87 protein-coding genes, 8 tRNA genes, 1 pseudogene and 1 riboswitch (2 of these 97 cut by a window edge) are annotated in these 115,343 nt (G+C 73.1%); of the genes and pseudogenes, 44 read left to right on the top strand and 52 right to left on the bottom strand.

Annotation, left to right across the window (positions count from 1 at the left end; genetic code table 11):
• On the bottom strand, nt 1–691 hold the 5' portion of the coding sequence (locus CD790_RS13175; RefSeq protein ID WP_399217455.1) for an NAD(P)/FAD-dependent oxidoreductase. It extends 617 nt beyond the left edge of the window; the window shows 691 of its 1,308 coding nt (coding positions 1–691); it begins with the start codon at nt 689–691; its stop codon lies beyond the left edge, outside the window.
• 371 nt (nt 692–1,062) lie between these two features.
• Between CD790_RS13175 and CD790_RS13170 the strand changes: the two genes are divergently transcribed.
• Both CD790_RS13170 and CD790_RS13165 read left to right on the top strand, forming a co-directional pair.
• Nucleotides 1,063–1,788 carry a TetR/AcrR family transcriptional regulator gene (locus CD790_RS13170; protein ID WP_144383337.1) on the top strand — a complete coding sequence of 242 codons (726 nt, stop codon included), beginning with the start codon at nt 1,063–1,065 and terminating at the stop codon, nt 1,786–1,788.
• 571 nt (nt 1,789–2,359) lie between these two features.
• Nucleotides 2,360–4,435 carry a sigma-70 family RNA polymerase sigma factor gene (locus CD790_RS13165; RefSeq protein ID WP_399217431.1) on the top strand — a complete coding sequence of 692 codons (2,076 nt, stop codon included), beginning with the start codon at nt 2,360–2,362 and terminating at the stop codon, nt 4,433–4,435.
• 350 nt (nt 4,436–4,785) lie between these two features.
• Here the strand turns inward: CD790_RS13165 and CD790_RS13160 are convergent, their stop codons facing one another.
• On the bottom strand, nt 4,786–8,316 hold the full coding sequence (locus CD790_RS13160; RefSeq protein ID WP_144383335.1) for a BTAD domain-containing putative transcriptional regulator: 3,531 nt from the start codon (nt 8,314–8,316) through the stop codon (nt 4,786–4,788).
• Between the two features lie 400 nt (nt 8,317–8,716).
• Nucleotides 8,717–10,810, bottom strand: coding sequence for an asparagine synthase-related protein (locus CD790_RS13155; RefSeq protein WP_144383334.1), 2,094 nt, complete (start codon nt 10,808–10,810; stop codon nt 8,717–8,719).
• 759 nt (nt 10,811–11,569) lie between these two features.
• On the opposite strand from CD790_RS13155, the gene CD790_RS13150 reads away from it, so the two are divergent.
• From CD790_RS13150 to CD790_RS13120, 8 genes are all read left to right on the top strand, one after another.
• A complete protein-coding gene (locus CD790_RS13150) occupies nt 11,570–13,000 on the top strand; it encodes an MFS transporter (protein ID WP_144383333.1) in 1,431 nt (476 codons plus the stop codon).
• Nucleotides 13,001–13,332: 332 nt separating this feature from the next.
• The gene (gene lhgO, locus CD790_RS13145) at nt 13,333–14,766 is read left to right on the top strand and encodes an L-2-hydroxyglutarate oxidase (protein WP_144383332.1); all 1,434 of its coding nucleotides are present in this window, start codon (nt 13,333–13,335) and stop codon (nt 14,764–14,766) included.
• 339 nt (nt 14,767–15,105) lie between these two features.
• Nucleotides 15,106–15,927 (top strand): tRNA (guanosine(46)-N7)-methyltransferase TrmB, encoded by an 822-nt coding sequence (gene trmB / locus CD790_RS13140; RefSeq protein ID WP_399217427.1) that lies wholly within the window; start codon nt 15,106–15,108, stop codon nt 15,925–15,927.
• A gap of 223 nt (nt 15,928–16,150) precedes the next feature.
• Nucleotides 16,151–17,707 (top strand): PrsW family intramembrane metalloprotease, encoded by a 1,557-nt coding sequence (locus CD790_RS13135; RefSeq protein ID WP_144383331.1) that lies wholly within the window; start codon nt 16,151–16,153, stop codon nt 17,705–17,707.
• A gap of 78 nt (nt 17,708–17,785) precedes the next feature.
• Nucleotides 17,786–18,343 (top strand): SigE family RNA polymerase sigma factor, encoded by a 558-nt coding sequence (locus CD790_RS13130; RefSeq protein ID WP_144383330.1) that lies wholly within the window; start codon nt 17,786–17,788, stop codon nt 18,341–18,343.
• Nucleotides 18,336–19,190, top strand: a complete 855-nt coding sequence (locus CD790_RS34570; protein WP_186318993.1) for a hypothetical protein — start codon at nt 18,336–18,338, stop codon at nt 19,188–19,190. The genes CD790_RS13130 and CD790_RS34570 overlap by 8 nt, the downstream gene beginning before the upstream one ends.
• A 65-nt stretch (nt 19,191–19,255) precedes the next feature.
• Nucleotides 19,256–20,473: an Ig-like domain-containing protein gene (locus CD790_RS34565; RefSeq protein WP_186318992.1), complete on the top strand. Its 1,218-nt coding sequence runs from the start codon at nt 19,256–19,258 to the stop codon at nt 20,471–20,473.
• Between the two features lie 124 nt (nt 20,474–20,597).
• Nucleotides 20,598–20,903, top strand: a complete 306-nt coding sequence (locus tag CD790_RS13120) for a hypothetical protein (RefSeq protein ID WP_144383328.1) — start codon at nt 20,598–20,600, stop codon at nt 20,901–20,903.
• A gap of 290 nt (nt 20,904–21,193) precedes the next feature.
• Here CD790_RS13120 and CD790_RS13115 read toward each other — a convergent pair whose 3' ends face one another.
• The 7 genes from CD790_RS13115 to CD790_RS13085 all read right to left on the bottom strand — a co-directional run bounded on the left by CD790_RS13115 (nt 21,194) and on the right by CD790_RS13085 (nt 30,474).
• Nucleotides 21,194–22,546 carry a M23 family metallopeptidase gene (locus CD790_RS13115; protein ID WP_260867521.1) on the bottom strand — a complete coding sequence of 451 codons (1,353 nt, stop codon included), beginning with the start codon at nt 22,544–22,546 and terminating at the stop codon, nt 21,194–21,196.
• A gap of 11 nt (nt 22,547–22,557) precedes the next feature.
• Nucleotides 22,558–22,698, bottom strand: a riboswitch (cyclic di-AMP (ydaO/yuaA leader).
• A gap of 435 nt (nt 22,699–23,133) precedes the next feature.
• Complete coding sequence (locus CD790_RS13110) at nt 23,134–24,273, bottom strand: PP2C family protein-serine/threonine phosphatase (RefSeq protein WP_260867543.1); 1,140 nt, start codon at nt 24,271–24,273, stop codon at nt 23,134–23,136.
• Between the two features lie 388 nt (nt 24,274–24,661).
• Nucleotides 24,662–25,432, bottom strand: coding sequence for a DUF6227 family protein (locus CD790_RS13105; protein ID WP_144383327.1), 771 nt, complete (start codon nt 25,430–25,432; stop codon nt 24,662–24,664).
• A 660-nt stretch (nt 25,433–26,092) separates the two neighbouring features.
• Nucleotides 26,093–26,165: transfer RNA gene (locus CD790_RS13100), tRNA-Lys, on the bottom strand.
• A gap of 196 nt (nt 26,166–26,361) precedes the next feature.
• The gene (locus tag CD790_RS13095; protein ID WP_144383326.1) at nt 26,362–28,710 is read right to left on the bottom strand and encodes a DEAD/DEAH box helicase; all 2,349 of its coding nucleotides are present in this window, start codon (nt 28,708–28,710) and stop codon (nt 26,362–26,364) included.
• A gap of 468 nt (nt 28,711–29,178) precedes the next feature.
• Nucleotides 29,179–29,763 (bottom strand): hypothetical protein, encoded by a 585-nt coding sequence (locus CD790_RS13090; RefSeq protein WP_144383325.1) that lies wholly within the window; start codon nt 29,761–29,763, stop codon nt 29,179–29,181.
• Nucleotides 29,764–30,123: 360 nt separating this feature from the next.
• Entirely contained in the window at nt 30,124–30,474 is a 351-nt protein-coding gene (locus CD790_RS13085; RefSeq protein WP_186318990.1) for a metallopeptidase family protein, read from the bottom strand.
• A gap of 348 nt (nt 30,475–30,822) precedes the next feature.
• On the opposite strand from CD790_RS13085, the gene CD790_RS13080 reads away from it, so the two are divergent.
• The 7 genes from CD790_RS13080 (at nt 30,823) to CD790_RS13050 (ending at nt 37,891) form a co-directional block, all read left to right on the top strand.
• Nucleotides 30,823–32,406: a metallophosphoesterase gene (locus tag CD790_RS13080; protein ID WP_399217453.1), complete on the top strand. Its 1,584-nt coding sequence runs from the start codon at nt 30,823–30,825 to the stop codon at nt 32,404–32,406.
• Nucleotides 32,407–32,522: 116 nt separating this feature from the next.
• Nucleotides 32,523–32,595 (top strand) — tRNA-Glu (locus CD790_RS13075).
• Between the two features lie 38 nt (nt 32,596–32,633).
• A tRNA-Asp gene (locus CD790_RS13070) sits at nt 32,634–32,708 on the top strand.
• 20 nt (nt 32,709–32,728) lie between these two features.
• Nucleotides 32,729–32,805 (top strand) — tRNA-Phe (locus tag CD790_RS13065).
• A 222-nt stretch (nt 32,806–33,027) separates the two neighbouring features.
• Entirely contained in the window at nt 33,028–36,984 is a 3,957-nt protein-coding gene (hrpA, locus tag CD790_RS13060) for an ATP-dependent RNA helicase HrpA (protein ID WP_144383323.1), read from the top strand.
• Nucleotides 36,985–37,230: 246 nt separating this feature from the next.
• A tRNA-Asp gene (locus tag CD790_RS13055) sits at nt 37,231–37,305 on the top strand.
• A 367-nt stretch (nt 37,306–37,672) separates the two neighbouring features.
• On the top strand, nt 37,673–37,891 hold the full coding sequence (locus CD790_RS13050) for a DUF6274 family protein (RefSeq protein ID WP_144383322.1): 219 nt from the start codon (nt 37,673–37,675) through the stop codon (nt 37,889–37,891).
• Nucleotides 37,892–38,765: 874 nt separating this feature from the next.
• On the opposite strand, the gene bldC is transcribed toward CD790_RS13050, so the two are convergent.
• Entirely contained in the window at nt 38,766–38,972 is a 207-nt protein-coding gene (bldC, locus tag CD790_RS13045) for a developmental transcriptional regulator BldC (RefSeq protein WP_020869672.1), read from the bottom strand.
• 557 nt (nt 38,973–39,529) lie between these two features.
• The gene (locus CD790_RS13040) at nt 39,530–40,366 is read right to left on the bottom strand and encodes a hypothetical protein (RefSeq protein ID WP_144383321.1); all 837 of its coding nucleotides are present in this window, start codon (nt 40,364–40,366) and stop codon (nt 39,530–39,532) included.
• A gap of 172 nt (nt 40,367–40,538) precedes the next feature.
• On the opposite strand from CD790_RS13040, the gene CD790_RS13035 reads away from it, so the two are divergent.
• Nucleotides 40,539–41,648 carry a Glu/Leu/Phe/Val dehydrogenase dimerization domain-containing protein gene (locus CD790_RS13035; RefSeq protein WP_144383320.1) on the top strand — a complete coding sequence of 370 codons (1,110 nt, stop codon included), beginning with the start codon at nt 40,539–40,541 and terminating at the stop codon, nt 41,646–41,648.
• 401 nt (nt 41,649–42,049) lie between these two features.
• Nucleotides 42,050–42,307, top strand: a complete 258-nt coding sequence (locus CD790_RS13030) for a DUF3073 domain-containing protein (RefSeq protein WP_144383319.1) — start codon at nt 42,050–42,052, stop codon at nt 42,305–42,307.
• A 278-nt stretch (nt 42,308–42,585) separates the two neighbouring features.
• Here CD790_RS13030 and purM read toward each other — a convergent pair whose 3' ends face one another.
• The 3 genes from purM to CD790_RS13015 all read right to left on the bottom strand — a co-directional run bounded on the left by purM (nt 42,586) and on the right by CD790_RS13015 (nt 46,380).
• A complete protein-coding gene (gene purM / locus CD790_RS13025; protein ID WP_144383318.1) occupies nt 42,586–43,668 on the bottom strand; it encodes a phosphoribosylformylglycinamidine cyclo-ligase in 1,083 nt (360 codons plus the stop codon).
• Nucleotides 43,669–43,839: 171 nt separating this feature from the next.
• Entirely contained in the window at nt 43,840–45,357 is a 1,518-nt protein-coding gene (gene purF / locus CD790_RS13020) for an amidophosphoribosyltransferase (protein WP_144383317.1), read from the bottom strand.
• A 198-nt stretch (nt 45,358–45,555) separates the two neighbouring features.
• Nucleotides 45,556–46,380, bottom strand: coding sequence for a sterol carrier family protein (locus CD790_RS13015; protein WP_144383316.1), 825 nt, complete (start codon nt 46,378–46,380; stop codon nt 45,556–45,558).
• Between the two features lie 107 nt (nt 46,381–46,487).
• On the opposite strand from CD790_RS13015, the gene CD790_RS13010 reads away from it, so the two are divergent.
• On the top strand, nt 46,488–46,886 hold the full coding sequence (locus CD790_RS13010) for a nuclear transport factor 2 family protein (protein ID WP_144383315.1): 399 nt from the start codon (nt 46,488–46,490) through the stop codon (nt 46,884–46,886).
• Nucleotides 46,887–47,040: 154 nt separating this feature from the next.
• Here the strand turns inward: CD790_RS13010 and purL are convergent, their stop codons facing one another.
• From purL to purS, 3 genes are read right to left on the bottom strand one after another with little or no spacing between them, the layout of a single operon-like run.
• A complete protein-coding gene (purL, locus tag CD790_RS13005; protein ID WP_144383314.1) occupies nt 47,041–49,290 on the bottom strand; it encodes a phosphoribosylformylglycinamidine synthase subunit PurL in 2,250 nt (749 codons plus the stop codon).
• The gene (gene purQ, locus CD790_RS13000) at nt 49,287–49,967 is read right to left on the bottom strand and encodes a phosphoribosylformylglycinamidine synthase subunit PurQ (protein ID WP_144383313.1); all 681 of its coding nucleotides are present in this window, start codon (nt 49,965–49,967) and stop codon (nt 49,287–49,289) included. The genes purL and purQ overlap by 4 nt, the downstream gene beginning before the upstream one ends.
• Nucleotides 49,964–50,209 (bottom strand): phosphoribosylformylglycinamidine synthase subunit PurS, encoded by a 246-nt coding sequence (purS, locus tag CD790_RS12995; RefSeq protein WP_144383312.1) that lies wholly within the window; start codon nt 50,207–50,209, stop codon nt 49,964–49,966. Before purS ends, purQ begins: the two co-directional genes overlap by 4 nt.
• A 304-nt stretch (nt 50,210–50,513) precedes the next feature.
• Here purS and CD790_RS12990 point away from each other — a divergent pair, with 304 nt between their 5' ends.
• The 8 genes from CD790_RS12990 (at nt 50,514) to CD790_RS12955 (ending at nt 55,828) form a co-directional block, all read left to right on the top strand.
• The gene (locus CD790_RS12990; protein ID WP_144383311.1) at nt 50,514–50,831 is read left to right on the top strand and encodes an Lsr2 family protein; all 318 of its coding nucleotides are present in this window, start codon (nt 50,514–50,516) and stop codon (nt 50,829–50,831) included.
• Nucleotides 50,832–50,965: 134 nt separating this feature from the next.
• Nucleotides 50,966–51,037 (top strand) — tRNA-Gly (locus tag CD790_RS12985).
• A 78-nt stretch (nt 51,038–51,115) separates the two neighbouring features.
• Nucleotides 51,116–51,188, top strand: a tRNA-Gly gene (locus CD790_RS12980).
• Between the two features lie 175 nt (nt 51,189–51,363).
• Nucleotides 51,364–52,395, top strand: a complete 1,032-nt coding sequence (locus CD790_RS12975) for an ABC transporter ATP-binding protein (protein ID WP_144383310.1) — start codon at nt 51,364–51,366, stop codon at nt 52,393–52,395.
• On the top strand, nt 52,392–53,135 hold the full coding sequence (locus CD790_RS12970; protein ID WP_144383309.1) for an ABC transporter permease: 744 nt from the start codon (nt 52,392–52,394) through the stop codon (nt 53,133–53,135). The genes CD790_RS12975 and CD790_RS12970 overlap by 4 nt, the downstream gene beginning before the upstream one ends.
• A 62-nt stretch (nt 53,136–53,197) precedes the next feature.
• Entirely contained in the window at nt 53,198–54,913 is a 1,716-nt protein-coding gene (locus CD790_RS12965) for a histidine kinase (protein WP_260867520.1), read from the top strand.
• Nucleotides 54,914–55,116: 203 nt separating this feature from the next.
• Nucleotides 55,117–55,719 carry a response regulator transcription factor gene (locus tag CD790_RS12960; RefSeq protein ID WP_144383404.1) on the top strand — a complete coding sequence of 201 codons (603 nt, stop codon included), beginning with the start codon at nt 55,117–55,119 and terminating at the stop codon, nt 55,717–55,719.
• A 33-nt stretch (nt 55,720–55,752) separates the two neighbouring features.
• Nucleotides 55,753–55,828 (top strand) — tRNA-Gly (locus CD790_RS12955).
• A 193-nt stretch (nt 55,829–56,021) separates the two neighbouring features.
• On the opposite strand, the gene CD790_RS12950 is transcribed toward CD790_RS12955, so the two are convergent.
• The 4 genes from CD790_RS12950 to purD form a co-directional block, all read right to left on the bottom strand.
• A complete protein-coding gene (locus CD790_RS12950) occupies nt 56,022–56,921 on the bottom strand; it encodes a phosphoribosylaminoimidazolesuccinocarboxamide synthase (RefSeq protein WP_144383308.1) in 900 nt (299 codons plus the stop codon).
• A 104-nt stretch (nt 56,922–57,025) separates the two neighbouring features.
• Nucleotides 57,026–58,609 carry a N,N-dimethylformamidase beta subunit family domain-containing protein gene (locus CD790_RS12945; protein ID WP_144383307.1) on the bottom strand — a complete coding sequence of 528 codons (1,584 nt, stop codon included), beginning with the start codon at nt 58,607–58,609 and terminating at the stop codon, nt 57,026–57,028.
• Between the two features lie 351 nt (nt 58,610–58,960).
• On the bottom strand, nt 58,961–61,282 hold the full coding sequence (locus CD790_RS12940) for a hypothetical protein (RefSeq protein WP_186318989.1): 2,322 nt from the start codon (nt 61,280–61,282) through the stop codon (nt 58,961–58,963).
• 636 nt (nt 61,283–61,918) lie between these two features.
• Nucleotides 61,919–63,175 (bottom strand): phosphoribosylamine--glycine ligase, encoded by a 1,257-nt coding sequence (gene purD, locus CD790_RS12935; protein WP_144383306.1) that lies wholly within the window; start codon nt 63,173–63,175, stop codon nt 61,919–61,921.
• Nucleotides 63,176–63,433: 258 nt separating this feature from the next.
• On the opposite strand from purD, the gene CD790_RS12930 reads away from it, so the two are divergent.
• Entirely contained in the window at nt 63,434–64,147 is a 714-nt protein-coding gene (locus tag CD790_RS12930) for an SLATT domain-containing protein (protein ID WP_144383402.1), read from the top strand.
• A 115-nt stretch (nt 64,148–64,262) separates the two neighbouring features.
• Here the strand turns inward: CD790_RS12930 and CD790_RS12925 are convergent, their stop codons facing one another.
• The 5 genes from CD790_RS12925 to CD790_RS12905 form a co-directional block, all read right to left on the bottom strand.
• On the bottom strand, nt 64,263–64,913 hold the full coding sequence (locus tag CD790_RS12925; protein ID WP_144383305.1) for a hypothetical protein: 651 nt from the start codon (nt 64,911–64,913) through the stop codon (nt 64,263–64,265).
• A gap of 260 nt (nt 64,914–65,173) precedes the next feature.
• Nucleotides 65,174–65,902, bottom strand: coding sequence for a GntR family transcriptional regulator (locus CD790_RS12920; protein ID WP_144383304.1), 729 nt, complete (start codon nt 65,900–65,902; stop codon nt 65,174–65,176).
• A gap of 116 nt (nt 65,903–66,018) precedes the next feature.
• Complete coding sequence (locus tag CD790_RS12915) at nt 66,019–67,377, bottom strand: aspartate aminotransferase family protein (protein WP_144383303.1); 1,359 nt, start codon at nt 67,375–67,377, stop codon at nt 66,019–66,021.
• 219 nt (nt 67,378–67,596) lie between these two features.
• Nucleotides 67,597–68,442, bottom strand: a complete 846-nt coding sequence (locus CD790_RS12910; protein WP_260867519.1) for a polyphosphate polymerase domain-containing protein — start codon at nt 68,440–68,442, stop codon at nt 67,597–67,599.
• Nucleotides 68,439–69,098, bottom strand: coding sequence for a DUF4956 domain-containing protein (locus CD790_RS12905; RefSeq protein ID WP_144383302.1), 660 nt, complete (start codon nt 69,096–69,098; stop codon nt 68,439–68,441). Before CD790_RS12905 ends, CD790_RS12910 begins: the two co-directional genes overlap by 4 nt.
• Before the next feature lie 155 nt (nt 69,099–69,253).
• Here CD790_RS12905 and CD790_RS12900 point away from each other — a divergent pair, with 155 nt between their 5' ends.
• The 3 genes from CD790_RS12900 (at nt 69,254) to CD790_RS12890 (ending at nt 73,447) form a co-directional block, all read left to right on the top strand.
• Complete coding sequence (locus tag CD790_RS12900; protein ID WP_144383301.1) at nt 69,254–69,883, top strand: DJ-1/PfpI family protein; 630 nt, start codon at nt 69,254–69,256, stop codon at nt 69,881–69,883.
• A gap of 224 nt (nt 69,884–70,107) precedes the next feature.
• Nucleotides 70,108–70,551, top strand: a complete 444-nt coding sequence (locus tag CD790_RS12895; RefSeq protein ID WP_144383400.1) for a MarR family winged helix-turn-helix transcriptional regulator — start codon at nt 70,108–70,110, stop codon at nt 70,549–70,551.
• A gap of 106 nt (nt 70,552–70,657) precedes the next feature.
• The gene (locus tag CD790_RS12890; RefSeq protein WP_144383300.1) at nt 70,658–73,447 is read left to right on the top strand and encodes a serine/threonine-protein kinase; all 2,790 of its coding nucleotides are present in this window, start codon (nt 70,658–70,660) and stop codon (nt 73,445–73,447) included.
• A 116-nt stretch (nt 73,448–73,563) separates the two neighbouring features.
• Here the strand turns inward: CD790_RS12890 and CD790_RS12885 are convergent, their stop codons facing one another.
• Both CD790_RS12885 and CD790_RS36810 read right to left on the bottom strand, forming a co-directional pair.
• Nucleotides 73,564–74,850, bottom strand: a complete 1,287-nt coding sequence (locus CD790_RS12885) for an adenylosuccinate synthase (RefSeq protein ID WP_144383299.1) — start codon at nt 74,848–74,850, stop codon at nt 73,564–73,566.
• A 207-nt stretch (nt 74,851–75,057) separates the two neighbouring features.
• Complete coding sequence (locus tag CD790_RS36810; RefSeq protein ID WP_399217413.1) at nt 75,058–75,249, bottom strand: hypothetical protein; 192 nt, start codon at nt 75,247–75,249, stop codon at nt 75,058–75,060.
• Between CD790_RS36810 and CD790_RS12880 the strand changes: the two genes are divergently transcribed.
• Nucleotides 75,241–76,245, top strand: coding sequence for a hypothetical protein (locus CD790_RS12880; protein WP_399217411.1), 1,005 nt, complete (start codon nt 75,241–75,243; stop codon nt 76,243–76,245). The genes CD790_RS36810 and CD790_RS12880 overlap by 9 nt on opposite strands.
• A gap of 235 nt (nt 76,246–76,480) precedes the next feature.
• On the opposite strand, the pseudogene CD790_RS12875 reads toward CD790_RS12880, so the two are convergent.
• Nucleotides 76,481–76,957, bottom strand: a pseudogene (locus CD790_RS12875) (GbsR/MarR family transcriptional regulator); the annotation flags it as partial.
• A 104-nt stretch (nt 76,958–77,061) separates the two neighbouring features.
• On the opposite strand from CD790_RS12875, the gene CD790_RS12870 reads away from it, so the two are divergent.
• Nucleotides 77,062–77,982, top strand: coding sequence for an ABC transporter ATP-binding protein (locus CD790_RS12870; RefSeq protein WP_144383296.1), 921 nt, complete (start codon nt 77,062–77,064; stop codon nt 77,980–77,982).
• The gene (locus CD790_RS12865; protein WP_144383295.1) at nt 77,979–79,634 is read left to right on the top strand and encodes an ABC transporter permease; all 1,656 of its coding nucleotides are present in this window, start codon (nt 77,979–77,981) and stop codon (nt 79,632–79,634) included. The genes CD790_RS12870 and CD790_RS12865 overlap by 4 nt, the downstream gene beginning before the upstream one ends.
• A 74-nt stretch (nt 79,635–79,708) precedes the next feature.
• Here the strand turns inward: CD790_RS12865 and CD790_RS12860 are convergent, their stop codons facing one another.
• From CD790_RS12860 to CD790_RS12800, 13 genes are all read right to left on the bottom strand, one after another.
• Entirely contained in the window at nt 79,709–80,920 is a 1,212-nt protein-coding gene (locus tag CD790_RS12860; protein WP_144383294.1) for a cytochrome P450, read from the bottom strand.
• The gene (locus tag CD790_RS12855) at nt 80,917–81,852 is read right to left on the bottom strand and encodes an alpha/beta hydrolase (RefSeq protein ID WP_144383399.1); all 936 of its coding nucleotides are present in this window, start codon (nt 81,850–81,852) and stop codon (nt 80,917–80,919) included. Before CD790_RS12855 ends, CD790_RS12860 begins: the two co-directional genes overlap by 4 nt.
• Before the next feature lie 41 nt (nt 81,853–81,893).
• Nucleotides 81,894–83,144 (bottom strand): kynureninase, encoded by a 1,251-nt coding sequence (kynU, locus tag CD790_RS12850; RefSeq protein WP_144383293.1) that lies wholly within the window; start codon nt 83,142–83,144, stop codon nt 81,894–81,896.
• Entirely contained in the window at nt 83,137–84,027 is an 891-nt protein-coding gene (locus CD790_RS12845; protein WP_144383292.1) for a tryptophan 2,3-dioxygenase family protein, read from the bottom strand. The genes kynU and CD790_RS12845 overlap by 8 nt, the downstream gene beginning before the upstream one ends.
• Nucleotides 84,028–84,294: 267 nt before the next feature.
• The gene (locus tag CD790_RS12840; RefSeq protein WP_144383291.1) at nt 84,295–84,708 is read right to left on the bottom strand and encodes a DUF3151 domain-containing protein; all 414 of its coding nucleotides are present in this window, start codon (nt 84,706–84,708) and stop codon (nt 84,295–84,297) included.
• Nucleotides 84,709–84,815: 107 nt separating this feature from the next.
• Nucleotides 84,816–86,417, bottom strand: a complete 1,602-nt coding sequence (locus CD790_RS12835) for an MFS transporter (RefSeq protein ID WP_144383290.1) — start codon at nt 86,415–86,417, stop codon at nt 84,816–84,818.
• A gap of 163 nt (nt 86,418–86,580) precedes the next feature.
• Nucleotides 86,581–87,603, bottom strand: coding sequence for a class II fructose-bisphosphate aldolase (fbaA, locus tag CD790_RS12830; RefSeq protein WP_144383289.1), 1,023 nt, complete (start codon nt 87,601–87,603; stop codon nt 86,581–86,583).
• Between the two features lie 191 nt (nt 87,604–87,794).
• Nucleotides 87,795–88,334, bottom strand: coding sequence for an orotate phosphoribosyltransferase (gene pyrE / locus CD790_RS12825; RefSeq protein WP_144383288.1), 540 nt, complete (start codon nt 88,332–88,334; stop codon nt 87,795–87,797).
• A gap of 31 nt (nt 88,335–88,365) precedes the next feature.
• A complete protein-coding gene (locus tag CD790_RS12820; RefSeq protein ID WP_144383287.1) occupies nt 88,366–89,193 on the bottom strand; it encodes an aldose 1-epimerase in 828 nt (275 codons plus the stop codon).
• 43 nt (nt 89,194–89,236) lie between these two features.
• Nucleotides 89,237–90,022, bottom strand: coding sequence for an SRPBCC family protein (locus CD790_RS12815; RefSeq protein ID WP_144383286.1), 786 nt, complete (start codon nt 90,020–90,022; stop codon nt 89,237–89,239).
• A 103-nt stretch (nt 90,023–90,125) separates the two neighbouring features.
• A complete protein-coding gene (locus CD790_RS12810; RefSeq protein WP_144383398.1) occupies nt 90,126–91,775 on the bottom strand; it encodes a polyamine aminopropyltransferase in 1,650 nt (549 codons plus the stop codon).
• A 202-nt stretch (nt 91,776–91,977) separates the two neighbouring features.
• On the bottom strand, nt 91,978–92,496 hold the full coding sequence (locus CD790_RS12805) for a DUF2617 family protein (protein ID WP_144383285.1): 519 nt from the start codon (nt 92,494–92,496) through the stop codon (nt 91,978–91,980).
• A 300-nt stretch (nt 92,497–92,796) separates the two neighbouring features.
• Nucleotides 92,797–93,063 carry a hypothetical protein gene (locus CD790_RS12800; RefSeq protein ID WP_144383284.1) on the bottom strand — a complete coding sequence of 89 codons (267 nt, stop codon included), beginning with the start codon at nt 93,061–93,063 and terminating at the stop codon, nt 92,797–92,799.
• A 134-nt stretch (nt 93,064–93,197) separates the two neighbouring features.
• Between CD790_RS12800 and CD790_RS12795 the strand changes: the two genes are divergently transcribed.
• Entirely contained in the window at nt 93,198–94,403 is a 1,206-nt protein-coding gene (locus CD790_RS12795; RefSeq protein WP_144383283.1) for a pyridoxal phosphate-dependent aminotransferase, read from the top strand.
• A 183-nt stretch (nt 94,404–94,586) separates the two neighbouring features.
• The gene (locus tag CD790_RS12790) at nt 94,587–95,756 is read left to right on the top strand and encodes a hypothetical protein (RefSeq protein ID WP_186318988.1); all 1,170 of its coding nucleotides are present in this window, start codon (nt 94,587–94,589) and stop codon (nt 95,754–95,756) included.
• A gap of 30 nt (nt 95,757–95,786) precedes the next feature.
• On the opposite strand, the gene CD790_RS12785 is transcribed toward CD790_RS12790, so the two are convergent.
• Together CD790_RS12785 and clpB are read right to left on the bottom strand one after the other, a co-directional pair.
• Nucleotides 95,787–96,329 carry a YbjN domain-containing protein gene (locus tag CD790_RS12785; protein WP_144383282.1) on the bottom strand — a complete coding sequence of 181 codons (543 nt, stop codon included), beginning with the start codon at nt 96,327–96,329 and terminating at the stop codon, nt 95,787–95,789.
• Between the two features lie 160 nt (nt 96,330–96,489).
• Nucleotides 96,490–99,075, bottom strand: coding sequence for an ATP-dependent chaperone ClpB (gene clpB, locus CD790_RS12780; RefSeq protein ID WP_144383281.1), 2,586 nt, complete (start codon nt 99,073–99,075; stop codon nt 96,490–96,492).
• A 211-nt stretch (nt 99,076–99,286) separates the two neighbouring features.
• On the opposite strand from clpB, the gene CD790_RS12775 reads away from it, so the two are divergent.
• Together CD790_RS12775 and CD790_RS12770 are read left to right on the top strand one after the other, a co-directional pair.
• Nucleotides 99,287–99,868 (top strand): Uma2 family endonuclease, encoded by a 582-nt coding sequence (locus CD790_RS12775; protein WP_144383280.1) that lies wholly within the window; start codon nt 99,287–99,289, stop codon nt 99,866–99,868.
• 60 nt (nt 99,869–99,928) lie between these two features.
• Nucleotides 99,929–100,348 (top strand): pyridoxamine 5'-phosphate oxidase family protein, encoded by a 420-nt coding sequence (locus tag CD790_RS12770; RefSeq protein ID WP_144383279.1) that lies wholly within the window; start codon nt 99,929–99,931, stop codon nt 100,346–100,348.
• Here the strand turns inward: CD790_RS12770 and CD790_RS12765 are convergent.
• The gene (locus CD790_RS12765) at nt 100,329–100,622 is read right to left on the bottom strand and encodes a hypothetical protein (RefSeq protein ID WP_144383278.1); all 294 of its coding nucleotides are present in this window, start codon (nt 100,620–100,622) and stop codon (nt 100,329–100,331) included. The genes CD790_RS12770 and CD790_RS12765 overlap by 20 nt on opposite strands.
• A gap of 17 nt (nt 100,623–100,639) precedes the next feature.
• Nucleotides 100,640–100,999, bottom strand: coding sequence for a cupin domain-containing protein (locus CD790_RS12760; protein WP_144383277.1), 360 nt, complete (start codon nt 100,997–100,999; stop codon nt 100,640–100,642).
• A 178-nt stretch (nt 101,000–101,177) separates the two neighbouring features.
• Between CD790_RS12760 and CD790_RS12755 the strand changes: the two genes are divergently transcribed.
• From CD790_RS12755 to CD790_RS12740, 4 genes are all read left to right on the top strand, one after another.
• Nucleotides 101,178–102,452, top strand: coding sequence for an APC family permease (locus CD790_RS12755; protein ID WP_144383276.1), 1,275 nt, complete (start codon nt 101,178–101,180; stop codon nt 102,450–102,452).
• Between the two features lie 168 nt (nt 102,453–102,620).
• Nucleotides 102,621–104,009 carry a S41 family peptidase gene (locus CD790_RS12750; RefSeq protein WP_144383396.1) on the top strand — a complete coding sequence of 463 codons (1,389 nt, stop codon included), beginning with the start codon at nt 102,621–102,623 and terminating at the stop codon, nt 104,007–104,009.
• A 139-nt stretch (nt 104,010–104,148) separates the two neighbouring features.
• Nucleotides 104,149–105,144: a helix-turn-helix transcriptional regulator gene (locus tag CD790_RS12745; protein WP_144383275.1), complete on the top strand. Its 996-nt coding sequence runs from the start codon at nt 104,149–104,151 to the stop codon at nt 105,142–105,144.
• 67 nt (nt 105,145–105,211) lie between these two features.
• A complete protein-coding gene (locus CD790_RS12740) occupies nt 105,212–105,925 on the top strand; it encodes a hypothetical protein (protein WP_144383274.1) in 714 nt (237 codons plus the stop codon).
• 58 nt (nt 105,926–105,983) lie between these two features.
• On the opposite strand, the gene CD790_RS12735 is transcribed toward CD790_RS12740, so the two are convergent.
• From CD790_RS12735 to dnaK, 4 genes are all read right to left on the bottom strand, one after another.
• Complete coding sequence (locus tag CD790_RS12735) at nt 105,984–106,454, bottom strand: heat shock protein transcriptional repressor HspR (RefSeq protein ID WP_144383395.1); 471 nt, start codon at nt 106,452–106,454, stop codon at nt 105,984–105,986.
• A gap of 13 nt (nt 106,455–106,467) precedes the next feature.
• Nucleotides 106,468–107,646, bottom strand: coding sequence for a molecular chaperone DnaJ (gene dnaJ / locus CD790_RS12730; protein ID WP_144383273.1), 1,179 nt, complete (start codon nt 107,644–107,646; stop codon nt 106,468–106,470).
• A gap of 63 nt (nt 107,647–107,709) precedes the next feature.
• Nucleotides 107,710–108,363 (bottom strand): nucleotide exchange factor GrpE, encoded by a 654-nt coding sequence (grpE, locus tag CD790_RS12725; protein WP_144383272.1) that lies wholly within the window; start codon nt 108,361–108,363, stop codon nt 107,710–107,712.
• Nucleotides 108,360–110,210 (bottom strand): molecular chaperone DnaK, encoded by a 1,851-nt coding sequence (dnaK, locus tag CD790_RS12720; protein WP_144383271.1) that lies wholly within the window; start codon nt 110,208–110,210, stop codon nt 108,360–108,362. Before dnaK ends, grpE begins: the two co-directional genes overlap by 4 nt.
• A 358-nt stretch (nt 110,211–110,568) precedes the next feature.
• Here dnaK and CD790_RS12715 point away from each other — a divergent pair, with 358 nt between their 5' ends.
• Nucleotides 110,569–112,863, top strand: a complete 2,295-nt coding sequence (locus tag CD790_RS12715) for a (Fe-S)-binding protein (RefSeq protein ID WP_144383270.1) — start codon at nt 110,569–110,571, stop codon at nt 112,861–112,863.
• A 146-nt stretch (nt 112,864–113,009) separates the two neighbouring features.
• Here the strand turns inward: CD790_RS12715 and CD790_RS12710 are convergent, their stop codons facing one another.
• Nucleotides 113,010–115,343, bottom strand: partial view of a SpoIIE family protein phosphatase/ATP-binding protein gene (locus tag CD790_RS12710; RefSeq protein WP_144383269.1) — the 3' portion only. 387 nt of this gene lie beyond the right edge of the window; 2,334 of the gene's 2,721 nt are visible here — the last part of the coding sequence; the start codon falls outside the window, past its right edge — the gene reads right to left on this strand; its stop codon occupies nt 113,010–113,012.

Raw genomic sequence — 115,343 nt, 5'->3', positions numbered from 1 at the left:
TGTCCAGGCGTACGTCGATGTTGCGGCCGCGCAGCTCGCGGACGGTGTACCGGCCCAGTTCCTCGCCGACCTCGGGCAGGATCCGCCCGGTCGCCTCCACGAGGACCCACCTGAGGTCCTCGGGGGCGATGTTGTGGTAGTAGCGGGTGGCGTAGCGGGCCATGTCCTCCAGCTCGCCCAGGGCCTCCACGCCGGCGTAGCCGCCGCCCACGAAGACGAAGGTCAGGGCGGCGTCCCGGACGTCCGGATCACGGGTGGAGGAGGCGATGTCCATCTGTTCCAGGACGTGGTTGCGCAGCCCGATGGCCTCCTCGACGGTCTTGAAGCCGATGGCGTAGTCGGCCAGGCCGGGGATCGGGAGGGCGCGGGAGATGGAGCCGGGGGCCAGGACGAGCTCGTCGTAGTGGATCGCGATCGCGCCGTTCCCCTCCTCCTCGGCGGCGAGAGTCCGCACGGTCGCGGTGCGCTCGGCGTGGTCGATCTCGGTGGCGGCCCCGATGACGACCTGACAGAGCGGCAGCACGCGGCGCAGCGGCACCACGACATGTCGGGGCGAGATGGAGCCGGCAGCCGCTTCGGGCAGGAAGGGCTGATAGGTCATGTAGGGCTCGGGGTCGACCACGATGACCTGTACGGCGCCTTGCCTCAGCTCCCGTTTGAGCTTCCGCTGGAGACGCAGCGCGGTGTACATCCCGACGTAGCCACCGCCGACAACGAGAATGCGCGCAGGTTCCTTCACCCTCCCATGACGCACGCGCGACCCGCGTTTGTCCACAGGCTCGACGAATTGTGTGACCGGCGGTGGCGGGTGCTCCGGTACCGCCGTTCGGCCTAGACGCCCGCAAAGTTCGCAGGTCAGCGCGGGAGTAGCGGGGCGCGGACGGGTACGGAAACGGGAGGGAACGGGCCCGTACTCCGATCGGGGGGCGGTCTGTGCGGAACTACCCCCTTCTTTCTTGACCTGGGCTCAACTATGTTCGTACTTCGTCGGGGTGTTGAGACCGCCTCGACGGTCAGGGCGGGGAGTCTCCGGGGGGAGACATCATTACCGGGGGATTACATATGCACATTCAGGGTTCTCATTGGTCGACGGCCATCGCTGCGTCGTCGGACGGGAACGGCGGCCGTAGCACTCCTCTCCGTGTCGACGCGCAGCGCAACCTGGAGCACGTCCTGCGCGCGGCCCGTGAAGTGTTCGGCGAGCTGGGGTACGGCGCGCCGATGGAGGACGTGGCCCGTCGCGCCCGCGTCGGGGTGGGCACCGTCTACCGCCGCTTTCCCAGCAAGGACGTGCTGGTCCGACGCATAGCCGAGGAGGAGACGGCCCGGCTGACCGACCAGGCGCGGGCCGCCTTGGGTCAGGAGAACGAGCCGTGGTCGGCGCTCTCCCGTTTTCTGCGCACCTCGGTGGCGTCCGGCGCTGGCAGGCTGCTGCCGCCGCAGGTGCTGCGGGTGGGCGTGGACGTGGAGGCGGAGGAGGCCCGGGTGCCGCACCAGCGGCAGCCGGGATCGGGCGGCCAGCCGGAGCTGCGCCTGGTCGAACAGCGGACCGCGGTGCAGGACGAGCGGGACGACGCGGGGGTCGCCGCGCTGCTGGACGTCGTGGGCCAGCTCGTGGAGCGGGCACGGTCGGCGGGTCAGCTCCGCGCGGATGTGACGGTCGCGGACGTTCTGCTGGTGATCGCGACGGCTGCCCCGTCGCTGCCGGACGCGGCACAGCAGGCGGCGGCCTCCGCACGGCTGCTGGACATCCTGCTGGACGGTCTGCGGTCGCGGCCCACGGCCTGACCATGAAGTGAGGACGTTCGCTCGTACGCGGAAGACGCGTTCACCGAGTCTTCCCCGTACGAGTGAACGGTAGTGCTGGCATACGCCCTTTCGCCCCGGACGGGTGGTTGCCCGGACCGCGCGGGGAGCACGGCTCGACGGCTGTGGCACGCTTGCCCGGTACTAGCCCGGTTTTTCGGGCGTGTCGGCCGGTTCGGGAGCTTCCCTTATGCGTGGTGGCGGGTGGGATGACCCACATGGCGGCGAGTGGACCGCCGACCCCGAAACGGGCGGCTCCCCAGCGGGCGACGCCGTGGCGGGTGACGCGGCGTCGGGCGGTGTGGAGCCGACGAGCGCGGGTTCTGACGGTGCCGATCCTGACGGCGCGACATCGGGCGGGACGACATCGGGCGGGACGGGTTCTGACGGCGCGGGTTCACGCCGGGAGGGCGCGGCGGGCGTGGACTCGGCCGGCGTGGACTCCGGCGGCAATGACTCCGGCGGCCGTCGTGGGCGCGGACGTCATGCGCGCCGCAAGGCCGGCGGTCCCGAGATCCGTCGTGCCCTCGCACACGGCGCTCCCGCTCCCCAGGTGCCCCAGCAGCGGGAACCGCTGAGCGGCGGCGGTGGCCTCGGCCGCGCCGGCGGTTCCGGTTCTCCGGCGGGCGTCGGTGGGCGACCGGGTCCCGGCGCCGACTCCGGCCCCTGGGACGCTACGGGACCGGAGCCGGGGACGGGCTCGTCGGGCGACGCGGGATCGACACCGCGGCCCGGTCCGTCGCCCGACCCCGTGGCGTCCGACGTCGAGCTGGTCGCGCGGCTGCGCGACGGCGACGACGACGCGTACGAGGAGCTGTACCGGCGTCACGCCGACGCGGTGCGCCGCTACGCCCGGACCTGTTGCCGCGACGCGTACACCGCCGACGATCTGACGGCCGAGGTGTTCGCCCGCACGCTCCAGGCGGTGCGCGGTGGCGCCGGACCGGAGACCGCGGTCCGCGCCTATCTGCTCACCACGGTGCGGCGGGTCGCCGCCGCATGGGGGAAGTCGGCCAAACGGGAGCAGTTGGTCGAGGACTTCGCGACCTTCGCCGCCGAGGCCGCCCGGCCCGCCGCCACGGCCGACACCCATGACCTGGGCGCGGACGTCAGGGCGATGCACCAGGCCGAACAGTCCATGGCCGTGCGGGCCTTCCGCAGCCTGCCGGAGCGCTACCAGACCGTGCTCTGGCACACCACGGTCGAGGAGGAGTCGCCGCGCGAGGTGGCCCCGCTGCTGGGGCTGTCGGACAACGCCACCGCGGTGCTGGCGCACCGGGCGCGGGAGAAGCTCAAGCAGGCCTACCTCCAGGCGCATGTGAGCAGCGCGCTGACCGAGGGCGGCGACTGCGCGCGCTTCGCCGACCGGCTGGGCGCCTACGCGCGCGGCGGCCTGCGCTCGCGCGCCGAGCTCGGCCTGCGCAAACACCTGGACCACTGCGCGCGGTGCCGCATGGCCGCGCTGGAGGTCGCGGACGTCAACGCGCGACTGCGCGCCGTGCTGCCCGTCGCCGTCGTCGGCTGGTTCGCCGCCGACTTCTCGCTCAAGGCAGCGGGGGTGGTGGCGGGAGCCGCCGGTGCGGGTGCGGGCGCTGCAGCCGGCGCGAGCTCCGGGGCGGGTGCGGGCGCCGGGGCGGGCACGGCCGGCTCTGGTGCGGGCGCGGCGGCCGGTGCGGGCGCCGGTGCCGGAAGCGGGGGTGGAGCGGGAGCCGGCGTCGTCGAGGGGCTCGGTGCCGTGGCGAAGCTCGGCATCGCGGCCGGCGTGGTCGTCGTGGCCGCCGCCACGGCTCTGGCGCTGACCTCGGGGGACGGCGACAAGAAGACCACGGCCGGGCCGGTCGCGCCCGCCGCTCCGGAGCTGCCGGGGCCGGCGACGCCCGAGCCCAGTCCGTCGAAGTCCGCGGGGCCGAAGGCGGGGCCGGCCCATGCCGCGACGCCGCCCGCCGACCGTCGGACCCCGTCGGCCGGCGCGTCCCCTCAGCCCACTCCTTCCGCTTCGGAGAAGACGCCGACGCCTCGTCCCACGCCGCCCGGGCCGACGCCGTCCGCCCCCTCCGAGCCGCGGCCCAGCCCCACGCCGACGTCCTCCCCGACCCGTACCCCCGCCCCGACGCCGACGCCGACCAGCCCGGCGCCGTCGCCGACCCCATCCCCCACCCGGACACCCACGCCCGAACCTGAGCCCGAGCCTCCCACGTCCTATCCGCTCAGCCAGTTGCGGTTCGCACGCTTCGGGGATGGCACGAAACCGGAGATCCGGGGCCGCGAGAGCACCTGGCTCTGGCAGCGGCGGGGCATGTCCATCGGCGGTGAGCGGTACGGGCACGGGGTGACCGTGCACGCCGCCTCGTCGGTGACCATCGATCTCAACCGGCCCTGCTCCGCATACGACGCCGTCGTCGGCATCGACGACACGATGCTGGGGCTCGGCGCCGCCCGGTTCTCCGTCTACGCGGACGGGGAGCGGCTGTGGCGGTCCGGGGTGGTGCGCGGCGGCGATCCGGCCGAGCCGGTCCATGTGCCCCTCTCCGGTCGCTCCACCATCCGCCTGGTGGTCGAGTCGCACGGGCCGCCCGGGCACGGCCTGGCGCTGGCCGACTGGGCGGAGTCCCGGATCAGCTGCTCTTAGCCCGCGCCTCCTGGGGCTCCGGGCGCCGGGGCTCCCAGTCCTGCGCCCCTGGCCCTTCGAAGAATCCGCGGTCGGGGCGGGGGCCTCCAGGTCTCGCGCTCCCCTCGGGCTTCCAGCCCAGAGCATCACCGCGCGCGGTGGGGAAGCCGCGGCTCCCAGCCGACGGCGCGCAGCGGGGGTGACGGGTGGGCGCGGCTCCGACGACAGGCCACGGCCCGCCGCCCGCGCGTGACGGCTGACTCGCGGGCGTGGGCCCCGGTGCGGGCCCTCGCGACCCGCGAGCCGCAACCCTCGGCCCGCCATCCACGATCGGCGGTCGGCGTGGCCATCCGTAGGTCGCCGCCGCGCCGTTACGGCCGCTCGCCGTCCTCCAGCCCACGGAGCAGGGCTATGCACTCCTCCACCGACAGTCCTCGGCTGTCGCCGCGCAGCGCCTCGAACGCCGCCTCTCCCAGCGCCGCGCGTCCGGTCCGCTCGACCATCGCGGCATCGCGCTGGAGCGCCCCGGAGCGGGGCAGCTCGCCGCGCCAGCCGTCGGCCGCCCCCAGCATCCGCGCCGCGAGCGCGTGCTTCCCCAGACTCGCCAGCACATAGCCGGCGGTCTCCGCCTGCGACGCGAGCACCACTTCCGTACTGCTCGATTCGAGGCCGCTGCGAAGCGCGGAGCGGATCTTCGAGAGCGCCCCGCGCAGATCGCCCTCGCTCGCCGTGATGCGGGCGTCCAGACTCTCGACCAGGACCCAGAACTGCGGGGGCGGGCTGGCCTGGAGCCCGACGCCCCGGGCCTGCTCGATCAGCGTCCTGGCCGCCGCCACATTGTCGTTGAGCAGCTCGATCAGGGCTCGCAGCGCACGGTTGAAGGCGCGCGCGTCCCGTACCCCGTAGCGCTCCGCCTCCTCCTCAGAGCGGTCCAGCAGCTTCACCGCCCCTTCCAGATCCCCCTCGTGACAGGCGAGATCGGCCAGTCGGGTGATCAGGAAGGGCGTCTCGGTGTGGGCGCCGAGCTCGCGCGCGAGTCGTAGGGCCTCCTCATAGGATCCGCGCGCCTCGGCGTACCGGCCGTACGCCGTCGCCATCTCGCCGTTCGCGCCCTCGACCTGGGCGAGTATCCAGCGGTCGCCGACCAGCCTGCTGAGCTCGCGGAGCTCCCCCCAGTCGTTCTTGGCCCGCGTGACGCCACCGGGCAGGTCGATGGCGATGTGGGTGCGGAACATCAGCAGCACGCCGAGGGCCCAGTCGCCACCGTGCACCCGGCAGTTGGCCACGGCCGTGTCGATCAGCGGGGCCACACCCCGGAGGCCGTGGACGAGAAAGGCCGCGAAGGGCCACATCAGGCCCGGGAACCGGGCGGCGCGCGGACCGGGGTTGCCTCCGTAGGCCTTGCGGATGCGCTCGGCTCCGGCCAGCGCCTTCTCGCTCCGCAGTTCGTGCTCGACGCGCTGTTCCGCGAGCAGGAAGTAGCGGAGGAGTTCGAGGTCGAGCCGGTCCCAGAAGTGCGCCTCGCCCTCGTCCGCTCCGCCCTCGTCCGTACCCGCGGCGGCCAGCAGCTCGGAGGTGCGGGCGACCCATGAGGCGCCCTCGTCCCGGTAGTTGCGCAGCCACCAGAACCAGCCCATGTCGAAGACGATCGCCAGCGCCGCGTCGACGTCCGGCGCGAGGAGCGCCCGGTGCAGGGCGGCGCGGATGTTGTCCATGTCGCTCTCCACACGGCGCAGCCACGGCAGCTGCTCAGCCGAGCGAAGACGGGGCTCCGCGGTGTGGAGGAAGGCGCGGACGTGGGAGATGTGGCGGCGGACGGCGGCGGTGCGGTCGCGCCGGGCGGCGGGGTGCTCGGCGGCGCGCTCGCTCACGTACTCGTGGATGGTCTCCAACATCCCGTACCGGGCCTCGCCCGGGTCACCGCCGATGCCCTGGGGATAGCCGACCACCAGCAGCGACTTGTCGACCAGGGCGCCGAGCACATCGAGGATCTCCTCGCGCCGGACCCGCACGCCGGGCGCCTCCGGGTCGGAGTCCGGGTCGGGGCCCGGGTCAGGGTCCCGGACGGGCTCCGGGGAGGGGTCCTGGGCGGGGTCCTGAGCGCGGGTGAGCCGCTCGGGGCCGGTGCGGTCGACCGTGGCGGGCTCGCCCATGGACCGGGCGGGGGCGACGGCGGGCTCGGCCGCCCCGAAGGCCCCGCCGGGGGCGTCCTCGTCGGCGCAGACCGCTTCGGCCGCGGGCAGGTCGCAGCCGCCCGCGAAGACCGACAGCCGGCGCAGCACGGTGCGCTCGCGCTCGTCCAGCAGCTCCCAGGACCAGTCCACGACCGCGCGCAGCGTCTGCTGGCGCGGCAGCACCGTACGACTGCCGCTGGTCAGCAGCCGGAACCGGTCGTCCAGTCGGTCCGCGATCTGTCGCGGGGTCAAGAGCCGTAGTCGGGCAGCCGCCAACTCGATCGCCAGCGGCAGCCCGTCCAACCGCCGACAGATCTCGGCGACGGCGGCCTCGGTCTCCGGGTCGCTCGCGGGGTCGAATCCGGGGCGCACGGCGGCGGCGCGCTCGGCGAAGAGCTGGTGGGCGGGGGCGGGACGCAGCGGCTCCACGGGGCGCACGGTCTCCCCGGGCACCCCGAGCGGCTCGCGACTGGTGGCCAGCACGGTGACGCCCGGGCAGTGCGCGAGCAGCGCCTCGGCGAGTCGGGCGGCGGCGTCGATGACGTGCTCGCAGTTGTCGAGGAGGAGCAGCAGGCGGCGCTGGGCGCAGTGTTCGATGAGCCGCGCGGTCGGGTCGGCGCCCTCCAGGCCGCTCGTGCGGCCCTCGAGTCCCGAGGCGAGGAGGGTGGTGTCGCGGCGGCCGATCGCGCTCAGGACGGCGCCGGGCACGGCACGCGGGTCGTCGAGCGGGGCGAGCTCGGCGGCCCAGACGCCGTCGGGGTAGTCGTCGCCCGCAAGAGTGGCGGCAGTCTCCTCCGAGAGCCGGGTCTTGCCGGAGCCGCCGGGGCCGGTGAGGGTGACCAGTCGGGCGCCGTCGAGCTCCGTCCGGAGGGCACGGACCTCGCGCTGGCGGCCGATGAAGCTGGTCAGCCGGGCGCGCAGGTTTCCGGGGGCCGCCGAGCGCGGCGGCGTCGCGAGCGCCGCGGGGGCGGGGGCGGCCGCGGCGGGCGGAGCGGCCGGGTCGATGCCGTTCAGCAGTTGCTGGTGCAGCGCCTGGAGCTCCGCGCCGGGGTCCGCGCCGAGGTGGTGGGCCAGGGACCGGCGCGCGTCCTCGTAGGCGGCGAGGGCGTCGGCCGACCGGCCGGCGGCGCGCAGCGCCCGGATCAGCTGCGCGTGGAACGGCTCGTCCAGCGGATGGCCGGCGACGAGCTCGCGCAGCTCGGGCACGACCTCCACGGCCCGTCCGAGCGCGAGATCCGCCGCCACCCGCTGGTGCAGCGCGGTCAGCCGCAGGGCCTCGGGGCGGGCGGCGGCCGCCTCCCGGTCGGGGAGGTCGGCGAGGGCCGGCCCGCGCCACAGGGCGAGCGCCGCGCGAAGCGTGACGGCGGCGGTGTCCGCGTCTCCGGCGTCCAGGGCGCGACCGCCCTCGTCGACGAGGCGCTCGAAGCGGAAGAGGTCGATATCGTCGGCGGTGGCGTCGAGGCGGTAGCCGCCGAGGGCGGAGCGGACGGCCTCCTTGCCGATGGCCCGGCGCAGCCGGCCGACCAGCGCCTGGAGGGCCGCGGGGGCGTCGTGCGGGGGATCGTCGCCCCACACCTCGTCGATGAGCACGTCGACCGGGGTGGCGGCGGGACGCGGGGCCCGCAGCGCGAGCGCGGCCAGCAGTGCCCGCAGCCGCGCGCCGCCGAGCGGCACGGGCTGTCCATGACTGTCGCGCGCCTCTGTGGCGCCGAGGATGAGATACCGCACGGTGGTCATTGTCTCCGGTCACGGGAGGAAGCGCCGGGGCCTGTGGACAACCCCTGTGCGTTCCACCACGGCGGTGGTCGGTGTGGCAGGGGATGAGACGGGAGGCGCGGGGCGCGGAAGGGACGTGCGGTTCGGGGACTTGGAGGTTCGGGGACGTGCGGGCGCGGGCACTTGCAGGTTCGGGGATGTGCAAGCTCGGGGACGTGTCGGGTTTGCGGCGGGGATGGCGCACGCGGGCGGCCTCGAGGCCGTGCGCCGCGGCGTGGCCACGCCGGTCCGGCTCGGACCGGCGTACCCGCGCCCGGTGCGACCCGGGCTCATCGGCTGTCGCTCTCACGCCGGGCCCGGCGGCCGGCGCACCCCGGCGACGCCCCGGGGACGACCGCAGCCACTTCGGCGCTCACAGACTGGGGCGGGGGACCACGCCGCCGGCGACCGCACGCTGTCGCGGCGCGGCCGTCCCGGTCCAGCAGGTGCCGCGTCGGGCCAACAGCCGCCGCAGCCACAGCTCGGTGGAGACCAGCTCGGCCAGGCCGTCCAACGGCAGTCGCTCGCCTTCGGCGGCCGCCCGCAGGGCCTTCCGCACGACACGCGCCTCCACCAGGCCGGCGTCGGCCAGCAGCGGGGCGCGGAAGAGGTCGACCAGTTCGCCGACGGAGGCGGTGAGTCCGGCCCGTACGGCCGCGTTGTGGGAGGCGTGGGAGGTGGCGCCCCAGCCGGTGGGGAGTTCACGGATGCCGGCACCGGCGAGGACGGCGCGCAAGACCGCGGCACGCGCCCCCGGTTGCACACGGAGGGCCTCGGGGAGCGCGCGGCAGGCGCGTACGACCTGGTTGTCGAGGAACGGCGCGTGGAGGCGCTGGCTGCGCACCTCGGCGGCCTGTTCGAGCACCCGGTGGTCGGCGGCGTGGCGGGCGAGCGCCGCGTCGGCCCGCCGCTCGCCGGGGCGGCGCAGCGTACCGGGACGGGCTGCCGCCGCCTCCAGACGAACCGATACTTCCGCCAGGGCCTCACCCGTCAGCCAGCGCGCGGCCGGACCGGGTCTGCACCAGGTGAGCGCGGCGAGCGAGGCGGCGACGGCGTCCGCGCCGCCCGCCGGACCGTGGTCGCCCGCGACGCGGCGCTCCAACAGGCGGTGTGCGGCCGCCTGGACGCCTTCCCGGTAGGGCGTGCGGGCCAACCGGCGTGCCGCGCGGTAGACGGTGAACGGCACGACGAAGGAGTAGGCGGTGGTGCCGTCGGCGCGCGCCAAGGCGGTGGCGGGGCGCAGGAGATGTCGGCGGCGCCGGTCGAGCAGCAGGTCGGCCAGGCGGGCCGGGTGCGCGTCGATGACCTGGCGCGCGCCGTGCCCGACGAGGTGGTCCGCGCTGCCCGCCGCCAACCGGCGGCGGTGGCGCTCGGCGAGGATCAGCGAGGGCCCGGGCTCGTCGGTGAGCGGTCCGCCGCCGAGGGCGGCGTACGGCAGCGCCTCGGTGCCCGCGGCCACGACCACATGGTGCAACCGCGGGTTGGCGGCGATCGCGCGGGCGCGCTCCAGCTCGGCCTCGCGGGCCCGCCCGCCGCCCGCGTCCGGCACCAGGTCGTTGAAGGTGACGGCGAGCAGCCGCTCGCCGGCCTCGGTGCCGTGGCCCAGCATCCCCGGCATCCCCGGCAGCCCGGCGGCCAGCAACGCCAGCGTGCCGGAGGCGCTGCCGCCGGAGAGGTCGGCGCCCACGCCGGGGGCGGGCACGCCCCGCGCGGCCCGCCGGTCCGCGGGGCCCATGCCGGGCACCGGGCCGGGATCCAGGCGGACGTCGACATGAGGGGCGTGGCGCGGGGCGGCCAGCCTCGCGCGGACCGCGTCGACGAGGGCGTCACGTACGCCGTCGACCGCCTTGTCCGCGTCGAGTTGGGGCGCGGCCACGGCGAGCGAGGCGATGGGCTCGTAGCCGACGATGTCGCGGATGCCCTCCCGCAGAATCAGCGCGTGCCCTGGAGGCACCCGGCGCACGCCGGCGTACGGCGTGCCGTCGCCGACGGCCTCCGGTGAGTCGGGGCACGCCAGGAGGGCGGCGAGATGGCTGACGTCGAGCTGCGCCTCGATGAGGTCGGCCAGCGGAAGGGCGGCCGTGGCGTAGGCGGTGCCGTCCGCCCAGGGGGCGTGGAAGACCGGGCGGGCCCCGGCCAGGTCGCCGACCACGGTGACGCGACGGCCGACCTGGGTGACGGCGGTGTAGCTGCCGGGCCAGGCGGTCAGATGGCGCAGCGCGCCGCCCCGCGCGGCGAACAGCCCGACGCGCAGTTCCTCGTCGCTCGCCGCGCAGCAGCCGAGGACGGCGAGCCGGGTGAACGGGTCGGCCTGGACGACGCGTACCTCGTCCGGGCGCCAGTCACCGACCGCCCACAGGGGATCCGGGTCGGCCCACAGGAGCTGGGCGCCCACCGGCTGCACCGCGCCGCCATCGGCCGCGGCGGCCCCCGAGGCGGTACTGCTCCACCCCACCAACCACCGCATCGCCGCCTCCACAGGCTGTGGACAACCAAGAAGTAGCAGCCATCATGCACAGCACGTCGACGATTTCGGCATCCATCCGGGCAACACTCGGTCAACAACGTCAACGACGCCCCAGCGGACCCGCGCTCTGACGCGCGCGCCGCGCGGGGCGGTTCATGGCGCGCTTCCCGCTCCCGCCGTTCTCTCCGCCGGCGCACGACGGCGCTCCCGCTGGGGCCCATGCTGCCACGAGTGGCCCGCGCGAGAGCCCGCGTCCGCGGCCGCGCGCAAGGATGCGAATGTCATCAGAGGTGATGACTCGGTGGTGACACAAGGGGCTTCCGCGCCGGGCCTCCCCCTCCCCGGCCCGCCGCGGAGCCCGGCCTCGATGAGCGTCATTCGGCCAATCTGCCGAGGCGCTCGCCATGGGCTTGCGGTGGCCCAACGCCACAGTCCGGGAGGCGCGTTCGCCTCCCGGACCGTTCCGCCGCCCGCGGGGAATGAGGCGGCGGCGTCCCCCAGCCCACTGGCTCCAGTGCAGCGGGCCGACCCACGCACCACCCATGGAAACGCTCCCGTGAGAGACCAGGCAGAGCGCACACACGGGCGCACAGCCACACACACCGGGAGCACACGCCCCGCGCCGCACGCCCGTTCGTACAAGAATCTCGCCATCCGGGACACCACCTCTTAACGGTCGGGATGCGGCGAACTACGCTGGGTTTACGAATGCCCCGTGCCTATGCCGGGGCGGCCGTCGGTGCTGTTCGAGGGGTGCGCATGTCCAGGGAGCCACGCGGGCCGAACGAGAAGCTCGGCACCGTTCTCGCCCTCGCGGGGATCAGCAATGCCGGGCTCGCGCGCAGGGTCAACGACCTCGGCGCCCAACGGGGCCTGACACTTCGTTATGACAAGACGTCGGTGGCCAGGTGGGTGTCGAAGGGCATGGTCCCGCAGGGCGCCGCGCCTCATCTCATCGCCGCCGCCATCGGCTCCAAGCTGGGTCGCCCGGTGCCGCTGCACGAGATCGGCCTCGCCGACGCCGACCCCGCGCCCGAGGTCGGCCTCGCCTTCCCGCGCGACATAGGCCAGGCCGTGCGCAGCGCCACCGAGCTCTACCGGCTGGATCTGGCCGGACGCCGCGGCGGGGGCGGCATCTGGCAGAGCCTGGCCGGATCGTTCGCAGTAAGCGCGTACGCCACCCCTGCCTCACGATGGCTGATATCCCCCGCCGACAGCTCCGTCGCGCGGGAGCCCAAAGAGGCCGAGGTCCACAGCGCGGACGGCTTACCCCAGCGGGTGGGCCACAGCGACGTCACCAAGTTGCGGGAGGCGGCCGAGGACGCGCGCCGCTGGGACTCCAAGTACGGCGGCGGCGACTGGCGTTCGTCCATGGTTCCCGAGTGTCTACGGGTCGACGCCGCGCCCCTGCTGCTCGGCTCCTACAGCGACGAGGTCGGCCGCGCCCTGTTCGGCGCCACCGCCGAACTGACCCGGCTGGCCGGGTGGATGGCCTTCGACACCGGGCAGCAGGAGGCCGCGCAGCGCTACTACATCCAGGCGCTGCGGCTGGCCCGCGCGGCGGCCGATGTGCCGCTGGGCGGCTATGTGCTGGCGTCGATGAGCCTGCAGGCCACCTACCGGGGCTTCGCGGACGAGGGCGTGGACCTCGCCCAGGCCGCCCTGGAGCGCAACCGCGGTCTGGCCACCGCCCGGACGATGAGTTTCTTCCGCCTCGTGGAGGCCCGCGCCCAGGCCAAGGCCGGCGACGGACCGGCCTGTGGGGCCGCGCTCAAGGCAGCGGAGGGGTGGCTTGAGCGCGCCCGCGCGGGCGATCCGGACCCGTCGTGGTTGGACTTCTACAGCCAGGAGCGGTTCGCCGCCGACGCCGCCGAGTGCTACCGCGACCTGCGCCTCCCCCGTCAGGTGCGGCGCTTCACGGAGCAGGCGCTGGCCCGGCCCACCGAGGAGTTCGTCCGCTCACACGGGCTGCGGCTGGTGGTGTCGGCCGTCGCCGAGCTGGAGTCCGGCAACCTGGACGCGGCGTGCGCGCAGGGCACCCGCGCGGTCGAGGTCGCCGGCCGCATCTCCTCGGCGCGCACCACCGAGTACGTGCGCGATCTGCTGCACCGGCTCGAGCCCTACGGGGACGAGCCGCGGGTGATGGAGCTGCGGGAGCGGGCGCGGCCGCTGCTGGTCGCTCCGGCATGATCGTCCTCCGCGTCGACCGGGCGCCCTCGGCGCGTCGACCGTGTGCGTCCGGCGCGCGGGGACGACCGTCGCCCCATGTCCGCCGGGGACCGTACGCGCTCGGCGACCGCGCCCGCCCGTCGCCTCGGGGTGGCCGACCGCCACCTCGGCCGGGCGCACCCGAGGTGATCACCCGACGTGGATCAACGGCGTAGGGGGTGATCACCGATAGGCGTGATCTCCCGCGAGGGGCGTGATCTCGTCCTGTTCGGGCCCGTTGTCAGTGGGGCGGGTCATGATAGTGATCGTCGGGGAGCGGTTGAGCGGCGAGGCGCGGGGGGAGGTGTGGTGGTGTGACGGCGTTGGACTGCGATGTGCTGGTGATCGGGGGCGGGATCGTCGGCCTGTCGACCGCGTATGCGCTGACGCGGGCCGCCCCGGGCATCGACGTGGTGGTGCTGGAGAAGGAGGCGGGCCCCGCCCGCCACCAGACCGGCCGCAACAGCGGCGTCATCCACAGCGGCATCTACTACCGGCCGGACTCGCTGAAGGCGCGGTTCGCGGTGCGGGGTGCCGCGGAGATGGTGAGGTTCTGCGCCGAGCACGCCATCCCGCACGAGGTGACCGGCAAGCTCATCGTCGCGACGGAGCGGGCCGAGCTGCCCCGACTCCACGCCCTCGTGCAGCGCGGCCGGGAGAACGGCATTCCGGTGCGCGAGCTGGGCCCCGCCCAGATCACCGAGTACGAACCCCATGTGCGCGGCCTCGCCGCCATCCATGTCGGCACCACCGGTGTCTGCGACTTCGCGGCCGTGGCCGCCCGGCTCGCCGAGCTGGCCCAGGAGGCGGGCGCCTCGGTGCGGTACGGGGCGGAGGTGCGCACCATCGGACGCCGCACGAGGAGCGGCGGCGTCCGGGCGCGGAGCGGCGCGACACCGCCGGCAGGCGGCGCCACCGTCCGAAGCGGCGCCTCCGGGGGTGACTACGCGGCGGTGGACGACGGCCCGACGGGCTCGGCCGCCCCACGGCGGGCCGCGGTCGACGAATCGGCCGTGGCCGTGCTCGACGGGCGGACGGGCGGGGGCTTCGACACCCGCGCGGGATCGACCGCTCGGGGCGCCGCGGCGGTCGCCGTGCGCACGACCGACGGGACGGTGCTGCGCGCCCGGATGCTGGTCAACTGCGCGGGGCTGCACTGCGACCACATCGCCCGGCTGGCCGGGGACGACCCGCGCATGCGGATCGTCCCCTTCCGCGGCGAGTACTACGCGCTGTCGCCGTCCCGCGCCCACCTCGTGCGCGGCCTCGTCTACCCCGTTCCGGATCCCGCCTTCCCCTTCCTGGGCGTGCATCTGACCCGCGGCGTCGACGGCGGCGTCCACATCGGGCCCAATGCCGTCCCGGCCCTGGCCAGGGAGGGGTACGCCTGGCATACGGTGCGCCCGCGCGAGCTGGCCGAGACGCTCGCCTACCCGGGCTCGTGGCGGATAGCCCGCCGCCACTGGCGCTACGGGGCGGGCGAGCTCCAGCGCTCCCTGTCCAAGGCCGCCTTCACGACCGCGGTCCGCCGGCTGCTTCCCGAGGTGACGGCGGACGATCTGACGCCGGCCCCCGCGGGGGTCCGCGCCCAGGCGGTGCTGCGGGACGGGACGCTCGTGGACGACTTCCTCATCGCCGAGTCCCCCCGCATGGTCCATGTGCTGAACGCCCCCTCTCCCGCGGCCACCGCCTCGCTCCCCATCGGCCGCGAGGTGGCCCGGCGGGTCCTGGCGGCGCTGGCGGCCTGAGCGGCGCCCGGGACGAGCCACGGGGCCGGGAACGGCCGCGCTAGGGGCGAACCGCGCCCGGGGCGAACCATGCGCGCCTGCGGCGGGCCAGTCCTGCGGCGGGCCGTACCCCGGTATCCGCCGTGCCCGGGGGCCGGCCGTGCCCGGGGGGCCATGCCTGCGGCGGGGCGTGTCCGCGGCGGGGCGTGTCCGGTCCTGCGGCGGGCCGACCGTACCGGCCTCGTCGCCCCGACACCGCCGCCGGGCAGGGCATGCGTGCCTGGGGTCCCGCTCCCGGTCTGCCGCGGCCTCGGTCGGCCGACCGAGGGCCGTGTCGGCCGACCGTAGAATCGAAACACTGTGTCCGAGAATCACACCGCCGCCGACCAGACCGCCGCCGATCCCAGCGCCGCTGTTCCCAGCGTGCCGCGCGGAGCGCGCGACCGCAGCCAGCCGATGTTCCCCGGCGGCCCCGTCGCGGACCCCGCGGGCTCGCACCATGAGCGGCGCATCCGCTCCTTCCGCCCCCGGCGCAGCCGCGTCACCCCGGGGCAGGGCGACGCCCTGCGCCGTCTGTGGCCGCAGTGGGGCCTCGACATCGACGGGCTGGAACCGCTTGACCTCGGTCAACTGTTCGGCGACCCCCAGTTGCCCGTCGTCCTCGAGATCGGCTTCGGCATGGGCGAGGCCACCGCGCAGATGGCCGCCGCGGACCCCGGGACCGGCATACTCGCGACCGACGTCCACACCCCCGGCCAGGGGAACCTGCTCGCGCTCGCGGAGCGGAACGGGCTGTCCAACATCCGGGTCGCCAACGGCGACGCGATCATCCTCCTCCGCGAGATGCTGCGGCCCGTCACGCTCTCCGGCATGCGGGTCTACTTCCCCGACCCGTGGCCCAAGAAGCGCCACCACAAGCGTCGCCTGATCCAGCCCGAGTTCGTCGCGCTCGCCGCCACCCGCCTCAAGCCCGGCGCCCTGCTGCACTGCGCGACCGACTGGGAGCCGTACGCCGAGCAGATGCTGGAGGTGCTCACCGCCAGCCCGGACTTCGAGAACACCCAGCCCGACGGCGGCTACACGCCACGCCCCGACTTCCGGCCGCTGACGAAGTTCGAGGGCCAGGGCCTGGACAAGGGCCATGTCGTCCACGACCTGATCTTCCGTCGTACGTCGGACTGACGGGCCCGGCCCCAGACCCCGACACCCCAGGCTCCGAACTCGGGTCCGGAGCTCGGGCCCCGACCTCCACCGCGTCGGCCGGCCGACACACGGCCGGCCGACGTACGGTCGATCCGTCTGGGGCCCGTCCGTCACCCGGTCGCCCGAGGCGGCATGAGGAGACCGGTGTCTGCCGGGGATAATCCACGAGTCCCCCACTCTCCCTCCTGGTTAGGGTCATCGAGTGCATCAACCCGCGTCCCCACAGCAGCCGCAGCAGCCCTGGCAGCCCGCCCCGCCGGTCCCGGCGTACGCGCGGCAGCCACACGGGGCCGTCGGACCAGGGGGCGCGGGCTGGGGCGGTCCACCGCGCCAGACGCGCTGGGCCGCGCTGTGGGGCAACAAGGCGCTCCGGGCGACCGGACTCGTCGTCCTCCTCGCCCTCTCCGGGCTGGTCATCCTGGCGCTCGTCCGGGAGCAGACCGGTACCAAGGGCTTCCTGGTGGGTCTGGGGCTGGCCACCCTGCCCGTGCCGCTGCTCCTCGCGGCCTTCCGCTGGGCGGGCCGCGTGGAGCCGAAGCCCTGGCGGAACCTGGCCTTCGCCTTCGCCTGGGGCGCCTGCGCGGCGACGCTGGTCGCGCTGATAGCCAACGGCTTCGCGACCCAGTGGCTGACCACGACCATCGTCGAGTCATCCCCCGACGACGAGGCGGACGCCGACGCGTGGGGCGCCACCTTCGTCGCCCCGGTCGTGGAGGAGAGCGCCAAGGCCGCCGCCGTACTGCTGCTCTTCCTCTTCCGGCGACGCGACTTCAACGGGATCGTGGACGGCGTCGTCGTCGCCGGCGTCACGGCGACCGGCTTCGCCTTCACCGAGAACATCCTCTACCTGGGCACCGCGTTCGTCAGCGACCAGGAGTTCGGCTACTCGGGGCTGCGCTCGACCACGGCCGCGACCTTCTTCATACGCGCGGTGATGTCGCCCTTCGCCCACCCCCTGTTCACCGCCATGACCGGAGTGGGCTTCGGGCTGGCGGCCGTGGCGACCCAGCGGCAGCGCGCCCGCCGGATCCTCATACCGATCGCCGCGCTGCTCGCCGCGATGGTCCTCCACGGCGTCTGGAACGGCTCCGCGACCTTCGGCGGCTACGGCTTCCTCGCCGTCTACGCCCTGTTCATGGTCCCCCTCTTCGGCCTGCTGACCTGGCTCACCATCTGGTCGCGCGGCAATGAGCTGGGCGCCGTCGGCGCCCAGCTCACCACCTACCAGGCCGCCGGCTGGCTCACCCCGCCCGAGCCGCCCGCCCTGTCCTCCATGCGGGCCCGTGGCATCGCCCGCGACCTCGCCCGCCGCTCCCGGGGCCCGGCGGCGGCCCGCACGGTCGGCGAGTACATCGCCTACGCGACCTCCCTGGCCCTGCTCCGCCAGCGCGCGCACCGCGGCCTCGCGGACCCCGACTTCTCCGCCCGCGAACGGGAGCTCCTCCAACAGCTCTGGCAGCGCAGGGAGGTCGCCCAGCCCGCGCTGGCGCACGCGGCGCTCTCGGTGCGCCCGCCGCGACCGCCGCGGCCGCCGATGCCACAGCCCATGCCGATGCCCTTCGCCCAGGCCATGCCCCCGGCCACGCCGGGGCCCTATGGCCAGCCCCACACCCAGCCCATGCCGACGCCCCACGCCGAGACTCAGGCGTCGGCGCCCGCGCCACACCGGCAGCCGCCGTACGGCCCCTGGAGCGCCCAGCCGTACGGCCCGTACGGCCCGTACGGCGCCCCCGGACAGCCTCCGCAAAGTCATCTGTAACCTTTCGCGGCCATCGGACGTGCTCATTAAGGGAGGGACAAGCACGACCAGCGGGGCACGGGGGCCATCGGGGGGCACATGTCAGCACAATCCGACTTCGACCAGTTCTACGCGGCCACGGCCAAACGGCTCGTCGCGGCGGTCTATGCCGCCACCGGCGACCTGTCCGAGGCCGAGGACGCGGTGCAGGAGGCGTATGCCCGTGCCTGGCAGCGCTGGGACCGGCTCACCAGGGACGGCGACCCGACACCGTGGGTGCGCACCGTCGCCCTGCGGCTGGCCGTCAGCTCCTGGCGCCGGGCCCGCAACCGGATGCGGGCTCACCTCCGGCACGGCCCTCCGGCCGACGTGCCCGGCCTCGCCCCGGACCGGGTCGCGTTGGTCGACGCACTGCGCGGGCTGAAGCCCGACCAGCGCACCGTCGTCGTCCTGCACCACCTGCTCGACCTGCCCATCGAGCAGGTGGCCCGTGAGACGGGCCTCTCCGAGGGCGCCGTGCGGACCCGCCTCAGCCGTGCCCGCAAGGCGCTGGGCCGCCGTCTGACCGACTCCGACCACCCCGCGCCCCTCCCTCCGGCCCCCACCCCCGCCCCCGCCTCAGCCCGCTCCCCGAAGGAGGTGCCCACCCATGGCTGACCTGGATGAGCGGCTTCGGGAGATAGCGCGCGCCGCCGAGCCCTCCATACGCCTCGCGGGCCCGGAGGCCGTGCGTGCCCGGGGCCGCCGGCGCACGATCCGCACGCGTGCGGTGACCGCCGTCTCCGCGGTGCTCGCGGCCGTCGCGCTCGCGATCGGCTCATGGCAGCTCCTCCCCGGCGACGACCCGACCCGCACCCTGCCGGCGGGCCCACCACCCTCCGGCCGTACCGAATCGCCGGCTCCGGACATCGCCGTCGAGGCGCTGCTCCGCCCCACGGCGCTGCCCTTCGACGCGGCGGCCCGGTGGAAGACGGTCCGCACCACCGACCGGCTCGACTCACCGCTCCTCGACCTCGAAGCCGGCTGCCGGCTGACCGGTCTGGACGGCGACGCGCACCCGCTCCCGGCGGCCCAGCGCGCCCGCGTCTTCCAGGGCCGCCAGGCCAAGGAGACCGCACGGCACACGATCAACGCCTACCGGACCGAGCGGGACGCCGTCCGGGTGTTCAACTCGCTGCAGGAGGTGCTGCGGACCCGCTGCGGGCTCGTCAGGGTGGGCCGCCCGTTCTCCGCGGACTACCCCGGCTCGGTGCGGAAGCCCACGGTCCGGGTCTATGGCTCGGAGTCCGACGGCTCGGGCGGAGACCGCCAGGTCTCGCTGATGCGCTCCGGCACGGAGGTCGCCATCGTGCAGGTCGACGGCCTGGGCGTGTTCGGCGCGTCCTACGTCGACATGGTCGCCACCCACTGCATGTCCCTGTCCCTCTGGCGGCTGCACCCCGACATGACGCCCCCGCCGCCGCAGTACAAGAGCAACCCGGAGGGGGCGGAGCAGCGTTGCTGACCGACCGTCCCTCCGACCACCCCCACCACTTCGCCAACCGTCACGACCGTCCCAAGAGGTCCTCTGTGCGATCCATACGTCCCATACGCCACCACCTCCGCCTGCTCGCGGTGTCCTCTCTGGCCCTGGCCTCGCTGGTGGCCTGCCAGTCCTCCTCCGGCTCGGACGGGAAGGGCGGCGCCTCGGTCGACCCGGCCGACGCCAAGCCCGCCCGCATCACCGTGACGCCGGGCAGCGACGGCCCGGCGGTGGCCCCCGACGGCAGCGTCAAGGTCGACGTGGCCGGCGGCACCCTGACCAAGGTCCAGGTCACGCCCGACCCGAGCAGCACCGACGCGGTCGCGGTGACGGGCTCCTGGTCCGACGCCAAGAAGAGCTGGCGCTCCACCCGCACCATGTCCCCGGGGGCCTCCTACGCCGTCCTGGCCACCGCGACCAACGCGGCCGGCGAGGTCACCACCCACCGTTCGGCCTTCCGCACCCGTGCGGCCAAGGTCTTCAACGGCGTCTCCGTCACCCCGTCCAACAACAAGGTCGTCGGCGCCGGCCAGCCGGTGTCCATCGCCTTCGACCACCCGGTGAAGAACAAGGCGGCGGTCGAGCGCCAGCTCTCCGTCAGCACCTCCCCCAAGACGGAGGGCTCCTGGGGCTGGACCCGCGACCCGCTCACCGGCATCGAGCGCGTCGACTGGCGCCCCAAGAGCTACTGGGCCAAGGGCACCAAGGTGACCCTCCGCGCCAAGCTCAGCGGCGTCGACACGGGCGAGGGGCGCTACCTCCGCCGCGACGTCTCCAGCACCTTCACCGTCGGCACCCTCCGCGTCGCCAAGGCCGACCTGAAGCAGCACACCATGACCGTCTACGAGGACGGCAAGAAGGTCGACACCATCCCGGTCTCCGCCGGCTCCACGGACTACCCCACCTGGAACGGCACCATGGTCGTCCTCGGCAAGGCCCCCATGGTCAACATGACCAGCGAGTCGGTGAACATAGCCGACCCCTACAACAAGGACGTCCCCTGGGCGGTCCACCTGACCACCTCCGGCACCTACGCCCACGCCGCCCCCTGGAACGAGGGCAAGGGCTACTTCGGCCGCGTCAACATGAGCCACGGCTGCATAGGCATGTCGGAAGCGGACGGCAAGAGCTTCTACGACCGCGCCACCCCCGGCGACATCATCGAGGTCACCGGCTCTACTCGGGAGACCGTCGCCACCGGCAACGGCTACGGCGACTGGAACCTCTCCTACGAGGAGTGGAAGAAGCTCAGCGCCCTCGACTGAGCCCACACTCCGCTCTCCCGGGACCGGGGCGGGACTGTGACCGGCCCATGGGGCGGTCGGGACGACCGATGTTGTCGAATGGGTCCCAAGAGGATCCGGATCGGCGCATGTGGAAGGTGTGGCTATGGCTGGGGTTCCGGCAGGCGTGGTGGCCGCGGGCGGTCTCGTGGGCGGCTACGGGGTCGCCCGGTGGACGAAGAGGCGACCGCTGGGCGGTGTGGTGCTGGCCGCGGCGGGGGTCGCGGCAACGCGGGGCTGGAAGGAGCGGGGCGGTGCCGGAACCGCGGCGGCCCTGAGCGGGCTGTATGTGGCCGCCTTCGCGGGCTCCCACCCGCTGGCCAAGAAGATCGGCGCCTGGCCGGCCGTCGCCGCCGTGGCGGGCGGGGTCGCCCTCGCCTCCTGGGCGGCCGCCGACCGCCGCGCCGGCTGAGCACAGTCGACACCCCGCGCCCCGTGGCTCTGTGACGGGGCCCGGTGACCCCTCGGCCCGTGGTGCCACAGGGGTCGCCCGGTCGCCGTCGCGGCGCCCGCCGTATCCGGGCTCCCGAGAGCGTCGGGAACGAACCGGCGGCCCTGGCGTCAAGGGGGGAGAGAGAACCAGAGCCGCCGGCGTATCGGAGCTGTGGGGGGAGGGGCCCCGGCCTCGGGGTCAGGCCGGCGTGCTCGTGCGTGTCGTGCTCACGGACGTCGTGCTCGCAGATGTGGTCACGACTGCCGTGGTCACGGGTTCAGCCCGTGCTGGCGCAGCCACGCCAGGGGGTCGACCGGGGACCCGCCACCCGGGCGGACCTCCAGGTGGAGGTGCGGGCCGGTCACGTTGCCGGTGGCGCCGACGCGGCCGATGACGTCTCCGGTGGACACCGTGCCCGAGGTCTTGACCATGGACGACAGGTGGCAGTACCAGATCTCGGTGCCGTCGGCGAGGGTGAGGACGATGCGGTAGCCGTAGGCGCCGGCCCAGCCGGCGGAGGTGATCGTGCCCCCGTGGACCGCCTTGACCGGGGTGCCGGTGGGGGCGGCGAAGTCCTGCCCCGTGTGGTCGGCGGACCAGAGGTCGCCGGCCTGGCCGAAGGTCGAGGTGAGGGTGTAGGAGGCGACCGGGAGGGCGTACGCGCCGGCGCTGGTACCGCTGCCGCCTCCAGAGCCGGATTCCGACCCCGCGTCCGCCTCAGCCTCGGCCTCGGCCTCCGCTTCGGCCTTCGCCTTGGCCGCGGCCTCCGCCTTCCGCTCGGCCTCGGCCTCGGCCTTGCGTGCGGCCTCCTCCGCCTTGCGCTCGGCCTCGGCCTCGGCGGCCTTCTGCGCCTTGTCTGCCTCGGCCTGGGCCGCGGCCGCCTTGGCGGCCTGCTCGGCGGCGGCTCGCGCGGCGGCCTCGCGCTGGGCGTCGTCGGCCGCGTTCTGCTGATGCTCGGCCTGCTGCATGATGCGGGCGCGCAGCGCCTCGCCGGCGTCGGTGGCGCCGTTCGCCGCGTCCTCGGCGGTCAGGCCGGCCGTGGAGAGCGGGGCGGCGGCCGCGGGCGCCCCCGGTCCGGAGGCGACGTCGGCGCCCGGGCCGACCACGTCGGAGACGAGCCGCGGGGCACCGGACAGCTCCCTCGCCTCCGGGAGCACGCCCTGCACCTCGTCGGCGACCTGGCCCAGGTCGGGCATGGAGATCGGCGGATTGGGGCGGTCCTTGGCGGTCGCCATGCCGCCCGCGCCCACCGCCGCGATGACACCGACGCCGAGCACCGCGCCGCTGCGGGCCATGCCGCCGCCGCGCTGCTTGACCACCCGGTGCCGGCCGCGGACCGGGGCTATGGAGTCCGCCGTGGGGTTCCACTCCTCCCCGTCCTCGTCCTCGGGCCCGAAGGCGTCGTGCGGAGGGGCCGCGACGGGGCCAGCGATGGTGGGGGCGCCGGCTGTGGCGGGGCCCGAGGCCATCGCGGAGACGGCCGAGGGGACAGCGCGAGCGGGGGCCATGGCCGAGGTCGGGGCACCACCCGGGCCGGGAAGGAGACCCGGGCCGTAGGGGGCGCCGGAGACGCCGGAGGGGCTGTACGGCGCCTCGTCGAAGGCAGACCTGTTGGACGCCACGGGGGCGTACTCCTTTCCTTCCGTCTCGCCTACCGGGTTAGCTGACGGGTTCGGAGCAGGAAGGTCTCCTACGGGCTCCTCCGAGGAAGCGCCCGATTCACCCCAAGGATGGTGGTTCCCCGGTTCCCTAGGTGCTGCGGTGATGCTGTTGGTGCTCGCGCTGCTGTGCGTGCGGGATTCGGCGACGGCGCACGGTGCCGCCTCTTGCGGCGGCTGTGACGACCGCGCTGCGTTATCGAACGTTAATAGACCGCCCGGCGTGTTTCCAAGCCGTTCCCTGGAATCCGTGCAGAATCGACGCCCCACATTCGGTCACTTCCGGGCAAAGCAGGGCAAGTTGCCGGAGTGTTGAGTCACCAAGATCGCGCGACGAAAACCCGCTACCGCTGATCGTGCGTCAATTGTTATGCGCAGGGGCGGCGGTCGACTACGTTCCGCTATCGGCGCTGCTCGCCCGGTCCGCCGGGCGTTCGAGGCCGGCCGGGTGACCCGGTCGCCGGGAGTCCGCCGGCCGGCCGCCCCGCGCGGGAGTCAGCCCGCCGGCGGCTCCGCGCGGGAGTCAGCCGGCCGGCGGCTCCGCGCGGGAGTCAGCCGGCCGGCTCCTCCGCGCTCGACGGCCGGTGGACGGCGAGCACCGCCATGTCGTCCGCCGCTCTCCCGCGCGCATGGCGCGCGACATCCGCGATCAGCGCGTCCAGCAGGGCGTCCGGGCCCGCGAAGGTGTGGCCGCGCAACCGCTCCGCCGGCTCGTAGAACTCGCCGTGCCGGTCCCGCGCCTCGGTCACCCCGTCCGTGAAGAGCAGCAGCGTCGCCCGAACCGGGAACGGACGCTCGTCCACCAGGTCCGGCCACTCCCCCAGGTCCGTCATGCCCAGAGGCAGCGCCGGCGCCGTCGGCTCCAGGTAGCCCGCGCCGCCGTCCGCGCGGAGCAACAGCGGGGCCGGGTGACCGCGGTTCAGCAGGCGCAGCGTGGCCTCGCCGGGCGGGACCTCCACGAGCACCGCCGTGGCGAACCCCTCGCGCAGCTCCACGCTCGCCCGCCGCTCGGCCTCCCGCCGCAGGGCGCGGTCCAGCCGCCCCGCCACGCCCGCCAGCGTCGCCTCCTGCTCCGCCGCCTCCCGGAACGCCCCGAGGACGATCACCACGGCCTCGACCGCCTCCAGCCCCTTGCCCCGGATGTCGGCGACGAGTACGCGCGCGCCGTACGGCGTCCCCTGCACCGCGTACAGGTCCCCGCCGATGCGCGCCTCGGCCTGCGCCGCCTGGTACCGCGCCGCGATGCGCAGTCCGCCCAGACGGGCGGCTGGCGTGGGCAGCACGGCGCGCTGTGCCGCCTCGGCGATGACCCGCGCGGAGGCCAGCCGCCGCTCGCTGCGCCGCATCATCCGGTTGGTCGCGATGGCGAGGAGCCCCACGGTGCACGCCGTGGCCAGCTCCGTGAGCGTCTGCGCCTCCCCCGCGTACCGCAGCCCCTGCACCACCATCAGCCCTAAGGCCGCCCCCACCGAGGCCGCGACGATCGCCAACGTCACCCTCAGGGTGGAGAAGGGGGCGGCGATGAGCGGCGCGGCGGAGAGGAAGGGCACGGCGGTGTACGCCGGCGGGGTGGCCAACTCGAAGACGATCCCGCCGACGATCAGGGCGGCCGGCAGCCAGGTGGCGAAGCGACGGGCGGGCGCGGTCTCGTAGACCTCGCCTTCCGCCACCGCGGCCCTGCCGCCTCGCACCCGCACCGGCTTCTCCCACGTACCGCTCCGACGCCGTCGGACAGACCCGGGGTTCGGACCCGCCGCCGACTCTCCGCCGCCGATCTCCCCGCTGCCGATTCCGCCGCCACCGGGCCGTCTTCGTCGCTTCGTCGTCGGGCGGCGCCACCGCTCCCGCCGCCGGCTCCCCCAAGGCTCCCGGCTGACGCCCCGCGGGGCGACTCGACGACAGCCATCCGGCCTAGGCCGTGAGAGTTCGGGCCCGGGCCCGCGGGCGGACACAGGACGCGAGGGCGCGCGACGGCGGCGAGAAGGCTCAAGGACGGCCAGACGCCCTGAGGACGACCAGACGACTCTGAGGACGGCCAGACGGCTCGAAGGCGGCCCGTCAGCGGCTAGGCGCGGCCGCTCACAGCTCCACCCCGAGCGCGCGGGCGTGCCGGTCGGCCGCCAGCTCCGCGGCGACCTCGTCGAGATAGACCTCGCACACCAGCCGCCCGTCGCTGGTCAGGTTGTGCTCCAGCTCCCACAGGCTGATCTCGTCGCCGTCGGCGAGGAGGAACGCGTGCTCGTAGAAGCGGCACCACGTCCCGTCGGGACCGCCCGACCGCCGGCGCGGCTTGGGGGCGAGCGCGATGTCGTGCGCGAAGGCGGTGGTGAGCAGGCGCTCCACGTCCTCGCCCGGCCGGTCCGGGTTCTCCGCGCGACGCAGTACACGGCGGGCGTGGTCGGGCGAGTTGTCGGAGACGTAGGCGCGGGACGTCGTCATCGGCGGCGCCCCGTTGAGCAGTTGCTCCGGGATCCACAGCGGCACGGAGTCGAACTCGTCCCACCGGCCGCCACCGGTCCGCTCGTGCACCCGGCGCTCCGCGGCCAGCAACGCCCCCTCGTCGTCGTACAGCTCGTACTGCGGGCGCTCGTCGGCGCCGGTGTTGTGCTCCAGCTCCCACAGCATCACGCTGCTGCCGTCGGGCAGCAGGAAGACATGCCGGTACGTGCTGTAACCGAGCGGCCCGCGCGGCTCGTTGCACTGGCGGCACGAGCGCAGCTCGGTCTGGTGCATCAGGGCGTCACGCAATCGGACGAGCAGCGCCTCGTCGATCTCGAACCCGTTCTGGGCACGGGCGAGCAGCCCGTCGAGCAGTTCGGCATGCGTTCCGCCCTGCTGTGAGTGCCCCATGTCGTCTCTACCTCCCGGCCATCGACTCGCCGCGCCCCCCAGCGACCACATCGCGACTTACCGTAGCGGCGCGGCCACGCGACGCGTGCGGTGTTTCGGCGAAGCGGCCTCGGCGGCGTGTCCTCCTCATCCACTCCTGCGCCGGAAGGCTCAGATACATCACTCCGTGGGCCTGATCCACGACAGATTCGATCACTTCCCCGATTTCAGCGCGCTATCCGGTATGACCGACTCCGCTACCCTCCGCGACGGCGGAGACCCGCCGCCGTCGCGGCGTCAGGGGCTCGCCGACGTCGCACCGGACGCCCCGGAACACCCGCCGGTTTGACGCGGCGTCACCGGATACCGCTCACACCAGGGGCTCATGGGAAACCCCGCCACGGGCCGCGCTCGGGCTCACCGCCGCCCCGGCATGGCGACGCGTCCGGTAGGCGAACGGTGGACAGCACGGGCGGGCGCGGCACGACCCGGGAGGCGCGTCCTCCGCCGCGGACCCGCGCGGGCGGGCACGGACACCCCCGGAGCCCGGCGGAACCCTCCGGCGGCGCGGAACGGCCGTAAGGCCGCGCGGACGGACAAGCGACGGCCCGACCGGAGATCTCCGATCGGGCCGTTGGAATACACGCAGGTCAGAGGCGACGTGCTCGCCCCTCACAACGGTGGGCCGTCAGGGGCTCGAACCCTGAACCAATGGATTAAAAGTCCACTGCTCTGCCAATTGAGCTAACGGCCCGTACACCGCAGCATAGCCCGCCCCCGGCTCCGGCCCGAGCCAATACCGTGCCTTGCCCGAGCGGGCCCGGCTTCAAGGGCGCTCTTCGGCGCACGCCATGTGGGACGTCACTGCGATCTTCGCGCGAGAGGGCCCGTACGACACTTCCGTGTCGTACGGGCCCTCAGACGCTCAAACCCTCAGTCGTGCAACGGGATCAGCCGTTCCGCTTCCAGCGGGGCTTGTCGGCGCGGCGGTCGAAGGGCCGGGCGCCCCGGTGGTCGTCACGACGGGCCGGACGGTCGTCGCGACGGTCCCGGTTGAAGGGACGGTCGTCGCGGTTGAACGGACGGTCCTCGCGGCGCTCACGGTGGAACGGACGGTCGCCGCCACGGTGGTTGTGGTCGCGACGCTCGAAGGAGCGGCCCTGACGGTCGTCACGACGCTCGAACGAACGGCCGCCGCCGAAGCCACCACGGTCGCCGTCACGACGCTCACGGTTGAAACCACCGCGGTCACCGCCACGGTCGCCACGGTCCTCACGACGGTCCCGACCGAAACCACGGTCCCGGTCACGGTCGCGGTCGAAACCGCGGTCGTCGCGACGGTCACGGTCACGGTTGAAGTTGCCACGGTCGTCACGACGCTCGAACGAACGGCCGCCACCGAAGCCACCACGGTCGCCGTCACGACGCTCACGGTTGAAACCACCGCGGTCACCGCCACGGTCGCCACGGTCCTCACGACGGTCCCGACCGAAACCACGGTCCCGGTCACGGTCGCGGTCGAAACCGCGGTCGTCGCGACGGTCACGGTTGAAGCCGCGGTCACGGTCACGGTCGAAACCGCGCTCCCGGTCCCGACGCTCGAAGTTGCCGCGCTCGTCACGACGCTCGTACGAGGACGCCCGGCGCGGGGCCTCCTCGGCCACCACCGCGGTCTCGACCTCGGCCGCGGGGGCCTGGTGCGGGACGACCGGGGTCTCGGCGGCGGTCACGGCCTCCTCCGAGCTCGCGGCGACGGCCGCCTCCGGGGCCTCGCCCCGCTCACGCGCCACGCGGGCGGCCAGCCGGTCGGCCTCCTCGCGGAGTTCGAGCGCCCGGCGCTGGACCTTCTCCAGCTCGCGGGTGAGCTGCTGCACCTCACGCTCGGCCTGCTTGGCCGAGTTGGCCGCCGACTCCGCCTGCACCTCGGTGAGCGAGCGGGCGCCGGTGATCCGGGCCACGTCCTCGTCGAAGGCACCGGCGCCGCCCACGATGTGGCGCGAGGCGTCCACGCCCGCGTCCTCCATCAGACGGAAGATCTGCCGGCGCTGGTGCGGCAGCGCCAGCGAGACGACGGTGCCGGACTGGCCGGCACGGGCGGTGCGGCCGCTGCGGTGCAGGTAGTCCTTGTGGTCGCCGGCCGGGTCGACGTTGAGCACCAGGTCGATGCCGTCGACGTGGATACCGCGGGCGGCCACGTCGGTGGCGACGAGCACGTTGACGTACCCGTCCTTGAAGTCGGCCAGGGTGCGAGTGCGGGCGCCCTGGGTCATGCCGCCGTGCAGCGCGTCGGCGCGCACGCCCGCCTCGCGCAGCTGGTCGGCGACGCGGTCGGCGCCGAGCTGGGTCCGCACGAAGATGATGGTGCGGCCCTTGCGCGCCGCGATGGCGGCGGTGACCGGGGCCTTGTCCTTGGGCTTCACGACCAGGACGTGGTGGGTCATGGTGGAGACCGCGCCGGCCGACGGGTCGACCTCGTGGGTGACCTGGTCGACCAGGTAACGCTTGACCAGGGTGTCGATCTCGTTCTCCAGCGTGGCGGAGAAGAGCAGACGCTGACCGCCCTGCGGCACCAGGTCGAGGATCTCGGTGACCTCGGGCAGGAAGCCCATGTCGGCCATCTGGTCGGCCTCGTCGAGGACGGCGACCTGGACCTTGTCGAGCGAGGCGGCGCCGCGGTCGATGATGTCGCGCAGTCGGCCCGGGGTGGCGACGAGGATGTCGACACCGCGCTCCAGGGCGTAGATCTGGTTGCCCATCGAGGTGCCGCCGCAGACGACCTTGAGCTTGAGGCCGAGGACGTCGCCGTACGGCTGGAGCGCGTCGCTCACCTGCATGGCGAGCTCACGGGTCGGGGTCAGGATCAGACCGCGCGGGCGCTTCTTCTCGGTGTGGCCGCCGGCGAGGGTGGTCAGCAGCGGCAGGCCGAAGGAGAGGGTCTTGCCGGAGCCGGTACGACCGCGGCCGAGGATGTCCTTGCCGGCCAGCGCGTCCGGGATGGTCGCGGCCTGGATCGGGAACGGGGTGGTCACACCGTTCTGCGCCAGCTTGCGGACGATCTGCTCGGGGAGCCCGAGGTCGCCGAAGGTGATCTGGGGAGCCGCGTCCTGGTCGTCCGCCTCGGCGTCGGCCTCGACGTCAGCGTCGACCTCGTTGTCGGCCTCGACCTCGATGTCGGCCTCGGCGCCGGTCTCGACCTGGGACTCGATCGCCTCGACCGCCGCCGCGGACGTCTGCTCGTCCTGCTCGACCTGCTCGGTCACGGCGCTGGGCATGGCGGTGTTATCAGTGGAAATGGACATGCGAAATGCGAAACCTTCCGGAGTCTCGGCACGCGCCCGAACTCCGTGTCATTTCGCAAACGACCGCCTCAATGCGGTCAGCCACGGCAAGGGTAGGAACGCGCCACGCGGCGCGCTTCGGTTTGGCGCCGGGCAAATGGGATCAAACGATCTACCACCATACGCACTCCCACCCCCGGAAAGCAAATCCGGCCCGGATCCACCCGCTCTCAGCCCCGGTCCGACGCCCGCCTCCCGTCTCCCGCCTCCCGTCTCGATCACACCGGCTCCCCCACCCCGACCCGCGGCCCCGCCCGCCGCCGCCCGCCCTGCGGCCGCGCTCGGCCCGCGCGGCCACGCCCGACCAGCCCCGTGCCGGCCAGCCCACCTCACGCTCGGCCTCGTACCGACCGGTCGCCTCACGCCCGGCCCCGTACCGGCCAGCCCTCGTAACGCCCAGCCCTCGTACCGGCTCGGTGCGGGGGCCGCTCAGCCCGCCTGCGGCGAGGACTCCGGCCCCTTGCCGCCGCCCCCGCTCCCGCCGGTCGAGCCCGGGTCCTCCGTGGTCGGCGGCGGGGTCGTCGGCTCGCTGGTGGTCGGCTGCGGCGCCGGGGTCGTGGGCGGCGGAGTCGTCGGACGCGGCGGGCGCGGTGCCTGGGACGTGGGGGCCGAGGTCGGTTCGCTCTTGCCTCCGCCGCCCGGAGTCGGCGCCGGCGAGCTGGTGCGCGGCCGCGGGCTGCGGCTGCGCCCGGCGGACGTGGAGGGCTCCGGGGCGGACTCCGAGGGCTTCGCGCCCTCCTTCCCGTCCCGACCGCCCGCCTTCTTCTTGCCCTTGCCCTTGCTCCTGCCGTGCTCCCCCTTGGCGTCGTCGACCGTGCGCGCCGCCGCGGCCGACGGGAGCGTGCCGCCGTCCGGCTGCGTCACACCGCCAGGGTGCTCGGTGCTGCTGCCACGCGTCCCGGGCCGCTCCGGGTCGTCGGACACGCTCATGCAGCCCCCCAGGGTCATGGCGGCAGCCATGACGGCCGCGATGCGCGCGGCCGCGCGGGGGGACGGAGCGGAGATTCCAGGCATGGGCGGGACACCTCTCAGGCCACGGGGTGCAGGCGCACTGCCCAACTGGCCGCGCCCCGCCCAGGACACGCGCGCCGCGCCCGGCTCCGGTCCCGTACGCGCGCGGCGAACCCCCCGCGGGGCTCACGACGACCGCACGCCGTCGCCCTCCCGCAGGCCGTCGCCCCCGCTCGCCGTACCCGGCCCGCACCACCGCGCGGCCGCCCGCTCGCCGTACTCCGAGCACCTCGACGCCGCGCGGCGTCGAGGTGGTCGCACGCGGGCGCGTTGCGCCGCACGACGCTCGCGTGGCGCCACACGACACTCGCGTGACGCCCAACGACACCGCGCGGGCCCCGCCTCACCCGTGACGCTCGCGCGTCACCCGTAGCCGAGCGCGTGCAGCCGCTCGTCGTCGATGCCGAAATGGTGGGCGATCTCATGGACGACGGTCACCTCGGTCTCGGCGATCACGTCCTCGCGCGTCTCGCACATCCGCAGCGTCGGATTGCGGTAGATCGTGATGCGGTCCGGCAGCACCCCCGCGTACCACTCGCCTCGGTCGGTCAGCGGCGTCCCCTCGTAGAGCCCGAGCAGCTCGGGATCGTCCGTCGGCGGCTCGTCCTCGACGAAGACCGCCACGTTGTCCATCAGCCTCGTCAGCTCGGGCGGGATCCGGTCCAGCGCCTCGGCGACCAGTTCCTCGAACTCCTCGCGCGTCATCTCCAGCACGCCGCCATTGTCCGCGAAGAACGGCCCGCGGACCCCGACCCGGACGCGCACGGGCCCACTCGGGCGCACCGTTCACCGCCCCGAGCCCCCGCATCGCCCCGCGAAGCGCCGCACCGCCCACCGCCACCGGCTCCGCACCCCGAAGGGCCCCGTCAGCCCAGTCGTCGCATAGCGGGCCGGGGAAACGGGCATACGGGCCCAATGGCCCGTACCGCCCTGTCCGGGACCACGTCGCCCGGCCCCGCCGCCGCCCATCCGCTCCGTCCGGTCCGTCCGGTCCACACCGCCGTCGCGCGCGTCCCGGCCGCCGCCCGGCGCCTCCGCCCGACCATCCGGCGCTTGCGCGCGATCGCGCGGCGCGTACCCGGGGCGACGACCCCCGGGAGCCCCACGGAGGCGGCCCGGCGCGCGCGGGAGGCGCTCGTACGGCTACGGCGCCGCGCCCGATCGCCGGAGCGCCGCCCGCGCGGGGGGCGTTTCCCGGGCGAGCCGGGGCTCCGCCCCGACGGCGCCGCCGATCTCCTCCGGGCCTCCGGCCCGCTCCCTCGCGCCATCACCCTGATCGCCGTCACCGTCCTCGGCTCCTGGCTGGGGCTGCTCGCCGTCGGCGGCGTCCACGCCTCCGTCGGCCCGATGGAGACGCGGATGGCGCTGCGCCCCTCGCTCACCGGCGGCACCTCGATCGACGTGTCCCCGCTCGGCTCGCTCGAATTCCGCAGCCACCGGGCCCCGCTCCGGCTGGACGTCGATGTCGACCGGCTCGATCCGGTCCGCTCCGAGGCGCTGGTGGAGCACCCCGAGCGGCTCTCCGGGCTCCAGGAGGAGGTCGCCGACGACGTCGTCCACGGCACCCGCGAGCTGGCGATCCGCTCCTGCGCGGCGGTGGCCTTCGGCGCCACCGCGCTCGGCCTGGCCGTCTTCCGGCGCCCGCGCCGCGCGCTGGCCGCCGGCGGGCTGGCGCTGGCGCTGCTCGCCTCCTCGGGCGTCGCGGCGTACGCCACCTGGAACCCGAAGTCCGTGCTGGAGCCGAAGTACTCCGGGCTGCTCTCCAGCGCCCCGGCGGTGGTGGGCTCCGCGCGGACCATCGCCGACGACTTCGACGTCTACCAGGGCGAGTTGGCGCGACTGGTCGCCAACGTCACCAAGGTGTACGAGGCCACCTCCACCCTCCCCGCGTACCAGCCCGACCCCACGACCATGCGGGTGCTGCACGTCTCGGACATCCGTCTCAACCCGCTGTCCTGGCATGTGGTCCGGTCGCTCGTGAAGCGGTACGAGATCGACGTCATCGTCGACACGGGCGACACGACCGGCCGCGGCACCACCGCCGAGAACGGCTTCCTGGCCCCGGTCTCCGACCTCGGGGCCCCGTACGTGTGGGTGCGCGGCGACCGTGACTCGCGCGACACACAGGCGTACCTCTCCCGGCGCGGGGGAGTGACGGTCCTGGACGACGGCCGCGCGGTGACCGTCGCCGGGCTGCGCATCGCCGGCGTCGGGGCTCCGCGGTTCACCGCCGACCGCGCGGCGAGCGCCGACGACGACGACAAGTCGACCGAGCGCCGCGCGGGCCGGCGGTTGGCCGCCGGCCTTCGGGCCCAGCGCGCGGCCGGCACCCCCGTCGACATCGCGCTCGCGCACCACCCGGCCGCCGCGCGGGAGGCCGACGGCGCGGTCCCGCTCGTCCTGGCCGGCCATGCGCGGCACCGGGAGAGCGAGCTGTTGCCGGGGGGCACCCGGCTGATGATCGGGGGCTCGACCGGCGGCAGCGGGCTCGGCGCGTTCGGCGGCACGGAACCCGACGCGGTGCGGGCGTCCGTGCTCTACCTGGACCGCGACACCCATCGGCTCCAGGTCTGGGACGAGATCGAGCTGGACGGACTCGGGCTGACAAAAGCCGAGGTCAGCCGCCATCTACCGGAGGAGTCATGAGCGCTTTCGGGCCGCTTCTAGGGCCTCGCGGTAAACCGTTTTGGCGAACCATCCCGACATCCCATATGCTTCTCACGTCCCCGACGGCGCCGAGAGGCGCACAAGGTGGGCCATCAGCCCTCATCGTCTAGTGGCCCAGGACGCCGCCCTTTCAAGGCGGTAGCACGGGTTCGAATCCCGTTGGGGGCACGCAAGATCATGTGCGAGACTAGTGCTCGCACGAGCTTGGTCCTGTGGAGCAGTTTGGAGTGCTCGCCACCCTGTCAAGGTGGAGGCCGCGGGTTCAAATCCCGTCAGGACCGCTGCAACCGCGAGGTTGCGTGGCTGGGTAGCTCAGTTGGTACGAGCGTCCGCCTGAAAAGCGGAAGGTCGCCGGTTCGACCCCGGCCCCAGCCACCACAGAAAGGCCCTGATCCTCGGATCAGGGCCTTTCGCGTTGCCCCGCACCTCACACCCCTGCCCCTCGTACCCCTGCACCTCGTACCCCCGCGCTTCGCACCCGCGCCTGTACCCCGCCCCCGCCCCGGACGCCGGCCTCACCCGTCCGGCCCAGCCGGCGCTCACAGGCCAGACGGAAATGGTTCGCCAGCCGTTTCGGCGAGGTGAGATCCTGGATCGCGTATGTCCACCACGCCTGCCCCCGCCCTGCCCGCCCTGCTGGACCGCCTGCCCGAGCTGACGCTGCGCGACCAGCAGCGGCTCGGCCGCCGGCTCGACGGCGCGCGCCGGATCCGTAAGCCAGAGGCGCGCTCCGCCGTGCTCTCCGAGATCGCCGCCGACATCGAGCGAGCCGAGCTGCGCGTGGCCACACGCCGGGCGGCGGTGCCCGAGGTCGACTACCCGGAGTCGCTCCCGGTCAGCCAGAAGAAGGACGTGATCCTGGAGGCGATCCGGGACCACCAGGTGGTGATCGTCGCGGGTGAGACCGGCTCCGGCAAGACCACCCAGATCCCCAAGATCTGCCTGGAGCTGGGGCGCGGCGTACGGGGCCTGATCGGGCACACCCAGCCCCGTCGGATCGCCGCCCGCACCGTCGCCGAGCGCGTCGCCGAGGAGCTGCGCACCCCGCTGGGCGAGTCGGTCGGCTGGAAGGTCCGCTTCACCGACCAGGTGAGCCCGGACACCCACATCAAGCTGATGACCGACGGCATCCTGCTCGCCGAGATCCAGACCGACCGCGAGCTGCGCGCCTACGACACGATCATCATCGACGAGGCGCACGAGCGCAGCCTCAACATCGACTTCATCCTCGGCTACCTGGCCCAGCTGCTGCCCCGGCGCCCCGACCTCAAGGTCGTCATCACCTCGGCGACCATCGACCCGGAGCGCTTCTCCCGACACTTCGGGGAGGCGCCGATCATCGAGGTCAGCGGGCGCACGTATCCGGTGGAGGTGCGGTACCGCCCGCTGCTGGAGGAGGGCGGCGACGACGCCGATCGGGACCAGATCACCGCGATCTGCGACGCGGTCGACGAGCTCCAGGCCGAGGGGCCGGGCGACATCCTGGTCTTCCTCTCCGGCGAGCGCGAGATCCGCGACACCGCCGACGCGCTCAACAAGAAGGCGCTCCCGTTCACCGAGGTGCTGCCGCTGTACGCGCGGCTGTCCCACGCCGAGCAGCACCGGGTCTTCCAGCGCCACACCGGCCGCCGGATCGTGCTGGCCACCAACGTCGCCGAGACCTCGCTCACCGTCCCCGGCATCCGCTATGTCATCGACACCGGCATGGCCCGCATCTCGCGCTACAGCTACCGCACCAAGGTGCAGCGGCTGCCCATCGAGCCGATCAGCCAGGCCAGCGCCAACCAGCGCAAGGGCCGCTGCGGCCGCACCAGCGACGGCATCTGCGTCCGGCTCTACTCCGAGGACGACTTCCTGAGCCGTCCGGAGTTCACCGACGCCGAGATCCTCCGCACCAACCTGGCCTCCGTCATCCTCCAGATGACCGCCGCCGGGCTCGGGGACATCGAGAAGTTCCCCTTCATCGACCCGCCGGACCGGCGCAACATCAAGGACGGCGTGCAGCTCCTGGAGGAGCTGGGCGCCATCGACGGCACGCAGAAGGACCCGAAGAAGCGGCTCACCCAGATGGGGCGAAAGCTCTCGCAGCTCCCCGTCGACCCGCGGCTGGCCCGCATGGTCCTGGAGGCGGACCGCAACAACTGCGTCCGCGAGGTCATGGTGATCGCCTCCGCGCTCTCCATCCAGGACCCGCGCGAGCGCCCGTCGGACAAGCAGCAGCAGGCGGACCAGCAGCACGCCCGCTTCAAGGACGAGTCCTCCGACTTCCTGGCCTTCCTCAACCTGTGGCGGTACGTCCGCGAGCAGCAGAAGGTGCTGTCCTCCTCCGCCTTCCGCCGCATGTGCCGCTCGGAGTTCCTCAACTACCTGCGCATACGCGAGTGGCAGGACATCTACAGCCAGCTGCGCACGGTCGCCAAGACCATGGGCATCCACCTGTCCGAGCAGGACGCGGCGCCCGACCACATCCACACCTCCCTGCTGGCCGGCCTGTTGTCCCACGTCGGGCTCAAGAGCGTCGTGGCGGAAGGCGGCAAGGAGACGACCGGCAAGGGCAACGAGTACCTGGGCGCGCGCAGTGCCAAGTTCGCCGTCTTCCCCGGCTCCGCGCTCTTCAAGAAGCCACCGCGCTGGATCATGTCGGCGGAGCTGGTGGAGACGTCCCGGCTGTGGGCGCGGGTCAACGCCAGGATCGAGCCGGAGTGGATCGAGCCGCTCGCCCAGCACCTGGTGAAGCGGACCTACAGCGAGCCGCACTGGGAGCAGAAGCAGGCGGCGGTGATGGCGTACGAGAAGGTCACGCTCTACGGCGTGCCGATCGTCGCCCAGCGCAAGGTCAACTACGGCCGTATCGACCCGGAGACCAGCCGCGACCTGTTCATCCGTAACGCCCTGGTCGAGGGCGACTGGCGCACCCACCACCAGTTCTTCCAGGACAACCGCAAGCTGCTCGGCGAGGTCGAGGAGCTGGAGCACCGCGCCCGCCGCCGCGACATCCTGGTCGACGACGAGACGCTCTTCGACTTCTACGACCAGCGCATCCCCGCGCACGTCGTCTCCGGCGCGCACTTCGACTCCTGGTGGAAGCACAAGCGGCGGGACGAGCCGGAGCTGCTGAGCTTCGAGAAGTCGATGCTCATCAACGAGCGCGCGGAGGGCGTCACCAAGGACGACTACCCGGACACCTGGCGCCAGGGGTCGCTCAAGTTCAAGGTGACGTACCAGTTCGAGCCCGGCGCGGACGCCGACGGCGTGACCGTCCACATCCCGCTCCAGGTGCTCAACCAGGTCACCGCGGAGGGCTTCGACTGGCAGATCCCCGGGCTGCGCGAGGACCTCGTCACCGAGCTGATCCGGTCCCTGCCCAAGCCGATCCGGCGCGCCTACGTCCCCGCCCCGAACTACGCCAAGCGCTTTCTGGACGGCGCGGTGCCGCTCCAGGAGTCGCTGACGGTCACCCTCGCCCGTGAGCTCCAGCGCATGCAGGGGGTGAAGATCGCCCCCGAGGACTGGGATCTGGAGAAGGTCCCGGACCACCTGAAGATCACCTTCCGGGTGGTCGACGAGCGGCGCCGCAAGCTCGCCGAGGACAAGGACCTGGAGGCGCTGCGGCTGCGGCTGAAGCCGAAGACCCGCGCGGCCATCTCCCGCGCCTTCGAGTCCTCCAAGGAGGGCGCGGGCATCGAGCAGCGCACCGGGCTGACCCAGTGGACGATCGGCACCCTGCCGCGCACCTTCGAGACGCGTCGCGCGGGGCAGCCGGTGAAGGCGTACCCGGCGCTGGTCGACGAGGGAGCCTCGGTCGCCGTGCGGCTCTTCGACACCGAGGTCGAGCAGCAGCAGGCGATGTGGCGCGGCACCCGCCGGCTGATCCTGCTCAACCTGCCCTCCAATCCCGCCAAGTTCGCCCAGGGCAAGCTGACCAACCAGGCGAAGCTGGCGCTCTCCGCCAGCCCGCACGGCAGCGTCCAGGCGCTCTTCGAGGACTGCGTCTCGGCCGCCGCGGACCGACTGATCGCCGCCCGCGGCGGTCCGGCCTGGGACGAGGAGTCCTTCCGCAAGCTCTTCGACGCCGTCCGCGCGGACATCACCGACGCCACTCTGGACACCGTCCGCAAGGTGCAGGAGGTGCTGGCCGCCTGGCAGGCGTGCGAACGGCGGCTCAAGGCCACCAAGAGCCCGGTTCTGCTGCCCTCCCTGACCGACGTCAGGGAGCAGCTGGGGGAGCTGGTCAAGGCCGGCTTCGTCACCGAGCACGGCGTGCGTCGCCTCCCGGACCTGATGCGCTACCTGGTGGCCGTCGACCGCCGGCTGCAGCAGCTGCCGATCAACGCGGAGCGGGACCGCACCCGGATGGCGAAGGTGCACGAGATGCGGGACGAGTACCTCTGGCTGCTGGAGCAGCTCCCGCAGGGGCGCCCGGTGCCGCGTGAGGTCCGGGAGATCCGCTGGATGATCGAGGAGCTTCGGGTGAGCTACTTCGCGCACGCCCTGGGCACCGCGTACCCGATCTCGGACAAGCGGATCGTCAAGGCGATCGACGCCGCGGCACCCTAGGCGCGGGTGGGTCGGCCGGCCGACCCGGCGGGCCGACCCGGCGGCGCGCACCCCGTGGAACGAGCCGTTCCAGGCCCGTTCCGCCCGCCGTCCGCCCGCCGTCCGCCCGCCGTCCGCCCGCCGTCCGCCCGCCGTTCGGCCTCGGTCCGCCCGTAGTCCCGCCGTCGCCAAGAGTGAGTTCGACCAGGCGGCCTGACCTGCTGTAGAGTCTGTCTCCGCAGCCCACCGAGGTGGGAAGCGAAGCAAGGTCCTGTGGAGCAGTTTGGAGTGCTCGCCACCCTGTCAAGGTGGAGGCCGCGGGTTCAAATCCCGTCAGGACCGCCTCTGGATCACGGCCCGCGATTCCCCTGGAATCGCGGGCCGTGGCGTTTGTGCGGCCCCAACGGCCCGCCCACGGACCGCACTCCCTGACGGCGCGACAGGCACCGCGAACCGCGCCGCGACCGCGCCACGAACCGCACCGTGCCCGCCCGTCGACGCCGCACCGTCCATCCCGCGCGCGACGCGCTCCGTACGACCGCGAGGACGCGGGAGACGGCCGTGGCGCTGTCCGTCCGAAGGGTGCTGGCTCATAATGGACACGGGCCCGGATCCGCACGAGGATCCGGGCCTTTGCGTGTCTTGACTGGGGCACGTACCAGGGGTACCCATCACTTAAGTGGCCTGGGGCGCGCGGGAGGTGCGGCTCATGACGACGACCGCGAGGCATGAGACCAGGGCGTTGTTACGCGCCCATCTGTCAGCGGCGATGGGGTATCGCCACTCCACCCGGCACTGTCCGGTCTGCCACCGGCTGCTGCGGCTGGCGATGGAGCCCCAGGAGGCCCGAGGCGCCGACGGGGGCACCGCGGAGGCCGTGCGCGCCGCCGACGCCGTCGAGGGCGGGAAGAGCACCGCGTGCGGCTGACACCGTCCAGCCCTCTGCGGCCGACGCCGACCGGCGCCGTCCGACTGCCGTCCCAGGCCGCGCCGCAGCCCCACGCCGCGCGACCGCCGGCCGACGCCGCGCGGCCGGCACCGCTCGGCCGCGGGCGGCCGTCGGCTCCGACCCTCACGCGACCGACACCGCACGGACGTCGGCCCGCACGGACGTCGGCCCGCGCGGGCGGCGACAGGCCCGTCCGCGACGGAGGGATCCGATCCGCCCACGAGGCAGGCACCCACGGAAGAGGCGCCCACGGCACTCACGGCGGAGGCACCCACGGGACAGGCGCCAGCCCCGCGTCGCCTCGGCGGCGATTCACGCACGTAAACAGACGCGCTCGATTCCGCGCGCGAACGCATCCAATGCGCCTTCCACGCCCTCTTCCTCCACGGCACGGAAGTGCCGAATCCCTTTACCGTAGGTATGCACGTGACGACAAGCAGCATGCGATGTGACGGGAGTCACCGAACGGCTTTCCAAAGGGGGTGAACTTACACCCCTCCTACAACAGGTCAATTTAATATGTGCAATTGCACCACCCTTTCGAGTGGCCCGAGGGAAGCGCTTCCATCCCCTCCCCCGCCACCCCCAAGGGGCGCCTTGCACGGAATGTGCGGACTCCGCAGGAGGCGGGGCGAGTCCGGCCGACACGGCCACCCCGCCCTGATGGACGGCGCGTTCGCCCCCTCGCGCGGGCATGAAAAATCGCGCTGGACCCGGCGGAGTCCAGCGCGATCGACGACTCGCCCGCATCGTACGGGCGGCACACCTGTTGGGGCAGGCGCTGTCGTGTGGAGCTAGTGGTGGGCCATCAGCCAGGCTGGGGGGCCTGGAAATGCCCGGTTATGCAGTTGTTTCAGCCCTCGCTGCGCTGCTGCGGGATGCCCGCAAGGAGCGCGCGGACCTCCGCTTCGCGGTAGCGCCGGTGACCACCGAGCGTGCGGATCGACGTGAGCTTGCCTGCCTTGGCCCAGCGCGTGACCGTCTTCGGGTCCACGCGGAACATCGTGGCAACCTCAGCCGGGGTCAGCAGCGGCTCGGCATCAGGGGTGCGAGCGGTCATGAGCGGCCTCCTCGGGAGAACCGAACCATCACGGTTCTTTCCTCTAAATTCTGCACCTTGACCCGCGTTGCCCGAAATGGCGGACGCGGGCCGAGTCGGTTATAGGACGAACGGCTTGTCCTCGGCACTACAACTACACCATCTGTCCAGCCCCGTCGGCCAAACCGATGGAATTGCCCTCTCAGGTGTTCAACCTCGACGGAACCCGATGGACCATGCCATAACGGACAGTCACCCAACCGTGACGATCAGTCACGGTGGGACCAAGCGCCATCAGCACCATCAAGGAGTGCAATACCGATGAATCCGCCCTTACTTGGACGGAAGGAGGCCCTCCTGGACTCCTTGTCCTATTTTGGCACGAGGGTAGGGGATAGCCGCAAGACCCGAAGTAAGTGGGTTAGGTCACTGTTGCCGCAATAGCCCGGATCGGGACCTACGTCCCGGCCGTTGGTCCGTCGCGCGACGCCCGCGCGCCCGGAGCACCCGCCGGCTCACGCCCCGCGCGCCCCGGCCGGAGCCCACCGCCGCGCTCCCGTACGCGCCCGGCGCACGCCTCAGCTCGCATTCTGCCGCCCGCGCACCAGGCTCCAGCGCTCCGTCAGCCGTTCGTACGCAAGCCCGGCCCGCTCGCCGTCCCCGTCGCGCAGCGCCGCGAGCCCCTCCGCCACATCGGCGGCCGAGTGATCGTCCTCCAGCCGCTCCTCGGGCACCGCGTGCACCAGTCCGCCGTAGTCGAGCTCGACCAGGGAGCGCGGGTGGAACTCCTCCAGCCATCGACCAACATCTACCAGGCCGTCGATCAGGGGTCCCTCGCCGAGCGCCTCCCGCAGCACCTTCAAGGCGCGCGCCACCCGGCGCCGGGCCTCCACCATCGGGGTCCGGTAGCGGAGCAGCAGCCCCTCCTCCCCCTTGGTGTACTCGCGCTCCTCGTCGGTGAAGAGGACGAACCAGCGCACCGGAACGTGCCAGGTCGCGGAGCGGATCCAGGGCCGTGCGTCCGGGTTGCGCTCCAGCCAGCGGGCGAAGTCCGCCTCCGCCTGCCGCCGCACCACCGGCGGCAGCACCGCGTCCAGCAGCGGCGCCGGGAAGCGCTCGGCGAGCTCTTCCAGGGCGATCCAGCCCCGCAGCCGGGTGCGCCAGGGGCAGACGCAGACCACCCCGTCGACGACGGCCACGAAGGCGTCGCCGCTCTCGTGCACGGGGACCGGAACCGGCGGCACCGGAAGCAAGTCCGCCAGCGATCGGCGCAGTTCGTCCTGGGCTCCCGGCAGCCGATCATGCCGCGCGTAGCGCGCCCAGTGCGTGCGCTCCGGCTCCGGAAACGCGGCAAGCGGCTCGTAGACCCGGAGATACGCCGCGTACGGGACAGTCACCGAAGTCGCCAACGCCACGCACGCTCCCTCAAGGCCGATTCGAGTGCTTCGAGTTCTCTCTGCCGGATGCTCGAATCGTCCCATGCCAGACGCGTGACAGAACGGTCTCCTTGACCGCTCACCGCGACCTTGAGGGCTTACCCTCTTGCCGACCGGCCCTCCCCACCCGCAGGGGGGCGTCCAGCGACATATGGGAGTCACCACCGTGACTGACGTACGTCTCACCGACGATGCTGACGGCGTGCTGCACACCCTGTTCCGCTCCGATCAGGGCGGCCACGAGCAGGTAGTCCTCTGCCAGGACCGCGAGACCGGCCTGAAGGCCGTCATCGCCATCCACTCCACCGCTCTGGGCCCGGCCCTGGGCGGTACCCGTTTCCACGCCTATCCGTCCGACGAGGCGGCGGTGCTCGACGCGCTGAACCTCGCCCGCGGCATGTCCTATAAGAACGCGCTCGCCGGGCTGGATCACGGCGGCGGCAAGGCCGTGATCATCGGCGACCCCGACACGATCAAGACGGAGGAGCTGCTGCTCGCCTACGGGCGCTTCGTGGCCTCCCTGGGCGGCCGCTATGTCACCGCCTGCGATGTCGGCACCTATGTCGCGGACATGGACGTGGTCTCCCGCGTCTGCAGGTGGACGACCGGCCGCTCCCCCGAGAACGGCGGCGCCGGCGACTCCTCCGTGCTCACCGCCTTCGGCGTCTTCCAGGGCATGCGGGCCTCCGCTCAGGCCGCCTGGGGCGAGCCCACGCTCGCCGGCCGCCGGGTGGGCGTCGCGGGCGTCGGCAAGGTGGGCCACCACCTGGTCGAGCACCTGCTGGAGGACGGTGCCGAGGTGTTCATCACCGATGTGCGCCGGGAGTCCGTCGATCGGGTCATAAGCCGGCACCCGAAGGTGACGGCGGTCCTCGACACGGACGCCCTCATCCGCGCCGACCTGGACGTCTACGCCCCGTGCGCGCTGGGCGGCGCCCTGAACGACGAGACCGTTCCGGCCCTGACCGCCTCGGTGGTCTGCGGTGCGGCCAACAACCAGCTCGCCCACCCGGGGGTGGAGAAGGACCTCGCCGACCGCGGCGTCCTCTACGCCCCCGACTACGTGGTGAACGCCGGCGGCGTCATCCAGGTGGCGGACGAGCTGCACGGCTTCGACTTCGAGCGGGCGAAGGCGAAGGCGACGAAGATCTTCGACACCACGCTGGCCATATTCGAGCGGGCGAAGGCGGACGGGGTGCCGCCGGCGGTGGCCGCCGACCGGCTGGCGGAGCAGCGGATGGCGGAAGGCCGCCAGAGCTGACCCCCTCACCCCGACGAATCATTTCGTACCTTCATACGAAATGATTCGTCGGGGTGGGCTGCCGGTGGCGGATCTCCGGCATCGCCACGGCGCCGGGACGGGCCGCTACGACATTTGTCGGCACACGGACAGGCCGCGCGGGGAGAGATCTCTCACGGCTTGTCGGCGGGTCGGCGCTCAATACACGTTAAAATCGCAGTTGACCAGCGAGGACAGGGCGCCTCGCGGGGACTGCCGAGTGGCACGTCGTGCGGGCGACGTACCGTATGGCCACAGAAGCAGGTACCGTTGAAGCCCTACGGACCGGTCTCTCCCCCCGAGAGTCCGCTCCGACTCATGTGAACGTGAACGCGTGTCAAGACTCTGGGGCCGTCGAGCCCCGTCGTTGAGGGGGTCGAGCCATGGGGCGCGGCCGGGCCAAGGCCAAGCAGACGAAGGTCGCCCGCCAGCTGAAGTACAACAGCGGTGGGACGGATCTCTCACGCCTGGCCGAGGAGCTGGGCGCATCGACATCGAGCCAGCCGCCGAATGGTGAGCGGTTCGAAGACGATGAGCTGGACGACGACCCGTACGCACAGTACGCGGATCTGTACAACGACGACGACGATGAGGACGACGACCAGCCGTCCGGTTCGTCGGCGCAGCGTCGGCGCGCTTGAGCGCGCCCAAACGCGCTTCTGACGTTCGGCTTCTCGCTGTACTTCGGCCGGTCCGGGGCCTCTGCCTCGGACCGGCTTCTGTGCTGCCCGGAAACGGGCGCACAGAGGGCGTAGCGCCCCAGTCGACAGCGGTGATCCACGCCTCGGCAGGGCGGAGCCCCGGGCCGCCGAAACGGCCCGGGGAGGGTCTGCCAGGAGGGTGGGGCGCGGCGGCCCGCCCCGGAAGAGGTCCGGCTCGGACGGGTCCGTCCCGGAGGGGCCGGCTCGGCCGGTTCGGCTCAGCCCGCGTAGTCGCCGGTCAGCGTGACGGCCGCGGTGTGCGCGTCGGTGCGCTCGGTGACCTCACCGCACACCCAGGCGTCGACGTCGCGGTCCGCGAGCGCGGTCAGGGCGACGTCCACCGACTGCTCGGGCACCACCGCGACCATGCCGACGCCCATGTTGAGCGTCTTCTCCAGCTCCAGCCGCTCCACCGAACCGGCCGTGCCCACCAGGTCGAAGATCGCGCCCGGGGTCCAGCTGGAGCGGTCGACGGAGGCGTGCAGGTGGTCCGGGATCACCCGGGCCAGGTTGTTCGCCAGCCCGCCACCGGTGATGTGCGAGAAGCCGTGCACCTCGGCCGTGCGCAGCAGCGCCAGGCAGTCCAGCGAGTAGATCCGGGTGGGCTCCAGCAGCTCCTCGCCGAGGGTGCGGCCGAGCTCCGGAACCTCACGGTCCAGCGCCCAGCCGGCGCGGTCGAAGAGAACGTGCCGAACCAGCGAGTACCCGTTCGAGTGAAGTCCGGACGACGCCATCGCGATCACCACGTCACCCTTACGGATACGATCCGCGCCCAGCACCTGGTCGGCCTCGACCACGCCGGTGCCGGCGCCCGCGACGTCGAAGTCGTCCGCGGCCAGCAGCCCGGGGTGCTCGGCGGTCTCGCCGCCGACCAGCGCGCAGCCGGCCAGCACACAGCCTTCGGCGATGCCCTTGACGATCGACGCGACCCGCTCCGGGTGGACCTTGCCCACACAGATGTAGTCCGTCATGAACAGCGGCTCGGCGCCGCAGACCACGAGGTCGTCGACGACCATGCCGACCAGGTCGTGACCGATGGTGTCGTAGACGCCCATCCGGCGCGCGATGTCCACCTTGGTGCCGACGCCGTCGGTGGCGGAGGCCAGCAGCGGACGCTGGTAGCGCTTGAGGGCGGAGGCGTCGAAGAGCCCCGCGAAGCCGCCGAGACCGCCGACGACCTCCGGGCGGGTCGACTTCCTCACCCACTCCTTCATCAGCTCGACCGCGCGGTCTCCCGCCTCGATGTCGACGCCCGCGCTCGCATAGCTCGCGCCGCCCGCGGCAGAAACAGACTCAGACATTGCCTTGAGATCTTTCGTGTCGTGATGAGGGACGTCCGGGTGCGGACGGGGCGGTCCGGCCATGCCGGGCCGCCCACGCCGTCCGCGACCGACGCGTGAGGGCCGCCCGCCGACCCGGCGGGCCGCCGAGGAGCCCGCCGACCTGTCGACGACGCGCTGCCGAGGGCGGTCCTACGGGCGCCGCAGCGCGTCCGCGGCGTCGGGACCACCCGCGAGCTCGGTCTCCAGCAGGTGCTTGCCGAGCAGCTCGGGGTCCGGCAGCTCCATCGGGTACTCCCCGTCGAAGCAGGCGCGGCACAGGTTCGGCTTGGCGATCGAGGTCGCCTCGATCATGCCGTCGATGGAGATGTACGCCAGCGAGTCGGCGCCCAGCGACTTGCCGATCTCCTCGACCGACAGGCCGTTGGCGATGAGCTCCGCGCGGGTGGCGAAGTCGATGCCGAAGAAGCAGGGCCACTTGATCGGCGGGGACGAGATCCGGATGTGCACCTCGGCCGCCCCGGCCTCGCGCAGCATCCGCACCAGCGCGCGCTGGGTGTTGCCGCGCACGATCGAGTCGTCGACGACGACCAGCCGCTTGCCGCGGATGACTTCCTTGAGCGGGTTCAGCTTGAGCCGGATGCCCAGCTGCCGGATGGTCTGCGAGGGCTGGATGAAGGTGCGGCCCACGTAGGCGTTCTTCACCAGGCCGGAGCCGTACGGGATGCCGCTGGCCTCGGCGTAGCCGACGGCGGCCGGGGTGCCCGACTCCGGCGTGGCTATCACCAGGTCGGCGTCGGCCGGGGCCTCCTTGGCCAGCCGGCGGCCCATCTCCACGCGGGAGAGGTAAACGTTCCGCCCGGCGATGTCGGTGTCGGGGCGGGCCAGGTAGACGTACTCGAAGACGCAGCCCTTGGGGCGGGCCTCGGCGAAGCGGGAGGCACGCATCCCGTTCTCGTCGATGGCGATCAGCTCGCCGGGCTCGACCTCGCGGACGAAGCTGGCGCCGACGATGTCCAGCGCGGCGGTCTCGGAGGCCACCACCCAGCCACGCTCCAGGCGGCCCAGCACCAGCGGGCGGATGCCCTGCGGGTCCCGGGCGGCGTACAGCGCGTGCTCGTCCATGAACACCAGGCTGAAGGCACCCCTGACCTTGGGGAGCACGGCGGCCGCCGACTCCTCGATGGTGAGCGGTTTGCCCTCGTCGTCCACCTGCCCGGCCAGCAGCGCGGTCACCAGGTCGGTGTCGTTGGTGGCCGCCACCTGGGTGGCCCGGCCGTTCTCACGCGGCAGCGCGGCGACCATCTCGGCCAGCTCGGCGGTGTTGACCAGGTTGCCGTTGTGACCGAGGGCGATCGAACCGTGCGCGGTCGCCCGGAAGGTCGGCTGGGCGTTCTCCCACACCGAGGCTCCGGTGGTGGAGTAGCGGGCGTGACCGACCGCGATATGGCCCTGGAGAGAGCCGAGGGAGGTCTCGTCGAAGACCTGGGACACGAGTCCCATGTCTTTGAAGACCAGGATCTGGGAGCCGTTGCTCACTGCGATGCCCGCGGACTCCTGTCCGCGGTGCTGCAGGGCATACAGCCCGAAATAGGTGAGTTTGGCGACCTCTTCACCCGGAGCCCAGACACCGAAGACGCCGCAAGCGTCCTGGGGGCCCTTCTCACCGGGGAGCAGGTCGTGGCTGAGTCGTCCGTCACCACGTGGCACGTCATCGAGTCTAGGCCAGTTTGTGCGCACCTCCGAACGTGGGAACGCTGAAAAGTCACACATCACACCACTCGAATGCGCTACGGCCAGCGGAGGAGCCTCCAAACCGGCCCGCGGCTGCGGCGAGGATCACATTTCGGCCAGCCCCCGCGCGGCACGCCGCGACACCCGCTCCACCCCGCGCGGGCCCGGCGGACGTCAGACGAGCAGAGGCAGCAGCGCGGCCAGGTCCGCCCGCTCGCCACTCGCCGTCACCTCCGCCGACTCCAGGGCATCGGCCCAGGTGACACGGCCGGTGGCGAGTCGCAGCCAGGTCAGCGGGGCGGTCTCCACGACGTTGGGCGGGGTGCCTCGGGTGTGCCGGGGGCCCTCGACGCACTGGACGACGACATAGGGCGGAACCCGGACCTCCACCGAACCGCCGGGGGCCTTCGCCGCCAGGGCGTCCGCCAACAGCCGGGTCGCGGTGGCCAGCGCGTGCCGGTCGTGCCGGACCGCCACCCCGGCGGCGGCCGCCATGTCGTCGGCGTCCACGACGAGCTCGACGCACCGGGTGACGAGGACGTCGTCCAGCCGCATCGCGCCCGCGCGGGCCGGCACCAGCCGCCCGGCGGGGGCGTCCGCGAGGAGCGCGGCCAACCGCGCGGCGGCGCGCTCCAGTCGCGCGCCGAGCTCCGCGGCCCCGGCCGCCGGCCCCGCCTCGGATCCCTCCGCGGCCGTCTCCGGGCCCTGGTCGACGTCGGCGCCGCGCGCGGCCGACACCGCGACCCAGTCGTCGAGCGCGACCTCCCGCGCCGGTGGCGCGGGCAGCTCCAGGTCCCGGTTGAGCCGCTCCACGGACGCGCCCAGCCCGGCCGCCAGCTCGCGCACGGTCCGCCCGGCCGGCCGGGCCGGCGCCGCGAGCTGTGCCTCGGTCAGCCCGGCCACCGCCTCCCGGACGTGTCCGAGCTGAGCGATGACGGCGGCCCGCGTCCTGGCGTCGTCGTAGGTGCGGGCACGGGGCTTACGGCGCGCGGGAGGCATGACGGCGAGCTTACTCAGCCGTACGGTCCGATGATGGAGACAAATCGACATCACCCGGCAGTCGGCGGGCCACCAGGGCTCCGTCGACGGGAAGGGCATGAACCGCCATGGGCGAGCACCCGGACAGCGCCCTGATCCGCCAGGGCTACGAAGCGTTCACCAAGGGCGACATGGACACCCTCGCCACGCTGTTGACGTCGGACTGCGTCCACCACGTACCCGGCAACAGCCTGATATCGGGGCACCACAAGGGCCGTGACACCTGTCTGCGGCTGTACCGCCGCCTGCACGAGGAGACCGGCGGCACCCTGCGGATCGACGTCAAGCACATCCTCGCCGACGGCCGTGGGCATGTGATCTCGGTGCACAAGTTCTACGCGGACCGCAAGGACCGCGGGCTGGAGATGCACGAGGGCATGTTCTTCACCATCGTCGGCGGCAAGATCAGCGACATCGACGAGTGCCACGACGACATCGAGGCATCCGACGCGTTCTGGAGGTCCTGACCGGCGAGAGCCCGACGCGGTCCCGGGGTTCGCGGCGGCCGTCGCGGCCGGCCCCGGAGACGCCGAAGCGGCCGGGCGCCCATGACGGGCGCCCGGCCGTCTCCGTGCGGGTGCGGGTCCGCGCGGTGCGGAACCGCGGCGGGCGGGGCGGGACTCAGACCAGCAGGCCCGGAATCGTCGCCTCGTGCGCCTCCTTGAGCTCGGCCAGCGGGATGTCGAACTCGCCCTGGACCTCCAGCGCCTCCCCGTCGATGACGCCGACCCGCACGGCGGGCAGCCCGCGCGCGCCGCACATGTCGGTGAAGCGGACCTCCTCGCTGCGCGGCACGGCCACGACGGCGCGGCCCGCCGACTCGGAGAAGAGGAGGGTGAAGGCGTCCAGGCCGTCCGGCACCACCAGGCGCGCGCCCTTGCCGCCGCGCAGGCAGGACTCGACCACGGCCTGCGCCAGACCGCCGTCGGACAGGTCGTGCGCCGCGTCGATCATGCCGTCGCGGGAGGCCGAGATCAGGATCTCGGCCAGCAGCCGCTCGCGCTCCAGGTCCACCTGCGGCGGCAGCCCGCCGAGGTGGTCGTGGATCACCTGCGACCAGGCCGAGCCGCCCAGCTCCTCGCGGGTGTCGCCGAGCAGGTAGAGCAGCTGCCCCTCCTCGGCGAAGGCGATCGGGGTGCGGCGGGTGACGTCGTCGATCACGCCGAGCACCGCGACGACCGGCGTCGGGTGGATGGCGACCTCGCCGGTCTGGTTGTACAGCGAGACGTTGCCGCCGGTCACCGGGGTGCCGAGCTGCAGGCAGCCGTCCGCGAGACCGCGCGTGGCCTCGGCGAACTGCCACATCACCGCCGGGTCCTCCGGCGAGCCGAAGTTGAGGCAGTTGGAGATCGCCAGCGGCTTGGCGCCGGAGGCGGCGACGTTGCGGTACGACTCGGCGAGCGCGAGCTGGGCGCCCGCGTACGGGTCGAGCTTGGCGTACCGGCCGTTGCCGTCCGTGGCCACCGCGACGCCGAGGTTGGTCTCCTCGTCGATGCGGATCATGCCGGAGTCCTCGGGCTGGGCCAGCACGGTGTTGCCTTGCACGAAGCGGTCGTACTGGTCGGTGACCCAGGACTTGGACGCCTGGTTCGGGGAGGAGACCACCGCGAGCACCTGCGCCCGCAGCTCCTCGCCCGTCTCCGGCCGGGGCAGCTTGGCGGCGTCGTCGGCCTGGAGCGCGTCCTGCCACTCCGGGCGCGCGTAGGGGCGCTCGTAGACCGGGCCCTCGTGCGCCACGGTGCGCGGCGGCACGTCGACGATCTGCTCGCCGTGCCAGAAGATCTCCAGCCGCTCGCCGTCGGTCACCTCACCGATCACGGTGGCGATGACGTCCCACTTCTCGCAGATCTCCATGAAGCGGGCGACCTTGTCCGGGCGGACGATCGCGCACATGCGCTCCTGCGACTCGCTCATGAGGATCTCCTCGGGCGAGAGCGTCGCGTCGCGCAGCGGAACGGTGTCCAACTCGACCCGCATGCCGCCGGAGCCGGCGCTGGCCAGCTCGCTGGTGGCGCAGGACAGACCGGCGCCGCCGAGGTCCTGGATGCCCTCGACGAGCTGCTCCCGGAAGACCTCCAGGGTGCACTCGATGAGCAGCTTCTCCTGGAACGGGTCGCCGACCTGGACCGCGGGCCGCTTGGTCGGCTTACTGTCGTCGAAGGTCTCCGAGGCGAGCACGGAGACGCCGCCGATGCCGTCGCCGCCGGTCCTGGCCCCGTACAGGATGACCTTGTTGCCGGCGCCGGAGGCCTTGGCGAGGTGGATGTCCTCGTGCTTCATCACGCCCACGCACAGGGCGTTGACCAGCGGGTTGCCCTGGTAGCAGGGGTCGAAGACGACCTCGCCGCCGATGTTGGGCAGGCCCAGGCAGTTGCCGTAGCCGCCGATGCCCGCGACGACGCCCGGCAGGACGCGCTTGGTGTCGGGGTGGTCCGCCGCACCGAAGCGCAGCGGGTCCATCACGGCGACCGGACGGGCGCCCATGGCCAGGATGTCGCGGACGATGCCGCCGACGCCGGTGGCCGCGCCCTGGTAGGGCTCGATGTACGAGGGGTGGTTGTGCGACTCGACCTTGAAGGTGACCGCGTAGCCCTGGCCGACGTCGACCACGCCGGCGTTCTCGCCGATGCCCACCAGCAGGGCGTCGTTCTCGGGCGCCTTCTCGCCGAACTGCCGCAGATGGACCTTGCTGCTCTTGTACGAGCAGTGCTCGGACCACATCACGGAGTACATGGCGAGCTCGGCGCCGGTGGGGCGGCGATCGAGAATCTCCCGAATGCGCTCGTACTCGTCCTGCTTGAGGCCGAGTTCGGCCCACGGCTGCTCGGTGTCCGGGGTCTCGGCCGCGTGCTTGACCGTGTCCAGGCTCATGAGGTGACCAGCTTCTTGAGGATCGAGGTGAAGAATCCGAGGCCGTCGGTGCGGCCGGTGCCGACCAGCGGCTCCACGGCGTGCTCGGGATGCGGCATGAGACCCACCACATTGCCCGCCGCATTGGTGATACCGGCGATGTCGCGCAGTGAACCGTTCGGGTTGAAGTCCTGATAGCGGAAGACCACGCGGCCCTCGGCTTCGAGCTCGTCCAGGACGCGCTCGTCCGCGACGTAGCGGCCGTCGATGTTCTTCAGCGGAATGCTGATGTCCTGGCCGGCCTCGTAGGAAGTCGTCCAGGCCGTCCCGTTGTTTTCCACCCGCAGCTTCTGGTCCCGGCAGATGAAGTGCAGGTGGTTGTTGCGGAGCATCGCGCCGGGCAACAGGTGCGTCTCGGTGAGCACCTGAAAGCCATTGCAGATGCCGAGGACCGGCATGCCGGCCTTCGCCTGGTCGATGACCGACTCCATGACGGGCGAGAACCGGGAGATGGCCCCGGCCCGCAGATAGTCGCCATAGGAGAAGCCGCCGGGCAGCACCACGGCGTCCACCTGCTTCAGGTCCTTGTCGCGGTGCCACAGCGGCACCGCTTCCAGTCCGGCGAGGCGAACCGCGCGCTGGGTGTCACGGTCGTCGAGGGTGCCGGGGAAGGTGATCACCCCGATACGAACAGTCATGAGTCGACCCGGATGGTGAAGTCTTCGATGACGGTGTTGGCGAGGAAGGTCTCTGCCATCTCGCGGATGCGGCCGAGGGCGGCGTCGTCGACCGGCCCCTCCACCTCAAGTTCAAAACGCTTGCCCTGACGGACGTCGGCGATCCCCTCGAAACCGAGGCGGGGCAGTGCGCGCTGCACCGCCTGGCCCTGCGGGTCGAGGATCTCCGGCTTGAGCATGACGTCGACTACGACGCGTGCCACTGGCACTCCCGGTGGTGATGTGGTGCGTAAGGCGGTGGCCTTAGCGTACCCCTAGGAAAAATCTACGCGGGTAGATATAGTGCGCACACGATCACGTTTATGCATCGGCGTCGGCGGCCCCTGGGGAAAAGACACCGAAAAACGTATGGTCCCGATTGCAGCGTGACACGCGGATGGAATTCGCGGGGCTTCACAATGCAATGTCCGCCGCTGTACAAATGAAAAAGTAAAGAGCCCATACACCCTCACAACCGGCATCTATGCACGTCAACGCATCGATGTCACCCCGAAAGGACCGGTATCCGTGGCGCAGCGCGTAGTGGTCACGCTCTCTGACGACATCGACGGCGGAGAAGCCGAGGAGACGGTCGCGTTCGGTCTCGACGGCAGGTCGTACGAGATCGACCTGAGCTCCGCCAATGCAAAGAAACTCCGTGTCGCCCTGGCCCCTTACGTGGAGGCCGGCCGCAAGCGGAGCCGGTCCGGCAAGGCGTACAAGCGGACCACGCTCGCGCCGGACCCCGCCGTGGTGCGCGCCTGGGCGCGCTCGAACCAGATGGACGTCCCGCCGCGCGGCCGCATCCCGAAGAAGGTCTACGAGGCGTACGACGCCGCCCACTGAGGGCCGACCCGTCGGGCCGGGAGGGCACCTCGCCGAGCGGCCTCCCGGCCGAGTTGCACAACACCCCCGGTGATCCGCTAGAGTCTGGAGCACGCCGAGGGGCGAGGCCGAAAGGCGGAAGCCCCGAGGAACACGCGGGTGTAGCTCAGTAGTAGAGCGCCCCCTTTCCAAGGGGGAGGCGCAGTGTGCGATCCCTGTCACCCGCTCTCATCGCTTACCGATCCACGCAAGTGGATCAGGTACAGTGGTGTTCGCACCAATCGGTGAAGGCCGGTTGGAAGCATGCGGACGTGGCTCAGTTGGTAGAGCATCACCTTGCCAAGGTGAGGGTCGCGAGTTCGAATCTCGTCGTCCGCTCAGATTGAAGGCCCCGGTCTCCTGGAGATCGGGGCCTTTCTCATGTGCGCCGGGCGTTCCGTCGTGTGCCCCGCGCTCCCAGCCGTACCCCGGTCCGCCGCAGGATGACATTCGTCATCTGGGGCGATGACAGCCCGCACTGCCGAGGGGCGATTTCCCGGGCGAGCCTGGTGTCATGGAATTCGGCGAGCGTGTGATGGAAGCCACGGGGCTCCAACGGCATTACGCGGGCGGCTTCGAGGCGGTGCGCGGCATCACCTTCTCCGTCGGGCGCGGCGAACTCTTCGCGCTCTTGGGGACGAACGGGGCGGGGAAGACCTCCACCCTCGAACTGCTGGAGGGCCTGGCCGCCCCCAGCGGAGGACAGGTGCGGGTGCTGGGCCGTGATCCGTACCGCGAGCGGGCCGCGGTCCGACCGCGGGTCGGGATCATGCTCCAGGAGGGTGGCTTCCCATCTGAGCTGACCGTGGCCGAGACCCTGCGGATGTGGGCGGGCTGCACCACCGGTGCCCGGCCCGCGGCGGAGGTGCTGGAGGCGGTCGGGCTGGCCCACCGCCGGGGGGTGCGGGTCAAGCAGCTCTCCGGTGGCGAGCGGCGGCGGCTCGACCTGGCGCTGGCGCTGCTCGGCGAGCCCGAGGTGCTCTTCCTGGACGAGCCCACCACCGGGCTGGACGCCGAGGCGCGCCGGGACACCTGGGAGCTGGTCCGCGCGCTGCGCGACGCCGGCACCACCGTGCTGCTCACCACGCACTATCTGGAAGAGGCCGAGGAGCTCGCCGACCGGCTCGCGATCATGCACGAGGGCCGGATAGCGGTCGAGGGCACCGTCGCCGAGATCGTGGCCCGGCGTCCCTCCCAGATCTCCTTCCAGCTCCCGTCGGACCTGCTGCCGGGCGACCTGCCGCCGCTGCCCGGCCTGGGCGTCACCGCACACGAGCTGGAGGGGCGGACGATGCGGTTGCGCACGGACGACCTCCAGCGGGCCGCCACCGGCCTGCTGGTGTGGGCCCGGGACGCCGGTGTCGAGCTGCGCGGCCTGGACGCCCGCTCGGCCTCGCTGGAGGAGGCGTTCCTGCACATCGCCAAGGAGTCGGAGAGGGCCGCGGATCCGGCGTCGGCAGGCGGATCCGCGGCGAAGGGATCGGGGCGGGGGGCCGAGCCCGGACCGGCGTCCGCGCTGGCGTCCGCGGGGAGTGAGGGTCGATGAAGGCACTGGCACAGGCGGAGCTGACTCTGCTCAGCAGGAACAAGGCGGCGCTGTTCGCGGCCCTGGCGCTGCCCGCCACGATGACCTTCAGCATGAAGTCGCCGATCGAGGAGTTGGACCTGAAGTCCACCGGGCTGACGGTCGGCACGGTGCTGCTCCCCGGCGCGATCGGCTTCGTGCTGCTCTTCGCCGTGTACACGAACCTGGTCGGCGTCTTCGTGGCCCGCCGTGAGGAGCTGGTCCTCAAGCGGCTGCGCTGCGGTGAGTTGAGCGACCGACAGATCCTGGCCGGCACCGCGCTGCCCGCGGTGGTGGTGGCCCTGGCGCAGTGCGCGCTGCTCGCCGTCGCCGGCGGACTGGTGCTGGATCTGGAGGCGCCGAAGGCCCCGCATCTGGCGGTCGTCGGGGTGCTGCTGGGCCTGGCGTTGATGGTGGCGATGGCCGCGGTCACCGCCGGCGTCACCAAGTCCACCGAGGGCGCCCAGCTGAGCCCGATGCCGCTGATGCTCATATCCCTGATGGGGTCGGGCATGGTCTTCCCGCTCGACGTCATGCCGGACCGGCTGGCGGCGGTGTGCGAGGTGCTCCCGCTCACCCCGGCCATCGAGTTGGTGCGCGCCGGCTGGACCGGCGGCGACGGGGTGGGTGACACACTGACACAGCTGGTCACGGGCGTGGCGTGGATAGCCGCCGCGGTGTGGTCGGTGCGGCGCTGGTTCCGTTGGGAGCCCCGGCGCTGAGGGGCGGGTTCCCGGGGTTCCCGGGTGGGATCACGGGTGGGATTGTTTCGGGGGTGAGGCCCGTGTTCGGACGGGTGCGGAAGTGGCGCGGTCGGAGCAAGATCGCGCAGGTCGACCTCTTCAGCCGGTGGATGCTGCGCATCGCGCCCTGGATCTTCATGCTCTCCTGGGGCCTACTGCCGCTGCTGGGAGCCGTGGAGAGCCGGCCCCTCCCGCTGTCCCTGGCCGCCGCGCTGGTGCTGCTGTCCGTGGTGCAGTGCGCCACCGGCATGGGGGCGACCCAGCGCGCCCTCGACCACTACCTGGGGAAGGGTGGCGTCCCCCGACGGCAGACGGGCCTCGCGGCGCTGCTGATGGTGCTCACCCTCGGGCTGACCCTGGCGTTGTGCGCCGTCGGCGGGCTGGCCGTCGGCACGGCGGTGCTGCTGGTGGGCTGGGTCACCATGCCCTTCGGGGGGATCTCCTGCCTGCTGGTCCCCAAGTGGACCTTCGCCGCGGTCTGCGGGGGGATCGCGGCGCTGGCCACCCTGGGTTTCTTCCTCGTCGGCGTGCATGACTTGCGGCTCTGCGCCGTGGTGCTGGTGGTCGCCTTCCAGTGCGGCTTCTCCCTGCTCACCATCCGCTGCTCCGGCTGGATGCTGGGGGTGATGTGGGAGGTGCACGACGCCCGGGCGGTGCAGGCGCGGCTGGCGGTCGCGGAGGAGCGGCTGCGGTTCGGTCGGGACATGCACGACGTGCTCGGGCGCAATCTGGCGGTCATCGCCTTGAAGAGCGAGCTCGCGGTGCAGCTGGCCCGGCGCGGACGGCCGGAGGCCGTCGAGCAGATGGTGGAGGTGCTCCGGATCACCCAGGAGTCACAGCGGGAGATACGGGACGTGGTGCGCGGCTATCGGGAGGCCGATCTGCACACCGAACTGGTGGGTGCCAGAGCGGTGCTGGCCGCCGCCGGCATCGACTGCCGCATCGCGGGCGCCACGGCCGGGCCGGACGGCACGGACCCGCTGCCCTCCGCGGTGCAGTCGGCGCTGGGCTGGGTGGTCCGCGAGGGCACCACCAACGTCCTGCGGCACGCGGACGCCGCCCGGCACTGTGCGATCCGGGTCGAGATCGCGGCGGGCGACCCGCCGGGACGCGGGTCGACCCCGGCCGCCGGGCGTTCGGCGACGAGCACGGTCGGCCGCACGGCGGCACGAGTCGCCGGACGCATATCCGGGCGCCCCACCGAGGGCGCTCCGGTGGGGCGGGGTGCCGCGCCGAGGGGTCGGGTGGCGGTGCTGGTCATGGAGAACGACGGCGTGCCGGGCACCTCGGCGGCCGCGCCCTGTGGGACGGCCGACGCCGTCGCAAGCGGTGCCACATCGGGGGGTTCCGGGCTGGCCGGGCTTCGGGAGCGGCTCGCCGGCCTGGGGGGCACCGTCGTCACCGGAGCGCTCCCCGGCGGCCGGTTCCGGCTCACGGCGCGGATCCCGCTGGACGACGCTTCGCTGGACGACGCCTCCCTGGACCGAGGTCCGGCGGAGGAGGCTCCGGCGGGAGAGGCCCCGGCCACCGCCCGCGTCCGACGCGGAACGGCCGCGCCGCTCCCCGACTCCCCGCTCGGCTCCCCGCTCACCTCGCCTCCAACCTCGTCCGCGGCAGCGAAGCCGGGGCCGTGGGCGGCGCCGGGCCGGGGCGCGGAGCCTGCCCCGGCGGCGGGACACGAGGACGGTGTGGCCGCCGGGCCGCCGCGCCTCCGGGCGCCGGGGACAGCCGCCCGGCTGACGGAGGGGATCAGGTGATGGGGCCCACTGAGGGCGACGCCGGGGCCGAGACCGGGACCGACATCAGGGCCGGGGGCGAGGGCGGGACCCGGGCGAGCATCGGGGCCGCGGGGGCCGCCGGGGCCTGGGCGGGAACCGGGACCGGGGCCGGGAGCGAGAGCGGGGCGGGCATCGGGGGTGCCGGGTCCGGAGGCGGGGGCGGGGGCGGGGGCCGCGGGGTGATGCGGGTGCTGCTCGCCGACGACGAGCATCTGATCCGGGGAGCGCTGGCCGCGCTGCTGGCGCTGGAGGACGATCTGCGGGTGGTGGCCGAGGCCGCGTCGGGGCCCGAGGCGCTGGCGATGGCGCGGGCTCACCGGCCGGATGTGGCGGTGCTGGATCTCCAGATGCCGGGGATGGACGGTGTGGCGGTGGCCACATCTCTACGGGCCGAGCTGCCCGGCTGCCGCACCATGATCGTCACCAGTCACGGGCGCCCCGGGCATCTCAAGCGGGCGCTGGAGGCGGGGGTGCGGGGGTTCGTGCCGAAGACGGTCTCGGCGCAGCGGCTGGCGGAGATCATCCGCGCCGTGCACGGCGGAAGCCGCTATGTGGACCCGGAGTTGGCGGCCGACGCGATCAGCGCGGGGGACTCTCCGCTGACCGCGCGGGAGGCCGAGCTGCTGGAGCTGGCGGAGGGCGGGACGCCGATCGCGGAGATCGCCGAGCGGGCCTCGCTGACCCAGGGGACGGTCCGCAACTACCTCTCGGCGGCCGCCGCGAAGCTGGGTGCGGAGAACCGTCATGCGGCAGTGCGCATCGCTCGCGAGCGAGGTTGGCTATAGTGGACTTCGCACCGCACGGAAAGCGCGGCGCATGCGGACGTAGCTCAGTTGGTAGAGCGCAACCTTGCCAAGGTTGAGGTCGCGAGTTCGAGCCTCGTCGTCCGCTCCATAGGGAAAAGCCCCGGCCGAGAGGTCGGGGCTTTTTCGTGCGTCACGGGCGCCGCCCGAGGGCCTCGCCCCCACCCGCGGCCCCTCCCCCGGACCTCGCGCGTCGTGACGTCGGTCACTGTGGGCGGGGGCGGAGGAGCGAGCCGGGGCGGAGGGCCGGGCGGCGGCCCGGCGGCGCGACGTTACGACCGGCGTCAGGACCAGGAGAGTCCGGTGAGGCGCTCGTACGCCTCGATGTACTTGGCGCGGGTCTGCTCGACGACCTCCGCGGGAAGCGGGGGCGGCGGCAGCTCGCTGTGGCGGTCCCAGCCGGAGGCCGGGGAGACGAGCCAGTCGCGGATGAACTGCTTGTCGAAGGAGGGCTGAGGGCGGCCGGGCTGCCACTCGGCGGCGGGCCAGAACCGGGAGGAGTCCGGGGTGAGCACCTCGTCGGCCAGCACCAGTTCCTCGCCCTCGAAGCCGAACTCGAACTTGGTGTCCGCGAGGATGATGCCGCGGGCGCGCGCGGTGTCACGGGCGCGCCCATAGACCGCGAGGGTGGCCTGGCGCAGCCGGGCGGCGGTCTCGGCGCCGACGCGGTGCGCCACCTCCTCGTAGGAGACGTTCTCGTCGTGCTCGCCGACGGCGGCCTTGGTGGCCGGGGTGAAGATCGGCAGGGGGAGTTCGGAGCCGTCGGTCAGCCCCTCGGGCAGGGCCAGACCGCAGACCGTGCGGTCCTCCTGGTACTCGAGCAGCCCGGAGCCGGTCAGATAGCCGCGCGCCACGCACTCGACCGGCACCATCCGCAGCGGGCGGCAGATCAGGGTGCGGCCGGCCCAGTCGGCCGGGGCGCCCTCGGGGAGCTCGGTGGACAGCACATGGTTCGGGACCAGGTCCGCGAGCTGGTCGAACCACCACAGGGAGAGCTGGGTGAGGACCCGGCCCTTGTCGGGGATCTCGGTGGGCAGCACCCAGTCGAAGGCCGACATCCGGTCGCTGGCGACCATCACGAGATCGCCCTTCTCGTTCCGGTAGAGGTCGCGCACCTTGCCGGTGTGCAGGTGCTCAAGGCCCGGCACCTCTACCGGTTCGGGCTTCTCTACGAATCCGGACACGGGTCCTCCTGTGCGAATCGACCAAGTCCCTCGATTGTCCCTCACACGTCTGACCACCCGCGATGCGGGTGGGACGCGATTCGGTCCAGGAGGGTCCACGCGGGTCAGTCGCGCTTGCACATCCGGTCGAGGAGGTTGGCCGTCGCGCGCTGGATGCGCACATCGGCGTGGCCCGGCCGGTCCAGCGCCGGTGACCAGGCGAAGGTGCCCGAGGCGAAGACCAGAGCGCCGCTGGGGGCCCGGTACAGCGAGGTCTCCTGGTGGCGGGTGGCGCCCTCGCCGTCGGTGTACGGGGAGTGCGCCAGCAGGATGCGGCGGGTGTGCTCGGGGAGGCTGGTGCGCGGGAAGTAACGATCTGCCTCGCCGGCGACCAGTCCGGGCAGCTCGTCCCCCTCCCGCGCGCCGGTGGCCTCCCAGAGCCAGTGGTCGGCGTTCCGCACCACCAGCGGGTGCGGCTCCGGCACCCGGCCGGCGTACTGGATGCCGATCAGCTCCTGCTCCGGCGACGCCGTCTCGCGCCACAGCGCCGAGCGTCCGGGGCCCCGGCGCTTGCGGCAGGTCAGCAGCCGGTCCGGGCCGGCGGGCGAGGGGGCCAGCTCCACCTGCCAGTACATCGTGTTGGCGGAGAGGAAGACCAGCGAGGTGCCGGTGTCGCGGGCGAGCTCCACGGTGCGGCGCATCGACATCGACCAGTACTCGTCGTGACCGGGGAAGACCAGCCCCCGGTAGCGGGTCGGATCGACCCGGCCCGCGTGCAGATCACGGGTGTCGGCGTAGGCGAGGTCGTAGCCGTAGCGCTCGGCCCAGCGGATGAAGTCGTAGGCGTGGCCGACGTGCAACGGCAGCCCGGCGCCCGCGTAGGGACGGTCGAAGGAGACGGTGACGGCCGCGTCCTGCTCGCCCAGCAGCCGGCCCCGCTCGTCCCAGGCGTGGTAGAGGCTGGCCCCGGTGCGACCGTCCTCCGGGTAGAGGTTGTACGCCTGCCAGGTGAGCTCGGGGAGGACCAGCAGCAGGTCGGCGGGGTGGTGGTCGCGGACCGTGAACGGGATGTGGCTGCGGTAGCCGTCGGCCGTGGTCAGCACGGCGACATACGCGCCCAGCTTCCAGTAGGTGGGGATCTGGAGCCGCCAGGACAGCCACCAGTGATGACAGGAGACGGTGCGGTCGGCGGTGAGCGGGGGCGGCTGGACGATGCCCGACAGCCGCGGACTGGTGGTGATCTTCGCGGCGCCGTCGCCGCCGTAGTGACCGATGCGGTAGACGTCCACGCCGAACTGCTGCGGCGGGTCGACCGTGATCCGGAAGTCGATGGCCTCGCCGGGGGCGGCGGCCGGGGTGGAGGTGAACCCCTTGATCTGGCGGTGCACATCGTCGGCCGTGCGGGGGCCGGAGGAGCGCCGGGTGGTGCCGCGGCCCGCGCGGGCGCCGAGGCGGGCGCCGGCCGGGCCGCCCGCCCGTGCGCCGGCCGCCGGCCGGGGGTCGGGGAGCCGCCCGCCGGCCCCGGAGACCTCGTGAGTGCCCGCACCGGCCACGGTGCCGTAGTCCACGTACCACGGCACCATATGGCCGGTGTCGTCGAAATAGTTCTCACTTCCCCGCAGCCAGGGCAGCGGTCCCTGACCGAAAGGGTCGTTGACCGCATGTGCGAGTGCCCCTGACTCCCAGCGCCGGATCTGCTCCGTGCCCATGCTCGCTCCCCTCCCTGCCTCCCCCGACGGCTGGCTGCTGTCCTGCTGCCTCGCTCACTGTTCTGTAGGTCCGCCCGCACGGGGCCGAGTGACAGCGTTTGGCTACAGCACATCACATAACGCACCCACTCCGTCACTGATCGTCGCGAATTGGCGAGACTGAACTTTCCCGGAAGGGACCGAGCGTGATCGCCGACGCCGGCCGAGCGTGATCGCGTGACCTCGGCCGAGCGTGATCGCGGACCCCGGCCGAGCGTGATCGCCGACGCCGGCCGAGGGAGAGGGCGAGCCGACTACCTGGGCACGCACCTCGATCGGCCGGGCCCGCGCCTCACCCTCCGCGCGGGCGGCTCACACCAGGCGGACGGGCTTGTCCGGACGCACACCGTGCTCACCCAGCCAGGCGCGCAGCGGCTCGGCGTCGCCGTCCTCCACCAGGCTCAGCACGGGCAGCGTGAGGTCTCCGACCCGACGGCCGCCGACCAGCAGCGCCGGCCCGTCGAGCCAGTCCAGACCGGGGGCCGCGCCGGCGCTGTCCACGGCCGTGCAGCAGACCATGGCGGTGACATGGTCGGCGAGCAGCTCGCGGCCGGTGCGAGGCGGCTGGAGCGGGAACAGCGGGACGAATCCGTCGATCCACGGATCGCTGCCCGAGCCGCCGGAGGCGGCCGGCTGCCCCGGGCCGTCGGAGCCGCCGGGGACCGCCGAGACCGCGGTGGCTCCGGCCGGCCCCGCGGCCGTGGCGGCGACGGCGGCGCCCCCGACCCCGGCACGATGAGCCGTCGCCCGCAAGTCCGTTCCGACGGCCGTGGCGGCGCCGGACGCGCCGCCGGCCCCGGAGGCCACCGCGGCCACGGCGGACGCGACAGAGGGGGCGGCGGCCACCGGGGCGGCCCCTTGCGGACCGCCGGCGGAACGAGGCCCCTCCCGCCGCTCGGAAGCGGCCTCGGCCCGCCCGGTCGCCCCGGGCGACCCGGACGCTCCCCGCCTCCCGGTCGATCCCGTAGGCCCGGGCGAACCGGGTGTCTCCCGACGCTCGGTCGATGGGGGCCCGGCGGGTCCCGAGGGCCCTGCTCCGGCCTCCGCCGTGTCCCTCTCGCCGCCCAGCGCGGCCGCCACGGCCGCCGCCCGGCGTGCCGACCGCTCGGCGGCCTCCTCGCGGGCCAGCTCGCCGCTCAGCCGCGCGGCCAGCATCTCGCCCGCCCCGCCGACGTCGTCGCCCTCGGTGAGCCGGTCGATGACATGGGCCAGGGTGGGCCCGACGGGGCGCGCCGCGCCCGGACGCACGGCGTCGGGCGGCGGGAGGTCGTCCAGGACCCGCTGCAGCCGGGCGGACTCCAGCCGCCACTTGCGGTCCACGACCTCCTCCGGATACCGGTCCCAGTCGATGGGCGACCAGTCGGGCCTCGGCTCGGCCGGGCCGCCGTGGAAGAGCCGGGCGGCCAGCAGCGATGTCGCCTCGTCGATGAGCCCCGGCTCCTCCAGCAGATCGCAGGCCGGCCGCTCGCCGAGGCGGGAGGCGAAGCCCTCGGCCAGCCGGTCGCGGCGGGAGAGCTCGGTGAGGGCGGCGACGACGCCGGCGTCCAGCCGGGACGGCCAGCGGCCCATCCGCCAGGCGGGCAGCGCCACCCGGGTCAGCAGCCGGTCCCAGCCGGCGTAGGCGAGGCCGACCTGCTCCTGGGCGACGATCCGCAGTCCGTAGTCGACGGTCTGGGCGCGCTCGGAGGCGGCGGCCGCGACGCCGCGCTCCATCTCGGCCGCGTGGTCCCGGCAGCCGCGCAGCAGCAGCCGGGCGACCCAGCCGACGAACGCCAGCGCGGGGCGGCGCACGGAGCGGTCGAAGACGGCGGAGAGGGCCGCTCCCACGACGCCCGAGCGACGGGCGCCCGACCGGCGGGTGCCCGGCGCGGCCACGCCGGAACGGCCGGCCACGGCCACCGCCGCGTCCAGGCCGCGCACGAAGCGACGGGCGGCGGCTATATCAGGGTGGACGGAGGGGCCGGTGCCCGCCACCACCGGGGCGAGGATCGCCCGCAGCTCGGCGACCCGCATCCACCACAGGAAGGGCGAGCCGATCACCAGCACCGGGGGCCGCGGCACCCGGCGGGCCCGGTTGGACCCCCCGGAGCCCGCCGGACCGCCCTCCGTCGGCCGTCTGAGCCGCGTCGCCGCGGCGGGCCATGCGGCGGCCCCGGCGAGGGCGGCGGGCCCGTCGACCGGCGGCGCCTCGGCCGCGGACGCCCCGTGCGCCGGATGGGTGCGGTCCTCCAGCCAGCTGTCGCAGTCGGGGGTGAGGGCTATGGCGGAGGGCGGGGGGACGTCCAGCCGGTCGGCGAGGTCGCGCACCAGGCGGTAGAGGTCCGGGGCCATCGCCTCGGGGATGGGCACGGTCGGGGAGAGCGCGGGTCTGGCCCGCACGACCACCGCGGCGACACCGGCCGCCAGCAGCAGGGCCACCACGGCCCCGACCACGGCCACCCAGCGCAGGGCGGTCCAGCCGCCCGCGTCCGAGCCGCCGATCCGCCCGGTGGCGCTCCCGACCAGCAGCACCACGGCCGCGGCGGCCGGCAGGAGCGCGACCGCCAGCGCGGTGCTTCGAATGCGCAACACCGCGAGTGCGCGGACGCGCGCTGCCTGAGCACCTGCTTCCGGACCTGTCACGAGTCTGATCACCCCCTACTGCCCTGCCGATGAGTGAAACCAGCGGACGCCGGCGGCGTTGCTCTTACTCCCCCACTGTCACACCGGACAACGACACCGCAATGCCGGTGGGCCACTTGCCGCAGCGCTCCTGAGCGGCACCCTAGTTGGGGCCCGCGCGTGCGTCAGCAGGATGGGGCAGCGGTCACTCGATGGAATGGCCTTGGGCAGAGTGAGGCAACCATCTGGGCTTTCGCGCACGAAAGCACGCCGGAAGCGATCACGAACGATCGCCGCCCGAACGGAAACCGGATTAACTTCGTCCGATTCCAGTCGGCGACGGATCTCCGGGCGCTCACGGGGAGCCGGAGGACGCGACCAGCCGCGGGCCCACCTCGCATACCGCGGCCACCCGCACAACGCGGCGGCCACGCGTACCGCGGCCACCCCGCACACCGCGACCACCCGGCGTACCGCGGCCGCCGCGCCTACCGCCGCCGCTTGTACCGGGGCCGCCCCGCGCGGACGGGCACGGAGAGCGCCCACCGCCCGCTCTCGCGGCCGCGCACGCCCTCCGACCCCGCACGGCACACACCGGTGACCCGAAGGGCGTGCGACAGCCGCTCAGGGCCCGGAGGCGAACCCCCGAGCCCTCGCAAGAGGCGCCGGCTAGGCGGAGGCGGCCTTCTCGGCGATGTCCGAGCGGTGGTGCGAGCCCTCCAGGGTGATCCGCGCGACCGCGCGGTAGACGCGCTCGCGCGCCGTCGCCAGGTCGGCGCCGGTCGCGGTGACGGAGAGCACCCGGCCGCCCGCGCTGACCACCTCGCCGGACTCGGCGTCCCGCCTGGTGCCCGCGTGCAGCACGTACGCCGTCGGGGCGTCCTGCTCGGCGACCTCCGCCAGGCCGTGGATCGGGTCGCCGGTGCGCGGGGTGTCGGGGTAGTTGTGGGAGGCGATGACCACGGTGACGGCGGCGTCCTCGTGCCAGCGCAGCGGCGGCTGCGTGTCCAGCCGGCCGGTGGCCGCGCTCAGCAGCACGCCGGCGATCGGCGTCTTCAGGCGGGCCAGGACCACCTGGGTCTCCGGGTCCCCGAAGCGCGCGTTGAACTCGATCACCCGCACCCCGCGCGAGGTGATCGCGAGCCCCGCGTACAGCAGCCCGGAGAAGGGCGTGCCGCGCCGGCGCAGCTCGTCGACGGTGGGCTGGAGCACGGTCTCCATGACCTCGTCGACCAGCCGCGGGTCCGCCCACGGCAGCGGGGAGTAGGCCCCCATGCCGCCGGTGTTCGGGCCCTCGTCGGCGTCGTAGGCGCGCTTGAAGTCCTGCGCGGGCTGGAGCGGCAGCACCGTCTCACCGTCGGTGATCGCGAACAGCGAGACCTCGGGGCCGTCCAGGAACTCCTCGATGACGACCCGCTCGCAGGCCAGGGCGTGCGCCCGGGCCGCCTCGGCGTCGGAGGTCACGACCACGCCCTTGCCGGCGGCGAGACCGTCGTCCTTGACGACGTACGGCGCGCCGAAGGCGTCCAGGGCCTCGTCGATCTCCTCGGGGGTGGTGCAGACGTAGGCGCGCGCGGTGGGAACGCCGGCGGAGGCCATCACGTCCTTGGCGAACGCCTTGGACCCCTCCAGCCGGGCGGCCTCCGCGGACGGGCCGAAGACGGGGATCCCGCGCTCCCGCAGCACGTCGGAGACCCCGGCGACCAGCGGCGCCTCGGGGCCGATGACGACCAGGTCCGCCTCCAGGGTGGCGGCCAGGTCGGCGACGGCCGCGCCGTCGAGCGCGTCCACCGCGTGCAGCGTGGCCAGCTCGGCGATGCCTGCGTTGCCGGGGGCGCAGTGCAGCGCGGTGACGTCGGGGTCGAGCGAGAGGGCGCGGCACAGGGCGTGTTCGCGGGCGCCGCCGCCGATGACGAGGACCTTCACGGTAGGCACCCTATTGCCTCTCGGCGGCGGCGCTCCGCGCGGGCGTCCCCACGGGGTCGGCGCGGCGGCGCGAAGACGACCGGGCACACTCTTTCGGGTGAGGTCGAGGACGCGCCTATACCCGACCACCGCCACGTACGAGCGGAATTCTCGCGATCTTGTCCGCGAGGCCAACCGTTCGGCGGTAGGAATGGAGGCTGCGCGTTCTTAGAGAGACATGCAGCCGCAGCAGGGAGTGCACGGGTGAGTCAGCCGGAGATGCAGCCCGAGGGGCCCCCTCGGCGGGGGCGCGGGGGCAAACAGGGCGACCTGCTGGGTCGGCCCTTCCCGCACGGCGACTGGGGCGAGCCCGCGGAACGGCTCGACGAGCTCTACCGGTGGGTGGAGAGTGGCGCGCTGCGGGTGGCCGACTGGTATCTCGCCGACCGGGTCTGGAAGCGGCGCACCGCGCACGCGCTGCGGATCGGGGCCGTGGTGGGCGCGGTGGTCGGGGCGTCGCTGCCGCTGCTGGATCTCAACGGGCTGCTGGACGGCGGCGCCGCCTGGGGCTATCTGGCGCTGCTGTTCACGGTCGCCTGCGTGGCGGCCGACCGCTGCTTCGGGCTGACCGCGGGCTGGATGCGCGACGTGGCCACCGCCCAGGCGGTGCACCGACGGCTGGAGGCGCTGCAGTTCGACTGGGCGTCGGAGAGCGTGCGGGAGGTGCTCGGCCCGGCCGAGGGCACCGCGAGCGAGGCGGCGGAGCGCTGTCTGACCGTGCTGCGGCGGTTCAGCGAGGATGTCTCGGAGCTGGTCCGCACCGAGACCGCGGACTGGATGGTGGAGTTCCGCTCCGGCTCGGCGCCGCTGTTCACCCAGTCCCTGGCCTGGAGCGCGCGACCGGACAGCCCGCCGCCCTCGAACCGCTTCCCGCTGCCGCCGGCCACCCGTCCGAACATGCCGCGGCAGCGCCCCCCGGAGTCGCCCCGCTGACCCGTCCCGCGAAGAGCGCGCACACCCGGCCCGCGCACGGCCGCCGGGTCGGCCGACCAGACGCGCCCGAGCCGACCGGGACGACCCAGGCGGCCGTAGCGAGCGAGGCGACCGCTCAGCTGAAGACGATCATCGAGCCCTGCCCCAGGCTGCGGGTGGCCGCCGCGTGCAGCCCGAGCCAGACGTGCCGCTCCCGCGCGAAGGGCCCGGCGTCGTAGGAGATCGGTGCCGCCGGCTCCTCCAGGCTGGTGGGCCGCGGCGGGGGTGTCGGGGCCGCCGGCGGGTTACCGGGGTCGATGCCGAGCGCCGGGGCCACCGCGTGGAGTTCGCGCAGCAGACCGTGGCTGGAGCCCAGGGGGCCGCCGCCCTCCAGGAGTTCGTCGGAGGAGAGTGGAGCCGCGAAGTCCACCGGGACGTACGCGCCGGCGTGGTCGTAGTGCCACACCAGGTGCGACTGCTTGGCGGTGGACTCGAACATCTCCAGCAACTGCTCGTAGTCGCCGCCCAGTTCGTCGACCGGGGTGACCGCGAGCCCGCACAGCTGGAGCAGGTAGGCGCGGCGGAGGAGGTGCAGCGCGTCGTAGTCGAAGCCCGCGACCGGGGCGACGTCCCCGGAGAGCCCCGGCATGTAGCCGAAGACGGGCACGGGCGGCAGCCCGGAGGCGCTCAGCGCCCGGTCGTAGACCGCGATCTCCTCGGCGAAGGGGTTGTCGGGGCTGTGGCACAGCACATCCACGAGGGGGACCAGCCAGAGGTCACAGGCCACGTGATCTCGCTCTCGTTCGAGGTCGGCGTTGCGTGGTCGGCGTTCGAAGTCGGCGTTGCGGGTCGGCGTTCGAAGTCGGCGGGGGGATCGGGGTCGGCGTCGGCGTACACGATCGGAGTTCTCCGGCGACGGCTGGAGCCGAAGAGCCGGCCGGATCAGCGTAGTCCTCCGACTTCGCTCCGCGAAGCGTGCGGTACGGCGGTAATCCGCCTCGAAGTCGGACCAAGAAGACGGATCATCCGTGCGGTTCGGGCGCCCGATCACGCCGGCGCCGCGCCCGTGGCCAGCTCCTCGATCAACGCCAGCGAATGCGCGTTGTACGCCGCGATGATGCGTTCCGCCTCCGCAGCGTCGGCGCGGGTCACCGCGTCGGTCAGCTCGCGGTGCCGGGCCCACAGCCGGCCGGTCAGGTCCGGCACCCGGCGCAGGAACGGCACGGTGAACACCCAGCTCTGCACCCGCAGCCGCTGGAGGAAGTCCGAGACGTACGGATTGCCGACCAGCCCCACCAGCTCACGCCAGAACCGCATGTCGTAGCCGATGAGGATGTCCAGGTCGCCCAGGCGCGCGGCGCGCTCGGCCTCCTCCGCCCGGCGGCGCACCGACGCCAGCGCCTCCGGCGACATCTCGCTCAGCACCCGCTCCGCGTAGTGCTGGAACATCCCCTCCGAGATCAGCGAGCGCGCCTGGACCATGGCGCGGAAGTCGTCGAGGGTGAACTCGTGCACGCGGAAACCGCGGTGCTCCTCGACGTCGAGCAGCCCCTGGGCGCACAGGTCGATCAGTGCTTCGCGCACCGGGGTGGCGGAGACGCCGTACTGGTCGGCCATCTCCTTGACCGTGAACTGGCGGCCGGCGGGGAGCCGGCCCGCGATCACCTCGTCGCACAGCGCGTCGGCGATCTGTTGCCGCAGCGTGCTGCGCCTGACCGGGCTGGCGCGGCGGCCGGCGCCGGGACTGGTGCCTGGGCTACTGCCGGGCACGGGCATCGATGACCGTCTCCTTCGTGCTTTCTCCGGCCGTCCCAGCGCCTCGCGCGCACGCGCGACACGACGGCCCTCGCCTCACGATATGCGAGGGCCGTCGCGTGGAGTACAGCTGTGATCTACGCCGCGTGGGCGTCGGCGGCCGTCAGCGCCTCGTCGAGGAGGGCCAGCCCCTCCTTGGCCTCGGCCTCGCTGATGGTGCAGGCCGGGACCACATGGGTGCGGTTCATGTTGACGAACGGCCACAGCCCGCGCTGCTTGCAGGCCGCCGCGAAGTCCGCCATCGGCTGGTTGGCCGGGCCGCTGGCGTTGTACGGGACCAGCGGCTCGCGGGTCTCCTTGTTCCGCACCAGCTCCACCGCCCAGAAGGCGCCGAGGCCGCGCACCTCGCCCACCGACGGGTGGCGCTCGGCGATCTCGCGCAGCCCGGGGCCGATGACCTTCTCGCCGATCTCCGCGGCGTTCTTCACGATCCGCTCCTCCGCCATCGCGTTGATGGTGGCGACGGCCGAGGCACAGGCGAGCGGGTGGCCGGAGTAGGTGAGCCCACCGGGGTAGGGCCGCTGGTCGAAGGTGGCGGCGATCTCGGCGGAGATCGCCACGCCGCCGAGCGGGACATAGCCGGAGTTGACGCCCTTGGCGAAGGTCAGCAGGTCCGGGACCACCTCGAAGTGGTCGGCCGCGAACCAGGCGCCGGTGCGCCCGAAGCCGGCCATGACCTCGTCCAGGACGAAGACGATCCCGTAGCGGTCGCAGATCTCCCGGACGCCGGCCAGGTAGCCGGGCGGCGGGACCATGATGCCGGCGGTGCCGGGCACGGTCTCCAGGATGATCGCGGCGATGGTCTGCGGCCCCTCGAAGGCGATGGTGTCCTCCAAGTGGCGCAGCGCCCGGTCGCGCTCCTGCTCCTCGGTCTCGGCGTGGAACGGCGAGCGGTAGAGGAACGGGGCCCAGAAGTGGACCACGCCCGCGGAGGCGGTGTCGGAGGCCCAGCGGCGCGGGTCGCCGGTCAGGTTGATCGCGGCGGCGGTGGCGCCGTGGTACGAGCGGTAGGCGGAGAGGACCTTGTGCCGGCCGGTGTGCAGCCGGGCCATCCGTACCGCGTTCTCGACCGCCTCCGCGCCGCCGTTGGTGAAGAAGATCTTGTCCAGGTCGCCCGGGGTCCGCTCGGCGATCAGCCGCGCCGCCTCGGACCGTACGTCCACGGCGAAGCCGGGGGCGATGGTGCACAGCTTCGCGGCCTGTTCCTGGATGGCCGCGACGACCTTGGGGTGCTGGTGCCCGATGTTGGTGTTGACCAGCTGGGAGGAGAAGTCGAGGTAGCGGTTGCCGTCGTAGTCCCAGAAGTACGAGCCCTCGGCGCCCGCGATGGCGAGCGGGTCGATGAGCCCCTGAGCGGACCAGGAGTGGAAGACGTGGGCGCGGTCGGCCGCCTTGACGGCCTTCCCGACCTGAGGATCAGCGTGCGGAGGGGTCATGGGGCCCAGCGTATGGATCTCCGGCCGCCCGCAGACACCGCCAAGGTGTATGGCTTAGGCCACTTCGCCCGGCATCCTGTCGGGCGAAGTGGCCGCCGCCGGCGCCCTACGGCACCGCCTTACGGCGCCCGCCGCGGCTCCCGTTCAGCGCGGGAAACGGCTCCCGTTCAGCACGGGAAACGGCTCCCGTTCAGCACGGGAAACGGCTCCCGCCGAGCGTCAGCGCGCGTCCCCGCTCGGCGCGGGAAGCGCTCCCGCCCGGCGCGGGAAGGCGCGGCGGGCGGCGCGGCGCCAGCGGTTGCCGGGTAGCGCCGGGCGCAGCGCGGCCAGCGCCCCGCAGTACTTGGTGAACACGGCGGGCCGCACCCCGTGGGCGTGCAGGAAGTGGTCGGCCGCGGTGAGGTGCCCGGCCGTCTTGGTCTCCACCAGGACCAGATCGCTGTCGCAGTGGACGGCGGCTCCCAGCGGGAGGTCCCGGCAGATCAGCCCGGTGTCGCAGGTGACGCGCTCGCCGTCGGCCACCAGCGTCGCCCGCCGGTAGTCGGTGGTGAGGGAGGGGCGCAGCTCCGCGGGCGGCTCGATGCCGTACGCGCGCTCCAGCGCGTCGGCGAGGAAGGCGCGGAACGGGGCGTCCAGCGGGGTGGCCGCGCCGGTGAGCGGGCACCGCTGTTTGACCGTCTCGCCGCGCCCGCCCTTGAGCTTGATCTCGAACTGCCGCTCCCCGGAGTCCTGGTAGACCCGCTCCCGGATCTTGAAGCGCAACCGGCGCCCCTGGCGGTGGTCGTGGAACGAGCGGAGGCCGGGGGTGTCGTAGTAGACGGAGTGGTAGCGGAACCAGCGCCGTCCGTCGATGGTGAGCGCCCGGAAGGGGCCGCCGGGGCGGTCCGGGTCGGTCAGGTGCGCCGCGAGCGCGGTGAAGACCGCGGCGGGCACCAGGTAGCAGCGGTCGATCCGGGCGAGCAGTGCGGAGCGCTCGTTGACCTCGGCGAGCGAGATGGGTCGAGCGGCCTGGATGGGCCCGCTGACCGCCGGCGGCTCCGGCGGCGGCGCCACCGGCGTGGTCACGCCGCCTCCCAGGTGGCGACGGGCCGGCCGGGACGACGGCCCGGGGCGGTCTGCTCGGCCGGTCCGGGGTGGTCGGCGCGGGCGGCCCACGGCACCGGCCGGGGCTCGCGGTACCGCACGTCGACGACGGTCAGGTCGCGGACGAAGTCGACCTCCATGACCGTCCAGTGGAGCGGTTCGCCGAGCCGTCGGGCGAGGTCGGCGCGGAGCGCGGCGGGGTCCTCGTGCACCGCGTCGAGGGTGACGACGGTGCGCCGGGAGCGGGCGTACAGCCGGGGGTGGTCGGCGACGTAGAGCACCAGCAGGAGCAGGGCGGTCAGCGGGGCCGCGACGGAGAGCCCCAGGTGCGGCAGACCGCAGATGAGCCCGAGGACGAGGGTGGTGAAGTAGTACGCCACCTCCTCGTGCTGGATGGCGTCCGAGCGCAGCCGGATCATCGACAGCACGCCGAAGAGGCCGAAGCCCAGCGCCATGCCTCCGTTGCCGCCGACCCGCGCGAGCGCGGCGACGACGGCGAACAGCGCGACGTTCAGCGCGAGGTAGGCGGGTATCAGGTCGCGGCGCCGATGGCGGGGGTAGTACACCGCGAAGGTCAGCAGGGATACGGCTCCGAGGTCGAGTGCCAGATGAACGCCGAGCTGCGGCAGGAACTCCATGGATCCCCTTTTCCGTGTCGGTACGACTACAGAACGTAGGAAACTTTAGGTGAACGGAAGGCAACCGGAGGGTGAATGCGCGAGTTCTTAACATGCATTGACAGCAGCCTGTCTTTTTGACAGCCTACTGTCATCGGCGCTATCGAGGAGGATCCATGGGACAGCAGACGGTGCATGTGGCGGTCTACGACGCGCTCGCCGACTGGGAGGTCGGCTTCGCCACCGCCCACATACGCGACACCTCCTACCACCGCCCGCCGCGCACCGGATTCGCCATCGCGACCGTCGGACTGACCGAGGAGCCGGTGGTGACGATGGGCGGCATGCGGATCCAGCCCGACCTGACGGTCGACGCGCTGCGGCCCCAGGACAGCGCCCTGCTGATCCTGCCGGGCGCCTCCTCCTGGGACACGGGCGACGCCAACGCCCCCTTCGCCCGCGCGGCCCGCGCCTTCCTGGACGCGGACGTTCCGGTGGCGGCCATCTGCGGCGCCACGGCCGGCCTCGCCCGAGAGGGACTGTTGGACGACCGGGACCACACCAGCGGCGCCGCCGGGTATCTCGCGGCCACCGGCTACCGGGGCGGCGATCGCTATCGCGAAGCGGCGGCCGTGACGGACGGGAACCTGGTGACGGCCGGCCCGACCGAGCCGGTGGCGTTCGCCCGGGAGGTCCTGGCCCTGCTGGATGTATACGAACCGGAGGTGCTCGACGCCTGGTACCGGCTCTTCTCGGCCTCGGACGCGAGCGCCTTCGGCGTGCTGGCCGAGGCGGCGCAGCGATGAGCGCCGACGCACCCCGGGCCCGACGCGCCTCCCGAACGGAGCGGCACTCTGACGCCGCGTCGGCCTCCGCGGGGGAGCGACCCGGCGCCGAGCGGGCCCCTCAGCCGGCTCCGACCTCCCAGGCCGGGCGAACCCCCGGCGGTCGGCCGACTTCTGACGCCCCGGGGGCCGCCGCGGCCGAGCGGACTTCCGACGCGGACGCGGCCGCCGCCGAGGTCCCGGCGCTGCTCAGCGCGACCGCGCTCACCACCTTCCGGCTCAACGGCCAACTGCTGACGGTGTCCGAGCGGCTGGCGTCGCCCGCCGGGCTGACCGCCGCCCGCTGGCAGGTGCTCGGCGCCGTGCTGGGCGAGCCGCTGTCGGTCGCCGGGATCGCCCGCGCGATGGGCATCACCCGGCAGAGCGTGCAGCGCGTCGCGGACCTCCTGGTCGAGGCGGGGCTGGCCGAGTACCGCCCCAACCCCGCCCATCGCCGGGCGAAACTGCTGGCCCCGACCGAGGAGGGATACGCGGCGGTGCGGCGGATCGTGCCCGGCCACCGCGAGTTCGCCGAGCGGCTGGCCGAAGCGCTCGGCGGCGCGGCCGAGTTGCGGGAGGTGACGGAGGCGCTGCGGCGGCTGTCGGGGGCGCTGGACGCGCTGGAGCCTCCTGGGGAAGTGACTCCGTAGAATACGGAACCGATAACGGATCGTGCGCGTGGTCCCCAATGCTCACCGCCGCCTCATATTCTCAGGCGGGTCCGGCGAGGGTTGAACAGGGGAAGGAACAGCGCACATGGAAGACCTGGGGGCGGAGGACCCTCGTTGGATCGGTGAGTACCGGCTGCTGCGGCGCCTCGGCGCCGGCGGAATGGGCCGGGTGTTCCTGGCTCACTCGGCGCGCGGCCGCACCGTCGCGGTCAAGCTCGTCCAGACCGAGCTGGCGCAACAGCCGGAGTTCCGACGCCGTTTCAAGCAGGAGGTCAAGGCGGCGCAGCGGGTGGGCGGCGAGTGGACCGCACCGGTGCTCGACGCCGACACCGAGGCGGCGACGCCCTGGGTCGCCACCGGCTACATCGCCGGTCCCTCGCTGCACGCGGTCATAGCGGAAGGCGGCCGGCCGCTGCCGGAGCGCTCGGTGCGGATCCTCGGCAACGGGCTGACCCGCGCGCTCCAGGACATCCACGGGGCCGGTCTGATCCACCGTGACCTGAAGCCCTCCAACATCCTCATCACCATCGACGGGCCGCGCGTCATCGACTTCGGCATCGCGCGCGCCCTGGAGACCGTCACCGACGGCATCATGACGCGCAGTGGCGCGGTCGTCGGCTCCCCCGGCTTCATGTCACCCGAGCAGGTCCGCGGCGAGCGGGTCACCCCGGCCAGCGACATCTTCTGCCTCGGCTCGGTGCTGGCCTTCGCGGCCATCGGCCGGCAGCCCTTCGCCGCCGCCACCAGCGGGGTGCACGCGGTGATGTACCGCATCGCCCAGGAGGAGGCGGACCTGACCGGTCTGCCCGAGGGGCTGCTGGACCTGGTGACGGACTGTCTGGCCAAGGACCCGGAGGCGCGTCCCACGCTGGACGAGCTGCTGGAGCGCACGGCCACCCCGGAGGACGAGGAGGTGGACCCGGGCGAGCCGTGGCTGCCGGGCAGCCTCGTCGCCCAGCTCGGCCGGCACGCGGTGGAGCTCCTCGACGCGGAGTCACCCGCCGCCCCGGCACACCCGGGCGTGCCCGCGCCGCCCGCCGCCCCGCCCACCGCGGGCGGTGGAACGGTCCCGCTGCCGCCGACGACCCCGCCCGGCGCCGGTGCCACCCCGCCGCCTCCGTCCGCCCCGGCGACACCCCCGCCGCCCTCGGCCGCTCCCTCGGCGTCCGCCCCGGCCACGCCCCCGCCGCCGACCGTTCCGCCGCCGCCGGCGGCCCCGGCGACCCCGGCGGCCCCGACGTCGTATCCGCTCACCCCGCCGGCGGCCCCGGCCACCCCGCCGCACCCGCGCACCCCGCCGTCCGGCGCGCCGCTGACCACGCCCGCCGCGGGCCAAGCCACGCCGCAGGGCGGCACCCCGGCGACCCCGGCGGCCCCGGCGGCGGCCACCCCGCACCCCCCGCCGTCCGGCGCACCCATGGCCCAGCCCGCCACGCCGCCCGCGGGAGCGCCCGCGGCCCACGCGGCGCCGCCGGCCGCCCCCGTGGCCCAGCCCGCGACCCCGGCCGCGTCTCCCGGCGCCCCCGCCGGAGCCGCCACGCCGCACGGGCTCGCGCACACGCCGTCCGGCCAGCCGGTGCCGGGCACGCCGAACACGCCCGCCGGCCCGGCCACGCCGCCGGCCGCCGTCGGCGGCGGAACTCCCGCGGCCGCCCACGGCGCGCCGGCCGGCCCCCCGGCCCCGCACACCCCGCAGGCTCCTCAGGCCCCGCGGGCCCCTTCGGCCGCCGGGAGCGCCACGCCCGCGGCGGCCGTTCCGGCCGGCGCCACCCCGGCCGGCACCGCGTCCGCCGGTGAGCCCGTGTCCACGCCTCCGCCCGGCTTCGGCCCGCCCGCCATGGCGTCGTTCGCGGCGTCCGGCGGGGAGGGGCACACCCCGCCGGGCGGGTCGACGCCGCTCGGCCCGGTCGTCGGCGGCCCCACCCCGCCCGCCCCGCCCGCGAAGCGGCGCAAGCGCACCGCGCTCATCGTGACGGCGGCCGCCGTGGCGACGCTGCTGGTCGCGGGCGTGGCCGCGGTGGCGGTGCTGCGCGGGAACGACAAGGACAAGGACGACCAGGCCAAGCCCAAGGACAAGACCTCGGCGAGCGCCGGCCCGGCCACCGGCGACCCGAAGTCGCCCGCCACCCCGTCCGCCTCGTCCTCACCGTCCGACGCGGCCACGCGCCCCGCGACCACCGGTGACGTCCCACAGGGTTACCTGGGCGCGTGGGAGGGCGAGATCTACGAGAACGACGAGCCGACCGGCAAGGTCCGCCGGATCGTGCTCGCCCAGGGCACCATCGGCTCGCAGGTCGCCGACACGCTGACCTCGGCCGACGAGTCCTTCTGCCAGGGCGCGGGCACCCTGAAGTCGGTGGAGAGCCTGCTCGTCATCGACACCGACGTGACCACCAGCGTGCCCGAGGGATCCTGCAGCCCGATCGGCGAGCAGACCCTGAAGCTGCGCGACGACGGCTCGATCGCCTGGAGCCGCAAGGACGACTCCGGCGAGGCCACGCTGCGCCGGGTCGCGCAGGACGACACCCCGATCCCCGACGCCTACCTGGGCACCTGGCAGGCGAAGGACGCGTACGGCGAGAAGAACGCGACCCTGAAGCTCGTCATCAAGCAGGGCGTCCACGGCACCCCGGTGGCCGAGACCTCCTGGCAGAGCGACAAGGCCGACTGCGAGGGCAACATGCGGCTGGTCTCGGTGACCGCGGACGGACTCCGCCTCAGCACCGAGGAGGTCGTCAAGGAGACGCCGGTCGACAGCTGCACCCCGGAGGAGGCGCACACCTTCACCACGGCCGGCGCGAACAAGCTGCGGTTCCAGTACGTCGACTCCAACACCAGCGAGACCGGCACCGTGACCTTCACCCGCCTCGACTGACCGCCCGCCGCGGCCACCCGGAACGGGAAACGGCGCGCCGGCCGACTGCTGTCGGCCGGCGCGCCGTTCTCATGCGCCCGAAGGCCCGTGTGCTTCGACGGGCCGGTGCCCGGGGACTAGGACAGGAACGAGTTGATCTCGATCGTCTCGTCCCGGCCCGGACCGACGCCGATCGCCGAGATCGGCGCGCCCGACATCTCCTCCAGGGCCTTCACATACGCCTGCGCGTTCTTCGGCAGGTCGGAGAAGGACTTGGCCTTGCTGATGTCCTCGGACCAGCCCGGCAGCATCTCGTAGATCGGCTTCGCGTGGTGGAAGTCGGTCTGGCTGTACGGCAGCTCCTCGACCCGCCGGCCGTCGATCTCGTACGCCACGCACACCGGGATCTGCTCCCAGCCGGTGAGCACGTCCAGCTTGGTGAGGAAGAAGTCGGTGAGGCCGTTGACCCGGGTGGCGTAGCGCGCGATGACCGCGTCGAACCAGCCGCAGCGCCGGTCCCGGCCGGTGGTCACACCGCGCTCGTGGCCGATGGTGCGCAGCTTCTCGCCGTCCTCGTCGAACAGCTCCGTCGGGAACGGACCCGCGCCGACACGCGTGGTGTACGCCTTCAGGATGCCGATGACCCGGCTGATCTTCGTCGGGCCCACGCCGGCGCCGGTGCAGGCGCCGCCGGCGGTCGGGTTGGAGGAGGTGACGAAGGGGTACGTGCCGTGGTCGACGTCGAGCAGGGTGCCCTGGCCGCCCTCGAAGAGCACGACCTTGCCCTCGTCGATGGCGTTGTTCAGCACCAGCGTGGTGTCGGTGACGAAGGGCCGGAGCTGGTCCGCGTAGGCCATCAGCTCCTCGACGACCTGCTCCACGGTGATCGCGCGCCGGTTGTAGAGCTTGGCGAGGATCTGGTTTTTGAAATCGAGAGCCGCCTCCACCTTCTGCTGGAGGATCGACTCGTCGAAGATGTCCTGGACGCGGATGCCGACTCGGTTGATCTTGTCGGCGTACGTCGGGCCGATGCCGCGCCCGGTGGTGCCGATCTTCCGCTTGCCGAGGAAGCGTTCCGTCACCTTGTCGATGGTCGTGTGGTACGGAGTGATCAGATGCGCGTTACCACTGATCAGCAGCTTGGACGTGTCGACGCCACGCTCGTTCAGCCCGCTCAGCTCGGAGAGCAGGACCGCCGGGTCGACGACGACGCCATTGCCGATGACCGGGGTACACCCCGGCGAGAGGATTCCGGAAGGGAGGAGGTGAAGCGCGTACTTCTGGTCGCCGACGACGACCGTGTGGCCGGCGTTGTTGCCACCCTGGTAGCGCACCACGTAGTCCACTGAGCCGCCGAGCAGGTCGGTGGCCTTTCCCTTGCCCTCATCACCCCACTGAGCACCGAGCAGCACAAGTGCGGGCACAGGCGTACACCCCTTCCGGGCGGGGCATGTCCAACGTGCGCAGTGGCTGTGCCACCACAAGAGCCGTCGAACCGGTGCCCCGGATAGACGAAGCCCCTGGCGCAACAGCGACAGGGGCTCTTGCACCGAGAGATTACCTGAGGAAGGACCGAGGTGTCGGCTCCAGACCCCGCCGGAGACTCTCCCCCCGACGTCCGGGAGTCCCCGCTACTCGTGATCATCGACCCGCTCGCGCGCCGTGTCGACGGCGAATCCGTGCGGATCGCGAAAGATGTCCTGTGCGCCGGCGCACAGACGAAAATCCTTCTTCCGGACGGGCCGGCCGAGGTGGCTCGGGCACTGGCCCGCAGGGGCAGCCGGCGCCCCGTGGTGGTCGGCGACGATCGCGCGTTGCTGCACGTCGTGCGGCTCCTGCACCAACACCGCGAGCTCGCGGACGCGGCGCTCTCCATGGTCCCGGTCGGCACGTCGCCCTCGGTGGCACTCGCGCGTTCACTCGGCGTGCCCACCGGCGCCGTGGCCGCCGCGCGCACGGTCCTGGACGGCCGGGAGCGCCGGCTGGACGTGCTGGTGGACGACAGCGGCGGAGTGGTCCTCGGCGGTCTGCACATTCCCTCGGGCGGCGCCGCGTACGACGCCTACGACCCGCCGTACGAAGGCCATGACCGGCGCGCCGCCCATCCGGACCAGGACGGTTACGCCGACGACGTCGAGGACGGTGCGGGGCACGGCGGGTACGGGGCGTATCCGCGGGGCGGCTCCGTCTCCACCGCGCACGGGCCCGGAGAGGGCTCCTCCGACCGGACGTACGACGGCGACCGCGCGGGCGGGCCTGGCCCGCGCGGGATCCCCGGCGCACGGGACCGGCACCGGCCCGGGGACGGGGAGCGGCGTGGGGGCGTGATGCCGGACGCCGGGTCGCCCGAGCCCGGTTTCGGCGACGACGGCCTCGCCGGGGCCGGCGGGCCGCCCGGGTCCGGCGGCGGTGGATCGGCGGCGGACCGGCACCACGCCTGGTGGTCCCCCGCCGCCCGCACCGCGCGCTCCGCGCTGGCGCTGCTCACCCTCCCGGTGCCGGGGCTGGGCCCCGGCACCGCGCGCCGCCGCGGCCGGGAGCCGGGGCAGCGGCTGCGGGTGGAGGCGGACGGCGTGCTGTTGGCCGACCTCGACCAGCCGGTGGAGCGGATCACGGTCTCCACGCCCGGCGCGGGCCTGGCGGAGGTGCTGGTCCGCTCGCACGCCGCCGAGGCCCCGGTGCGGGCCAGGGCCCGCGCGATCACCGTCTCCGGCCCCGACTTCCGCTACCGCGCGGACGCGCACATCGCGGGCCCGGTTCGCACCCGCACCTGGACGGTCCTCGACGAGGCGCTGCGCCTGCTCGTTCCGCACCCGTGACCCCGGCGGCGCGGCCGCGCGGTCGCGTGAGCGCACCGCGCGGGCGGCGCGCCGGCCACCGGAGCGAGCCGGCTCAGCCCTCGCGGATGGCCGTGGCCCGGGGGTGCGTGCCCGCGGCGGTCTCGGACGCGAGGCCCTCGGACCCGGCGATCGCGGCGGTCTCGGACCCGGCGGCCTCGGACCCGGCAAGCCCGGGTTCGGCGGTCGCGGGTGTCGCCGCGAGAGCCTCGCGGCGGGCGGCCTGGTACGCGCGCCAGCGGTCCATCATCGAGAGCATCTCCCCCTGGAGGAACTCGAAGAAGGCCGCCGTCTCGGCCACCCGCTCGCCGGCGGGGGTGCCCGGCCCCAGCGACGCGGCGCCGTCCCGCAGGGTGCTCTCCCAGCGGCTCAACAGCTGGTCGCGGCGGGTGAAGGTCTCGTACCAGAGCTCGTTGTGCAGTCGGTAGCGGTCGCGCCGGGAACCGGGGTCGCGCTCCCGGCCGACCATGTGGACCTGGCTGAGGTAGCGGATCGCGCCGGAGACCGCCGCCGGGGAGATCTGGAGCCGCTCGGCGAGCTCGGCCGAGGTCAGGCTCCCGCTGTCGGAGGCGAGCAGCGCCGCGAAGACCCGGGCCGCCATCCGCTGCATGCCGGCGTCGGCCAGCTCACCCGCGAACCGCTCGACGAAGCGCGACACCGCGTCCTCGTCCCGCTCATGCGCACTCTCCGCCATCTCCGCCACCCTTCGCCGCCACTCTCGTACCACCACTGAGCCGCTCTAAGTTTATACACTTTCCTATCTTCACAAATTCGTGAAACCACAGTAACTTCAGAACCATGACGACGGCTATCACCGTGTCCGGCCTCCACAAGTCCTTCGGCCGGACCCATGCGCTGGACGGTCTCGACCTGAGCGTCGAGACCGGCGAGGTGCATGGCTTCCTCGGCCCCAACGGCGCCGGGAAGTCCACCACCATCCGGGTCCTCCTCGGCCTGATACGCGCGGACCGCGGCGCCGCCCAGGTGCTCGGCGTCGACCCGTGGCGTGAGGCGGTCGCACTCCACCGCCATGTGGCGTACGTCCCCGGAGACGTCACGCTGTGGCGCAACCTCAGCGGCGGCGAGGTGATCGACCTCTACGGGCGGCTGCGCGGCGGCCTGGACCGGACGCGCCGCGCCGAGCTGCTGGAGCGCTTCGAGCTCGACCCGACGAAGAAGGGCCGCACCTACTCCAAGGGCAACCGGCAGAAGGTCGCCCTGGTGGCCGCCTTCGCCTCGGACGCCTCGCTGCTGATCCTGGACGAGCCCACCTCCGGCCTCGACCCGCTCATGGAGGAGGTCTTCCAGCGGTGCGTCGGCGAGGCCCGGGACCGCGGCCGCACGGTGCTGCTCTCCAGCCATGTGCTCAGCGAGGTGGAGGCGCTGTGCGACCGGGTCAGCATCATCCGCAAGGGCCGCACGGTCGAGTCCGGATCGCTCGCCGACCTGCGCCACCTCACCCGGACCTCGGTCACCGCCGAGCTGGCCGGCCCGCCCGACGGGCTCTCCACCCTCCCCGGCGTCCACGACCTGACCGTCCAGGGCCGGCGGGTGCGGCTCCAGGTGGACACCGACAAGCTGGACGGCGTGCTGCGCCGGCTCGGCGAGTCGGGGGTGCGCAGCCTGATCAGCAGCCCGCCCACGCTGGAGGAGCTCTTCCTGCGGCACTACGCCGACGAGGACGCGGACGCGGCGCGCGAAGCGGGGACCGCCCGATGAGCGCCGTCGCCCCGTGTCACGCCCACCCTCGGGCCACCCGCCGCTCGGACGAGCTCGCGGGCACCGGCCGGCTGCTGTGGCTCGCACTGCGCCGCGACCGGGTGATGGTCCCGGTGTGGGTCTCCGCCATCGCCCTGATGGTGCTCGCCACCGCCGACTCGTTCAAGAACCTCTACGACACGGCGGCCGAGCGGGCCGACTTCGCGCGGGACATGAGCGCCAACGGCTCGCTGCGCGCGCTGTACGGGGTGCTGTACGACGACTCGCTCGGCGGACTGGCCACGTGGCGGGTGGGCGGCTACGCGGCCGTGCTGGCCGGCGTGATGAGCCTGGTGATCGTGGTGCGCCACACCCGTGAGGAGGAGGAGTCGGGCCGTCAGGAGATGCTCTCCTCAGCGATGGTCGGCCGGCACGCCCCGCTCACCTGCGCCCTGCTCACCGCCGCCGTCGCCGATGTCGCGGCGGGGGCGCTGGTGGCCCTCGGGATGGCCGCCCTCGGCGCCGGTGGCGGCGGCGCCGTGGCGCTCGGCCTCGCCGTCGCGACCACCGGCATGGCGTTCGCGGGCCTGGCGGCCGTGGTCTGCCAGCTCACCGAGAACACCCGACTGGCCAGGGGGCTGTCCGGCGCCGTCGTGGGTCTGGCCTTCGCGCTGCGCGGGGCGGGCGACGCCGCCCAGGACACCCCGGGCACCACCTCCCCGCTCAGCTGGTTCACCCCGCTGGGCTGGGCCGAGTCGGTGCGCCCGTACGGGGACGAGCGCTGGTGGGTGCTGCTGCTCCCGCTGCTGCTCGCGGCGGTGGCCTCCGGCACCGCCTACGCGCTGGTCGGCCGCCGCGACCTCGGCGCCGGCTTCTTCCCGCCCCGCCCCGGCCCGGCCGCCGCGGGCCGCTCGCTCGGCGGCGCCTTCGGACTGGCCTGGCGGCTCCAGCGCGGCAGCCTGTTCGGCTGGGCCATCGGCTTCGCCCTCGCCGGCGCCGTCTTCGGATCCCTCGCGAACGGCGCGGACGACCTGTTCGGCGACAACGAGAGCACCCGCGAGCTGTTCGAGCGGATGGGGGGACAACAGGGCCTCGCCGACGCCTTCCTGGCCTCCCTGATCAGCTCGCTCGGCCTGCTCTGCGCGCTGTACGCGACCGGCGCGGTGCTGCGGCTGCGCGGCGAGGAGACCGGCGAGCGCGCGGAGCCGCTGCTGGCCCTCCCGCTGAGCCGCCGGCGCTGGGCGGCCGGCCACCTCACCCTCGCCTTCGTCGGCTCGGCCGCGGTGCTCGCGGTCGGCGGCGCGGCGATGGGACTGAGCTACGGGCTCGCCGCCGACGACCTCGGCGGGCAGCTCCCGCGGGTGCTCGGCGCGGCGCTGGCGCAGGTCCCGGCGGTGTGGACGCTCGCCGGACTGGCCACGCTGATCGTCGGCGCGCTGCCCCGGCTGGCCCCGGCCACCTGGGGCGTGGTGGGCGCGTGCGTCGCCGTCGGCTGGCTCGGCCCGGCCCTCGACCTCCCCCAGGCGGTCCTGAACCTGTCGCCCTACGGCCATCTCCCCAAGCTGCCGGGCGCCGACGTCTCCGCCGCCCCGTTCGTCTGGCTGTCGGCCCTGGCGACGGCGTTCACCGTGACCGGCGTGGCCGCGCTGCGACGTCGCGACATGGGGGCGTGACCCGGGGCGTGACCCTCCGGTGCGTCGGAGTCCGGGTTCTTGTCCACAGGCCGTGGACAAGAACCCGGACCCTCTCACACCTCGACCCGCAGCTCCCGCAGCCCGCGGATGACGAACCCCGTCCACTCCGGCTCCGCCGCCAGCCGTAGCCGCGGGGCGCGGCGCAGCAGGGTGCCGAAGGAGGCGGCGAGTTCGAGGCGGGCCAGCGGTGCGCCGAGGCAGTAGTGGATGCCGGCGCCGAAGGTGATGTGCGGATTGTCCGCACGGGACAGGTCGAGCTCGTCCGGGCGCTCGAAGCGGGCCGGGTCGCGGTTGGCGGAGCCGAAGAGCAGCGCCACCTCGCTGCCGCGCGGGATGACCGTGCCGCCGACCTCGATGTCCTCCAGCACCCAGCGCTCGAACATCTGCAACGGCGTGTCGTAGCGCAGCAGTTCCTCGATCGCCGGCGCCAGCAGCTCCTCCGGTGCCGCGCGCAGCCGGGCCAGCTGCTCCGGGTGGTGGAAGAGGGTCAGCCAGCCGTTTCCGGTGGAGTTGACCGTGGCCTCGTGTCCCGCGTTCAGCAGCAGCACACAGGTGGAGATCATCTCCTGCTCGGTGAGCCGGTCCTCCGCGTCGTGGGCCGCGATCAGCGCGCTGACCAGGTCCTCACCCGGCGAGCGACGGCGTTCGACGATCAGGTCCCGCAGATACGCGGTGAACTCCAGCGAGGCGCTCACCGCGCGGCGCGCGGTCTCCTCGCTCGGGTTCAGTTCGAACATCCCGCAGATGTCCGCCGACCACGGCCGCAGCAGCCCCCGGTCCGACTCCGGGATGCCCAGCATCTCGGCGATCACCGCCACCGGCAGCGGCTCGGCGACCGTCGCGATCAGGTCCCCGCCACCCCGCGCGACCAGGTCGTCCACCAGTTCCTCGGCCAACCGCCGGATGGTGGGCACCAGCCGCTCGACCGTACGCGGGGTGAACGCCTTGGCGACCAGCCGGCGGATCCGGGTGTGGTCCTCCCCTTCGAGGTCGAGCAGGCCGCTGCCGTTGAGCGTGTGGAAGGGGCCGTGCGCCGCGGACGGAGCGGTCCGCCCGAACTCCTCGTGGCTGAAGCGGTGCAGATAGGTCCGCCCCAACCTGCGGTCCCGCAACAGGGCGCTGACGTCGTCGTAGTGCGGGATCAGCCACTGTCGGGCGGGCTCGAACCAGTGCGCGCGGCCACGCTCGCGCAGGCTCGCGTAGACCGGGTAAGGGTCCGCCGTGAACGACGGGGACCACGGGTCGAAGTCGGCGACGGTGTTCATGCTCCGGGAGCGTATCGCCGGACGATCCCCTCGATCTCGTCAGCCACGGTGCGGGCGGCCGCCGTCGCGGGGTCGATCGGCGGAAAGTGCCCCACGTCCGCCAGGAGCGTCAGCCGCACCGGCTGCCCGGCACGCTCCGCCGCGGCCGCGAACGCCTCCGCGACCCGCGCGGGCACGTCGGCGTCGCGAGCGCCCTGCACGATCGTCGTCGGCACACCGGTGGGGAGCAGCGCGGCCGGGTCGGCGTACGGCAGCCGCCACGCCAGGCCCGCCTCCCCGTCGAGCAGTTCGTCGACCGCGTCGGAGCACACGCCCAGCTCGCGCGCGACCGCGAAGTCGGCGATCGGGGCGAGGGCCACCACACCGCGTACGGCCGGGGTCGGGGCCGGGGCGCGCCACGGCGCGTCGGCCGGCAGCACATGCCGCGCCGCCGCCCACAGCGCGGCGTGCCCGCCCGCCGAGTGCCCGCACAGCACCATCCGTCCGGCGTCCACCCCGGTCAGCCCGAGCTCGGCCACCAGCCTCGGCACGGCGTCCACCGCCGCGGCGAGGTCGTCGAAGGTCTCCGGCCACCGACCCGCCCGGGGCCGGGGCGCCGCGCCCGTCCCCGGGTTCCTCGCCTCCGAGGCCGGTCCCCGCCGGTACTCCACCGACGCGACGGCCAGCCCTCGGCCGGTGAGGAAGGCGGCCAGCGGCGAGATGTGGAGACGGTCGTAGGGGGAGCGCCACGCGCCCCCGTGGAAGAGGACCACGAGGGGCGCGGGCGCGGACGCCGCGTCAGACGGCGGCAGATGGAAGTCCACCACCTGGTCGGGGTGCGGGCCGTACGAGCCGGTGGCGTCCGGTGCCACGGGCGGATGCGCGAAGGCGGACGCCTCCTCCGCCGCGTCGGCGGCCGCGTCGGCGACCGCCGCCCGCGCGGCGGCCGACAGCGCGGGAGCCGCGGCCTCGGAGTCCGGCTCGGGCGGCACGGTCAGCCCACCTCCCCCATGTCGCGCAGCACCTCGCCGAGCACGCGCGCGGCGCGCTCCGCGTCGGCGAAGGAGGTGTACAGCGGGGTGAAGCCGAAGCGCAGCACGTCGGGGCGGCGGAAGTCGCCGACCACGCCGCGCCGGATGAGCTCGGCCATCACCTCACCCGCGTCGGGGCAGCGGAGCGAGACCTGGCTGCCGCGCTCGGCGTGCGCGGCGGGGCTGACCGACTCCACCCTCCCGGCCGGGACGTGACGCTCGACGCAGGAGAGGAAGAAGTCCGTCAGGGCCAGGCTCTTGGCGCGCACCGCCTCGACGGTGACGTCGTCCCAGACGTCCAGCGCCGCCTCCAGGGCGAGCAGCGACAGGATCTCGGGGGTGCCGACCCGGCCGCGGAGCGCCCCGTCGGCCGGCCGGTAGGCCGGGTCCATCCCGAACGGGTCGGCGTGCGAGTTCCAGCCGGGCAGCGGGGAGTCGAAGCGCGGCTGGAGCTCCCGCGCCACGTACAGGTACGCCGGCGAGCCGGGCCCGCCGTTCAGGTACTTGTACGTACACCCCACGGCGAAGTCGACGCCATGGGCGTCCAGGTCCACCGGCAGCGCGCCCGCGCTGTGGCAGAGGTCCCACACCACGCGCGCCCCGGCCGCCCGCGCGGCGGCGGTGATGCCGGGCAGGTCGTGCAGCCGGCCCGTGCGGTAGTCGACGTGGTTGACCAGCACGACGGCGGTGCGCGGACCGATCGCGGCCGCGATCTCGCCGGGCGGCAGGGGCCGCGGCTCACAGCCGGTCAGCCGCGCCGCGGAGCGGGCGATGTAGCCGTCGGTGGGGAAGGTCGTCTCGTCGACGAGGATCTCGTCACGGACGGAGTCCTTCCGAGTCTCCCCGCGGGCGTCCTCCTGGGCGATGCGGACGGCCGCGACCACCGCCTTGAAGACGTTGACGCTGGTCGAGTCACCGACGACCACCTGTCCCGGTGCGGCCCCGATCAGCCGGCCGACGCGGTCGCCGACCCGCTCCGGGGCGGTCCACCAGCCGCTCTCGTCCCAGGACCGGATGCGCAGCCGCCCCCACTCGTGGGTGACGACCTCCGCCAGCCGCGGGGCGACGGTGTGCGGCAGCGCGCCCAGCGAGTTGCCGTCGAGGTAGACGGTGTCGTCGTCGAGGGCGAAGCGCTCGCGGAGCTTGGCGAGTTCGTCGCCGTCGTCCCACCGGGCCGCCTCCGCGGCGAGCTCGTTCGTGGAGATCTCAGACATGGCTGCGCGCCGTCCACAGCTCGGGGAAGACGTTCTTGCCGGCCCGCTTCTCCAGCCAGGCCACGCCCGCCGAACCGCCGGTGCCGGTCTTGGCGCCCATCGCACGCCGGGTGGCCACCAGGTGGTCGTTGCGCCAGCGCCACACCAGCTCGGCGACCTCGGTGAGCGCCTCGCCCAGCTGGGCGAGCTCGCCACCGCCGAGGCCGGTGGCCAGGGCGGGCTCGGAGTAGATCCGCTGCCAGGCGGCCTCCACCGACGGATCGGGCTGGTAGCGCTGGGTGGGGTCGCGGTCCAGGACGGACTCCGCGATCTCGAAGCCCCGGCGGGCCAGGTAGCGCAGCACCTCGTCGTAGAGGCTGGGCTCGGCGAGCGCCTTCTCCAACTCGGCGTGGACCCGCGGCGAGCCCCGGTGCGGGACGAGCATCGACGCGGCCTTGTCCCCGAGCAGGAACTCCATCCGGCGGTACATCGCGGACTGGAACCCGGAGCCCTCGCCGAGCGCCGAGCGGTAGCCGTTGAACTGCGCCGGCGTCAGTCGCGCCAGCGGCTTCCAGGAGGCGTTGAGCGCCTCCAGCTCATGGGTGGAGCGGAGCAGCGCGGCCATCGCGGCCGGCAGGTCGTCCTCGCGCAGCGCCTTGGCCGCGGTCTCCCACTCATGGACGATGACGGTGAACCACAGCTCCATCACCTGGGTCGTCACCAGGAACACCATCTCGCCCGGGTCGTCGGAGAGCGGGTGCTGGAGATGGGTGAGGACGGACGCCTTCACGTAGTCCTCGTAGGGAGTGGTTCCTTCGAAGTCGAGGTTGGGCGTCTCGGGGTCGGCGCCCGGTACGGCGTCCGCCACCGGCTCGGCTTCGTACACGTCGGGGTCGTGCGACATCACTGTCTCCTAGTACAGCGTGCGTCCGGGTAGCGGTCCGCCCCTTCCTTCTCGGCATGGGAGCCCCGGTCCCCTCTCGGGCCACGCGTCCGGCCGGACCAGCGTGCCCATGCGCATCATGCGTGCCGCGAGCGCATACGACAAGGGCCTGCCTGATCGATATACGGAACAGGCAGGCCCCGATGCGGACGGTCATCGGACACGTTCGCTTGTACCCGCTGGAAGACGCTCAGCAGCGGAAACGCTCACAGCGTCGACCCGGACGGGTCAGGAGAGGGTGTCCGCCGCGGTCGGCGAGCTGTCACGCAGGAACGTGGCGCAGCGCTCGTACTCCTCCTGCTCCCCGATGGCCTGGGCGGCGCGGGCGAGCGCGTGCAGCGACCGCAGGAAGCCGCGGTTCGGCTCGTGCTCGAACGGCACGGGCCCGTGGCCCTTCCAGCCGTTGCGGCGCAGCGCGTCCAGCCCCCGGTGGTAGCCCGTGCGGGCGTACGCGTAGGACTCGACGACCCGCCCGGCCTCGAAGGCGTCGTCGGCGAGCTGCGCCCACGCCAGCGAGGATGCGGGGTACTTCGCGGCGACCTCGGCGGGGGCCGCGCCGGACGCGAGCAGCTCACGCGGCTCGGGGTCGTCGGGCAGGTGGGTCGGGGGCGGTCCCCCGAGCAGGTTCTCGTGAATGGCCATGACCTCCAGTCTGCCGGACCGTGGGCCGGACGGACGCGTCGCGTACCGGGTATGGCCCGGTGCGGGCCGGTGAGGCCGGTGCGTCGACGGCGGGGCCCGGCCGGCGGCTACGGCGCGCGCCCACGGCCCGGGCGGGGCCGCTCGCCCGGGTCCAGCGGCGGGGACACCACACCGCAGTGGTAGGTGCACTCGAGGTGACAGTGCTCCTCGCACGCGCCGGCCTCCGGGGTCCCGGCCGCCGCCCGCCCCTCGGTGGCCGGGACCGCCTCGCCGGGGGCGGGGGCGGGCGCGGGGGCGGGCTTCTCCTCCAGCACGTCGTCACGGACCGTGCACCAGGCGATCAGCGCCCCCAGGACCAGCAGGCCGGCGCAGATCAGCATGGCCCTGACGAAGGCGGCGGCGAACGCGTCGGCCTCCCGGTACGCCTCCGGCCCCATCCCGGCGAGCAGCGGCAGCGCGGCGACGGCCATCAGCCCGGCGGCCCGGGCGACCGCGTTGTTGACGCCGCTGGCGAGCCCGGCGCGCGCCACCTCGACGGAGGCCAGGACGGTGGCGGTCAGCGGGGCCACCAGCAGCACCATGCCGGCGCCGAGGACCAGCAGCGCGGGCAGGACCACGGTCCAGTACGAGGCGCCGGGGCCGGCCCGTGTCATCAGCAGGATCCCGACCGCGCACAGCAGCGGACCCGCCGTGAGCGGGATGCGGGGCCCGATCCGCTGGCCGAGCTCGCCCGAGCGGGCGGAGAGCAGCAGCATCAGCAGGGTGGTCGGGAGCAGCGCGGTGCCGGCGGCCAGCGCCGAGTAGTCGAGGACGACCTGGAGCTGGAGCACGGAGAGGAAGAAGAAGCCGCTGAAGGCGGCGTAGACGCACAGGGTGACGGTGTTGACCGCGGTGAACTGCCGGGAGCGGAAGATCCGCGGCGGCAGCATGGGGGCGGCGAGCCGTCGCTCCAGCGCGACGAACGCGGCCCCGAGCAGCAGCCCGCCGACGCCGGAGACGATCACCGCCGGGGAGGGCCCCTGTTCCGGCGCGGCGATCAGGGCGTAGGTGACGGCGCCCAGCGCGAGCGCGCCGAGCACGGCGCCCGCGACGTCGAAGCGACCACCGGCGTCGGGGTCGCGGCTCTCGGGGACGTGCCGGAGCGCGACAGGCACACAGACGGCGGCCAGCGGCACGTTGAGGAAGAACACCCAGCGCCAGCCCGGCCCGTCCACCAGCCAGCCGCCGAGGAACGGTCCGACCGCCGCGGCGACGCCGCCGAGCCCGGACCAGGCGCCGACCGCGCGGGCCCGCTGGTCGGGGTGGAAGCTGGCCTGGATCAGCGCCAGGGAGCCGGGGGTGAGCAGGGCACCGCCGATGCCCTGGAGGGCGCGTGCGGCGATGAGCACCCCGGCGCTGGGGGCCAGCCCGCACAGCAGCGAGGCCAGCGCGAACCACACCACGCCGACCACGAAGACCCGCCGTCGCCCGAAGCGGTCGCCCAGCGCGCCGCCGAGCAGGATCAGGCCGGCGAGCGTGAGCATGTAGGCGTTGACGGTCCACTGGAGCGCCGCCAGGTCGGCGTCGAGATCCTCCCCGATGCGGGGCAGCGCGACATTGACCACCGTGCTGTCGAGCATCGCCATCCCGGATCCGAGGACGGCGGTCAGCAGCACCCAGCGGCCCCGCGGCTGGGCGAGCCGCAGTGCGCCGGCGACGGTGTCGCTCATAGGGGGATGATGCCTCGCGGGGGCGGGGTGCGCGCGGTGGCCGGCCGCGTCCCGCCCGCGTCACGCGGGTCCGGCCGCCGGACGACACCGGGACCCGGCCGCCGGACGCACGAGGGCCCGGCCGCCGGGCGGCGGCCGGGCCCCTGTGTGGGCGCGCGAGGCGTTACTTCAGCTTGGTACCGGTGGAGCGCAGGTCCGCGCACGCCTTGGTGACGCGCTCGGCCATGCCCTTCTCCGCCAGCTTGCCCCAGCTGCGCGGGTCGTAGGTCTTCTTGTCGCCGACCTCGCCGTCGACCTTCAGGACGCCGTCGTAGTTGCGGAACATGTGGTCCGCGACCGGACGGGTGAAGGCGTACTGGGTGTCGGTGTCGAGGTTCATCTTCACGACGCCGTTCTCCAGCGCGGTGCGGATCTCCTCCTCGGTGGAGCCGGAGCCGCCGTGGAAGACGAAGTCGAACGGGTCGGCCTTGCCGTGCTTGGCGGCGATGCCGTCCTGGAGGTCACGGAGCAGCTCCGGGCGGAGCACGACGTTGCCCGGCTTGTAGACGCCGTGGACGTTGCCGAAGGAGGCGGCCAGCAGGTAGCGGCCCTTCTCGCCGAGGCCCAGCGCCTCGGCGGTGCGCTCCGCGTCGGCGACGGTGGTGTAGAGCTCGTCGTTGATCTCGTGGGTGACGCCGTCCTCCTCGCCACCGGTCGGGGTGATCTCGACCTCAAGGATGATCTTGGCCTTGACCGCCTCGGCGAGCAGCTCCTGGGCGATGGCCAGGTTGTCGTCGAGCTTCTCCGCGGAGCCGTCCCACATGTGGGACTGGAAGAGCGGGTTCTGGCCGGCCGCGACGCGCTCCTGCGAGATGGCCAGCAGCGGACGGACATAGCCGTCGAGCTTGTCCTTCGGGCAGTGGTCGGTGTGCAGCGCGATGTTCACCGGGTACTTCTTGGCGACCACGTGCGCGAACTCGGCGAGAGCGACCGCACCGGACACCATGTCCTTGCTGTACTGCCCGCCCAGGAACTCGGCGCCACCGGTGGAGATCTGGATGATGCCGTCGCTCTCAGCCTCGGCGAAACCACGGAGTGCGGCGTGCAGCGTCTGCGTCGAGGTCACATTGATCGCCGGGTAGGCGAACTTGCCTGCCTTCGCCCGGTCAAGCATCTCGTTGTAGATCTCGGGGGATGCGATGGGCATCTGTCCGCTCCTTGTGATGTGGCGGGGTGTGGTTCTTGGCCCTGACCTAACCGGTGGGCGACGTCGTCGTCCGGCCCATCTTCCCAGACTCCTTCATTTGCTCCAGACGGCGCACTGCCCGCGCATCACAAAGGGGCGGGGTGTTTCACGTGAAACACCCCGCCCCTTGGCAAAGCCCCAGCTCAGGACCGTCAGCCGAGGTCAAGATCGGCCAGCTGGAACGCGGGGACGTAGCGCAGGCCCGCCTCCTCGATCGCCCCGGCCGCGCCGCGGTCCACGATCGTCGCGACCGCGACCACCTCGGCGCCGGCCTCCCGGGCCGCCTCCACCGCGGTCAGCGGCGAGCCACCGGTGGTGGAGGTGTCCTCGACCACCAGCACCCGACGGCCCTTGATGTCCGGGCCCTCGATCCGGCGCTGCATGCCGTGGGTCTTCTGCGCCTTGCGCACCACGAAGGCGTCGAGCTTGCGCCCACGCGCCGCGGCGGCGTGCAGCATCGACGTGGCCACCGGGTCCGCGCCCAGGGTCAGCCCGCCCACGGCGTCGTACTCCAGGTCGGCCGTGGTGTCGAGCATGACCTGCCCGACCAGCGGCGCGGCCTCGGCATCGAGGGTGATCCGACGCAGGTCGATGTAGTAGTCGGCCTCCAGCCCGGAGGAGAGGGTGACCTTGCCGTGGACCACGGCCTTGTCCTTGATCTGCTGAAGCAGGGCGTCACGGGCATCGCTCATACGCACGAGCTTAAGCGTTCACGGCCGGCTGTCAGGCCAGTGCGCGCCAGCGCCACGTCGTGGACATCTCCAGCGGATCGATGGGGGTGACCAGCCGCGGCAGGGTGTTCAGCCCGTTGGGCGGACCGGACTGCGGCTCGACGCACACCGCCTCCTCCAGCTCGTCGAAGACGACGACCCACTCACTGCGGCTGGTGACCTTCAGCTCCAGCTCGCCCGGCCAGGTGAGGGTGACGTCCACGCCCTCCGGCATGCCGAAGCAGTCGTCCCACGGCCCGGGGCGGGGAGCGACGCGGCGGCCGGTGGGCAGATGGTCGTCGCCCCGCTCCTCCTGCCACTCGGGGGTGAAGGAGAGCTCGACGTCCGAGCCGCCCCGCCCCAGGTTGCGCAGGAACCACGGGTGCCAGCCGGCCTGCGCCGGAAAGGAGTCGTCGGTCGCCTCCACGCTCATCGTGATCGTCAGACCGTCCTCGGCCAGCTCGAACACCTGCGTGACCCGCCCCGGGTACGGCCAGGGCTCGGCGAGCTCGTAGGTGAAGACCGCGCTCGCCCCGTCCACCCGCGCCGTGCGCCAGGCGGTGTCCCGGCCGGTGCCGTGGATGGCGTGGGGCGGGGCGTTGACGGGAAGCTGGTGCCGCTCGCCGCCGTTGCGGAACTGTCCGAGTTCCACCCGTCCGCACCACGGCACCATCGGGAAGGCGCCGAACTTCGCCCCTTGGCGCAGCACTTCCACGCCGCCGATCCGCAACGAGCCGACGCGGCAGCCGTGGTCCGGCAGCACGGTCAGTTCGGCGTCGCCGGCCGTGAGCCGAACACCCGGGGTCCCCGAGGAGTCTTGCGTGGAGTCGTCGATGGTCACGGGTCGACTCTAGGCGCCCGGGGGACGCCGAGGTAGCAGGCGCTCAGCGGCGGCGGCGCAGCACCCGGCGGCCCACCACGACCGCGGACGCGAGCACCAGCGCGGCGGCCGGAGCCGCCCAGCGCAGGGCGAGCGAGGCCGGCGCGGCCTCGGGCGCCGGCACCGGGGCGTACCGGCCGCGCGGGGGCGCGTGGTCGACCTCCTCGGTGGAGCGGCCGATCATCGTGCGGCGGGCGTGCGCGGCCTCGGCCGGGGGTTCCTCGCCCGTCCCCTCGAAGCCGTCGAAGCCGTCCACTCCCTCGACGACCGCGGCCTCGCCGGCGCGTGGGTCCAGGGAGGGCGGCGGCACCTCGGTGTCGAAGACGGAAGCGGACTCGCCCGCGACCGCCTCCGGATGATCCTCCAGATCCGCCGTGAGCCCGGTCCCGAAACGATCCAGCAGTCGCCGCGCGACCGCGTCCACCGTCTCCGCGTCGGCCTCGGCCAGCCGGCCCTCGCTGTAGACGGTCCCGGAGCAGACCAGCAGCGTCCCGCCCTCCGCCGGCTTCGGAACGACCGTCAGGGAGAGCCGCACGGAGCCGTTCCCCCGCGCCTCGGTGCCCTGGCCCTCGGCGGTGAACACACCCTCGTGCCCGACCACCCGCAGCACGCCGCGATAGGTGATCGTGGAGCCGCCGACGCGGATGCGCAGCCGCCCGGCGATCGCGTCGTCCGGCGAGGCGTCGGGGTCGCGATGCAGCCCGGGGATGCTGCGGGCGACGCGGGCCGGGTCGGACAGGGCCCGGCGGACGGTGCCGACGGGGTACGGCACGAACACCTCATGCTCCATGACAACCGAGACTACCCACGATCCCCCGCGCCAGTGCCGCACCCACCCGGACTTTCGTACCAACGGCCCCGGCCGCCCCCGTCGGACGGGGCGGCGGTGCGGCTCAACCCCGGTAGCGCGGATGCGTCAGGGTGGAGACGGGCAGCCCGGCCACGCGCTCGCGGGCCGCACCGCGCCGCCCCGCCCACAGCGCCTCCTCGGTCAGCGAGCGGAGGGCGGGCGCCCACGCGGGCAGTCGCAGCTCGGGACGGGCGTGACCGGCCAGCAGAAAGGCCCAGTCGTCCGGGGCGCCGGCCGCGGAGAAGCGTTCCAGCCGGCCGGCACGGACGGGCACCCGACCGCCGACCGTGTACGGCACGGGGCGCAGCCCCACCGACCGGATCGTGGCGTCGACCGTCCAGTAGGCGCGCGGCCGTGCGCTGAGGGCCCCCGCGTGGACCACCAGCCGCCCGCCGGGCGCGAGCACCCGCCGCACCAGCCCGTAGAACTCCTGGGAGTACAGCTTGGTGGTGTCGGTCGGACCGGGCTCGGGGAGGTCGGAGACGACCACGTCGTAGCCGTCGTGCGTGGGCCCCCGTGCCCGCAGCCAGGTGAAGGCGTCCCCGATGTCCACGCGCACCCGGCGATCGGCGAGCGACCCGGCGTTGAGGGCGGACAGTTCGCGGTGGGTGCGGGCCAACTCGACCAGCGCCGCGTCACGTTCGACGACGGTGACCGACTCCACGCCCGCGTACCGCAGGATCTCCCGCGCCGCGATCCCGTCGCCGCCGCCCAGCACCAGCACCCGGCGGTGCGGGCCGGCCATCGCCGGGTGCACCAGCGCCTCGCCGTAGCGGTGGGCGTCCCGCCCGTTCAACCGCAGCCGCCCGTCGAGGAAGAGGGACAGCGGCCGCCCGGTGCCCCCGCCACCGGTCAGCACCACCTCCTGGACCGGGGTGTCCAGCGCCAGCCGCACCTCCGCCCCGTACACCGCCCGCCGCGCGGCCCGCTCGAAGGGGCCGGTCAGCACGGCGCCGACGGCCAACAGGGAGAGCACCAGCAGATTGGCCACCACCAGCGTCCAGCGCGCCCGCGCCGTCAGGTCGCCGCGGAAGAGCCACAGCACCAGCACCCCGCCCGCGATCGCGTTGACCGCGCCGGTCAGCAGCGCCCCGGTCAGCTGCCCCAGCGCGGGCAGCAGCAGGAAGGGGAAGGCCAGTCCGCCGACGAGCGCGCCCACATAGTCGGCCGCGAACAGATCGGCCACCGCCCCGCCCGCGTCCTGTCGCCGCACCCGCTGGATCAGCGTCATCAACAGCGGCACCTCGGCGCCGATCAACACCCCGATGGCGAGGGAGAAGCCCACCAGCGCGAGGCAGGGGCGGCCGACCCAGGCGAAGCACGCGTACAGCGCCATCGCCGAGCCCCCGCCGACCAGCGCCAGCACCGCCTCGATCGCCCCGAACCCGACCGCGGCCCGGCGGCGCAGCCGCTTGGCGAGCAGCGATCCCACACCCATGGCGAAGACCATCAGCGACAGCACCACGGACGCCTGGGTGACCGAGTCCCCCGTCAGATACGAGGCCAGGGCCACCAGTTCCAGCTCGTAGACCAGGCCGCAGGCGGCGCAGACGAAGGCGGTGAGCAGCAGCAGGAAGCGGCCGAGCCCGGCCGGCACGGGCAACCGCGGCGCACCCTCCACGGGAGCGTCCGGCGCCGGCTCCCGGCTCGGCTCCGGGGACGCGCCCGGGACGGTGGGCAGCGGCGACTCCATCACGAAGGGAACGCTACGTCACTATCCCTTCACCCTCTGTCACCCACGCGAGTGCAATGCCCCTCGCTGACGGGCGAGTTGAGGCCGGTCAGGACTGTCCATCCCGCCCCGGGAGAGCTCTCGGGCCCCACCCGTTTCACCGCCGGGCGGGCCCCCGTCCGCGCGGGCGGGACGCCCGCCGGGCCTCGGGGAGGGGAAAGACCTAGAGAGACGCCGCGACCCGTACCCCCACGCGGGTACGGGTCGCGACCAGTCGCCCCTCCTGCGGATAGGCGTGCCAGGTGCGCCAACCCACCAGCCCTTCGTGGCGCTGGGCGAGCATCGCCGTAAAAGCGTGCGGGCTGCCCGGAAAGGTTCCGGCCAGCCCGTGCGGGTGGTCGGCGACGAGCGCCAGCAACTCTTGAGCACGTCCGGCGAAGGAGCCGCGGGACAGCGTCTCCACCCGCGCGGCGAACTCGTACTCCCGGTCGCCGACCAGCGTGGACACCCCCAGGGGAAGCGGGGTGCTGCTGCCGGGCATACAGGCGACCGTCTCCGAGCACAGGCCGTGCGCCTCGTCGAGGATCACCTGATGGGAGGCGCCGAGCAGCCTCAACTGCACCGACGCCTCGCCGAATCGGAGGTCGAGGACCGCGAGGGCGGGGAGGGGCTCTCGCCCGAGACACCAGGCGAGATCGGCGGCACGGGTGTCGATGTAGGCCGTCTTAAGGGTCGTGAGCATGGATCGGCTCCGCAAGCACGCAGTGAGAGAAGGTGGGCCGGACCGTCCCGGGAAGGACCTGGTCTTCGGGTACGCGGCTCGTGCCTACGTGGGGTCCGTAGGGTCCGGGAATACGGAATCATGAAATGAGCGGCGCCACAGCGTTTTTGCCCATCTTCACCGGGTTTCCATCCCCGCGGGCGCAGGCACGTTCACCTGTTCAAGCAGTATGCGCCCGGCGTGCATGGGCACGCCGGGCGCATTGAAGCCGTGAACTCTTCGGAGAGTGCGCGTGGCACGGGACGACGGCATCCGCCGCCGTCAGCTGCCCCCGCCCCCGCCGCAGCCGCCCCCGCCGCCACCGCCGCAGGAGGAGGACGAGCTGCCGCACGAGGAGCTGCTTCCGCAGGAGGACGAGCCGCCGCAGGACGAGCCGCCGCCGCTCCCCGCCCACCAGCTGTCGTTGCTGGAGCGCCGCGACGAGCCGCCACGCGAACCCCCGCCCCCGCGGCGCGAGGTCGAGGCCACCGCCGCCACCCCCGTCACGACCAGCGCGATCAGCACCACGGCCAGGAGGATCTCCACCATCAGCCCTCACTCTCCTTACTTCCCCCGTGTCCCCCGAAGCGAGGTCCACTCCGTATGTGCTGGGCTGATTCCCTGGCCGAATCGCGACGAAAGCAGAGTTGAGGAAGTCCAGAGGTTCACCGCACGATGTCGTCATGGCTCCCATCGACGCCCCGGACACCCGGACCGAACGGCCGCTGCTCAACCGACGCCTCGCCGAGTTCGGCACCACGATCTTCGCCGAGATGTCGGCCCTGGCCGCCCGCACCGGCGCCATCAACCTCGGTCAGGGCTTCCCCGACACCGACGGGCCCGACTCCGTGCGGGAGGCCGCGGTGCGCGCCCTGCGCGAGGGCCGCGGCAACCAGTACCCACCCGGCCCCGGCGTCCCCGAGCTGCGGACGGCGATCGCCGAGCACCAGCGGCGCTGGTACGGGCTGCCCTACGACCCCGACACCGAGGTGCTCGTCACCGCGGGCGCCACGGAGGCGATCGCCGCCTCGCTGCTGGCGCTGCTGGAGCCCGGCGACGAGGTCATCGCCCTGGAGCCCTACTACGACTCGTACGCGGCGTGCGTCGCGATGGCGGGCGGCACCCGGGTCCCGGTGACGCTGCGACCGGACGCCGCGACCGGGATGTACCACCTGGACGTGGACGAGCTGCGGGCCGCCGTCACCGACCGCACCCGGCTCATCCTGCTCAACACCCCGCACAACCCCACCGGCACCGTCCTCACCCGCGAGGAGCTGACCGCCGTCGCGGAGCTGGCCTGCGAGCGCGATCTGATCGTGGTCACCGACGAGGTCTACGAGCACCTCGTCTACGGCACCGAGCACATTCCGCTGGCGAGCCTCCCCGGCATGCGGGAGCGCACCGTCACCATCAGCTCGGCCGGCAAGACCTTCTCCTTCACCGGCTGGAAGGTGGGCTGGGTGACCGCCGCGCCGCCGCTGGTCGCCGCCGTGCGATCCGCGAAGCAGTACCTCACCTTCGTCTCCGCCGGCCCCTTCCAGTACGCCGTCGCCGAGGCGCTGCGGCTGCCCGACTCCTACTTCCACGCGCTGCGCCGGGACCACCACGCCAGGCGGGACCTGCTGGCCGACGGCCTGCGGAACGCGGGCTTCACCGTCTACCGACCGGCCGGCACGTACTTCATCACCACCGACATCCGCCCGCTCGGCCACACCGACGGCTTCGCCTTCTGCCGCGCCCTGCCCGAGCGCTGCGGCGTCGTCGCCATCCCGAACGCCGTCTTCTACGACCACCGGGAGCAGGGCGCTCCCTTCGTCCGCTTCGCCTTCTGCAAGCGCGCCGCCGTCCTCGAAGAGGCCGTGGACCGGCTGAAGTCCCTGGCCGGCTGAGCGGCGCGACCCGCCGGCCACGCGGCGGGCGCCGGGCTGAGCCGACCGGGTGCAAGCGCAGCGTGCCCGCTCGCGCGCGCGGGGTCCATCACGCATCGTCGGTGGTGTCGAGCCCCCGCCGCATTCCCGGGGGCTCGACGCCTGCCCCGCGCCCGCCCGGCCCCGCCCCGGAGGTGCTGCCCCGTGCCGCCGACCGCCACCGCCGCGCCCCTGGCGACCCCACGGAAGGACCCCGGCTCACTGCGTCGGGCGGCGCCCGCCCTCGCCCTGTACGCGGCGACGCGGCTGACCGGGATGGTGTGCATGGCGGCGTGGGCGTGGTGGATCGGCAAGCATCCGCGCACGCTGCTCGGGTTCTCCTGGGACGGCATGTGGTACACGGGCATCGCCCGGTACGGCTACGGTGTCGGCTTCCCCGTCGCCGGCGGACCCCATCAGACCTTCAGCGACCTGGCCTTCTTCCCCCTGCTGCCCGGTCTGGTGCGGGCGGTGGCGACGATCACCCCGCTGGGCGCGGTCAGCGCCGGGCTGCTGGTGGCCTGGGTGGCCGCGGGCTTCGCGGCCTGGGGCATCTACGCGATCGGGGAGCTGCTGTACGGGCGCCGGGTGGCCACCCTGCTGGTGGTGCTGTGGGGGGTGCTGCCCCACGCCATCGTGCAGTCGATGGTCTACACCGAACCGCTGATGACGGCGTTGGCCGCCTGGTCGCTGTACGCGCTGCTGACCCGCCGCTGGCTGTGGGCCGGGGCGCTGGCGCTGCTGGCCGGGGTCTCCCGGCCCAGCGGCGTCGCGGTACCGGCCGCGGTCTGCGTCTGCGCGGCGGTGGAGCTGTGGCGGGGCGGCCGGGCCGGCCGGCGGCGATGGCGGGTGTGGGCGGCCGCCGCGGTGGCCCCGCTGGGCTGGCTCGGCTATGTGGCCTGGGTCGGCGTCCAGCGCGGCGGACCCCTGGGTTACTTCAAGGTGCAGGAGGAGTGGGGCTCGCACTTCGACTTCGGGATCGGCGCGCTGCGCTACGTGCGCCACCTGCTGATCGGCCAGGACCTCCTGGCCGCCTACATGGTCCCGGTGATCGTCGCCGCCGCGCTGGTGTGCCTGGCGCTGCTGGTGCTGGACCGGCCGCCGCTGGCGCTGCTGGTCTACACCCTCGCCCTGACGGTCATCGCGCTCGGCGGCGACGGCTACTTCCCCTCCAAGCCGCGCTTCCTGCTGCCGGCGTTCCCCCTGCTGCTGCCGGCGGCGCTGGCCATGGCGAGAGCCCGGCGGCGCACCGTCCTGGTGACGGTCGGCGCGCTGGCCGGGCTCTCCTGGTGTTACGGCACATATCTGCTCACGGTCGCGCCCATTCCGATGTGATCGGCGCGCGCGGCCCGCGAACGGGGGTGATCAGCTCTGGTCGCCGTCGGGCGACGGGCCGTCACCTTCGTCGGACTCGATGTCGGACTCGAGACCCAGCTGCTCCACCAGCCACCGGTCGAACTCGATCGACGCCCGCACCCAGCTGACCGTGCTGGACACGAAGTGCTCCAGGCTGACGCCGGTGCCGATCAGCATCTGCGCCTCGCCGATCAGCCGGACGGTGCCGTCGTCGTTGGTGTGGCTGTAGACCTTCGGCCACAGCGTGCGACGGTTCCAGTCGTCGATGACCTCGAGAAGCTGGTGCTTCCGCTCGATCTCGTGCGGCCGGTCGTAGAACGTGCGGACCGAGAAGACCTGCTGCTCCTGCTCGCCGCGGAACATGAAGTACGTCCGGAACTGCTCCCACGGCGCGGCGAGGTCGCCCTCGTCGTCGACGACGTACTTAAGCTCCATCTGCTCGAGCAGCTGCTTGACCAGGTCCTGGTCCGGAATCACTGGGCCCGCGGGGCCGGTCGGCTCCGGTTCGGGCTGGCCCCCGAAATTCGGAATCGAGGACGGGTCGATGCTCACCGTGGATTTCCCTTCGTACGGATGCGGCCATCCTCCCCCACACCCGCCCCGTCCCCGCAACCCCGACTCGACCTCGGGCTCCGGCCGGCGCCGGAAACCACGCCGCCGGCGGGCACACCCCCGCGGACCCCGCGGGGGCCCGGCCGCGCCGGCGGCGGGCTCACCGCGCGGGGCCCACCAGCAGCTCGTCGCCGACCCGCGCGACCCGCACCGTGTCGCCCTCGCGGACCTCGCCGGCGAGGATCTCCCGCGCCAGCCGGTCGCCGATGACGGTCTGCACCAGGCGGCGCAGCGGCCGGGCGCCGTACGCCGGGTCGTTGCCCTCCTCGGCCAGCCACACGAGCGCCTCGGGAGTGACCTCCAGGGTGAGCCGCCGCTCGGCCAGCCGCCGGGCCAGCCGCTCGACCTGGAGCTGGGCGATGCGCTCCAGCTCGCCCAGGGAGAGGGCGGAGAAGACCACGATGTCGTCCAGCCGGTTCAGGAACTCCGGCTTGAAGGCGGTACGCACGGTCTCCAGGACCCGCTTCCGCTTCTCCTCGTCGCCCATCGCGGGGTCGACCAGATACTGGCTGCCCAGGTTGGAGGTGAGGATCAGGATGGTGTTACGGAAGTCGACCGTCCGGCCCTGGCCGTCGGTGAGCCTGCCGTCGTCCAACACCTGGAGCAGGATGTCGAAGACCTCCGGATGGGCCTTCTCCACCTCGTCCAGCAGCACCACGCTGTACGGGCGGCGGCGCACCGCCTCGGTCAGCTGACCGCCCTCCTCGTAGCCGACGTAGCCGGGCGGGGCGCCGACCAGCCGGGCCACGCTGTGCTTCTCGCCGTACTCGCTCATGTCGATGCGGACCATGGCCCGCTCGTCGTCGAAGAGGAAGTCCGCGAGCGCCTTGGCCAGCTCGGTCTTGCCCACGCCGGTGGGGCCGAGGAAGAGGAAGGAACCGGTGGGCCGGTCGGGGTCCGCGATCCCGGCGCGGGTGCGCCGCACCGCGTCGGAGACCGCGCGCACGGCCTCGGTCTGGCCGATCAGCCGCCGGCCCAGCTCCTCCTCCATGCGCAGCAGCTTCTGGGTCTCGCCCTCCAGCAGCCGCCCGGCCGGGATGCCGGTCCAGGAGCCGACGACATCGGCCACGTCGTCCGGGCCGACCTCGTCCTTGACCATGGTCTCCCGCTTGGCCTCCTCCTCCGCCGCGGCGGCCGCCTCCAGCTCACGCTCCACCCCCGGGATCTCCCCGTAGAGCAGCTTGGAGGCGGTGTCGAAGTCGCCGTCGCGCTGGGCGCGCTCGGCCTGGCCGCGCAGGTCGTCCAGCCGCTCCTTGAGCGCGCCGACCCGGTTCAGCCCCTCCTTCTCCTTCTCCCAGCGGGCGGTCAGGCCGCGCAGCTCCTCCTCCTTGTCGGCGAGGTCGCGGCGCAGCCTCTCCAGTCGCTCCCGGCTGGCGTCGTCCGACTCGTTCTTCAGCGCCAGCTCCTCCATCTTCAGCCGGTCCACCTGGCGCTGGAGCTCGTCGATCTCCATGGGCGAGGAGTCGATCTCCATACGCAGCCGGGAGGCGGCCTCGTCGACCAGGTCGATCGCCTTGTCGGGGAGGAAGCGGGAGGTGATGTACCGGTCGGAGAGGGTGGCCGCGGCCACCAGCGCGCCGTCCGCGATCTGCACCTTGTGGTGCGCCTCGTACCGCCCCTTGAGGCCGCGCAGGATGGCGATGGTGTCCTCGACGGTCGGCTCCGCGACCAGCACCTGCTGGAAGCGGCGCTCCAGCGCCGGGTCCTTCTCGATCCGCTCCCGGTACTCGTCCAGGGTGGTGGCGCCGACCATGCGCAGCTCGCCGCGGGCCAGCATCGGCTTGAGCATGTTTCCCGCGTCCATGGCGGAGTCGCCGCCGGCACCCGCGCCGACGACCGTGTGCAGCTCGTCGATGAAGGTGATGATCCGGCCGTCGGAGTCCTTGATCTCCTTCAGGACGGACTTCAGCCGCTCCTCGAACTCGCCCCGGTACTTGGCGCCCGCGACCATCGCCCCCAGGTCGAGGGCGACCAGCCGCTTGTTCCGCAGCGACTCGGGCACATCGCCCTTGACGATCCGCTGGGCCAGGCCCTCCACGACCGCCGTCTTGCCGACACCGGGCTCGCCGATCAGCACCGGGTTGTTCTTGGTGCGCCGGGAGAGCACCTGAACCACCCGGCGGATCTCGTGGTCCCGGCCGATGACGGGGTCGAGCTTGCCGTCACGGGCGGCGGCGGTGAAGTCGGTGCCGAACTTCTCCAGGGCCTTGTAGGTCCCCTCCGGGTCGGCGGTGGAGACGCGCTGGCTGCCCCGGATGTCCTCGAAGGCGGCCAGCAGCTTCTTGGCGGAGGCGCCCTGGTCGTCCAGCACCTGCCCGGCCTGCCCGCCCTTGGCGGCGATCCCGATCAGCAGGTGCTCGGTGGAGACGAAGGCGTCCCCGAGCCCGCGGGCGCGCTGCGAGGCGTCCGCCAGCACGGCCAGCAGCTCCCGGTTGGGGCGCGGCGGGGCCACGGTCGACCCCTGCACGCTGGGCAGCCGCGCCAGCAGCCGCTCGGTCTCCGAGCGCACGCCGGCCGCGTCGGCCTCGACGGCGGCCAGCAGGTCCATCAGGTTCTCGTTGTCCTGCCCCTGGAGCAGGGCGAGCAGCAGATGCGCGGGGGTGAGGTCCGCGTGTCCGGCGGACACCGCCCGCTCATTGGCGGCGCTCAGCGCGGCCTGGCTCTTGTTGGTCAGCTCGGCGTCCACGGCCTGTGATCCTCCTGATTCTCGCCCGGACAAAACCCTGCCATGGTCAGCGTACGATAAGTTGAGTCTATTCCGCTCAAGGCTGTCGCGGGGCCCCTTCCCGCAGCCGGACGGGGGCGTGGGCCACTCCTGCGGGTGAACGGGTCGGATAACCACTCTGCCGCCCCCGGCTACGGGGAAACACTGGCGTCCGACCACGAGGAGGGGCAGCATGACGGCTATGGCGGACGGGCCGAGGCTCACGCAGGACGACATCCTCCTCGCCGACTTCCTCGCCCTGAACACCCCCGAGGGGTACCGGGCCGAGCTCATCGAGGGGGAGATCCTCGTGACACCACCACCGGATGGCGATCACGAGGACTACCTGAGCACGCTCGTCAAACAGGTCTTCCACAGGTCGGCGACGGACATGAGTCACTCCGGCAACAAGGGGCTCGTCGTCCCCGGTGTCATGTCGCGCGCCGCGAACCATGTCATCCCCGACGCCACCTTCGCCCCACGGGAGCTGCGCCCCTTCCGGGGAGCCCCGCCCTGGATGGAGAGCGCAGGCGTCGCCATGGTGGTCGAGGTGACCGCCGGCCGGCTCACGGTCGACCGGGTCGTGAAGCGCAAGGGTTACGCCCGCGCCGGGATCCCGCTCTACCTGCTGATCGACCGGGACGAGTCCATGGTCACCCTGTTCAGCCAGCCCGAGGGGCGGGACTACACCGACGCGCATTCCACGGCGTTCGGCAAACCGCTCCCTCTCCCCGCGCCCTTCGACTTCGAGTTGGACACCGCGGACTTCCTCTGACCGACCGCGAGCCTCACCGACGCCGGTCCCCCGCCGGGGGCCGGCGTCTAGGCTTCCCCCATGGCCATGGACCCGCGGAACCCGGACCCCGACTACCTCGCCTTCTGGCGCGAGCGGCAGCTGTGCACGCTGACCACGCTGCGGCCCAACGGCACCCCGCACGTCGTGCCCGTGGGCGTCACCTACGACCCGGAGGCCGGGCTGGCGCGCGTGATCACCCGCAAGGACAGCCGGAAGGTGGCGAACATCCTCGCCACGAGCCCGGAGCCGGCCCCGGTCGCCGTCTGCCAGTGGGCCGACGTCCGCTGGGCCACCCTGGAGGGGCTCGCCGTCGTGCGCACCGAGCCCGAGCTGATCGCCGACGCCGTGCGTCGCTACGCGGAGCGGTACGAGCGCACTCCCGCCCCGAACCCGGACCGGGTCCTGATCGAGATCACCCTCACCCGTGCCCTGGGCCGGGTCACGGCTCCTCGTCGATGACCTCGAGGTTCATGAAGCGCGGCTCGCTCTCGCACAGTCTGCGGAACTCCTCCGCGATCTTCTGCGTCTCCGGCAGCTCGTTGTTCTTCATCGCCTGCTCGTACGAGGGGAACTCGACGATGTCCACGTAGTGGGTCGGTCGCTCGCGGTCCCGGGTGTGGAACTCCCGGGTCACCGTGCGCCGGCCCTCGGTGGCCATCATCCACTCGTCGAACAGCCGCGACATCTCCTCTTCCTGTGTGGTCTCGTACTCGATGACCTGCACGAACTTCATGACCCGACCTCCAGCGGTCAGTCGCTCTTCGCGTACTCCCTGGCCATGGCGCCGGCGAAGTCGTACAGGACCACCGGCTCGTCCCCCACCACCCAGGCGTCGTGCCCCGACGGGAGCACGAACACGTCGCCCGGCCCCACCTCGGCCTCCGCGCCGTCGTTCATCCGGAGGCGCATGCGGCCCTGGACCACGAAGCAGTTGTGGTGCACCTCGCAGCTGTCCGTGCCCGCGATCGGCGCCACCGACTCGGACCAGCGCCAGCCGGGCTCGAAGGTGCCCACGGCGAAGTCCAACCCGCTCAGGTGCAGGGCTTCGAGGTGACCCTGGGGGAAATCGCGCCGCTCGTCCGGCTTCTCGATCGTCTTGACCTCGATCATGGTTGTCTCCTCCCGTGCCTCATCTCCATGGTGCGCCCGGGGCACCCCGCGCCACATTCCGGCGCCCCACCCCGCCCCGTCTCCGCGCCCGTGCCCCGCGTCGTCGTACCGGCGCCGGCACCGCGCGGCGGCCGCCGCGCTACATTCCGCCCAGGAGTCCACGGCCGAGGAGTGACGTATGAGGGCATCGGAGGCGGCCGCCGAGCCGCGCGGTCTGAAGCGGCGGCTGGGCCTCTTCGACGCCGTGGTGATCGGGCTGGGGTCGATGATCGGCGCAGGCGTCTTCGTCGCCCTGGCCCCGGCCGCCGGCGCGGCCGGTTCGGGTCTGCTGCCGGGCCTCGCCGTGGCGGCCGTGGTGGCCTACTGCAACGCGACGTCCTCCGCGCGGCTGGCCGCGCGGTACCCGCGCTCCGGCGGCACCTATGTCTACGGCCGCGAGCGACTCGGCGACTTCTGGGGCTACTTGGCCGGCTGGGCGTTCGTGGTCGGCAAGACCGCCTCCTGCGCGGCGATGGCGCTCACCGTCGGCTCCTACGTCTGGCCCGACCACGCGCACGCCGTGGCGGTCGCGGCGGTGGTGGCGCTGACGGCCGTGAACTACACCGGAGTTCAGAAGTCCGCCTGGCTCACCCGGGTGATCGTCGCCCTGGTGCTGGCCGTGCTCGCGGCGGTGGTGGTCTCCTGTCTGACCTCCGGTGCCGCGGACGCCGCCCGGCTGGACATCGGCACGGACGCCACCCCCGGCGGGGTGCTCCAGGCCGCCGGACTGCTGTTCTTCGCCTTCGCCGGATACGCGCGCATCGCCACGCTCGGCGAGGAGGTGCGCGACCCCGCCCGCACCATCCCCCGCGCGATCCCCCTCGCCCTCGCCATCACCCTGGTCTGCTACGCGGCCGTCGCCGTCGCCGTGCTCGCCGTCCTCGGCCCCGACCGACTCGCCCACGCCACCGCCCCGTTGGCCGACGCGGTCCGCGCCGCCGGCGCGCCCGGTCTGGTCCCCGTCGTCCGCGTGGGCGCCGCCGTCGCGGCCCTCGGCTCGCTGCTCGCCCTCATCCTGGGCGTCTCGCGCACCACGCTCGCCATGGCCCGCGACCGCCATCTGCCCCACGCGCTCGCCGCGGTCCACCCCCGGTTCCGCGTTCCGCACCGCGCCGAACTCGCCGTCGGCGCCGCCGTCGCCGTCCTCGCCGCCACCGTGGACCTGCGCGGCGCGATCGGCTTCTCCTCCTTCGGCGTACTGGCCTACTACGCGATCGCCAACGCCGCCGCCTGGACCCTGACCCGCGACGAGGGCCGCCCCGCCCGGCCCATCCCGATCCTCGGCCTGGCCGGCTGCCTCGCCCTCGCCTTCGCCCTGCCCGCCGCCTCGGTCCTGACCGGCGCCGCGGTACTCGCGGCCGGGGCGGCCGGATACGGGGTACGCGCGGCGGTCACCCGCGCGGCGGGCCGGTGATCTCCTCCGTGAGGGCATGTGGCACAAGCGACGCACCACGCCAGGCGGGCGAGAGACCGTACGGGGGTTGTCCCCACCCTCAACTCACCTGTTAGCGGCATGTTCCGGCTCGGCCTGTGCCCACGACGATGGAGGCCTGCTATCGGCGACTCGTCAGAAGGCACCATGATGCGACTCAGGTCCACCACCGCCAGAGCCCTGGCGGCCACGTTGTCGGCAGGGGTGCTGGCCCTGCCCGTCCTCCCGGGCAGTCCCGCGCAGGCGGCGAACCACGCGCTGGACGGCACCTGGCGCATGGACGGCTACGGGACGGTGATCTCCGTCGAGGGCGGCCGGCTGCAGGAGTACCAGACCACCGCCGTCAGCTGCGTCAAGGGCCTCACCGCCCGCCGCGCGGGCGGCGGTCCCGGCGGCGAGGTGCGGTACGCCACGAAGGGCGGGGACGTCGCCCGGCTGCGGCTCGTAGCCGGGCCGGACCGGGCACGGCTGCACTGGGACGGCTCCGTCGGCGACCGGGGCCTGCGGCGTCTGGCGAAGCTGCCCGCCCGCTGCGCGACGAACACCGCGCCCAAGGATCCGCCGGCCACCTTCGACGCCTTCTGGCAGACCTTCGAGGAGAACTACCCGTTCTTCGCCGCCAAGGGCGTCGACTGGCACGCCGTGCGGGACCGCTACCGCCCCCGGGTGCGCCCCGACACCACCGGGCCCGAACTCTTCGCGATCTTCAGCGACATGCTGCGGCCGCTGTACGACGCGCACGTCTCCCTGGCCGACCCCGTGAGTCGCCGCCGGTTCTCCCAGCTCCGACCCGGTACCGACCCCATCAGCGAGGAGGTGGACGCCGAGGCCAAGGCCCACACCCTGCGACACGAGCTGAGGGGGGCGCCCGTACGGGAGTTCGCCGCCGGCCGGATCACCTACGCGGACCTGCCCGGCGGGAAGGGGTATCTCCGCGTCTCCGGCTTCGGCGGTTACACCGGCGAGGGCGGCGACGACGGCTACGCCGCGAACCGGGCCGAACTCGACAAGGCTCTCGACGCGGTCTTCACCCCCGAGAGCACCGCCCGGCTGCGCGGCCTGGTCCTCGATCTCCGCATCAACGGCGGTGGCTCCGACGCCCTCGCCCTGGGCATCGCCGAACGCCTCACCGACCGGCCGCACTTCGCCTACGCCAAGCGGGCCCGGAACCACCCGGACGACCCCACCCGGCACACCCGCCCGCAGCGGGTGACCGTGCGACCGGCGCCCGGCGCCGCGTCCTACACCGGTCCGGTCGCGGTCCTCACCGGCGGCTCCACCTTCAGCGCGGGCGAGACCCTCACCCAGGCCCTGATGAACCGGCCCGGGCGGACGATCCGCGTCGGCGAGCCGACGCAGGGCGTCTTCTCCGACGTGCTCGTCCGCACGCTCCCCAACGGCTGGTCCCTCGGCCTGCCGAACGAGGAGTACCTGACCCGGGACGGCCGCACCTTCGACGGGCCGGGCATCCCGCCGTTCCCGGGCATGTGGGCGCCGTTCCCCGAGGCGTTCGACCGCGCGGTCCGCGAACTCGGCTGACCGCGACCCGCCTTTGCCACCCGAAAGGGAACACCTTTGCGCTGGAAGGCGATTCGGATACCGGGTCCGGAGGTCCGAACGGTGTGACTTCGGAGGGAACCCGCACGCTCCGCGGTCGCACGATCTCTAGAATCATCGTGTGGTTCACGACCCGAGCCCGGACGACATGGGCGCATGGTTTTCCCGCGAGATCGCCCCTCGGGTTCCGCATGACGCGCTGCACCTGATCGGAATGAATCCGGTCACCGGCACGGTGTCGTTCGGTTTCTGGCACCGATACGAACGGGAATTCGCCCGTGCGGAAATGCTCAACTGCTACCTGGGCGACGATCCGTTCCGTCCCACCGAGCTCGCCCGCCGACCGGTGCCGGTGGCGATGCTGCGGGCGGACGCGGGCGGGGACGGCGCCGACGGCGGGCTACGGGCGCGGGAGATCCTCAAGGAGCACGGGATGGGGTGCGAACTGCGGTTGGCGCTGCGGGACGCGCACGGGGTGTGGGGGACGCTGTGTCTGTTCCGGGAGGAGGGCTGCCCGGTCTTCCAGCCGGAGGAGGCGGACCGGCTACGGCAGCTGGCCCCCACCCTGACCGCCGCGCTGCGCGGCTACGTCCGGGCGGGTCCCTGGCTCCCGGCCGGGCCCCCGCCGCCGCCCGGGGTGATCCTGATCGGCGGGGACCACACCGTCCGGGCGGTGACCGCCGAGGCGCGGGCGTGGCTACGGGAGTTGCCCTCGGAGTGGCTGTCGTCCCCGGAGTGGGCCGCGGCGATGCTGGCGAGCGAGGTGTCGGCGGCGGAGCCGGAGGCCCCCGGGCCGCAGCCGATGATCTGCGTGCCGGCCGCGCTCGCGGGCCGCTGGGTCGCCCTCCAGGGCCAGCCGCTTTCCGGGGCGGGCGAGGTGGCGGTCGTCGTCCAGGCGGCGAGCGGCGACGTATTGTTGCCCATCTTCGCGGCGTGGTACGGACTGACGCCCCGGGAGCGCGATGTCGTCGCCCTACTCCGCACCGGCCGAGCGCCCAAGCAAATCGCACATCGGCTCGGGCTTTCTCCTTATACGGTTAACGACCATCTGAAATCCATATTCCGGAAGACCCGCACGAGCGGGCGGGACGAGCTCATCGCCGTACTCGGCGGCTGATAAACCCGACAGCCGCCCCCGAACATTGGGGATATGGTCGTTTGCCCGATCTTCCTACGCTCGGCCCATGGCGAACGTGATCGAAAACCGTCGACACTTCCACCCCGACGCGGCACAGATGAGCGTCGGCAAGGACGGTCATGTCTATCTCGTCTCCACGAGCGGCTGCCATGTGACCGCGAACGCGACGGGGGTGGTGGCCCGGTGCGACGGGTTCGACGCCCGGTGTGTGGAGGCGGGGGCGAGCCGCTTCTACCTGCTACGGCACTCCGGGATCATCGACGTGGTCTCGCCCGGCGGGGTGGTCGAGCGCAGTGTGACCCCGCCCGCCGACAGCGGGGTCGCCATCGACCTGCGGGTGCACGAGGACGCGGGCGGAGCGCCGGTCTTCACCGTGCTGGTCCTCGACGTCGCGGGCGGCAACCACGTCCGGCGCCTGGGGCGGCGGGACGACGGGTGGGGCGAGCTGTGGCGGCGGCCGACCGCCGTCAACCCGCGCTCGCTGGAGCTGCACCGGCGCGGCGGGTGGGACGTCGGCGACGACGGGACGCTGTTCCTGCTGGAGCCCGGAGAGCGGGCTGAGCTGCGACGCCTCGACAGGGCCGGACGGCCCTGTGCCGGACTCCCGCTGACCCCGCCGCTGGACGCCGGCGCCCGGGCCCTGCGGGTCCACCGGGACACGCTGTTCGTCCAGGTGACGGGCGGGCCGGAGCTGTTCCGCAGCTATCGGATCGCCGACGGCCGCGGCACCTTGGTGGAGGCGGTGACGGGCGAGCCCTAGGACACACGGGGCTCGGGCCCCGGGCCGGGGCCCGAGCGCCGACCCCGATGCGGGAGGGCTACTCGGGCCGCTTGCGGTTCGGCTTGGGCCGCCAGACCACCAGCGCGCTCGTCTGCTGCACCTCGTGGTACGGCACCAGGTCGCGCCGGTAGGACGCGTGGACCTGGGCCTCACGCTGCCGCATGGCGACGGCCGCGCCCTCGACCGCCTGCTGGAGCTCGGCCACCCGCGCCTGGAGCGCGCTGACCTGGTTCTCCAGCTCGATGATCCGCTTGATGCCGGCGAGGTTGATGCCCTCGTCCTGGGAGAGCGCCTGTACCTGGCGGAGCAGTTGGATGTCACGGGCCGAGTAGCGGCGCCCACGGCCGGCGGTGCGGTCGGGGGAGACCAGGCCGAGCCGGTCGTACTGGCGCAGGGTCTGCGGGTGCAGACCGGAGAGCTGGGCCGCCACCGAGATGACGTACACCGGTGATTCGTCGGTCAGCTCGTACGGATTGCGCCGTCGTGCGTCCCTGCCTGCCGGGTCCATCGGGTCCATGGGGTCATGCTCCCTTCGCCGCCTGGAACAGCTCCGCCCGCGGGTCCTGGTCCGCGGTCGCCTCGCGGTACGACTCCAGCGCCTCACGCGCCTTCTCGTCAAGATCCTTGGGCACCGACACCTCCACGGTGACCAGCAGATCGCCGCGGGTGCCGTCCTTGCGCACGGCGCCCTTGCCGCGGGCGCGCATGGTCCGGCCGTTGGGGGTGCCGGCCGGCAGCTTCAGGGTGACCGGGGGCCCGCCGAGGGTGGGCACCTTGATCTCACCGCCGAGCGCCGCCTCCGGGTAGCTGACCGGGACGGTGACGGTGAGGTTGTCGTCCTTGCGGCCGAAGACCGGGTGGGCGTCGACATGGACGACCACATAGAGGTCGCCGGCGGGGCCGCCGGTCTCGCCGGGGGCGCCCTTGCCGCGCAGCCGGATGCGCTGCCCGTCGGTGACCCCGGCCGGGATCCGGACCTGCATGGTGCGCGAGGAGCGGGCGCGCCCGCTGCCCTTGCACACGTCACAGGGGTTCTCGGCGATCAGGCCCCGGCCCCGGCAGTCCGCGCACGGGTCGGTGAGCGAGAAGCCGCCGCCGCTGCCGCGGGAGACCTGGCCGGTGCCGACGCAGGTCGGGCAGACCCGCGGGGTGCCGTTCTTGTCGCCGGTGCCGGAGCAGCCCTTGCACGGCGCCTGGCTGGACATCCGCAGCGGGACCGTGGCCCCCTCGACGGCCTCGGTGAAGCTCAGCGTCACCTCGGACTCGATGTCCTGGCCGCGGCGCGGCTGGGTACGGGTGGCGCCCCGGTTGAACAGGCCGCCGAACACATCGCCCAGCCCGCCGCCGAAACCGCCGCCCGCGCCCCCGCCGCCCGACGGGGAGCCGCCGAAGAGATCACTCAGATCGAAGTTGAAGCCACCGGGCCCGCCGGCGCCCGGTCCGGCGCGGAATCCGCCGTTCCCGAACAGTGCGCGGGCCTCGTCGTACTCCTTGCGCCGCTTGGCGTCGCCGAGCACGTCGTTGGCCTCGGAGATCTCCTTGAAGCGCTCCTCGGCCTTGGCGTCGCCCTTGTTGGCGTCCGGGTGGAACTCGCGGGCGAGCTTCCGGTACGCCTTCTTGATCTCCGCCTCGGTGGCGTCCTTGGGGACGCCGAGGACCTTGTAGAGATCCTTCTCCAGCACATCCCTGCTCAGACTCATCCTCGACGTCCCTCCTCTCCTGCGATCGTCATGACGTCAGTGTCGGTTGAAACCGCTATGACGTCAGCCCTCGTCCGGGCCACCGTTCTCCTCGTCGGCCGCCGCGTCCTCGCCCTTGGGCTGAGCACCCGGCTGCGGCTCGGCGACCGCGACCCGCGCCGGGCGGATCGTACGCTCGCCGATCCGGTACCCCGGCTGGAGGATCTGCACGCACGTCGTCTCGGTGACGTCCGGCGCGTAGCTGTGCATCAGCGCCTCGTGCACCAGCGGGTCGAAGGGCTCGCCCTCCTTGCCGAACTGCTGCAACCCCATCTTGGCGGCCACGGTCTCCAGCGACTCGGCGACGGACTTGAAGCCGCCGACCAGCTCGCCGTGGTCCCGGGCGCGGCCGATGTCGTCGAGCACCGGCAGCAGCTCGGAGAGCAGGTTCGCGACCGCGATCTCCTTGACCGTGGCGCGGTCCCGCTCGACCCGGCGGCGGTAGTTCTGGTACTCCGCCTGGAGTCGCTGCAGGTCCGTGGTGCGCTCGTTCAGCGCCGTCTGGACCTGGTCCAGCTGCGCCTTCAGACCGACCTCTACCAGTTCGTCCCCGGTCGGGGCCGCGGCCGGGCCCGCCTTGTCGGCGGACCCGGCGCCCTGCGCCGCGTCGTCAGGGGTCTTCGCGGACTCGGAGGGGACGTCGGGCTGCTCCTCGAAGCCCGGGGTCTCCTCCGTCACGCCGCACCGCCCCGGCCCTTGTCGGCCTCGTCCACGATCTCGGCGTCGACGACGTCGTCGTCGGCCTTGGGCGCGGCACCGTCCGGACCGGCGGCACCGGCGGCACCGGCGGCCTGGGCGTCGGCGTACATCGCCTGGCCGAGCTTCTGGGAGACGGCCGCGACCTTCTCGGTGGCGGTGCGGATCTCCGCGGTGTCCTCGCCCTTCAGCTTCTCCTTGAGCTCGGAGAGGGCGGCCTCGACCTCGGACTTCACGTCACCCGGGACCTTGTCCTCGTTGTCCTTGAGGAACTTCTCCGTCTGGTAGACGAGCTGCTCGCCCTGGTTGCGGGTCTCGGCGGCCTCGCGGCGGCGGTGGTCCTCCTCCGCGTACTGCTCGGCCTCCTGACGCATCCGGTCGACCTCGTCCTTCGGCAGCGAGGAGCCGCCGGTGACGGTCATCTTCTGCTCCTTGCCCGTGCCCAGGTCCTTGGCGGTCACGTGCATGATGCCGTTGGCGTCGATGTCGAAGGAGACCTCGATCTGCGGGACGCCACGGGGGGCCGGCGGCAGGCCGGTCAGCTCGAACATGCCGAGCTTCTTGTTGTACGCCGCGATCTCGCGCTCGCCCTGGTAGACCTGGATCTGCACGGACGGCTGGTTGTCCTCGGCCGTGGTGAAGATCTCGGAGCGCTTGGTCGGGATCGTGGTGTTGCGCTCGATCAGCTTGGTCATGATGCCGCCCTTGGTCTCGATGCCGAGGGACAGCGGGGTCACGTCGAGGAGCAGGACGTCCTTGACCTCACCCTTGAGGACACCGGCCTGGAGCGAGGCGCCGATGGCGACGACCTCGTCCGGGTTCACGCCCTTGTTGGCCTCCTTGCCGCCGGTCAGCTCCTTGACGAGCTCGGCGACGGCCGGCATGCGGGTGGAGCCGCCGACCAGGACGACGTGGTCGATCTCGCTGAGCGAGATGCCGGCGTCCTTGATGACGTTGTGGAACGGCGTCTTGCAGCGCTCCAGGAGGTCCGCGGTCAGCTGCTGGAACTGCGCCCGGGTGAGCTTCTCGTCCAGGTGCAGCGGGCCCTCGGCGGACGCGGTGATGTACGGCAGGTTGATCGTGGTCTCGGTGGACGAGGACAGCTCGATCTTCGCCTTCTCCGCGGCCTCACGGAGGCGCTGGAGGGCCATCTTGTCCTTGGAGAGGTCCACGCCGTGGCCGTTGTGGAACTGCTTCACGAGGTAGTCGACGACGCGCTGGTCCCAGTCGTCGCCACCGAGGTGGTTGTCGCCGTTGGTGGCCTTCACCTCGACGACGCCGTCGCCGATCTCCAGCAGCGAGACGTCGAAGGTGCCGCCACCGAGGTCGAAGACCAGGATGATCTGCTCGTCCTTGTCGAGGCCGTAGGCGAGCGCGGCCGCGGTGGGCTCGTTGACGATGCGCAGGACGTTGAGGCCCGCGATCTCACCGGCCTCCTTGGTGGCCTGACGCTCGGAGTCGTTGAAGTAGGCCGGGACGGTGATGACCGCGTCGGTGACCTTCTCGCCCAGGTAGGCCTCGGCGTCCCGCTTCAGCTTCTGCAGGATGAAGGCGCTGATCTGCTGCGGGTTGAAGTCCTTGCCGTCGAGGTTGATCTTCCAGTCGGTGCCCATGTGGCGCTTGACCGAGCGGATGGTCCGGTCCACGTTGGTCACGGCCTGGCGCTTGGCGACCTCGCCGACCAGCACCTCGCCGTTCTTCGCGAAGGCCACAACGGACGGCGTGGTCCTGGCGCCCTCGGCGTTGGTGATGACGGTGGGCTCACCGCCTTCGAGAACACTGACGACGGAGTTCGTCGTACCCAGGTCGATGCCGACCGCACGTGCCATTTCGGAGTCCTCCAGCTACATCATTGAGTGCAACAGACTCAAGAGTGCATGATCCACTTTTCGGTGTCAACAGACCTGAGTCGGCTCGACTCAACTTTCATATCGGCCTTACCAGCAGTGACGGCCGGGGACGTCGAGTGGCGCGAGGGGGCGACGACACACCCGCGAGGAGAGGGGACCCTGAGCGACACAGATCACCGGCCGGTCGACTGCAAGGGGCCGCGAATCATCGGTAATCTCGGCAGAGACCGGATAAGTTACTGCTTAGTAATCCCTGATCGTCAGCTCGCCGAGCCCGCCGGGCTCACCGAGGTCGCTGACGTAACCCACCGCTCTCGCAGGTTCGAGGAGCCCGCCCATGCAACTCGCCGCGATCATCGTGTCGCTGGTCCTAATCGCGGTCGGCGTCGCGCTGTTCGGCCGTGCCATCCTGCAGATCTACCGCTTCGTACGGCTCGGTCAGCCCGTGCCCGCCGGCACCCGCACCGACGACCCCACGCAGCGCACCATCACCGTGGCCAAGGAGTTCCTCGGTCACACCCGGATGAACCGCTGGGGCGTCGTCGGCGTCGCGCACTGGTTCGTGGCGGTGGGCTTCTTCTCGCTGCTGCTGACGATCGTCAACGCCTTCGGACAGCTGTTCCAGGCGGACTGGCTGCTGCCGATCATCGGCGACTGGACCCCGTACAACGTCTTCGTCGAGTTCCTCGGCACGATGACGGCGCTCGGCATCCTCGTCCTGATCGTCATCCGCCAGCTGAGCAAGCCGAACAAGCCCGGCCGCAAGTCCCGCTTCGCCGGCTCCAACTTCGGCCAGGCGTACTTCGTCGAGGCCGTCATCCTCATCGTCGGCGTCTGCATCTTCATGCTGCACGCCCTCGAGGGCGCCCAGCACCACGTGGACAGCTACGAGGCGTCGTTCTTCATCTCGTACCCGGTGGTGTCGTGGCTGGAGGGCATGGACGTCTCCACGCTCCAGAACCTCACCTACTTCTTCGCCGGCCTGAAGATCGCGACCTCCTTCATCTGGATGATCACGGTCTCCCTCAAGACCGACATGGGCGTGGCCTGGCACCGCTTCCTGGCCTTCCCCAACATCTGGTTCAAGCGCGAGTCCTCCGGCGACGTGGCCCTGGGCGCCCTGCAGCCGATGACCTCCGGCGGCAAACCGATCGACTTCGAGGACCCGGGCGAGGACGACGTCTTCGGCGTCTCCCAGGTCGAGCAGTTCTCCTGGAAGGGCATCCTCGACTTCTCCACCTGCACCGAGTGCGGGCGCTGCCAGTCGCAGTGCCCGGCCTGGAACACCGGCAAGCCGCTCTCCCCGAAGCTGCTGATCATGTCGCTGCGCGACCACGCGCACGCCAAGGCCCCGTACCTGCTGGCCGGCGGCGGCAAGACCATGGAGGGCGAGGAGAAGGCCACCGAGGAGCAGCTGAAGGACGTCCCCGCGGCCGCCCTCGCCGAGGCCGAGCGCCCGCTGATCGGCACCCTCGAAGAGAACGGCGTCATCGACCCGGACGTGCTGTGGTCCTGCACCACCTGCGGCGCCTGCGTCGAGCAGTGCCCGGTCGACATCGAGCACGTCGACCACATCGTCGACATGCGCCGCTACCAGGTGATGATCGAGAGCTCCTTCCCGAGCGAGGCCGGGACGATGCTCAAGAACCTGGAGAAGAAGGGCAACCCCTGGGGCCTGGCCAAGAAGCAGCGCCTCCAGTGGACCAAGGAGGTCGACTTCGAGGTCCCGGTGGTCGGCAAGGACATCGAGGACCTCACCGAGGTCGACTACCTCTACTGGGTCGGCTGCGCCGGCGCCCTGGAGGACCGCGCCAAGAAGACCACCAAGGCGTTCGCGGAGCTGCTGCACATCGCCGGCGTGAAGTTCGCGATCATGGGCGGCGACGAGGCGTGCACCGGCGACTCGGCCCGCCGCCTGGGCAACGAGTTCCTCTTCCAGCAGCTCGGTCAGCAGAACGTCGAGATGCTGAACATGGCGTTCGGCGAGGATGCCGAGGAGGGCGTCGTCGTCGAGAAGGCGAAGAAGAAGATCGTCGCCACCTGCCCGCACTGCTTCAACACCATCGCCAACGAGTACCCGCAGCTGGGCGGCCACTACGAGGTCATCCACCACACCCAGCTGCTCCAGCACCTCATCGACGAGGGCAAGCTGATCCCGGTGACCCCGGTCGAGGGCCTGATCACCTACCACGACCCCTGCTACCTGGGCCGCCACAACAAGGTCTACACCCCGCCGCGCGAGATCATCGCCAAGGTGCCGGGCCTGCGCAACGAGGAGATGCACCGCCACAAGGAGCGCGGCTTCTGCTGTGGCGCCGGCGGCGCGCGCATGTGGATGGAAGAGCGCATCGGCAAGCGCATCAATAACGAGCGGGTTGATGAAGCGCTCTCGCTGAACCCTGACATCATCTCCACCGCATGCCCGTTCTGCCTGGTCATGCTCACCGACTCGGTCAACGGCAAGAAGGCTGCAGCCGATAGCGGCTCCGCCACGGGCGGCCAGGCCAAGGAGTCGCTCCAGGTCGTCGACGTGGCCCAGCTGCTGCTGGACTCCGTCAAGACGCCGGCGGCGCCGGAGGGCGAGGGCGACGGTGAGCCGGCGGACGCGCCGGAGCCCGAGCCGGTGAAGTAGCGGCCCGGAGTCGTCCGCACCACGTTCGGAGGGGGCGGGTCGGGGAGTGATCCCCGACCCGCCCCCTGTCGTCTCCGCCCCGCCGTCCCCGCCCGTCGCCCTCCGGCGGGCACCCGACGGCACCCGATGGGCACCCGGCGTGGCGCCTAGCCGCCCGGCAGCAGCTGCTCGGCCCAGATGACCTTGCCCTCGGCCGTGTAGCGGGTGCCCCAGCGCTCGGCGAACTGGGAGACGAGGAAGAGACCACGGCCCCCCTCGTCGGTGCTGGTGGCGTAGCGCAGATGCGGGGAGGTGCTGCTGCCGTCCGAGACCTCGCAGATCAGGGCGCGGTCGTGGAGGAGTCGCACCCGGATCGGACCGGAGGCGTGCCGGATGGCGTTGGTGATCAGCTCGCTGAGGATCAGCTCGGTGGTGAAGGCGACCTCGTCCAGCCCCCAGTCGGTGAGCCTCTCGGTGACCGCGGCCCGCATCCCGGCCACCGCGGACGGCTCGGTGGGCACCTCCCAGTCGGCGATCCGCGAGCGGTCCAGCACCCGGGTACGGGCGACGATCAGCGCGACGTCGTCGCTGGGCCGGCCGGGCAGCAGCTCGTCCAGGACGGTCTGGCAGGTCTCCTCCGGCGTCCGGCCGGCTCGGTTCGCCCGCCGTAGGGCGTCCCGCAGCAGGTCCAGGCCCTCGTCGATGTCCCGGTCGCGCTTCTCCACCAGGCCGTCGGTGTAGAGCACGATGCTGCTGCCCTCCGGCACGGTGAACTCCGCCGTCTCGAACGGCAGCCCGCCGAGGCCCAGCGGCGGGGCCACGGGCAGGTCGACGAACTCGACCGTGCCGTCGGGGTGCACCAGGGCGGGCGGCGGATGGCCGGCCCGGGCCATGGCGCAGCGCTGCGAGACCGGGTCGTAGACCGCGTACAGGCAGGTGGCACCGGTGATCGCCTTGTGGCCGCCGGCCACCACCTCCTCCTCGCGGTCGATGGCCGCGATCAGCTCGTCGAGGTGGGCCAGCAGCTCGTCGGGGGCGAGGTCGAGGGTGGAGAAGTTGTGCACGGCGGTCCGCAGCCGGCCCATGGTGGCGGCGGCGTGCAGCCCGTGGCCGACGACGTCGCCGACGATCAGCGCCACCCGGGCGCCGGGCAGCGGGATGACGTCGAACCAGTCGCCGCCCACCCCCGACTGCGCGGGCAGATAGCGGTAGGCGACGTCGAGCGCGCTCTGCTCGGGCAGCACCCGGGGCAGCAGGCTGCGCTGGAGCGTGACCGCCATGGTGTGCTCGCGGGTGTAGCGACGGGCGTTGTCGATGCTGACCGCCGCCCGCGCGACCAGCTCCTCGGCGATCGACAGGTCCTCCGCCTCGAAGGGCTCCGGCTTCTCCGAACGCCAGAACGTGGCCATGCCGAGGATCACCCCACGGGCGCGCAGCGGCACGGTGACCATGGTGTGGATGCCGAAGGCCACGATGTCGTGGGCCCGGTCGGGGTCCTGCGTCTGCCAGGCGGTGAAGTTCCGCAGGTCGGGCACGACGGCCGCCTCGGCCGTATAGAAGCCCCAGCCCTGCGGGGAGCTGGTGGAGAAGGTGATCAGCGCGCCCAGCGGGAAGAGCGGCGCGTCGTCGCGGATGCCGCTGACCGCCAGCCGCCGCAGGTCCATCGTCCGCTGGCCGGGCTCCTCGCCGGTGACGGCGGCGTCCAGCAGGTCGACGGAGGCGTAGTCGGCGAAGCGCGGCACCACGTACTCGGTGAGCTCCTCGGCCGTACGGACCACGTCCAGGGTGGTGCCGATCCGCACGCTCGCCTCGTACAGCAGCGTCAGCCGCTTGCGGGCGGCGTCGACCTTGCCGGCGAGCGCGTGCAGCTCGGTGGTGTCGCGGAGCGTGGCGACGCTGCCGGGCGGGCCGCCGTTGCGGTCGGTCGGCCGGTTGCTGAGCGACAGCAGCCGCTCCCCCGCCGGGTGCATCTCGTCGGTGGCGGCGCGCCCCGACATCAGCAGCGCGGCGGCGCGGGGCTCCAGGCCCAGCTCGTCCACGGGCCGCCCCTCGGCGTTCGGCGGCAGCTCCAGCAGCCGTCGCGCCTCGTCGTTGGCCAGCAGCAGCCGCCCGTCCCCGCCGACGATCAGCACCCCCTCGCGCACGGCGTGCAACACCGCGTCGTGGTGCTCGTACATCCGGGTCATCTCGGCCGGCCCCAGCCCATGCGTCTGCCGCCGCAGCCGTCCACTGACCAGCGCCGCGCCGGCGGTGGCCAACAGCAGCGCGGCGACCGCCGCCGCGACCAGCAGCGGCAGCTGCCGCTCCACGGCCCCGCTGACCTTGTCGATGGTGATCCCGGCCGCCACGAGTCCGACGACCTCGCCCCGGGCGTCCACGACCGGCACCACGGCCCGTACGGACGGCCCCAGGGTGCCGGTGAAGGTCTCGACGACCGTCTTGCCGCGCAGCGCCGGCCCGATGTGGCCGATGAAGCGCTTGCCGATGAGATCCGGGTTGGG

It is taken from the genome of Streptomyces sp. SAJ15, from assembly GCF_007595705.1.
In the GTDB taxonomy this organism is placed as follows: domain Bacteria; phylum Actinomycetota; class Actinomycetes; order Streptomycetales; family Streptomycetaceae; genus Streptomyces.
Note: the sequence above shows the minus strand (reverse complement) of the source record. Positions and strands in the feature narration are given on the sequence as shown.

Excerpts from the sequence above, each read along its gene's own strand:
- CD790_RS12760 (WP_144383277.1), bottom strand. The coding sequence starts at position 100,999 with ATGATCGAGGTCAAGACGATCGAGAAGCCGGACGAGCGGCGCGATTTC.
- pyrE (WP_144383288.1), bottom strand. The coding sequence starts at position 88,334 with ATGAGCGATGCCCGTGACGCCCTGCTTCAGCAGATCAAGGACAAGGCC.
- CD790_RS12930 (WP_144383402.1), top strand. The coding sequence starts at position 63,434 with ATGCAGCCCGAGGGGCCCCCTCGGCGGGGGCGCGGGGGCAAACAGGGC.
- CD790_RS12870 (WP_144383296.1), top strand. The coding sequence starts at position 77,062 with ATGACGACGGCTATCACCGTGTCCGGCCTCCACAAGTCCTTCGGCCGG.
- CD790_RS12915 (WP_144383303.1), bottom strand. The coding sequence starts at position 67,377 with ATGACCCCTCCGCACGCTGATCCTCAGGTCGGGAAGGCCGTCAAGGCG.
- CD790_RS12920 (WP_144383304.1), bottom strand. The coding sequence starts at position 65,902 with ATGCCCGTGCCCGGCAGTAGCCCAGGCACCAGTCCCGGCGCCGGCCGC.
- CD790_RS13105 (WP_144383327.1), bottom strand. The coding sequence starts at position 25,432 with ATGGGGCACTCACAGCAGGGCGGAACGCATGCCGAACTGCTCGACGGG.
- CD790_RS12795 (WP_144383283.1), top strand. The coding sequence starts at position 93,198 with ATGGCTCCCATCGACGCCCCGGACACCCGGACCGAACGGCCGCTGCTC.
- CD790_RS12815 (WP_144383286.1), bottom strand. The coding sequence starts at position 90,022 with ATGGAGCATGAGGTGTTCGTGCCGTACCCCGTCGGCACCGTCCGCCGG.
- CD790_RS12740 (WP_144383274.1), top strand. The coding sequence starts at position 105,212 with ATGGCGAACGTGATCGAAAACCGTCGACACTTCCACCCCGACGCGGCA.
- kynU (WP_144383293.1), bottom strand. The coding sequence starts at position 83,144 with ATGTCTGAGATCTCCACGAACGAGCTCGCCGCGGAGGCGGCCCGGTGG.
- CD790_RS13130 (WP_144383330.1), top strand. The coding sequence starts at position 17,786 with ATGTCAGCACAATCCGACTTCGACCAGTTCTACGCGGCCACGGCCAAA.
- CD790_RS12905 (WP_144383302.1), bottom strand. The coding sequence starts at position 69,098 with ATGGAGTTCCTGCCGCAGCTCGGCGTTCATCTGGCACTCGACCTCGGA.
- CD790_RS12805 (WP_144383285.1), bottom strand. The coding sequence starts at position 92,496 with ATGCTCACGACCCTTAAGACGGCCTACATCGACACCCGTGCCGCCGAT.
- CD790_RS13150 (WP_144383333.1), top strand. The coding sequence starts at position 11,570 with ATGTCCAGGGAGCCACGCGGGCCGAACGAGAAGCTCGGCACCGTTCTC.
- CD790_RS12770 (WP_144383279.1), top strand. The coding sequence starts at position 99,929 with ATGGCCATGGACCCGCGGAACCCGGACCCCGACTACCTCGCCTTCTGG.
- purM (WP_144383318.1), bottom strand. The coding sequence starts at position 43,668 with ATGTCTGAGTCTGTTTCTGCCGCGGGCGGCGCGAGCTATGCGAGCGCG.
- CD790_RS12945 (WP_144383307.1), bottom strand. The coding sequence starts at position 58,609 with ATGGGCACGGAGCAGATCCGGCGCTGGGAGTCAGGGGCACTCGCACAT.
- CD790_RS13120 (WP_144383328.1), top strand. The coding sequence starts at position 20,598 with ATGGCTGGGGTTCCGGCAGGCGTGGTGGCCGCGGGCGGTCTCGTGGGC.
- CD790_RS12800 (WP_144383284.1), bottom strand. The coding sequence starts at position 93,063 with ATGGTGGAGATCCTCCTGGCCGTGGTGCTGATCGCGCTGGTCGTGACG.
- hrpA (WP_144383323.1), top strand. The coding sequence starts at position 33,028 with ATGTCCACCACGCCTGCCCCCGCCCTGCCCGCCCTGCTGGACCGCCTG.
- CD790_RS13170 (WP_144383337.1), top strand. The coding sequence starts at position 1,063 with ATGCACATTCAGGGTTCTCATTGGTCGACGGCCATCGCTGCGTCGTCG.
- CD790_RS13090 (WP_144383325.1), bottom strand. The coding sequence starts at position 29,763 with ATGCCTGGAATCTCCGCTCCGTCCCCCCGCGCGGCCGCGCGCATCGCG.
- CD790_RS12890 (WP_144383300.1), top strand. The coding sequence starts at position 70,658 with ATGGAAGACCTGGGGGCGGAGGACCCTCGTTGGATCGGTGAGTACCGG.
- CD790_RS12735 (WP_144383395.1), bottom strand. The coding sequence starts at position 106,454 with ATGGACCCGGCAGGCAGGGACGCACGACGGCGCAATCCGTACGAGCTG.
- CD790_RS12845 (WP_144383292.1), bottom strand. The coding sequence starts at position 84,027 with ATGTCGCACGACCCCGACGTGTACGAAGCCGAGCCGGTGGCGGACGCC.
- dnaK (WP_144383271.1), bottom strand. The coding sequence starts at position 110,210 with ATGGCACGTGCGGTCGGCATCGACCTGGGTACGACGAACTCCGTCGTC.
- CD790_RS13010 (WP_144383315.1), top strand. The coding sequence starts at position 46,488 with ATGGGCGAGCACCCGGACAGCGCCCTGATCCGCCAGGGCTACGAAGCG.
- CD790_RS13095 (WP_144383326.1), bottom strand. The coding sequence starts at position 28,710 with ATGTCCATTTCCACTGATAACACCGCCATGCCCAGCGCCGTGACCGAG.
- dnaJ (WP_144383273.1), bottom strand. The coding sequence starts at position 107,646 with ATGAGTCTGAGCAGGGATGTGCTGGAGAAGGATCTCTACAAGGTCCTC.
- CD790_RS12960 (WP_144383404.1), top strand. The coding sequence starts at position 55,117 with ATGCGGGTGCTGCTCGCCGACGACGAGCATCTGATCCGGGGAGCGCTG.
- CD790_RS13035 (WP_144383320.1), top strand. The coding sequence starts at position 40,539 with ATGGGAGTCACCACCGTGACTGACGTACGTCTCACCGACGATGCTGAC.
- CD790_RS12715 (WP_144383270.1), top strand. The coding sequence starts at position 110,569 with ATGCAACTCGCCGCGATCATCGTGTCGCTGGTCCTAATCGCGGTCGGC.
- CD790_RS12975 (WP_144383310.1), top strand. The coding sequence starts at position 51,364 with ATGGAATTCGGCGAGCGTGTGATGGAAGCCACGGGGCTCCAACGGCAT.
- CD790_RS12840 (WP_144383291.1), bottom strand. The coding sequence starts at position 84,708 with ATGGCCATTCACGAGAACCTGCTCGGGGGACCGCCCCCGACCCACCTG.
- purL (WP_144383314.1), bottom strand. The coding sequence starts at position 49,290 with ATGAGCCTGGACACGGTCAAGCACGCGGCCGAGACCCCGGACACCGAG.
- CD790_RS12755 (WP_144383276.1), top strand. The coding sequence starts at position 101,178 with ATGAGGGCATCGGAGGCGGCCGCCGAGCCGCGCGGTCTGAAGCGGCGG.
- CD790_RS13050 (WP_144383322.1), top strand. The coding sequence starts at position 37,673 with ATGACGACGACCGCGAGGCATGAGACCAGGGCGTTGTTACGCGCCCAT.
- CD790_RS12970 (WP_144383309.1), top strand. The coding sequence starts at position 52,392 with ATGAAGGCACTGGCACAGGCGGAGCTGACTCTGCTCAGCAGGAACAAG.
- CD790_RS12900 (WP_144383301.1), top strand. The coding sequence starts at position 69,254 with ATGGGACAGCAGACGGTGCATGTGGCGGTCTACGACGCGCTCGCCGAC.
- CD790_RS34570 (WP_186318993.1), top strand. The coding sequence starts at position 18,336 with ATGGCTGACCTGGATGAGCGGCTTCGGGAGATAGCGCGCGCCGCCGAG.
- CD790_RS12835 (WP_144383290.1), bottom strand. The coding sequence starts at position 86,417 with ATGAGCGACACCGTCGCCGGCGCACTGCGGCTCGCCCAGCCGCGGGGC.
- CD790_RS13015 (WP_144383316.1), bottom strand. The coding sequence starts at position 46,380 with ATGCCTCCCGCGCGCCGTAAGCCCCGTGCCCGCACCTACGACGACGCC.
- CD790_RS13155 (WP_144383334.1), bottom strand. The coding sequence starts at position 10,810 with ATGCGGTGGTTGGTGGGGTGGAGCAGTACCGCCTCGGGGGCCGCCGCG.
- CD790_RS12775 (WP_144383280.1), top strand. The coding sequence starts at position 99,287 with ATGACGGCTATGGCGGACGGGCCGAGGCTCACGCAGGACGACATCCTC.
- fbaA (WP_144383289.1), bottom strand. The coding sequence starts at position 87,603 with ATGCCCATCGCATCCCCCGAGATCTACAACGAGATGCTTGACCGGGCG.
- purQ (WP_144383313.1), bottom strand. The coding sequence starts at position 49,967 with ATGACTGTTCGTATCGGGGTGATCACCTTCCCCGGCACCCTCGACGAC.
- CD790_RS13030 (WP_144383319.1), top strand. The coding sequence starts at position 42,050 with ATGGGGCGCGGCCGGGCCAAGGCCAAGCAGACGAAGGTCGCCCGCCAG.
- CD790_RS12810 (WP_144383398.1), bottom strand. The coding sequence starts at position 91,775 with ATGGAGTCGCCGCTGCCCACCGTCCCGGGCGCGTCCCCGGAGCCGAGC.
- CD790_RS12860 (WP_144383294.1), bottom strand. The coding sequence starts at position 80,920 with ATGAACACCGTCGCCGACTTCGACCCGTGGTCCCCGTCGTTCACGGCG.
- CD790_RS12750 (WP_144383396.1), top strand. The coding sequence starts at position 102,621 with ATGCGACTCAGGTCCACCACCGCCAGAGCCCTGGCGGCCACGTTGTCG.
- bldC (WP_020869672.1), bottom strand. The coding sequence starts at position 38,972 with ATGACCGCTCGCACCCCTGATGCCGAGCCGCTGCTGACCCCGGCTGAG.
- CD790_RS12865 (WP_144383295.1), top strand. The coding sequence starts at position 77,979 with ATGAGCGCCGTCGCCCCGTGTCACGCCCACCCTCGGGCCACCCGCCGC.
- CD790_RS12765 (WP_144383278.1), bottom strand. The coding sequence starts at position 100,622 with ATGAAGTTCGTGCAGGTCATCGAGTACGAGACCACACAGGAAGAGGAG.